Below are 115,343 nucleotides of genomic sequence, written 5' to 3' on the forward strand. Positions count from 1 at the left end.
CCCAGCATTTGCAATTGTAGAAGAGCTCAAAACCAAATTTGGCGAGAACTTCTATGTGCAAACGACTTTTGAAGACTTTCCAACAGTCTGGGTTGAGCGCGCGCGCGTACAAGAAGTTTTAATGTTCTTGCGTACAGTGTCACGTCCATACGTGATGTTGTTTGACTTGTCTGCGGTAGATGAACGTTTACGTACACACCGCGACGGTTTGCCTGCGTCTGACTTTACTGTGTTCTATCACTTATTATCGCTTGAGCGTAATAGTGATATTCGTATCAAAGTTGCATTGAATGAAAATGATGTAAATCTTCCAACTGCAACCAACATTTGGCCAAATGCCAACTGGTACGAACGTGAAGCTTACGATATGTTCGGGATCAATTTCGAAGGGCATCCAATGCTCCGTCGTATTTTGTTGCCAACCTATTGGGAAGGTCACCCACTTCGTAAAGAATACTCTGCACGTGCCACTGAATATACACCGTATATGCAGAACCAAGCGAAGCAGGATTACGAACAGGAACACCTTCGTTTCGTACCAGAAGATTGGGGTATGAAACGCGGTAATGACGACGAAGACTTCATGTTCTTGAACTTAGGTCCGAACCATCCTTCTGCGCACGGTGCATTCCGTGTGATTTTGCAGTTGGACGGTGAAGAAGTGAAAGACTGTGTGCCTGATATCGGCTATCACCACCGTGGTGTGGAAAAAATGGCTGAGCGTCAAACTTGGCATTCATTCATTCCCTATACAGACCGTGTTGACTATTTAGGTGGTTGTGCGCAAAACATGCCTTACGTACTTGGCGTAGAGCAAATGGCAGGCATCACTGTTCCTGACCGCGCGCAATGTATCCGTGTCATGATGTCTGAATTGTTCCGTATCAATAACCACTTATTGTTCATTGGTACAGCAATTCAAGATGCCGGCGGTATGACACCCGTCTTCTACATGTTTGCGGATCGTCAAAAAATCTATGACGCAATTGAAGCGATCACAGGTTACCGTATGCACCCAGCATGGTTCCGTATCGGTGGTACAGCGCATGACTTGCCAAACAACTGGCAGCACCTCATTCGCGAAATCCTTGATTGGATGCCTAAGCGTATGAACGAGTACTACACAGCAGCATTGAAAAACTCAGTGTTCATTGGTCGTACCCGTAATGTTGCTCAGTACGATGCGAAATCTGCTTTGGCTTGGGGTGTGACAGGTACAGGTCTACGTGCAACAGGAATCGACTTTGATGTGCGTAAATACCGTCCTTACAGTGGTTATGAGAACTATGACTTCGAAGTACCTGTAGAGTACGAAGGCGATGCTTACGCACGTGTACTGGTTCACTTCCGTGAAATCGAAGAGTCATTGAAAATCATCAAACAATGTCTAGATAACATGCCATCTGGTCCATATAAAGCAGACCATCCATTGGCTGTTCCACCACCAAAAGACAAGACATTACAAGATATTGAAACCCTGATTACGCACTTCTTAAGCGTGTCTTGGGGTCCTGTAATGCCTGCTGGTGAAGCATCTGTAATGGCAGAAGTGGTGAAAGGTGCATCGAACTACTACTTGACTTCAGATAAGTCAACGATGAGTTACCGTACTCGTATTCGTACACCAACTTTCACGCATTTACAGCAAATGCCTTCTGTGATTAACGGCAGTCTGGTATCTGACTTAATCATTTATTTAGCGACCATTGACGTCGTAATGGCAGACGTGGATCGCTAAGGGGTAAACGCATTATGATGATTTTGACTGATAAAAAGCCACGTGTGAATGTTGAAGGGATTTTGACTGCGGAAGAAATCCATGAAATTGAACATCACATTGGTCATTATCCGTATCCACGTGCAGCATCTTTAGATGCCTTGAAGTGTGTACAGCGCCGTAATGGCTGGGTAGATGATGCGCAGCTCAATGCAATTGCACAGCTTCTCACCATCAGCGTTGCTGATTTAGAAGGTGTCGCAACATTCTATAACCGTATTTATCGCCAGCCTGTAGGTCGTCACGTGATTTTATTGTGTGACTCGATTGCATGCTTTTTGATGGGTGCAGAAACACTGGCAGAAGCATTCCAGCGTGAGTTAGGCATTCAGTTTGGTCAAACGACTGCAGATGGTCGTTTCACCTTATTGCCAATTTGTTGTTTAGGTAATTGCGATAAGGGCCCAACCTTGATGATTGATGAAGATACTCACGGTTTAGTTGAGGTGACATCGGTGCAACAGTTATTGGAGAAGTATGTATGAATACCGAACCAAGACCAATTTATGGTGACGGTAACCCAGAAACGCATCCATTAACTTGGCGTTTAAGCAAGCAAGAGCACGTGCGTAATGCAGATGATTACGAAGCGCTTGAAGGTTACGCGGGTCTGAAAAAAGCAATCACCATGCCACCGAAAGATGTGCTTGAAGTGATTAAAGCTGCGACTGTAAAAGGCCGTGGAGGTGCTGGCTTCCCAGCAGGGATCAAATGGTCATTGATGGCGCCAAATGACAACTCAGGTCCACGTTACTTGATTTGTAATGCCGATGAGATGGAACCAGGGACCTTTAAAGACCGTTTGTTGATGGAAAAACTTCCTCACCAATTGATCGAAGGGATGTTGATTGCAGCGTATACGCTAGAAGCAACCCATGGTTATATCTTCATTCGTGGCGAGTACATTGAAGCAGCTGCGTACTTAAATGAAGCGCTTGATCAAGTTCGTGCCAAAGGTTACTTGGGTGAAGACATCCTTGGAACTGGCTGGAACTTCGAGTTGCATGTGCACACTGGTGCGGGTCGTTATATCTGTGGTGAAGAAACTGCATTAATCAACTCGCTTGAAGGTCGCCGTGCAAACCCACGTACGAAACCGCCATTCCCACAAGTTGCAGGTGCTTGGGGCCGTCCTACGATTGTTAACAACGTAGAGACCTACAATAACTTACCGGCAATCATGTTGCGTGGCCCTGAATGGTATATCGGCTTATCTGCGGGTAAGTCGAAAGATCCAGGCACAAAAATTTATGGTGCATCTGGCAAGGTGAAATTCCCTGGTCTTTGGGAGCTTCCATTTGGTACAACTGCGCGTGAAGTCATTGAAGACTATGCGGGCGGTATGCGTGATGGCTTAAAGCTTAAAGCATGGTTACCAGGTGGTGCATCTACCGACTTCTTGGCTGCTGAACACATTGATCTACCGATGGATGCTGAGAGCATCATGAAAGCAGGTTCACGTTTAGGTACGTGTTTACTGATGGTGGTGGATGAAACGCAATGTATGGTTTCAGCAACCCGTAACTTAGAAGAATTCTTTGCACGTGAGTCATGTGGTTTCTGTACGCCTTGTCGTGATGGTTTACCGTGGGCGGTGAAAGCACTGAAAGCATTGGAAGATGGTACAGGTAAGAAAGAAGATATCGATCACTTACAAGAACTTACTCGTAAGCTTTGGATTGGTAAGACTTTCTGTGCCCATGCTCCAGGTGCAATGGAACCGTTGATGGGTGCACTCAAATATTTCCGTGGCGAGTTTGAAGCAAAAGTAGTGAATGCTGCTGCGCAAACTAGCAACGTAGAACAAGCTTAAGGAATTCGACTATGGCTACAATTCATGTCGATGGCAAATCGTACGAAGTCAATGGCTCAGAGAACTTGCTGCAAGCATGTTTGTCTTTGGGTATTGATATCCCGTACTTTTGTTGGCATCCATCCTTAGGTTCTGTCGGTTCTTGCCGTCAATGTGCCGTGACTCAATACGCGAATCCTGAAGATACGCGTGGTCGTTTAGTCATGTCATGTATGACGCCTGCATCTGACAATACCTACATTTCGATTGAAGACAAAGAAGCGAAAGACTTCCGTGCGTCAATTGTTGAGTTCTTGATGACGAACCACCCACACGACTGTCCAGTCTGTGAAGAAGGTGGTCACTGTCATTTACAAGATATGACCGTGATGACTCAACACGACCGTCGTCGTTACCGTTTCACTAAACGTACGCACTACAACCAAGAGCTTGGTTCGTTCATTGCACATGAAATGAACCGTTGTATCGCATGTTACCGTTGTGTTCGTTACTACAAAGACTACGCTGGTGGTACAGACTTTGGTGTCTATGCCAATGCATCGCGTGTTTACTTTGGTCGTCCAGAATCAGGTACTTTAGAATCTGAATTCTCGGGTAACTTAACTGAAGTATGTCCTACAGGTGTATTCACCGACAAAACTCACTCAGAACGTTATAACCGTAAGTGGGACATGCAGTATGCACCTAGCGTATGCCAAGGCTGTTCTTCGGGTTGTAATATTTCTCCGGGTGAGCGTTATGGCGAACTTCGTCGTGTCGAAAACCGTTTCAATGGTGAAGTCAACCAATACTTCTTGTGTGACAAAGGTCGTTTTGGTACAGGTTATGTGAACCGTGCAGACCGTCCACGTCAACCGCAGTTCCGTGATGGTGCTGAAGTCACTACAGTTTCTGTAGATCAGGCATTAGATACCGTAATTGCAAATATCCAAGGCAAAAAAGTCTTAGGTATTGGTTCTCCGCGAGCATCACTTGAGTCGAACTTCGCGCTTCGCGAATTAGTCGGTCAAGAGAACTATTCAACTGGTATGTCTCAAAAAGAGCAAAACTTGGTTGAATTGGCTGCATCGATTATGCAAACCGAAGGTGTATATAACCCTGGTATGCGTGAAATCGAAAGCTATGATGCTGTGCTTATTTTGGGTGAAGATTTAACTCAAACTGCACCACGTATGGCGTTGTCTGTACGTCAAGCGGCGAAAAACAAAGCCAAAGAAATGGCGGCAGAACGTCGTACCCAAGATTGGTTGGCTGAGCCTGTGCAACGTATTGCACAAGACGCAAAATCTCCAATTTATATCTTGGCTGCAACGCAAACCCGTCTATCTGACGTCGCGACAGGTGAAGTGGTTGCTTCTCCAAATGACATCGCGCGTTTAGGTTTTGCGGTTGCTGCTGCAGTGAAAGGTGAAACAGTTACTGGTCTTGCTGACGATGCGAAAGCATTTGCACAAACCATTGCAGACACGTTAAAAGCAGCGAAAAAACCATTGGTGATTTCAGGTACTAGCTTGCAAGATCCTGCGATCATGGAAGCGGCTGCACAAGTGGCGCAAAACCTAGGTAACGCTGGCTTAAGCTTGACCGTTCCTGAAGTGAACTCAATGGGCTTAGCAATCTTCGGTGGACAAAGCTTAGAGCAAGCATTTGCACAAGATTATGACACGGTTGTGATCGTTGAAAATGATCTATTCCGTCGTTTGCCAGCGGTACAAGTTGAAGCAGCACTTGCAGATAAAGAAGTGATTGTTTTAGATCATTCTGAAACTGAAACTGTCAAGAAAGCCGATATCGTACTTTCTGCTGCGTCATTTGCTGAAGGCGATGGTACGGTTGTCTCTCAAGAAGGCCGTGCACAACGTTTCTACCAAGTGTATGACCCGAGCTACTATAAACCTGAACTGGCGATCAAAGAATCTTGGCGCTGGTTACATGCCATTGAAACTGGCGTGAAGGGCAAAGCGATTTCTTGGACCTTGCTTGATGACGTGATTGAGTCAGTTGCGAAAAACGTACCTGCACTTGAGGCGATTCAAGATGTAGCTCCAGATGCGGGCTTCCGTGTCCATGGTTTGAAAGTTGCGCGTGAACCACGTCGTTACTCTGGTCGTACTTCTATGCGTGCACCATTGAACGTGCATGAACCGAAACAACCGACAGATATCGACTCTGCATTAACCTTCTCTATGGAAGGTTATGTCGGGAACCAGACTCCGTCTCCACTGGTACCATTTGCATGGTCAGCAGGTTGGAACTCACCGCAAGCTTGGAACAAATTCCAAGATAACGTCGGTGGTCACTTAAAAGGTGGTGATTCGGGTGTGCGTTTATTCGATCGTTTAGCGAAGCGTCCAGCACGTACTTTCGTAGCTCCTGCGGTTGTGGTTGCAAACCCTGATAGCTTCCGTTTAGTGCCAATGCATCACATTTTTGCTTCTGGTGAATTTACTGTGAAAACACCTGCAATGGAGTCGCGTATTCCTGAAGCAGTCTTTGCAGTGGGTGAGCAAGATGCAACTCGTTTGAATGTTCAAGATGGTCAAAAAATCACTGTGAAAGCAGGTGAGACTTCGATTGTACTTCCAGTTCAAGTGATTGATTATTTACCTACAGGTTATATTGGTTATCCAGTTGGTCTTGCACCTACGGTTTCACTTGCTGAGCCTGTATCAGTCGCGGTAGGAGCGTAATTCATGCAACAAGAATTAATCCGTCAAACGCCGCTTTGGGCTGAGAACTGGCCAATTGCCTACTCAGTCATTCAAGCGATTGTGATTTTACTCGTTGTAGTACTCATCGCTGCGTTGATGTCTTTTATTGAGCGTCGTTTACTGGGCTTATGGCAAGACCGTTATGGTCCGAACCGTGTAGGTCCTGGGGGGATGTTCCAGATCGTTGCCGACATGCTGAAAATCATGTTCAAAGAAGACTGGACACCAAAGTTTGCTGACAAATTGACTTTCCGTTTAGCACCAGCAGTTGCGATGGCAACAGCGGTGCTGTCGTTCATGGTTATTCCTGTATCACCATACTTAGGTGTGTCAGACATGAGCATTGGCCTATTGTTCTTTATGGCAATGGCCGGTATTGCAGTCTATGCCGTATTGTTTGGTGGTTGGTCATCAAACAACAAATATGCATTGCTCGGTGGTCTACGTTCAGCAGCACAAACCATTTCTTATGAAGTGTTCTTGGGTATTTCATTGATGGGTGTGGTTGCGATTGCAGGCTCATTCAACATGCGTGAAATTGTAGAAGCACAAAAAGATGTATGGTTTGTTATTCCACAGTTCTTAGGTTTCTTAATCTTCGTGGTTGCAGGTGTTGCGGTTACTCACCGTCACCCATTTGACCAACCAGAAGCAGAACAAGAATTGGCGGAAGGTTACCACGTCGAGTATGGCGGTATGAAATGGGGGATGTTCTTCGTTGCAGAATATGTCAACGTGGTTCTGATCTCTGCACTCATCGTCACGCTATTCTTCGGTGGTTGGTTAGCGCCATTTAACATCGATATTCCGTTCATTCCACCCGTATTCTGGTTCATTATCAAAACAGCATTCTTTGTGATGATGTTTGTCTTGGCTCGTGGTTCACTTATGCGTCCGCGTTATGACCAAGTGATGAACTTTGGTTGGAAGATTTGCTTACCATTAGCGTTAGTTAACTTATTAGTTACTGGCGCAGTGATTCTGTGGTAGGGGCAGGGAGAATAAAATGTATAAAATTCTAGCTGGGTTTGGGTCAATCGTACGTTCACTGTGGATGGTTTTCTCACACGTGACACGTAAACGTGACACCATTCTTTACCCAGAAGTGCCAGCCGAACAAATTGTTCCACCACGTTTCCGGGGTCGTATCGTGTTAACACGTGACCCAGATGGTGAAGAACGTTGTGTTGCGTGTAACTTATGTGCAGTTGCATGTCCTGTTGGCTGTATTTCACTACAAAAAGCAGAAAAGGAAGATGGTCGTTGGTATCCAGAGTTTTTCCGTATTAACTTCTCACGTTGTATTTTCTGCGGTATGTGTGAAGAAGCATGTCCGACGACTGCAATTCAAATGACGCCAGATTTCGAGTTGGGTGAATACGTTCGTCAAGACTTGGTGTATGAGAAAGAAAACTTACTCATTTCAGGTCCTGGTAAATACCCAGACTACAACTTCTACCGCGTAACAGGTATGGCTGTAACTGGAAAAGACAAAGGTCAAGCGCAGCGTGAAAGCGCACCAGTTGATGTACGGAGCTTATTACCATGATGTGGCCATTTTATTTGATGGCACTTGTGGCCATTGTTTCTACGATTCGTGTTGTGACCAACGCGAATCCTGTACACGCTTTATTAAGCTTGATCGTGTCACTTCTTGCGGTTGCAGGTATGTTTATGATCGTGGGTGCGCCATTTGCTGGTGCGCTTGAGATCATCGTCTATGCAGGCGCGATCATGGTGTTATTCGTATTCGTAGTGATGATGTTAAACCTTGGTCAACACACCGTTGAACAAGAACGTAAATGGTTAACATCGTCTGCTTGGGCATATCCAGCACTCATGAGCTTCTTAATGGGCTTGGTGTTGGTGTGGATGCTCGGCTCTGACTACACAGTGGCTGGGCCTGCTATGGGTACCGAAGTTGTGGGTCCAAAAGTCGTTGGCCAAGCACTCTTTACTCACTATTTATTATTGGTTGAAGTTGCTGCCATGTTATTGCTTGCTGCGTTGGTTGCAGCATTCCATCTTGGCAAACGTGAACCAGGTGCAGAAGAGGACAAACAATAATGGGCAACATTCCTTTAGAACATGGTTTGATTGTTGCAACCATTCTTTTTGCACTGGGTTTTTACGGTGTGATGGTGCGACGCAATCTATTATTTATGTTAATGAGCCTTGAAATCATGATGAACGCAGCTGCGCTTGCGTTTGTTTTGGCTGGTAGTGCATGGGTACAACCAGATGGTCAGATCATGTTTATCCTGATCTTGACACTTGCTGCGGCAGAGGCTTGTATTGGTCTTGCGATCGTCCTTCAGTTCTACCATCGCTTCCATCACTTGGATGTGGATGCTGCTAGTGAGATGCGCGGATGAGTTTTTTATATTTAACAGTATTATTCCCGCTCATTGGTTTTGTCCTTTTAGCGGCAGGTCGCAACAAGCTTCCTGAAAATGTCGCTGCCATTATTGGTGTGGGGGCGGTTGGCCTTTCTGCATTGGTTGCTTTGATCGCTGGTCTAGACTTTGTTAATAATGGCAAAGTAACTTATGTCCAACATCTTTGGACATGGTTCAATGTAGGCAATCTAAGCCCAGGCATTAGCTTACATCTTGACGGTTTATCACTGCTCATGATGGGTATGGTGACAGGTGTGGGTTTCTTAATTCACATCTTTGCATCATGGTATATGCGTGGTGAAGAAGACTTCGCGCGTTTCTTCTCTTATTTCAACCTGTTCGTTGCTAGCATGTTGCTGCTCGTATTAGGCGATAACTTAGTGTTATTGTTCTTAGGTTGGGAAGGCGTAGGTCTATGCTCTTACTTGTTGATTGGTTACTACTACCAAAACCCTGCAAATGGTTTTGCAGCAATTAAAGCATTTACCGTAACACGTGTCGGTGACGTTTTCTTACTGATCGCTTTGTTCTTAATTTACCAACAGTTTAGTACTTTAAACATTGCGGAAGTGGTTGCAGCTGCACCAACAGTGATGACACAAAGTTCATCTTTAACCATTTGGACAGCACTCATGTTGTTCTTGGGTGCAGCAGGTAAATCTGCACAGATCCCATTACAAACATGGTTGGCCGATGCAATGGCAGGTCCTACACCTGTATCTGCATTGATCCACGCTGCAACGATGGTAACCGCAGGTGTTTACCTGTGCTGCCGTATGTACACCGTATTTGAAATGGCACCTGAAGTGATGATGTTTATCTCAATCACAGGTGCGGTAACGCTGTTAGTGGCTGGTTTTGCTGCATTGGTTCAAACCGACATCAAACGTATTTTGGCTTACTCAACGATGAGTCAGCTGGGTTATATGTTTATGGCTGTGGGTGCTGAAGCCTATCAAGCAGGCTTGTTCCACATGCTGACTCACGCATTCTTCAAGGCATTGTTGTTCTTGTCTTCAGGTGCAGTGATTTTGGCTTACCACCACGAACAAAACATCTTCAAGATGGGCGGTTTGTTCTACAAGAACAAATTCCTATTTGCTTGTTTCGCCATTGGTGGCGGTGCATTGGCAGCGATTCCATTCATTACAGTCGGCTTCTTCTCGAAAGATGCGATCTTGGGTGCAGTTTGGGTGCAAGGTGAATCAATCGCAGTATATAACTCATTGTATTGGGTGGGTGTAGCAGGTGCTTTCTTAACCTCGATTTATACATTCCGTCTCATTTGGGTTGTGTTCTTTGGTAAAGAAAATACACGGTATCATGCGATTAAAGGCATTACATTCTGGGGACCTTTGGCGATTCTTGCTGTACTTTCAACTTTCGTCGGTGCGGCACTTAAAGCACCTGTGGAAAGCATTTTAAATGCAGCAAAAATTCCAGCATTTGTGATTCCTGAAGCTTTAGAACATGGTATGCACAGCGCAGAATATACTGCTGTGGGTATTGCATTGATTGGTTTAGTGATTGGTGTGGTCTTGTTTGCGTTTGCTTATAGCGCAGTGAAAGGCTTTGCTAAAACGTCATTGGGTGCAGGTCTTGCAAACATTTGCCGTAATGCACTAGGCTTCGATGCGCTTTATGACATCGTTTTTGTGAAACCATATTTGCTTATTGCGAAGATTCTAGGTCGTGATCCAATTGATCGTTTGTGGTTAGTCTTGCCTGCACTTGTAAAAGGTGGTCATAGCTTCACAAGTTCACGTCAAACGGGTTCATTGCGTGATTACGCATCAAGCATGGCATTAGGTATCTTTGTATTACTAATGGTCTTGATCGTAACTCAGATCGTGGGGAAATAAGATGGAAATCACAAACAACTGGATTCTACCCGCGCTGATCTTAGTTCCGTTCATTGCAGGTTTTATTTGTTGGTTAGTCGACAAACTCGACGACAAACTGCCGCGTTATATTGCGCTGATTGGTATGCTCATTACTTTGGGCTTAACATTTGCGTTGTGGCAAACAGGTACATTTAACTACGAACTTGGCGCGAAAGTGCCATCGTGGTCTGCTGAATTCATGTTGCCATGGATTCAAACTTTAGGCATTAACATCCATTTAGCGGTGGATGGCCTATCTCTATTAATGGTGGGCTTAACGGCACTTTTAGGTGTGTTGGCTGTCGGCTGTTCTTGGGGTGAAATTCAAAAGAATGTTGGTTTCTTCCACTTAAACCTTTTATGGTCTTTGGGTGGTGTGATCGGTGTATTCTTAGCGATTGACATGTTCTTGTTCTTCTTCTTCTGGGAGATGATGCTTGTACCTATCTACTTCTTGATCGCGCTTTGGGGTCATAAAGGGGCAGAAGGTAAATCACGTGTTTACGCTGCAACCAAATTCTTTATCTATACGCAAGTCGCTGGTCTTATTATGTTGATCGGTATCCTAGGCCTAGTGGTTTATGGTTACATGATGACAGGTATGATCGGTTTTGATTACAACTACTTATTAGCTGTAGCCAACACTTTAGACAAAGAATTACCTACCGTTGCTTATGCATTCATGCTGTGTTTATTTGTCGGTTTTGCGGTAAAACTTCCAGTTTTCCCATTACACGGCTGGTTACCAGATGCGCATGCACAAGCACCTACAGCAGGTTCGGTTGACCTTGCAGGTATCTTAATTAAGACCGCTGCATATGGTTTACTACGTTTTGTGATTCCATTCTTCCCAGCGGCTTCTGCACAGTTTGCAGACATCGCGATCATTTTCGGTTTAATTGGTATCTTCTACGGTGCTTGGTGTGCTTTCCAGCAAACCGATATGAAACGTTTACTTGCGTATACGTCAATTTCACACATGGGCTTTGTTTTACTTGCGATTTACGCAGGTAACATCTTAACCTTCCAAGGTTTGATGATCATGATGTTGGCACATGGCCTATCATCTGCTGCATTGTTCATTATGTGTGGTCAAGTGTACGAGCGTGTTCATACACGTGATATGCGTTTAATGGGTGGTATGCGTGGTCAGTTCCCATATCTTGCATTCTTCCTCATGTTCTTCGTGGCGGCGCTTGTAGGTATTCCGGGTCTAGGTAACTTTATTGGTGAGTTCCTGATCTTGATGGGTTCTTATGCAAAATTCCCAGTGTTTACTATTCTTGCAGCTGTAAGCTTAGTATTTGCGGGTCTTTATGGCTTGATTCTGATCCACAAAGCATTGTTTGGTACGCCAAACGAAGAACAACAGCAGCACTACAACAATCCATTGAAAGATTTAAATGCGCGTGAAGTAGTGATCTTGTTAATCTGTGCTTTCGGTCTGTTATGGCTTGGTTTGTACCCACAAAGCTTCCTTGATATTTCAAATTCAAGCATGGCGTGGTTAGCGAACAGCTACATTCCTGTACAAGAAGTCGTTGACGTTGCTGGTCAAGCAACTGTTCAACTCGAAAATGTGGAGATGCAATAAGTCATGAACTTCACAATGTCATTTTCTGAGCTTATGCCTTTAGCTCCTGTGATGATCGTTGCTTTAACAACGATTGTCGTGATGATTCTTACTGCAATTAAGCGTAACCATAACTTAATTGCGACAGCATCAGTGGTGGGCTTAAACCTTGCAGCAGCATATGTACTATTCACAATGTTCGGTGGTGCTTTTAAATCTGCGAACGTGATGGGTATGTTCATGGTGGATGCGTTCACCTTGCTGTACCAAGTAATTATTCTAATTGCTGCTTTGGCATGCTGTACTCTGTCGCATGCCTATATCGAAAGCTATAAAGATAACCGTGAAGAACTGTATATCTTAATGTTGTCATCAGTGACTGGTGCAATGTTAATGGTGGCAAGCTCTCACTATGCATCGTTCTTCATTAGCCTTGAGTTGATGTCGATTCCTGTATATGGCTTATTGGCGTATACACACCAGCGCTCTAAGTCTTTAGAAGCGGGTGTGAAGTACTTGGTGCTTTCAGCAACAGCTTCAGCAATGTTGTTGATGGGTATGGCTTACATTTACGCGTACACAGGTTCAATGTCGTTCTATGACAATGTTCAAGCGTTAATGCAAAACATCCAGCAACCGATGGTGCTTTTAGGTTTAGGCCTGATTGTTTTTGCTGTGGCATTTAAACTGTCTTTAGCGCCATTCCACAAATGGACACCAGACGTTTATGCAGGTGCACCAACACCGATGGCAACTTTCCTTGCAACGGCTGCAAAAGTCGCAACAATTGGCTTGTTTGTACGTTACATCTTAACTTCAGGTGCGATCCTAGTTGACTCTATCATCACGATTTTAACTGTGATTGCAGTCTTATCAATCTTGGTGGGTAACTTCCTTGCAGTGAAACAAGTGAACTTGAAACGTATCTTGGCATACTCTTCAATTGCGCACTTTGGTTACTTGTTGATTGGTTTAATCAGCATGACTTATGCAAGCCTTGGTAATGTATCGGTCTATGTAATCACTTATGTGTTAACTACGATTGGTGCGTTCGGTGCAGTTGCATTGATGTCTAGTCCATACAACAACGTAGACGAAGCAGAAAGTCTAGCGGACTACCGTGGTCTATTCTGGCGTCGTCCAGTGTTGACTGCCGTATTAACCGTGATGATGCTATCGCTTGCAGGTATTCCATTGACAGCGGGCTTCATTGGTAAGTTCCTTGTAGTCATGGCTGCGGTAACGACTCAGCACTGGTTCCTTGCTGCGATGATCATCGTTGGTTCTGGTATTGGTCTGTACTACTACCTCCGTGTGATGGTTGTTATGTACATGACACCACCAGATGCACCTCGTGCAGATGCTGTGGATCATTGGGGTCAAAAAGTGGGTGGTATTATGGTGCTTTTAGCTGCGGCAGCAGTGCTTGTGATTGGTATCTATCCAGATCCAATTATCAAGTTAGCACTTCAGTCAGAGATCTTATCTCCAATCCACTTTATGCTTTCTCAACAGCACTAATTTTTAAAAACGTTTCGTTTTAACAAAAAAGCCTCCATCAATTGGGGGCTTTTTTGTTTTTATCGCACGATAAAAAGCTTTATAATGTAAGGAATTTTATTTTACCTTTTAGGTGCTCTCCCGTGGCTATCCATGAAATTCGTCATCCACTGATTCGTCATAAGCTTGGTCTTCTTCGTCGTGCAGATATCAGCACGAAAAACTTCCGTGAGCTGGCTCAAGAAGTGACCATGCTGTTGACCTATGAAGCGACCAAAGATTTGCCTGTTTGCGACCATGAAATTGATGGTTGGAATGGTAAAGTAACGGTAGATCGCATTGTGGGTAAAAAAATCACGGTTGTGCCAATTTTACGTGCGGGTATTGGTATGTTGGATGGTTTTTTAAACCTGATCCCAAGTGCCAAAGTGTCTGTACTGGGTTTAGAGCGTGATGAAGAAACGCTTGAAGCACGTACTTATTACAAAAAATTAGTTCCAGATGTACAAAACCGTTTAGCGATGATCATCGACCCAATGCTTGCAACGGGTTCTTCATTGGTTGCTGCGATTGATGTATTGAAAGCAAGTGGCTGTAAAGACATTCGTGTGATGGTGTTGGTTGCGGCGCCTGAAGGCATTAAACGTGTTTTGGATGCGCACCCAGATGTCACTATTTTCACGGCTTCAATTGACCAAGGCTTAAATGCCAATGGTTATATTGTGCCGGGTCTAGGCGATGCGGGCGACAAAATCTTTGGTTCAGTTCAAAAAGATTAAGATTAAGCCCCAGCAAAAAGAGGCTTTTATAGCCTCTTTTTTATATACTACAACAAAGCGTGTACATATTAGGATCTGTTTATGAAGGCCGAGCAATATCAAGGTAAAGTTAAGCAATATAACGCTGACAAAGGTTTTGGCTTTATTTCCTCACCTGAAGGTGACGTATTTTTTCATATCTCGGATTTTCCTGCAGACTCAGGTGAGCCGAAACGCAATGAACGTGTGAAGTTTAATGTGGTTGAAAATGGCGATCGCTATAAAGCGATTAAAATTGAGCGGGTTGAAGACAACTCTCCCAAAGCCAAGAAGTCGAGAGTCTCAAGCCATAATAAATCGATCACCACAGATTTATTATCTAATTTTCGACGCTGAGTCAGCGTTGATTCAGAGTTCAATCCTACAAAGATTAATCTTTGCATTTTGAAGCAAAGAGGATTTTTAGCCTCTTTTTTATTGATTACAATACGAAAAATACAATTAAATAGAGCAAATTATGTTTCTGAAAGGGAAAATCAAAAGCTTTAGTACCTCACGTGGTTTTGGTTTCATTGAGGTGGAAGGGGATATTGATGATGTGTTTTTTCATATCAAAGATTTGCCACACAACAATATTGAACCCAAGCTTGGTGAGGCACTTCAGTTTATGATTGTAGAAGACCAAGGCAAGTTTAAGGCTGGCAATATCCAGCGGCTTGGTCTGACCTCAGAAAGCAAAGCAATGACACCATCAAATAAGAAAAAAACGCGTACCCAAGCCTCACCACGGTACCATGAGGCAGGGCATAAAAGTACCATCATCACCGTGATTGGGATCATTATCGTCGCGGTATTGGGCTTTTTGACCTATGGGAAATATCAAAGTTATAGTGTAGAAAAACAGCGTAAAGCTGAACAGTTGATGCTCGAGCAACAACAGATTGTAGAAGAACAGCGTAAAGCTCTAGGAAAGTTACCCGATCAAATCCTTTCTGAGCAAGGGAAGCGTAATTTAGATGTAGGTCTGCATCAGACCAATCAGCCGCGCTCTGAACGCGTAACGGAAAGTATTGATAAACAAAATGGTCGTTTACCTGTCAGCACTGGACAGTTTAAGTGCGATGGACGAACCCATTGCTCTCAAATGCGTTCTTATGAAGAAGCGCTATACTTTTTAAGGAACTGTCCAAATACTAAAATGGATGGCAACAATGATGGTGAGCCTTGTGAGCGCCAATTTGGGAAATAAAAAAAGCACCCTCGGGTGCTTTTTACTTACTTATTTTTCGCAGAATTTCATAAAGGCTTTGAGTCCTGGGCCTTGGTACTTCTGACGATGCACCAACATGAACAGTGGACGCGTGAGAGACCAAAACGGCGTGTCAAGCACTACCAACTGGCCTTTTTCGCGCAAAGGCTCTGTTGCCAGTTTTGAAATACATGACATCCCTAAACCACCCGCCACGATTTTTAAAATCGCTTCATTATGACCCAAGGTCAGACGTATATTGGCATCAGGCAAGTCTTTCAAAATAGCATTATCAAACACTTCACGCGTACCTGAACCTTCTTCACGCAAGATCCATTCGACCGATTTAAAGTCATCAGGGGTTAATGTGCGATTTAACTGAGCCAAAGGATGGTCTGGTGCACAGCAGACCGCTAATTCATCATCACGCCAGTGAATGCACTGGAGCTGTGGCAAGTGACAAGAGCCTTCAATCAGGGCCAAATCTAGTTGGAACTGATTCACCGCCTCAATCATTTGGCGAGTGTTGCCAACTTGCAGCTGTAAATGAGCCTGAGGCTGAATTTGTAAAAAGTCAGCCATCAGGTCAGGCATGAGGTAGTCACTGATGGTCAGGGTTGCACCTAAACGTAAATCAATGCTTTGTAATTCACCTTTAGCGGCTTGCTCGAAAGCATCACAGCGACCCAAAATTTCTAAAGCTTGTGGCAGTAGGAAACGACCCAAATCATTGAGTTGAAGACGCTTACCTAGACGGTCAAACAGAGGAGCCCCCAAACCGTCTTCTAGATCTGCTAAAGCCATACTCGCAGCACTCTGGGTGAGTCGAACCGCATCACTGGCTTTGGTTACTGTGCCTTCTTGAGCAACTGCTACAAAAACCGCCAACTGGCGTAAAGTCATGCGCATGAATATAGCCTTAACATTTAAAAAATATTAACAAATTATGTGGTCATGCTAACATGAGCAACGTCTTTGATGCCACGCTGAAATCATGTCAATTGAAAAATTTAGCCTAGAAAAGGTTTTATCCGTACACCGTTGGACCAATACACTTTTTAGCTTCACCATGACGCGACCTGCACATTTTAAGTTTACCGCAGGACAATTTGCCCGTATTGGCATCAAAGTGGGTGATGAATTGGTGGTTCGAGCGTATTCGGTGGTGTCCTCTCCCTTTGATGAAACTTTAGAGTTTTTCTCGATTGTGGTGCCTGAAGGTGCATTCACCTCAAATTTACAACATTTAAAAGTTAATGATGAGATCTATCTCGAAAAGATCCCGTATGGCTTTTTGACTTTGGCGCGTTATCAGTTGCCGTTACCAAAAGATTTATGGTTACTGGGCACGGGCACAGGACTTGCACCTTTTATTTCGATGTTACAGGACTTTGAGACGTGGTCGAAGTACGAGAGCATTACACTGGTGTATAGCGTACGCACAGCCTCTGAACTGGCCTATGCAACACGTATTCAGGAAATTGCAGAGACTTTTGGTGAGGGGCATACGGGCTTTAAATTTGTGCCGATTATTACCCGTGATCCGCATGCGCCACTGCATGACCGCTTACCTGTACTGATTGAAAATGGTGACTTGGAAAAAGCAGTTGGTTTAAGTCTAAACCCTGAAACCAGCCATGTGATGCTGTGTGGTAATCCGCAAATGGTTGAAGACACCAAAGAAGCCCTGAAAGCACGTGGCCTGACCATGAACCGCCGTGGTGAAGGAAATATTGCGGTCGAAAACTATTGGTAAAGCTATTTCGCTAAATAAAATGCTCATCGAATGATGGGCTTTTTTATTTAAAATTTGAATCACTCAGATTTAAACTTGGTTTAAAGAGAGAGATCACTGCTTGTGGACTCAGATCGCGTTATAATTTCTTTTTTGTACTGGGTTGGATGGGTTATGTCTTCAGCGTTAAAAACGACGGCTCAGCCAGAGGCGAGGCTTAGCCCGCAGCAGAAAAAATTAAATCGCTTAATTGACCAGATTGAACAACAAAAACAAGAACTGGCGACATGGAAAAATGCGCAAGCCGATATTCAAAACTATACGCGCAGTAAGCTTTTAGCTGTTTATAGCGAGTTACATACGGTGTTATTTGTACAGCTCGAAACCCTGTGGAATCACTTAGCTAGCGATGCCTTTAGCAAAGTTGATCTGGCGCATATTGACACCAAAATAGCCGCTTTAGCCAAGATGCTAAAAAAATCACAGATGCTAACTTCAGCGCAGAAAGAGCAAGTAGAGAAAATTGATACTTTCTATATGCAGCATGCAGAGCATATACGTGCGAAGAAAGCCAAAGCAAACTCAATACAAAGTCATGAGCTTGCTGAAACGGTAGAACAAAACGTGGATGTGGACTGGGAAAATTATGAATACGATTCTGCTCAGTATGAAGCAGAGCGAGAACGTGCCAAGCTGTTAAAACAACAAGAAAAACGTGAGCAAGCAGCCAAAATGGCAGCACAGTCACTGAAAACCGTGTATTTAAAAATTGCTGCAATGATTCACCCTGACCGTGAACCTGATGAAGAGAAGAAATTAGAAAAAACTGAACTTTTGCAGAAGGTCAATGATGCTTATGCAGCGCAGGATTTATTTTATTTACTGAAACTCCAGTTACAGCTAGAGACTAATAAAGGCTTAAGCTCAAAAGCTTTAAGTTCTGAGCAAGTGAAGTTTTACCAGTTGGCTTTGGAAGCGCAGAGTCAGAGTTTACAAGGTCAATTAGATGAGATCTTTGCGTCTTTTCACTTGAGTAGTCATATCAATACCAAACAGCTCAAAATGAGTGATGTGTATAAGGTCATAGATCAGGATGCTACCGAGTTAAAACAGCAGTTGAAGTGGGAAAAGGAACGTTTAAAGCATATGAAAAAGGTGAGTGGGATGAAGATCTTGATGGAGCATGGGGTTCTATGAGATAAGATTTTACTTTTTAAACAAATAGTCGTAGGCATGCTTTCTGTTAAAATATTGAGTCAAATCGCATTTGTATTGAAATAAAGTCATGAGCATTTTAGATTTAAGTTTGTATCAAGAAACTGAAAATTTATCTCCACAACAAAAAAAGTTTAATCGTCAGATTCAAAAAATTGAGAAATTACAACTCTCTTTGGTTGAGTGGCAACAAGCACAACAAAAAGTACAGGAGGATGCAAGTGTTGAACTCTTGCCATTATATGCCCAATGGCACCAAGTTTTATTTAGTCAACTAGAGGTACTTTGGCAATATAAACAATCGCATAAATTTGCTAAAACCCATTTAGAGCGTTTAGATGAAAAAATCTCAATTTTAGTGAGTCAACTGTTAGATAATCCCAATCTGTCTGAAGAGCAACATGCATTGACCATCGTAATTGCTCAATTTTATAAAATTTTAGAAGACCGTGATCATTTGCTTACCTCACAAGTAGAGAATACAGAAGATGATTTTCATTCAGAGCATGATGTTGATGAAATGATGCAAAAACAAGTGATGAAAGAAATTTTTGCAGATCAATTAGGTGTGTCTGAGGACTGGATTGACTTTGATTTTGATCTCGAAAATCTTGAAGAGTTTATGCAAAAAGTAAAAGAAAAGTTTGATCGAGAGGAAGCTGATTTCATTCAAAATCAACTTAATGATCATGAACGTGAGGCATATCAAAAGTTTGCAGAAAAAGAAAAAAAGAAAATTTTAAAGAAGCAAATGCAACTTGAAGATGCAAAAAAAATGGCAGGGCAGTCATTAAAAAGCATTTATTTAAAAATTGCCTCTATGATCCATCCTGACCGTGAACGAGACGAGCAAAAACGTATAGAGAAAACTGAGCTTTTGCAGCAAGCAAATACTGCACTTGAAGAAAAAGATTTACTTACGCTGTTAAAGTTACGTGCTTATACAGAACAAGGTGGTCAAAAACAAGCAGTTAAAATCGCAAATGAACATTTGAAATCTTATAATCTATTGCTAGAAGATCAAATTGAGCAATTGCAAATTGAGTTAGATCACATTATTTACTCATTTGATTGGGAAAGCTCTGGTTTTTACAAACAGCGTTTTAAACCTGTTGATTTGACAAAAAAATATCAACACGATTTAGCAGATATTCAAGCAAAACTGTTAAGAGATGAAAAGCGTTTAAATGATTATAAGGATTTTGATTACTTAAAAATTTTACTGAAAAGCAGAGCATTTAGTTGGTCATTTGAGTAATTTTTAGCATTGATTGTCATTCCAAGCATCGTCATTTTGACGATGCTTTTTTTTAACCTGCTGATTATTTGCCTTCGCCAAATCCATGCGCCACACCGCTACTGATGCAGAACACCTCATGTGGCAAATACTTCGCGTCAAGCGTTTTATGAATCTTAAATTTCGTCGTCAGTATGTGATTTTAAATATTAATTCATATCCATTATTTTAGGAGATTGACTTATAATTATGCTAAATTAAAAGGCGTGAGAAATTTATTTAAGTTTTTGAATACTAAAACCTTTTTTTAATTGAAATGTGTTCAAATTTATATGATAACTAAGTTGGGGTGGGCGATGGATAAAATTGAATTTTACTTTAAAGTATTAGCGAGATATGACCTTTATGTACAACTTGCTAATACGAAGGCTTCAAACCAAATAACATTCTTATCAAGTATTTTAGTTGCTATAACTGCTCTGGTTGGTTGGGGAATTACCTTTACTAACATGGATATTTTAGGCTGTATGATTATAGTTTTATATGGGGTTTTTTTATACTGCTGCGGTGAGTGGTATATGCATTGTATGAATGTAATACAACCAAACAGGAAAAGAAGCAAAAGTGATAGTAATAGTGATGTGAAAATTAATGAAGATGAACTTTCAACTATTTTTTATAGTGACGTGGCAAAATTCAAAGATTTACAAAGCATCAAAGACAAGGTTGAGGCAAAAGATGAACAGAGTCATTTAGATGATCTAATTAATCAAGTTTATATAATGGCGAGTGTTACCGAAAAAAAATTTGATGATTATCAAAAAATTCAACCTTGGTTGATAAGTGCAGTTGTAATAAGCATATTCATTCTTTTGTTAACGTGTATATCTAAGATCAATTAAATAATATTAGAGTCTAAAAGATGAGTTTTAAATTTTCAAAAAATGATTTTGATAACTATGTAAATCAAGGGATTAAGAAGAAAGCCCTAATTCTGGACTCTATCAAAGGTGAATCAGCTATTGGCTTAGATTCACAGTATAAGAGTACAGGCAGGCTGAGTGAAAGTAATGAAGGGCTAGTTTTGACAATTAACGAGCCTCAGCAATATCAGTTACAATCACAAATTAGAGAGGCATTTGGCCGTTCTAACACTATAAATACAAGAGGGATTGCTGACCATCAAGATTTTAGCGAGCTAATACATGGTGGTCAGATGAACCACTTTATTACAACAATATTTGTTGATATTAAAGGTTCAACAAGTTTGTCATTGAAATATCCTGATGATCTAGAATTTATATATAAGTTTAAGAATGCTGTAATTAAGAGTTGTATTGAAGTTATTCATGCCTTTGATGGGTGCGTACATCGAATTATGGGTGATGCAGTATTAGGTTTTTTTGGGTCATCAGAGATTGATAGACCTCAATCGATTTTGGACTGCTTGAATGCTGCTGCCATGCTTACAGTAGTATTAGAGCATACAATTAAGCCATGGCTTCAAGAACAAAAAAGTGATTTTAATGTTCTAGATTTCGGTTTTCGAGTTGGTTGTAATTTCGGTAATGATGATGAAGTTTTATGGGGTAACTATGGCTTTGGTCAAATTGGAGAGATTTCCCCTACTGGATTACCTGTTGATCTTGCGGCTAAATTACAGAGTTTAGCGAGCAAAAATCAAATTATGATGGGACAAGGATTATTAGAGTTTTTTAACTTTCCGAATGATTTCTGTAAGATTAAAACAGTAATTAGGAATGGAGAAACTATTGAAAAAGAGTTTATTTATCCTAATTATAAGAAAGCTGATGGTACTGATTTGAATTATATTATGAGATCGTTAAAAACACATAAATATATATTAGGATTGCCATTGCCACTTGATTTAAAACAAATGATATCAGTAAATGTTAATGCTGATGAAAAAGTAATACCTAATATTAATTTTAAATTAAAAGCAGAAGTAACAAATCCTAACGGAAATATTGAAAATTATTATTCTAATTCTAGAGTAATTAGAAAAGATTCAAAGATTAAAGCTATATTAAGTAGTGAAAATATTAGATTACTTCAGAGATATAAAGTTATTTTCTATAAGAAAAATCATTCAGGATTTAATGATGAAGAGATTTTAAAAACGTATCTTCAAGAAGAAATAGACGATAATGATATTGATGTTGGACAAGCTCAAAGTATTTCAACTTTTTTTAAAGTTGGAGAGTTCCAACGAGATTGTAATTTCAAAGGTTTACACTATATTAAGTGTGAAGTAAAGGATACTAGTGGTAGTGTAATATTTAGAGATTATATTTACGTACCAATTGAATAGTAAAATCTTATAAATTGTATTATATCAAAATCCCCTCACTAAGAGGGGATTTTTTTGAATCGAATTACAGCATTAAAGCGCCGCAATTTGCTCCATATTCGCTTTAATCTTCGCTAATTGGTCAGCAAACTCAGCCAATTTCGCTTTTTCACCTTCAACGACAGCCGCAGGTGCTTTCGCCACAAAACCTTCATTACCAAGCTTAGTCGCAATTTGGTCATGCTGCTTTTGTACTTTGTCTAAGTCTTTTTGTAGGCGACCAAGTTCCGCTTTCGGGTCAATTAAACCTTTCATTGGAACAAATACAGACACGTGACCCACAACAGATGAAGATGACAATGGTGGTTGTTCGCCCTCAGCAAGGAAAGTAATGCTTTCAACTTTCGCCAATGCTTTAAACAATGGTTCAATACGTGCAATCTGTGCTTTTTCTGCTTCAGTGGTATTTTGCAGAAGAACAGGCAATAAGCGAGCATTACCTAGACCCATCTCACCACGAATATTACGCACCGCACCAATCAAACCTTGTAGCCATTGCATATCTGCTTCGGCTTGTTCGTTGATTTTGGCTTCATCTGCAACAGGGTAGTTTGCCAACATAATGCTTTCGCCACCCAAGCCAATCATTGGCGCAAGGGTTTGCCAAATTTCTTCAGTCAAGTACGGCATGATTGGGTGAGCAAGACGTAAAGAAGCTTCCATCACCGCAAGCAATACACGACGTACTTCGGCTTTGCGTTCTTCAGAAACAGACTCATCATTCAGAACAGGTTTGGTTAGCTCTACATACCAGTCGCAGTATTCATTCCAAATAAAGTCATAAATCGCTTGCGCAGCCAAGTCTAAACGATACGTTGCAAAGGCTTGATGAACAGCTTGCTCTGCCTTTTGTAAACGGCTCACGATCCACTGTTCAGGCAATTCCCAAAGGTCTTGACGTGCCTCTTGACCAACCGTTTGACCTTCAACATTCATCAATACAAAACGAGTTGCATTCCAAATTTTGTTGGCAAAGTTACGATAACCTTCCACACGTTTCATATCAAACTTGATGTCACGACCTGTATTTGCCAATGCACAGAAGGTAAAACGAACAGCGTCTGTACCGTAAGCCTGAATCCCTTCTGGGAATTCTTTGCGGGTCGATTTTTCAATTTTTGCCGCTTGTTTCGGGTTCATCAAACCCGTCGTACGTTTTTGCACTAAAGTTTCAAGATCTACACCATCAATCAAGTCTAATGGGTCAAGTACGTTGCCCTTAGACTTCGACATTTTTTGACCTTCGCTGTCACGAACTAAACCATGTACATACACAGTTTTAAACGGAACTTGAGGCGTGCCATCTTCATTTTTCATGAAGTGCATGGTCAGCATGATCATACGCGCCACCCAGAAGAAGATGATGTCAAAACCAGTGACCAATACATCTGTTGGATGGAAGGTGTTTAAGAAGTAGTTGGCTTTGTCTTTTTCAGCATCGCCTGTCCAGCCTAAAGTTGAGAATGTCCACAGACCTGATGAGAACCATGTATCGAGTACGTCTTCGTCTTGGTTCAATTCAACGTCAGCGGGAATGTTGTTTTTCGCACGAACTTCTGCTTCGTCACGACCAACGAATACGTTACCTTCAGCATCGTACCAAGCAGGGATACGGTGACCCCACCACAATTGACGCGAGATACACCAGTCCTGAATGTTGTTCATCCACGCCATATACATATTGCTGTATTGTTCAGGCACGAACTTGATGCGACCATCTTTCACTGCTTCAATTGCAGGCTGCGCCAACGGTGCAATTTTGACATACCATTGGTCGGTCAATAATGGCTCAACAATCACGCCCGAACGGTCACCGCGAGGTGGTTTTAGCGTGTACGGTTGGATCTGATCTAACCAGCCTTCAGCTTCCGCTTGCTCAACCAGTTTCTTACGTGCTTCAAAACGCTCTAAACCGATGTAATCTGCAGGTGCAGGAATGGTTTTAGAAATTTGTTCACCGGCTTTTTGGATATATTCAAACTCAGCCAGAACTTCGGCATTTTTGTTGAAGATGTTGATGATTGGCAATTCGCAGCGTTTGCCCACTTCATAGTCATTGAAGTCGTGGGCAGGGGTAATTTTCACACAGCCTGTACCGAATTCTTTATCGACATATTCATCTTTTACGATTGGAACCGCACGACCAGTAATGGGCAGGATGATGTTTTGACCAACAAGGTGCGAATAACGCTCATCATCTAGCGCAACCGCAACCGCTGTATCACCTAACAATGTTTCAGGACGAGTGGTTGCCACCACAATATGATCTTTACCATCGTGTGTGCGAAGCGATTTATCTTCAAAGAAATATTTGAAGTGCCAGAGTGAACCTTGTTCTTCTTTATCAGACTCAACTTCTAGGTCAGATAGAGCTGTTTGTAATTTTGGATCCCAGTTTACGAGGCGTTTACCACGGTAAATTAAACCTTCTTCATGCAGTTTAACAAAAACCTCTTTAACTGCATTCGATAAGCCTTCATCCATGGTGAAGCGTTCACGTGACCAATCTACTGAAGAACCTAAACGACGGATTTGACGGGTAATGTTACCACCAGATTGTTCTTTCCATTCCCAGACTTTTTCGATGAATTTTTCACGACCCAAGTCATGACGGCAGACACCTTGGGCACCCAATTGACGTTCAACCACCATTTGCGTGGCAATACCTGCATGGTCTGTACCCGGTTGCCATAAGGTGTTTTTACCTGACATACGGTTAAAGCGTGTAAGGGCATCCATAATAGCGTTGTTAAAACCATGACCCATGTGCAAACTACCTGTGACGTTTGGCGGCGGAATCATGATACAGAATGATTCGCCTTTTTCTGACGGCTTAAAGTAGCCATTTTCTTCCCAAGTCTTGTACCATTTTTTCTCGATCTCGGTAGGATCGTAGGTTGTAGCAATATTTTGCGCTGAATCAGTCATAGTTCAAACAGTTCAAAAGTAGATAAAAAATTGCATCTATTGTAGCAAAGAAATCGTAAATGGGGGCATGTAAAGCAAATGCGTTGATCTAGCAATTGCGACATGAAGCAGAGCGCTTTATGATGTGTCTAAACCTAGAGTGCGCAGTGTTCGCAGTAAAAATCAAAAAAAGGGGGGATCACGATGACTTATCAAATATCATTAAAATTAAAACCTGAAACTCACCAACGCTTTGCTTACATTCATCAACAGCTTAATGCCGGCGAAAGCCAAAGTCTTGCCAAACCTTTGGGTGAGGTTTTAGCGGATATTTCATGTGAAGTGATTGATCAAGTCTTTGGCGATCTTGAGCGTTTTTCTACCTCAGGTGATGGCGAGTCTGAGAAAATTATTCAGCACATTGTGGACACTATGCGTAAGTACATGCCGTGGTCCGTGTCTTTTTTTTCAAATGACCGTCTAATTCCAATGGTGAATTATCTAGAGCAAAGGATGTATGACACCGAGAGCACACATTTTTTAAGCTACCCAGTCGAAAAAACCTTAGTTACCGAACTTTTGGGTTGTGCGGAACAGATGGAAAAGGGCAATAACAGTTATGTTGCTCCAGCTTTGAAGGTGTTTACGCAAATTGTCGATCAAGGGGTGACCAGTTTGGTTCGCGAACCCAAAAAAATGCTTAAATTTAATTTGGTGGTCGATAAAACGCTAAATGGGGTGATTAATTTGACGACCCAATTGGGCTATAAACGTTTTGATAACTTAGGGCGTATCTATGATGCGCAGATGATGAGTCAATATTTCGATCATTTCCTGACTTTTTTAAATGATCAATCCGCAAATAAAACTTCGGTATGAGGCAATAAGGACATGGCACAGTTAAACAGTTTAGACGCTAAAGTGGTGTGGATTACGGGGGCATCTTCAGGGTTAGGTGAAGCACTAGCTAAAGAGTGTGCTTTACAAGGGGCTGAGGTGGTCCTCACGGCAAGACGTTTTGACGAACTTGAAAAAGTTCGTGTCGGACTGCTGAATCCAGATCAACACATTTCCATTTGTGCGGACATTACCGACGAAGCTCAAGTTCGCCATGCCTATGAGCAAGTGTTACAGAAAAAAGGTCGGATTGACTGGTTAATTAATAATGCGGGTTTAAGCCAACGTGCCTTGATTGCTGACACCAGCATGCAGACTGAACGCGCGATTATGGAAGTGGATTATTTCTCACAAGTGTTTTTAACCAAAACCGTTCTACCGACATTTTTAGCACAAAAATCTGGACGTATTGCTTTTGTTTCGAGTGTTGCAGGCTTATTGGGGACGCAGTACCGTGCCAGCTATTCAGCAGCCAAGGCTGCCATTCATATGTGGGCAAATAGCCTTCGTGCCGAAGTGGCCAATGAGGGTGTGGATGTATCGGTGATTTTCCCGGGCTTTGTTAAAACCAATGTTTCGTTTAATGCTTTAAATGGCGAGGGTAAACCGCAGGGTCATCAAGACGAAGCGATTGAAAATGGTTTAGAACCCGATATTTTTGCACAAACGGTGGTGAGTGCATTGCTTAAAGGTGAAGAATACATCGTAGTCGGCGGTCGCAAAGAGAAAATGGGTGTTCTGGTGTCTCGTTTATCGCCTACAACGTTGTATAAAATGATTCGTAAGATGAAAGTGAAGTAAATTGAAATAGGCAGGAGGAAAGTCGCTTTCACCTGCCTTTTGGGATCAAGTTGTTCCTATACCCCCCATGTTTTGATAGGGGAACAGCACTGTACTACTTACTGATTTTATTTAAATAGTTTAAGAACAATTCCGCATTTTTCCCACGCACTTGCCAAGACATACAACGCACACCACCGCTCATATGACAGACATTAGCAGACTGTACTGGAACAACAGTACGTTTGGTTATGGCTACGAATTTGCTGTAACGCGACAGCATCCTCTTTAATGCCAAACTGTGGGAAGTAAATCCGTTCAGGCGTCACCAGCATATTGGTGTATAAGCCACATGCAGAACCAAATTTTTCATCGTAGATTTCGCTGCCATGATAAGGGGGGATGATTTCACGAATTTTAACATTCGGAATGCTGCGCTTTAAATCGGCTTTAAGTTGCTTGGCATAGTCGGGATGGGTAAGCGTTAATCACCAAGGTATTTTGGTCGATAAAGCTGACCACACCATCGGCATGTTCCAAGCCCCATTGTTCATCGGCCTCAATGAAGGCAATCTGCTTTGCACCTGTTAGAGCCATGAGTTTCTTACGGGCTTCGCTTTCGGTGAGCTTGTTATCCGCTAGGAATTTGGTGCTGAGGACGAGATTGTCATAACCATTTTCAACCCAGTTTCCGCCATCATTCAATAGTTTGCTTTGAGTAAACTGTAAGCCTGCTTTTTGACTATAGTATTTAAACACATCTTGCACTTCATCAGAAATGGTCTGACCTTTTTTAGCGCCACCTTGTCCTGCGGCAGTGTAGCGGAACATGACGGGTTGAGCTGGATTAGCGCTGCTGAGTGGCGCATCCAAATGTCATGCATCGGTGCGATGGCCACATACTTTTTGCCCAAGGCTTTGACATAGTCGGGGTAGAGGCCTTTATCCGTCAGAACAACGATATTGTCTCCGTTTTTAATAATTTTTTTGCATAATCGACGTGAAAATCAAAAATATCATCAATCATTTTTGCATAGTACGCATCATTACTTTGAGGCGATGCCAGTACAATTAATTCAGCTTTGGCTACAAGTGGAATCATGCTGAGTACAGCCATACTTATTTTCAGTGCTAAAGATCTCATTATCTGTGACCTATTTACAGTGTAGGTAATATCCATTTTTATTATGTTCAGTGTAGAGAATTATGCTCTAGTGAGTAATCACCAACCGAATGTAAGATAGAAGGTGAGCGAGCATGAGCTATTTTGAACGATCATGCTGTTTGAGTTTAGTGAATGGATGATTGGTCAATAGTGGCTGTTTAAGGATTTTGAATGGCAGTCCCATAAGCAAAGACTTCGACCATACCGCCTTGCATGCCCATTTCTGTGGTCGCCAGTCGTATACAAGCAATATGCGTTGCGCCGTGTTTTTCCGCTTCAAGTTTGAGTCGGACGATGGCTTCACGACGGGCACGATCGACGACACTTTCATAGCTGGTGAGTCTCCCACCAAAAAAGTTTTCTACGGTCGCCAATACATATTTGAAATAATCATGAGAAATCACAACATTGCTACTGATCAAGTGCCCAGACTGCTCGAAGCTTGCTTTGCGTAAATTACCCACAGTAATGTAAGCAAGACGCTTCTCATTTTGTTCAAGTTCCGCCAAATGTTTGCGTTCGTTATAACGACCAAAACCAAAACCGACGCTAAACAGCACCGCAAAAATCAGCAGTTGGAAAATTAAACTTTCCATCGTTTAGGCCTGTGTTGGAAAAGGGTCAGGGAGATGGTTGTCTAACGGTGTGACACGGACTGCAGTGCCATAAACAAATAACTCAGATGCACCTTGGGCAATATTTGAGGTTGAAAAACGAATACCTACAATGGCATTGGCCCCTAAGTCTTGTGCTTTTGCAATCATACGATTCATGGCTTCTTGGCGGGATTCTTCTAAAAGCTCGGTATAGGCAGTGAGCTCACCACCGACAATATTTTTTAACCCTGCCAAAAAGTCGCGCCCGACATGTTTACTCCGAACCGTACTGCCATAGACCACATCCAGTTGTTGAGAAATGCGATGTCCAGGAACAGACTCAAGGTTACTTAAAAGCATAATTTTCAATATTCAAATGATTTGATTATCTTTGAAGATAGGAAAAAGCCCAGTAAAAAGCAATAAAAAAGCCCACCGAAGTGAGCTTTTGATGTTGCAAACCTTAGTTCGCTGTTTTGTTGTATTTCACATCTGAAGAAGAAGGCTGTTTCACCACTTGATCTGACGTATTGGCTTTTACACCGCCACCGAGAGTTTTATATACTTCAACTTGGTTGTTTAAGTTTGCTTGTTCAAGCAATAACAAACCTTGTTCCGCAGCGTATGATGTACGTTGTGCATCCAGTACTGTTAAGTAGTTGTCGATGCCTGCACGGAAGCGAGCAGTAGACAGTTTGTATGTGGTATTGGTGGCTTCCACAAGGCGACGCTGCGCCGCTAGACGGTCACCAATATTTTCACGTACTGCCAAGGCATCATTCACTTCACGGAAAGCGGTTTGAATGGTTTTTTCATAATCTGACAATGCAATTTTTTGGTCAGTTTCTGAAATCTTCACATTGGCACGACGTGTGCCCCAGTCAAAGATTGGAATATCTAAGCTTGGGCCAAGTGACCATACAAAGGCACCTGATTTAAACAAATCGCTTAAATCTGTCGATGCATAACCGGCTGTACCCGTTAAGCTGATGGTTGGGTACAACTGTGCTTTTGCCGCACCAATGTTGGCACCCGCAGCAGACAATTGATATTCCGCAGCACGGACATCAGGACGGTTATTCAACAAGTCGCTTGGTAAGCCTGCTGTCAACGCCGTACTTTGAGTAATGCGTTTCACAGGTTGAGGAGACAATAAGTTTGCAGGAACAGGCTGACCCACCAACAGGTTGAGCAAGTTCTGCGCTTGCGCCACTTGAGTCTTGTAGTTGGCAACATCATTACGTGCAGTTTCAACTGAAATTTGCGCTTGACGTACAGGGACTTCGCTGTCGATACCGACATCAAAACGTTTTTTGTTCAGATTGTATGACTCAAGCTGTGCTTTAAGCGTTTGATCTGCCAGTTTTAAGTTAGCATTGGCAAATGAATAGCTCAGCCATGCTTGCGCAACTTGACCAATCAACGAAATTTGTGTTGCATCACGCGCACTTTGGGTCGCTAAATAGCTGTCTAAAGCATTGTCTTTTAAGCTACGTACACGCCCCCAAAAGTCTAACTCATAAGCGGTGACACCAAGGCCAACATTATAGGTTGTGACTGGCTTAGTCGTACTTAGCGTATCTTGACGAAGCACACTACCACTTGCCCCAATAGTAGGTAGTTGGTTGTTTTCAGTAATTTGATACGCTTGTTGTGCACGTTGAATATTTAAAGTTGCAGTGCGTAGGTCACGGTTATTGGCCAAAGCCATTTCAATGACTTGTACCAATCGTGCATCAGCAAAAAAATCTTTATAACCTTGCTCAGCAATAGACGGACCTGTCGTTGAACCAATATATCCTGTTGGGATATCCGCTTGAGCGACGGGTTCTGGACCACGCATGCTTTGACATGCAGTCAAAGCAAGCGCAAGTGCAGATACCGCAATGCTACGACCTGAAATAGACCATACTTTTTGCATCACGATGTTTGCTCCTGATTATTTTGTTTCTTAGGTTTGTATTTGAAAATACTACGAATCCAAACAAAGAATACTGGAATGAAGAAAATACCCAACAGTGTAGAACTAATTACACCACCAAGGACACCAAAGCCTACCGAGTGTTGGCTACCTGCACCAGCACCTGTTGAAAGGGCAAGCGGAAGGACACCAAAACCAAATGCAAGGGTGGTCATGATAATTGGGCGTAAACGCATTTTTGCAGCATGAAGGGTTGCATCAAACAAGTCTTCACCTTGTTCTTGCAACTCTTTTGCAAACTCTACGATCAAGATCGCATTTTTCGCAGAAAGACCAATCACGGCAACAATCGCAACTTGGAAGTAGATGTTGAACGATAAGTTTGGATCGCCCTTAATGATCATACCTAACCATGTCAGTGCAAATGCACCAAGAATACCGAGTGGTACAACTAGTAATACTGAAACAGGGATAGACCAACTTTCATACAATGCGGCAAGACATAAGAAGACGATAAGCATTGAAAGAACAAGCAGCGGAGCTGTTTGATTGCCCGAATCACGTTCTTCTAAAGATAAGCCTGTCCATTCATAGTCGAAACCTTGTAAGCCCATAGATGGTAACTTACCAATAATTTCTTCCATCGCGAGCATTGCATCACCTGAACTTACGCCCGGTGCTGGAGTACCTTGAATGTTTACAGAAGATACACCGTTATAACGCTCTAGACGTGGTGAACCATAAGTCCATTCGCCTGTTGCAAATGCTGAGAATGGAACCATTGTACCGCTACTATTACGCACATACCACTTGTTCAAGTCTTCAGGCATCATACGTGCATTTGCTTCGCCTTGCACATAGACTTTTTTCACACGACCACGGTCTACGAAGTCATTAATATATGAACCACCCCAAGCCATGCTCATGGTTGTATTGATATCCGCAATACTGACACCCATTGCGCCTGCTTGTGCTTGGTCAATACTAATTTGATACTGAGGCGTATCTTCTTGACCATTAGGACGCACACCTGTAAGACGTTTATCCTGTGCTGCCATACCTAAAATCGCATTACGTGCAGCAATCAATTTCTCATGACCTTGACCACTTGCATCTTTCAACTGGATGTTAAAACCAGCAGATACACCTAATTCAGGCATTGCAGGTAACTGTAATGGCATGATGTAAGAGGCATCTTTCACGATCATATTCAATGCCATACCACGTTGGATAATGGCACCAATTTGCGACTCAGGTGTCGTACGCTCACTCCAGTCCTTCAGCTTGATAAAGGCAAGACCTGCGTTTTGACCAACACCTGTGAATGAGAAACCAGAAACAGTAAAGATGGACTCTACATGTTCTTTTTCTTTATTCATGAAATAGTCTGTCATTGTGGTGATGACTTTATCGGTACGTTCAAGGCTTGCACTTGGTGGAAGCTGAACTAAAGTCATGACGACGCCTTGGTCTTCGTCAGGCAAGAATGAGGATGGTAAAGCTTTATATAGGCCAACTAAGCCTGCAATCACCAGTAAATAAACCACACCAGAAAATACTTTATGATGGGTCATACGGTTGACACCACCTTGGTATTTTACGGATAGCTTTTCAAAGCTGCTGTTAAACCAACGGAAGAAACGCGCAAAAATATTATTACTTTCTGCTTTATTCGGATCGTGTTGTTTTAACAAGGTTGCACACAGGGCAGGAGTGAATGTTAATGCCACGATCAGTGACAAAATCATTGCGGTAACTAGCGTAATCGAGAACTGACGGTAAATAACACCCGTTGTGCCTGCAAAGAATGCCATCGGTACGAATACCGCAGTTAATACACTGGTAATACCGACCAAGGCACCAGAAATCTGTTGCATTGATTTTTCGGTCGCAGCTACAGGGTCGAGGTGTTCTTCTTGCATTACCCGTTCGACGTTTTCCACCACAACAATCGCATCATCGACCAGAAGACCAATCGCTAAGACCATCGCAAACATAGTGAGCGTGTTGATTGAGAAACCGAAGATGTTAATGACAGCAAATGTGCCCAATACAACCACTGGAACAGCCAATGTTGGGATAATCGTGGCGCGCCAGTTCTGTAAGAATAAGAACATGACAATGAACACCAACACGACAGCTTCAATCAACGTGTGTACAACACTTTCAATCGACAGCTTAATAAACGGTGTGGTGTCATAAGCTAGTTGATCTTTTAAACCATTTGGGTAGTTTTTACGAAGTTCACTGAGGCGCTTTTCTACAGCCGCTGCTGTATCTAGTGCATTTGCACCAGTTGCCAGTTTAATCGCAACACCGCCAGCAGCTTTACCATTAAATTTAGAATCAAATTGATAGTTATCTGAACCGAGTTCAACACGAGCAACATCACCCAAGCGAACTTGAGCACCTGAGGCTGTATTTTTCAAAAAGATATTTCTAAACTGCTCAGGCGTCTGCAACATACTTTGCGCATTGACCGTAGCATTCAGAACTTGTCCCTGAATTGATGGAGCACCACCGAGTTGACCCACAGCAACTTGTGAGTTTTGCGCATTAATGGCAGTTGCAACATCACTTGGAGTAATTTGTAAGCTGGTCATTTTCGCTGGATCAAGCCAAATACGCATCGCGTATGAACCACCAAAAACTTGGACTTCACCCACACCTGCAACACGGCTCAGCGGTTCAGAAATGTTTGAGTTTACATAGTCTTTAATGTCGGCAGCAGATAAGCTTCCATCTGGAGAGTAAAATGCAAGAACTTGCATAAAGCTCGCACCAGACTTGGTGACTTTTACACCTTGACGTTGTACATCTTCAGGTAAAAGCGCCGTTGCCGATTGTAGTTTGTTCTGGACTTGAACTTGAGCAATATCAGGATCGATGCCTTGTTCAAAGTTTAAGTTAATAGATGCTTGACCGTTACCCGCACTGTTTGAAGAGATATAACGTAGACCATCCAGACCATTCATTTGTTGTTCAATGATCTGAGTGACTGTGTTTTCAACAGTCTGTGCAGAAGCACCAGGATAAGTTGCAGAGATTGTCACCGAGGGCGGTGAAATCGTCGGATATTGGGCAACCGGCATTTTTGTCAGCGTGATAATACCCGCCAACATAATCACCAGTGCAATCACCCACGCAAAAATGGGGCGATGAATAAAAAATTGAGCCATTCAGTCTACCCCTTATGCGTTTGAAGTAGCTTTTTGTTCAGTTTTTGCACCAGCTTCTGTCTTTTTAGCATCTGTTGTTGGAGCTTGAGGTGCGGCTGCTTTAGGTTGATACGGTTTAGCAACAACTTTCTGTTCAGCTTTAACTTTCGCTATTCCGTCAACAATAACTTTTTCACCTGTTTTAAGGCCTTCAGTCACAATCCAGTCTTGACCTTGAATACCAACTGTGGTGATTTGACGAGCCTCTACTACACCTTTGTCATTCACAATCATTGCCATTGCTTGACCTGTTGGTGTACGAGTCACTGCAATTTGCGGCACTAACATCGCATTCGGGATTACGCCTTGAACGATTTGTGCATTGGCAAACATACCAGGAAGCAATAAGTGATTCGGGTTCGGGAACACCGCACGAATCGTCACAGTTCCTGTATCTGGATTGACACTAGCATCAGAGAACGCTAAACGGCCTTCGATTGGATAATCACTGCCATCTTCAAGTTTCAGCTTCACACGGGTGTTGTTACTGCTGTCTAAGCTACCTTTACTCAATTGTTGACGTAAACGAAGAAGTTCAGAACTCGATTGGTTGATATCAACATAGATCGGGTCTAAGCGTTGAATCGTCACCAATGGTTCTGTTTGGTTTGCAGTCACCAAAGCACCGGCAGTAACTGTAGAGCGGTTGGTTTGACCTGAAATTGGAGAGCGTATGGTTGAATAACCTAAGTCCACTTCAGCATTTTTAACTTGAGCACGTGCTGCTGCCACTTGTGCCTCAGCAACCTTTACTTGACCCACTAAGTCGTCATAGTCTTGTTTCGCAACAGCGTTGCTTGAAACCAGTTGCTGATAACGATTTAGTTTGGTTCTGAGTGTGCTTAAATTCGCTTCTTGTTGTAATAATGCTGCTTTGGCATTATCAAATGTTGCTCGGTTGGTACGAGCATCAAGTTCATAAAGTGCTTGACCTTCACGTACATAACTGCCTTCCGCAAACAAACGTTTTAGAATGATTCCACTCGTTTGTGGGCGAACTTCAGAGATTTCAAATCCCGTGGTTCTGCCAGATAACTCTACAGATTGTTCTACATTTTGTGGTTGTGCAACAATGACACCGACTTCAGTAGGTGGCGTTTGTTGAGAAGCGCCAGCTTGCTGCGCATCTTTTGGGTCTTTGCTACAACCAACAAGTGCAATACTCGTTGCTAATGCGCAAGCGGTAAGGGCTGGGGCCCAAAGCTTTGCCGACATCATTGTTCCACCTCGATTAGATTCTTATCTAAAAATAATGTGTATTTAATTGGGTATATCTGCTACACAAGATGTAAAGCAGTGAAATCCAGATAATACTAATGCTCCAACCTGCGAGAACGTCGGACGGGAAGTGTACTCCAAGATAGATTCTTGAAATTCCCATCATCAGCATCCATAAAAGAGCAATGCATACAACATAACGATGTGCAGGAAATGGTCGACTTAAGAAAATGGCAAGACACGCCAAAGTGGCAGCATACATACTGTGCGCACTCGGAAAGGAAGCACCATAGCTCGTCACTAGGTGAAACATTTCTGGTGGGCGTGGTCTTGAAATTAGAAATTTAAGTAGCCAAGCAGAAGCAATACTTCCAACAACGCCTAAACCAATAAAAACAACATCTCTATACTTTTTATACCATGCACGATGGAAACACCATAGAGTGGTTAGAAATAATACAAACGGCATGCCACCGAGTGCCGATAAAAGTATTGCAAGTTTATCTATAGGCTCAGTTCTTAATGTGCTGAAATATTCGACCATCGCCAGATCTAAAGCGATGAGTGGTTGAATGCTTAGAGCTAATGCACTGATTATAAATAAAATAATACCGATAAAAAGCAACAAGTAAGGCATGCTGGAACTCGTGTCATTTCAACCGATTTAAGCGCGGTTATTTACTGGGTTAAAGTGTACTCATCAGTACACTTTAATTCAAGTGTTGATTAATCATGTATAAAATTTTGTTTACAGTGTAACAAGAGCTCAAAATCGGTACAAAATCATTTTGTATGGTGTTTTGTATTGTTCAAACTTTCCTCAACTTCAAGAGGTACTTTCGGTGGCCAAAAGAAGTCACTTGGTCGCGTTAGAAAATGGGTTAAAACCAATTTTGCTAACGGTTTCCACTGTTCAAAACGGACCCGACGTGCGCGTAAAGCCACAATAATCGTGAGGGTAAAACTAACAAATAAGTTCGTCAGACCAATAGCGAGTACCCCGAGGAAAGATACAATAATCAAGCCAATCTCAGGACTACCATTAATATTCATTAGACCTTGAATGAAGTTTGCAGACGCAAAGGCAATATGGCGAATATCTAGGGGTAAACCCAAAATATAGCCAATGGTTCCCATACTTCCTAGCATAATTCCGAACAAAAAATTACCCGCTAACGCACCTAAGTTACGTTCTATATAACCTGCAAATTTATCGAGCCGTTCTTGTCGCATGATGGTTTTGAGACGGGGATGTGCTTTTAAGCGAGGACCAACTTTGCGGTAGACTGCCATATTATCGAAATAGCCCGCTAGCAGACCAGACAAAAATAAACACACGCCAGCAATAGCAGCATGGGGAATGGCTAAGGAGGTAAATGGATTCAGGTCATGTAGTGTTTTGCTGGCTTTTGCATGGGTCATCAGCGGTTCGTGTAGTCCCGTTGCCCAAGCCCATGCAATAAAGGCTGCAACGGGTATGGCAATCGAGATATTTCCCAAAATAGCAATGAACTGGGTACGGATAATATTGATAATCAATGCTGCTAGTTCAGCAATTTGCGCGGTTTTAGAACCTTTGCGGTGTTGTACTGTTGCTGCAAGGGCTGCAGCAGTCATCGCGGGTTGTTTGGTCGCTACAGTAAAATGCAAGACATGAATCAGCATAAAACCTAGTGAGTAATTCATACTGTAAATAAAGGCTTGCATGAGTGGTGCCATGACCATACGTGCCGACAAGGTTTTGAGCGTTGCCATAATGGCAATAATAACTCCTGCACCCGCTGCGGACTTATACATGGCTAAAAAGCCTTGTTTGTCTGTACTTACATAGTGTTCACCGGTTTTACTGGCATTTTCAGTTACCTGTAACGCAATTAGTTCACTATTTGTAGTGAGTAGAGAGCGTACGCTGCGTTCGCTATAAATCGCAGCGGTAATATCGACCAAGAGCATACTCACCGCTTCATAGTGTACTTCGCCTTCTTCTACAATTAAATTGAGCAACAGTTCAACGCGGTCTAAGCATTGCTCAAGTAAGGAAATAAGATAGGTTAAACTGACACTGACTCCAATACGTCTAGTCGCACGACGAATTTTCAATACCACATCACGACACTGCTCAATCATGACCAGCGCTTGGGAAGCGTCGGGTGGTGCAACCACACTCGAGGTTTCTGCGTCTTGATGTGCTTTTTTATACTGTTGAATAAATTCGACAATTTCCCGGTTCTGCACTAAAAAAGGCGATTCATATTCGGTCAGCTCAGGATGTGCATTAATAAACTCTGGATATAAACCAATACCACTTATCCGATAAGACAACACCGTAATGGCTTTAATCACTTCACTGCGAATTTTGACTTTTTCTTTTTGATTGGCATGCCCGTGATTGAGCAGGTTCAGCAGTTGTAGCCAGTCACTGTCCCGGATGTTATCGAGCCAATATTTATCACTTCGGTTGGGGAAAACGCGACGGACTAAATCTTGTAGTTGAGTTTCGTCATTAATCAGCGGGAGAAAATGTGCCCCTAAACGCTGTGACAATTGATTCCAAAACCCATCTAAAGACAAGATGCCTGTGTCGGCATAAAGACTGGTCTGTTTATATTGGGAAATAAGCCGCAACACAAAGCTTTGTAAGGTTGAAGCGGCATCGGGAGTGATGAGTAATGCTTGAATGAGAGCTTGAAATTTTTGATGGATTTCATCGATTTGATACGCATCCGTTGGACGAATACGCTCCACCAACTCAATTAAAAGTTGATCATTTAAAACAGCTTGAGGTTGCTCAAGCTGTTGCTGCATTTGAAAAAACAGATCATTAAATTTTATATGCATAGGCAAGTTAAAAACATTTTAAAGCATCATTTGTTATTGAATTCGATGTAAAGCCAGTTGGGTTAAATTGACCAGTGCTTGACGATATTGGCTGTTAGGTAAAGCCTGTAATGCTTGAAGTGCGGCTTCGGTTTCTTCATGCGCCCGTTGTCGGCAGTAATCTAGTGCGCCAGAACTGTTTACGATAGCAATGACTTGATCAAGATCTCTTGTTCCACCTGTCGCAATACTTCGACGAACAATGTCATGTTCTTCACCCGTTGTATTTTTCAATGCTGAGATTAACGGCAAAGTCGGTTTACCTTCCATTAAATCATCGCCAATATTTTTACCTAATATTTCTGCATCTGAGGTGTAATCTAAAATATCATCAATGATTTGAAAGGCATTGCCAAAGTGGCCTGCAAATAAACGCAGCGGTTCACGGTACTGCGGTGTCCCAGAGAGAATTGCAGCACCTTCAGTTGCCAGTTCAAATAAACGTGAGGTTTTACCGTGAATAATATCTAAATACGTTTGTTCTGTGGTTTCAGGTTGGTGCTGTGCTTGAAGTTGTAGCACTTCACCTTCAGCGATTTCACAAGTCCCTGTAGAAAAATCTTTGAGCAAGGTCATATCACCGAGATCGACCAACAAATCAAAGGCGCGTGAAATCAGAAAGTCACCCACCAGTACAGCGGTCTGATTGTTCCAAGTTGCATTGGCCGTTGGGCGACCACGACGTAAGCCAGATTCATCGACCACATCATCATGGACTAAGGTTGCGGTATGCAGCATTTCAATGATGGCAGCAAGTTTGCGCTGGCGCTCCAAATCTTCTGCACCACAGGCTTTCGCAGCCAATAAACACATAATGGGACGCATGCGTTTACCACCTGCTTCAACCACATGTTTACTCACCGCCATGACTAATGCAACTTTAGAGGTAATGCCTTCATTAATAAATGTGTCCATCGTGGCAAAGTCTTGAGCTACAGGGGCGAGAATATCTTGCTTAAAGTCGATGGTCATTTGAAGAGAGGCCTCATGTATATAAAGTGATAAAAATCAGCATTACCAATATTGTGCAAATAGGGATACCTGTCTAAATGATTCATTTTAATCATAAATGAGACTCGCTAGCGTGCGAGGCTATATTTTACGAAAGACAGTTCCTTATTTACCCAATGTATAAGCGTACTGCATTTGTAGGCTTATTTACATTTTAAAAATCAATTCATCCATACTATAGCGGATTGATTTTAAAAATCTATTTCATTGTAAGCAAAGTCAAGCAAGAGTTGAACTTTAATTTGTTGATTGAGTTTTTCTCGATTATTAAATAATCGTTAATTTAGTCTAATAAGTTCGGCAAATCTCTTGTTGTTTGAATCAATATCACTTAAAATCCTTGCCCTTGATTAACCCCAGTGGCGTTCGTATTAAGATCGATATATTCCTTTATCGGCACGACGACACGGGCATGTTTGGAGTACATTATGTACGCAGTAATCCAAAGCGGTGGTAAACAGCACCGTGTTGTAGAGGGTGAAACCCTTAAAGTTGAATTGTTGAAAGCTGAAACTGGCGCAACTATTACGTTTGATGACGTATTAATGCTAGTAAATGGTGACAGCATTCAAATCGGTGCTCCAGTTGTTGCTGGTGCTACTGTAACTGCTGAAGTAGTTAGCCATGGTCGTCACGACAAGATCCGTATTGTAAAAATGCGTCGTCGTAAACACTACCGTAAACAACAAGGTCACCGTCAATGGTTCACTGAGTTGAAAATTACAGCTATTTCAGGCTAATCACGAGGAGTAATGAGACATGGCAACTAAAAAAGCCGGTGGTTCGACTAAGAACGGTCGTGATTCGAACCCTAAAATGCTTGGTGTTAAAATCTACGGTGGTCAATCTGTGACTGCTGGTAACATCATCGTTCGTCAACGTGGTACAGAATTCCACGCAGGTCAAAACGTTGGTATGGGCCGCGACCATACTTTGTTTGCAACCGCTGACGGCGTAGTAAAATTCGAAGTGAAAGGTCAGTTTGGCCGTCGCTACGTAACTGTTGAAGCGTAAGTTTTAATAGTAAGAAAACCCACAGTTTTGTGGGTTTTTTTTCGTCTATTCATATTGTTAGCTTATTTTTCTTGTAATTTTAAAACAAAACACTAAATACGAATAAATGGCGATGTAAATCACGAAAAATAAGGGTGTAATAATAGTGTAAAAGGTATTTGTTGTATAAATCTTTTGCAAGATTCTGATTTTTAAAGGTTTTTTGAAAACTTAATAAAAAATAACTATAATAAAATTATAGTGTTAGGTGTTTGTGCAAAAAAAGCCACTTAGTTAGAAAAGCCTCTGCACATTTAGAGGCTTTTCTATATCTAAAGAGCACATCTTCTCTTCATCATGATGGATATTTCACAACATTAAGCACCAATAAATATACAAATCTTCTTATATTCTCAATTATTAGCCATAAAATTTGATTTAAGATAGCTCATCTAACAAATTGCGACTGCGCAAATTATAAAAGGTGAGATTATGAAAATGCTTCGTAAGACTTTATGTGCAATGACAGTAGGTGTAGTAACACTTGGCCCTGTTATGAGCAGTACAGTATTTGCAGCTCCGGTTGCAGCATCGGAGCAACAGGCGACGACGAGTTTAGTGAAACAGTTGAGTGGTATTCAAAGTATTAGTTCTAACTTTGAGCAAACCACTAAAGTCACAAATTCATCTAAAGCACCGAAGAAACAAGGTTTATCTGCTCAGCATATGAATCAGACCTTTAAAGGGGTGATGAAAGTTGAGCGTCCAGGAAAATTCTATTGGGAAACCACAAGCCCTGCGAAGCAAACTATTGTAACTTCGGGCAAAACGGTATGGATTTATGATCCAGACTTACAGCAAGCGGTTCGTCAGACTTTAGATGAACAGGTGGCGAATACCCCTGCACTATTATTGTCAGGGAATACGGAACAGATTCGTAAGTCATACCGTATTACGCAACCAAATCAGAGCAAAACTTACTATACCCTGTACCCAAAAAGCGATGATGGTGCGTTTCAAAGTTTAACGATCAGTTTTGGTGCGAAAAATGCGCCAACGCTAATGATCTTAGAAGATTCTTTGGGACAAACAACCTATGTGCGTTTTAATAACACTAAGGTAAATACCAATATTCCAGCTTCAACCTTTAATTTTACGCCGCCTAAAGGCACAGACATTATTGACCAATAAAATGAGTCTGTTGTTTAAAACCACCTTCGGGTGGTTTTTTATTGGGTCACGTTCAGTTACATAACGTGGTGGGAAGTTATGGCTGTGCTTTGTATAGTCTGTGCTATTGAATACGTAACTGCGGGTAAATCATGATATTACTTCATAACAATAAAATTGGATCTGTCTTCGCAATGATGTTGTGCGTTGGATTGCTCAGCGCATGCCAACCACAAAATGACATTAACGCTGCAAAAAATGAAGAGACAGCTAAACCAGCTCAAGTCGTACAGAGCTTGCCACTGATTGAGGCGAAAGTTCGACCATTACAATTGGCGCGTTCTATTGCTTGTGATGAAGAAGGGTGCACCAAATATCAGTTGTACAGCTTGGACACTAATGTCCCATGGATCAATCAATATTTTGATGAGCGCATGAAAAAAGCCAATCCTGTGGCGTTTGAAAGCTCGAAGCAAGCAAAGCCACAGATCGATGAAAACATGCTCAGTGAAACTTTGTCTGATGTCCGTTATGTGGCACAGCGTGGAAAATATGTTGATTTTGTCTTGATGTATTATCACTACCCAGCACGCGCCGCACATGGTATGTATCACAACGAATATATCACCTTAGATTTGGCAACGAAAAAACGGGTTGCGCTGAGTGACATTGTGGTGGACAAGACGGAGTCTCAATTATTAGATGCATTGCATAGTGCCAATAGCATGTGGCTGTCCGATCATAATATTTCACGTGAGCAATTGAAGCTGACCGATAATTATTATATGAGTGCCAAAGGTGTGGTGTTTGTTTATCCCTTATACGAATTAGCATCTTATGCAGAAGGGATGTCTGAATTGGTTTTACCGTATCAACAAGCCAGCGGCTTAATTAAGGCAGAATATTTGCCGAGTTTTGTCGATTATGCAGCTGAACGAGAAAAAGCGAGCAAAAAAAAGCCATGAAAATTGCTGTAATAAGCCACAGCTAGTGATCGCGTGACTGTATTTTTCGGCCTGAAGCGCTTACACTATAGCCAGTTTTTTTCTTTGCAAAAGATTGGCTATGATCGACCCGAAATTACTCAGAAATAATATTGAGGCTGTAAATTTAGCCTTAGCAAAACGTGGTGTACAACTGAATGTTGAAGAATGGGCATCACTAGAAGCTCGCCGTAAAGAGATTCAATCCAAAACTGAATCTCTTCAAGCTGAACGTAATTCGGGTGCAAAACAAGTTGGCCAAATTAAAAAAGCTGGTGGTGATGCATCTGAAATTATGATGCGCATGTCAGCGATTGGTGATGAAATCAAAGCGGCAGAAGTCGCTTTGTCTGAATTACAAGCTGAACTTGAAGCGAAATCACTCAGCATTCCAAACTTGCCAGATGAGTCTGTTCCTGAAGGAAAAGACGAAAGTGATAACGTGGAAATCCTCACATGGGGTACGCCGCGTACGTTTGACTTCGAAATTAAAGATCACACTGACTTAGGGGAGTGGATGGGTGGTCTTGAGTTTGAAACAGCGACCAAATTGACAGGTTCTCGTTTCAGTGTGCTCAAAGGGCCACTTGCTCGTTTACAACGTGCGATTACCCAGTTCATGCTGAATACGCATACCTTAGAAAATGGTTATACCGAAGCTTATGTGCCGTATTTAGTCAATGCTGACTCACTCCGTGGTACAGGCCAATTGCCTAAATTTGAAGAAGATTTATTCAAGTTACAAGGTGAAAAAGAGTATTACCTTATTCCAACTGCGGAAGTGCCTGTAACCAACTTCGTGCGTGATGAAATCATTGATGCAGACCGTTTACCACTTAAATATGCAGCACATACGCCATGTTTCCGTAGTGAAGCAGGTTCATATGGTCGTGATACGCGTGGCTTGATTCGTCAACACCAATTCGACAAAGTTGAAATGGTGCAAATTGTTAAACCAGAAGATTCAATGCAAGCGCTTGAAGAGCTTACAGGTCACGCTGAAGGGATTTTGAAAGCACTTGGTTTACCGTACCGTAAGATCATTCTTTGTGGTGGTGATATGGGCTTCGGTGCAACTAAAACTTATGATCTTGAAGTTTGGGTACCAAGTCAAAACACGTACCGCGAAATTTCTTCATGTTCAAACATGGGTGACTTCCAAGCGCGTCGTATGAAAGCACGCTACCGTGCAGACCAAAAGAAAACTGAATTTGTGCATACGCTGAATGGTTCTGGTTTGGCTGTGGGCCGTACTTTACTTGCGGTCATGGAAAACTACCAACGTGCTGATGGTTCGATTGAAATTCCGACCGTTCTTCGTCCTTATATGGGCGGCGCTGAGTACATTGACTAATAAAGTCGATGTAATACTGCACAGTTTTGTGCACAATAATTGCTTTAAGACAGTCAGATAAAACTCATTGAGGTCGTGTGTGGATATTTTTCCAATCTCTTTAAAGTTGCAACATCAACCTTGTCTGATTGTCGGCGGAGGGCATATTGCTTACCGTAAGGCAGTGTTGTTACATAAAGCAGGGGCAGTGATTCATATCATTGCTCCTGATATTGATGAAAATTTATTGCAACTGGTTGAAGAAAGCCAAGGGCAATATATCCAAGCGCTATATCCTGCGCAGATTCAACTCAATGACTATCGTTTAGTGATTGCTGCAACAGATGATTATGCAGTGAATGCTCAAGTCTTTGAGGACTGTGAAGCGCTTAAAATACTGGTCAACAGTGTTGATGATCCACCGCATTGCCGTTTTATGGTTCCTGCCATTGTCGATCGTTCGCCTTTGGTGATTTCAGTGGCCAGCAATGGTACATCCCCCGTTTTATCTCGCCAAATTCGTACTCAGCTTGAAACCAGCATTCCACATGGGATGGGTAAGTTGGCTGAGTTTTCAGGAAAATGGCGTGCAGCGGTGAAAGCGAAGATTTCTAATCCTGACGAGCGCCGTGTTTTTTGGGAAGACTTATATGCAAGCCCCCTGAAAGAACAGGTTTTTCATGACAATCTCGTAGAAGCAGATCGTTTAATCGAGCAAGCGCTGTTGGAGTGGAAAACGCCGAAAGGTGAGGTATATTTGGTTGGTGCAGGTCCAGGCGATCCTGAGTTGCTAACCCTCAAAGCATTGCGTTTGATGCAACAAGCCGATGTGGTGATTTATGATCGTTTGGTTTCTCCTGCGATTATGGAACTCTGCCGTCGCGATGCAACAAAAATTTATGTGGGTAAAGCCCGTTCTAACCATGCTGTACCGCAAGAAGGCATCAATGCCTTACTAGTGGAATATGCCTCAAAAGGTCAACGTGTTTGCCGTTTAAAAGGTGGTGATCCTTTCATCTTTGGTCGTGGTGGTGAAGAAATTCAAGAGCTTTTTGCGGCAGGTGTGCCATTTCAAGTGGTGCCAGGTATTACTGCGGCTTCGGGTTGTTCGGCTTATGCAGGCATTCCGTTGACACATCGCGATTATGCGCAAAGCGTGCGTTTCCTTACGGGCCATTTAAAAGAAGGTTCGCCCGAGTTACCTTGGGATGAGTTGGTCTATCAGAATCAAACACTTGTGCTGTACATGGGCTTGGTTGGTTTAGAAAAAATTTGTGAAAAGTTAATTGAGCATGGCCAGCGCCCAGACATGCCTGTTGCTTTGATCTCGAAAGGTACCACGCCAGAACAAAAAGTGCTGGTCGGGACCTTAGCGGATATCGCATCAAAAGTTGAAGAAAATCATATTCAAGCGCCTACATTGACCATCATTGGTGATGTAGTAAGTTTGCGTGAACAATTACAGTGGCAAGATTAACTTTTGCCAGATTGAAAGAGTAGAGAAAAGCTGTGATCCATGTTGTTTTATACGAGCCCGAAATTCCTGCAAACACAGGCAATATCATTCGTTTATGTGCTAATACTGGAGCGCAGCTGCATTTGGTTAAGCCACTCGGCTTTGAACTGGATGATAAAAAACTCAAACGTGCAGGTTTGGACTACCACGAGTGGGCGCGTATGCAAATTTGGGAAACATTCGATGAGTGTTTAGCAAATTTAGCTGAAAAAGGTGTCGATATAAATGCGATTTATCCTTTAACCACCAAAGGAACGGAAACGCCGCATACTTCGGATTTGAATCGTCCCGTGGCGTTACTTATGGGACCTGAGACGCGTGGTCTGCCTGAACAGATTCGTATGCTGTTTCCAAAAGAGCATTGGATTCGTTTGCCCATGGCTGAAAACTCGCGCAGTTTGAACTTATCCAATGCGACCGCCGTGATTGTTTATGAAGCATGGCGTCAGCAGGGTTTTAAGCCTTTAGTCTAATCAAATTGCTATGATAGAGGCCGCTTAAGCGGGCTCTGTTTATTCTAGCTTTTGATCGAATCCAGCTCTGGATTTTAAAACTTTAAGCATATTGGCTTCGACCCAATCTTTCATTTGATAGGTATTTTGAGCAAAGTCTTTGCCAATCTCGGTTAACGCATATTCCACGCGAATCACGTTGTCTTCATGAATGGTTCGTGTCAAAAAACCATCGCGCTCTAAGATTTTTAATTTTTGTGACAGTACTTTAGGTGAAATACCTAAAACATTTTTCTTAAGCTCATTAAAGTGCTGTGACTCTTGATCCAGCGTATACACAATCAATAAAATCCACTTGTCTGCAAATTTTTCAAAAAAAAGACGAGAAGGACAATCTGGATGAAAAATATTAAATTTCGTTGGCTTATTCATTTCTAATCATGCTCCTTTTAAGTTCTATCTTCATTTGAAACAATCAATCAGACCAGTTATCAAGTAGTAACTAATTGATACTAGGTTTCATAAGTGTATCATGAGTACAGACTTAATGCAGCGCTGTCATTAGAATACGCTTTCGCAAGATGCTAGCAATTGGATGGATCACATAAAGAAAGTTTCAGAGGCTGTTGTTTTTATTACGGGTGGGAACCGTAGCTTAGGACTTGCCATCGCTTGGGAGGCACGTCGTCAGGGCGCTAAAGAGATCTACGTGGGTATGCGCCAGATTGGGAGTTTTCAGGAAGAAAGGCTTACCCCGATTCAACTCGATGTAAATGACGAAGTATCTATTCAGCAGGCAGCAGAACAATGTGCAGATACCACAATTCTTGTGAATAATGCGGGCATTGCGCTTTTGAATGAGCATCCTGTCGATGCTAATATCATTGCGACTACGAAAAAAGATTTTGGAAACCAATTTGTTGGGCTTGATGAGAGTGACGCAAATTTTTGCTCCGATCTTGAAAAAGAGCCAACAGGCTTATCTGGTCAACATTCTCTCGGATATATTCTGGGAGTCAAGCACTGTTTTGACCAGTTATGCCATTTCCAAGGCGGCAGCATGGTCATATACCAACTTAAGTCGTCAGTGGTTGTCTCAGTTTAATATTCAGGTCATGGGGGCATATGGGTTTTATTGACACCGATCTGACTCGTTCATTACCTATTCTAAAGATTGCGTTAGAAACAGTAGCTCAAGAAATATTTCAAGGCATCGAGCAAAATGCGTATGAAGTTTTGGTCGGTGAAAAGACCCAGCAGTTGAAGCAGGACCTAAGTGCTGAAGTTGCAAGTTATGTGAAGCTCAAGCCCGATCAGCCAAGTGTTTAAGATATTTCATACTATTTATTTTTAATGGTTTACGCAGCGTCATGCTTGACGAAGCAATGTCAATCAAGTGATTCAAAAGAGGAAACTAAAATGTCAAATATTTCAGTGGTTTTTTATTCAGGCTATGGACATACCAAAGTGATTGCACAAACTTTTGCGCAAGAAATTGGTGCAAATTTGGTGGAGATTGACCCAAATGGAGATATTTCAGAGCAAGATTGGCAGACATTGGATCAATCTGATGCAATTGTATTTGGTGCACCAACTTATATGGGTACTGCACCGTGGCAATTTAAAAAGTTTGCCGATGCATCTTCAAAGAAATGGTTTACCCGCGCATGGCAAGATAAGATTTTCGGTGGCTTTACTAATAGTGCAAGCTTAAATGGTGATAAGCAAGTGACCTTAATTCAACTACAAACACTTGCATCACAGCATGGCGGTATTTGGGTAAGCTTGGGCTTATTGCCTGCCAACAGTAAAGCGGCAACCCGTCAAGATGTAAATAATTTGGGTGGTTCTGTAGGCTTGTTGGTGCAATCACCATCGGATGCAAGTACGGATGAAATCCCAACTGGGGATCTCGAAACCACAAAAGTCTATGCACAACGTATTGCTAAAATAACCAAGCAATTTAAGGGCTAGTTTTTTAGCTCTAGTTTAGAAAAGAAAAAGACGCACTTGGCGTCTTTTTCTTTTGAATGAAAGATTAGAGCGGATCTTCAAATTCATTATGTTGTGGTGCAGGTTGCTTAAAGCCTTTGGTTTTATAACCTAAGTATAAAATACCAAACATTGCCCACCATAAACCGAATTTCAACGCGGTTTCTTCAATTTCTAGCCACATGGCAAAGATACTAAGGAATCCACACATTGGAATCACCACAAAGCTAAAGATATCTTTAATATTCTTTGTGCGACCATCACGTAGTGCATATCGTGAAATCACTGATAAGTTTACAAAGGTAAATGCAGTTAACGCACCGAAGCTGATCATCGAAATAACGATGTCTAAGTCCATGAAGCCAGCGGTTAATGCTACAGCACCTACAATGAGAATGTTATAAGACGGTGTAAAGCTTTTCGGACTAATGTGACCAAAAATCTTCTTGTTAATCACGCCATCGCGCCCCATTACATACATTAAGCGTGAAACGCCTGCATGTGCCGAAATACCTGATGCCATAACAGTCACAATCGCAAAGTACAACACCACCGTTTTAAAGGCAACGCCACCGACTGCTTGTAAAATGTCAGGCTGTGTTGCAGCAACATCTTCAAAGTAAGTCTTTGGATCATTCGGGAAGTAAATCTGCATGAAGTAGGTGCTGATAATAAAGATCAAACCAGCCAAGAGTGCCGTTAAGAAAATCGCTTTAGGGAGTGTTTTCTCGGTATCTTTTGTTTCTTCTGCAAGCGAGCTGAGCGAGTCAAAACCTGTGAATGAGAAGCACAGTAAAGTCGCGCCAGTAATTAGGGGACCCAGTGTAGTAAGTTCATTCCAGAATGGCTCTAAACTCCATAACTGATATTTAGCATTGACCAAAGTACCATCTGCGTTGACGCCACCAGCAAGTAAGCTGTAAACCATCCACGTGAAGTAAGCAATCACACCTAACTGTACAAAAACGATCAAACCATTAAAGTTTGCAACGAAGCGTGCACCACGTAAGTTGACCGCGGTCATAAATGCAGTTAAACCTACCACCCAGACCCAATGGTTTACATCAGGGAATAAGGCTTCAAGGTAAATCACGGCAAGAATGATGTTGACCATTGGAGACAATAAATAGTCTAACCATGATGACCAACCGACCATAAATCCGACATTCGGATGGATGGATTTTTGCGCATAGGTATAGGCTGAACCCGAGGAAGGGTAGCGACGAATCATGTGACCATAACTGATCGATGTGAATAAAATTGCAATTAAAGCAATAATATATGACGTTGGAACATGATAATGACTTTCTTCTGATACTAAACCAAAAGTATCAAATAATGTCATCGGTTGAATATAAGCTAAACCAATAATAATGATGTGCCAGAGACCTAGCGTTTTTTGCAGTTTAGCTGCCGATTGAGTCCCAGAAATATTAGTCAACGGCGTTATCCTCTTAATCGTTGATCAAGGATCAGTCATGTTTAATAAGGATCGTTTGAGACGAACGATCCCCCCTGTGTTTAATTTCAAAAGTTCGCCAATCTACATTAATTTGACCGCTTTTGTCAGTAACTTTTTCAGATTTTTTAGCAGTTTTTATGCCAATAGGTATAAGGAAAGCATTATTCCTTATGGCAAATAAAAGCCCGATGTTTGAAAAAGCATCAGGCTAAGATTGTTGCTATATTGGCTGATTTTTTATGAATTACCAAGCTTTTTCTAAAATTGCTTTTAAATCTTTTAAGCTGGCTTCTTTCGGATTGTAAATGATTGAACCATCGTTGAGGGCCTTTTCTGCGACCTCATCCAGTTGTTCTAAGGTTACTTTTCCTGTTTCACTCAAGGTACGGGGTAACTTGGTTAGGGTAAATAAGCGATCACGCATGGTGAGTAATGTGCTGATGGCTTTTTCAGCACGTAGGTGAGCAGGAGTCTGCGCATAGATATCTGGCCCTGCAAGCGGTAATAGAAGGTCTGCAATCTTATCTCCATTCACTTCCTTATTAAACTCAAGCACATAAGGGAGGAACATGTTCATGCATAGTCCATGCGGCAAGTGGGTAACGGCACCTAAAGCATGTCCAAGTGAGTGTACAAGGCCCACCATCGAGTTTGAAAATGCAATGCCAGCCATGGTCGAAGCTTGAGCCAATTCTAAGCGGCCATTGGCATCGCTTGGATTATCCAGCACATTAAACAAGTGGTTGCTGACTTTCTTAATTGCTGCCGTAGCATAGGCATCTGAAATCGGATTGTGTGCCATGCATGTATAAGCTTCGACGGCATGGGTCATAGCATCCATTGCGGTCATCGCAGTTAAGTGTGGTGGCAGGGTTTGGGTCATGCGTGGATCGAGAATCGCAGCATGCGGCATTAAATAGTACGATGCGAAAGGCAGTTTGACATTTTTCTCTGGATCAGACACCACTGCAACCATCGTAACTTCAGAACCTGTACCTGACGTGGTAGGGATCACGAAAAAGGGTTTGAGTGGTTTAGGTAGGTTGTGTGCCCCAGAGTATTTGAGTAAGTCATCACCACCTTCAGATACCAAAATATTGGTGGCTTTCGAGGTGTCAATCACCGATCCGCCACCGACAGCAATAATCGCATCGCACTGGTGTTCACGATATAAATTTGCCGCTTTACGCACCGTCTCTAAGCTTGAATCGGATGGAACATCATCAAAAATTGCACCAATAACCGCATCGGTAGACTCAAAAGCCGCTTCAATGGGTGCTAGCAAGTTATTGGCACGTACACCTTTATCGGTAATGATTAAAGGTCGGGTTGCGCCTAATGTTGCCAGTTCAAACGGAATGTGTTCTAAAGCAGCATGACCAGCGATCACTTTTACAGGACAGAAAAATTCGTAATAAGGCTTCGCCATGTTATGCACTCCGTTTTAAATATGATTGGGCTACTTTGAGATAAATATTTGCAGCGCCTGTGAGTTTTTCTTTTAAGCCCAATTCAGTTGGGTATTCTTTGACGGCAAGTTCAGCGACCATTTTCGGTAAAATCAAAGCTTCCATTTTATTCAGACAGCGGACGAGGCGAATTGCATAGGAGATATCTCCATCTGCAATCATACGGTCGTGTGCAAAAGCTTGTGCTGTACTTTCTTGAAATGAAAACACCAAAAAGGCGTGGCTTAGATGTTTAAAGGTGATGGTTAAATCTGCCTTTAAACTTCCCGGAGTAAGTAGTTCGAGTTGATGGTTTTCGGTCACTTTGGCTAAAAAAGCCGGGCCGTTTGGAAAGACATTCATCGATAAGGTGAAATTGGCCGGAAATTTGGCAACTTCTTGCTTCATTTCACTATCGACTTGGCTGGCCATGACCAATCCTCGGCCAATCACATCCATCATAAGTTTGACATAGGTCAATTGCAGAGCGGGTTTCACAGAATTTACGTTAATCACTCGCTGTTGTCCTTTCTAAAAATAATTATTAGTTTAGAGTAAATACTCTAATTTATTTTTCCATGAAAAGCAAAGCCTTTATATATGCTGTACTTGAACTTCTTTAAAGTAACCGCTGTGCTGTAAAGTTTCAATAATGTCGGTACATAAGTTTTCAAAACGCGGGTAGTCTGATTTGAAGTCTGAGATACGCACCATTTCTAAGCCCGCATAGCCGCATGGATTAATGGTGTGAAAACCAAATAAGTCACAGTCAATATTTAAGGATAAACCGTGATAACTGCGGCCTTTACGAATCTTAAAACCCAGTGAGCCAATCTTGCGTCCATCGACATACACGCCAGGTGCATCAGGTTTAGCATAGGCTTCAATCTTATATTTTTTGAGTAACTCAATCATTAGGTTTTCAGCATAAGAGACCAAGGTACGGACGTTCCAACCAAGCCGATTGAGGTCAAACATAAAATAGGCAACCAACTGCCCAGGACCATGCCAAGTGACTTGCCCCCCGCGATCCGTTTGTACCACGGGAATGTTGCTGCTCATGAGGATGTGTTCAGGTTTTCCAGCTTGACCTTGAGTGAGAACATCATGATGTTGCAGAATCCAAAGTTCATCGGGTGTGTCTGCATCCCGTTGTTCAGTCAGTGCTTTCATTTCAACAAAGCGGTCAGCATAAGAAGTTAAATTATCAAACTGACGAATAATCAGTTGTGGTTTGAGAACGTCATCTGACACGGCACTTGCGTCCTTATAAAACAAAAAGTATGTCTGAAATTATAAAGAAAAGATCTAGATCGTAGGGGGATTTCTTCAGTGAATAAGCTGAATTCAATAGATCAAAAATTTAGGCACAAAAAAACACGCTCTTAAGCGTGTCTCATTGATACATCATTTGAATTACAGAGCCGTTTTAATTAACGGACAAGCCGCAAGGTCTGCATACAGTTGATGAACTTGTTCTAATTCTTCAAAACGCAATTGAGCAGTTAAAGAATGGTATTTACCTGTGCGTGATGGTTGGACTTGGATCGATTCACCATCAAAATCAGGGAAATGTTTGACTAAAATTTCAACCACGGCAACATGTAACTCAGTGCTGGCAAAGCCAATGAGTTTGATTGGGTAGTCCATCGGGAATACCCAAAGATGTTCTTGTAATTCACGTGATGGTGTACGGTCTAACATAGTCATGAGCGTCAGTCCCCCTTATTTCAAACGCCTACGAAACTGCAGACGTTAGGTGTTGCTCTTAAATACTTAATGGAGACTCGTGATTAAATTTCAAGTCTCCAATGTATCGGTATCAATTAGTCGTTTTCTAGGAATGAACGTAAGTGTTCAGAACGAGAAGGGTGACGTAATTTACGCAGTGCTTTCGCTTCAATCTGACGAATACGTTCACGTGTCACGTCAAACTGTTTACCTACTTCTTCCAAAGTATGGTCCGTTGGCATGTCGATACCAAAACGCATTTTCAAGACTTTCGCTTCACGTTCAGTCAAGTTTTCAAGCACTTCACGCGTTGCTTCTTTTAAGCCTTCAGATGTTGCAGCATCGACAGGTGAAGTGATGTTGCTGTCTTCAATGAAGTCACCCAAATGCGAATCTTCATCATCACCAATCGGTGTTTCCATCGAAATTGGTTCTTTAGCGATTTTCAGCACTTTACGCACTTTAACTTCGTCCATTTCCAGACGTTCACCGAGTTCTTCAGGTGTTGGTTCACGGCCCATTTCTTGCAGAAGTTGGCGTGATACACGATTGATCTTGTTAATGGTTTCGATCATGTGTACTGGAATACGAATGGTACGTGCTTGGTCGGCAATCGAACGAGTAATGGCCTGACGAATCCACCACGTTGCATAAGTCGAGAACTTATAACCACGACGGTATTCAAACTTGTCTACCGCTTTCATCAAACCAATGTTACCTTCTTGGATTAAGTCCAAGAATTGTAAGCCACGGTTGGTATATTTTTTCGCAATCGAGATGACCAAACGTAAGTTCGCTTCAACCATTTCTTTTTTCGCGCGGCGTGCTTTCGCTTCGCCTACAGCCATACGTTTTGAAATCTCTTTGATGCCTTTAACATCAAGACCCAAATCTTTTTCAATGTCTGCAATTTTTTGTTGGAACGCTAAAACGTCAGGGCGTACTTTTTCAAGATAGCCTTTTTGGTCTGGCGAAGCTTTCGCAATTTGTTCATCTAACCAAGCAAAGTTTGACTCTTGACCTGGGAAAGAGGTACGGAATTGAGTACGATCCATACGACCACGACGTACTGCGTAACGCATTACTTCACGTTCAGAGGTACGGATTTGTTCATGTGTACCACGAATCATTTCTGAAATGATGTCAAATAAACGTGGTGTAAATTTGAACATCATAAACACAGTTGCAAGTGACTCTAAAGCCTCTTCTGCTTCTTTGCTTGAACGACCATGTTTCTCGATGATGGTTCGGGTGTTTTTCCAAGCAGCAGTCAGTTCGTCAAAGCGCACTTTGGCAATTTCAGGATCTGGGCCAGATTCACCCTCAGAGTCATCATCACTTTCAGACTCTTCTTCTTCCTCGTCATCATCCAATTTTACATCTTTGGTTGATTTGGTTGAAGAATCATCTTCTTCATCAATTTCAGACTCTTCTTCGAGGACTTCTGGAATCGCTTCATCAGTTTCAGGGTCTAAATAACCTGAAAGGATGTCAGCAAGGCGACGTTCGCCTGCTTCATAATCTTTGTATTCTTGTAATACCACTTCAACCGCATTTGGCCAGTAAGCAATCGAGTGAAGAACGTCACGAATCCCTTCTTCTATACGTTTTGCAATACTGATTTCGCCTTCGCGCGTCAACAGTTCAACAGTACCCATTTCACGCATATACATGCGGACAGGGTCAGTGGTACGACCGGGTTCATTTTCTACAGAGGCAAGAACAGCAGCGGCTTCTTCTTCAGCAACTTCATCAGCAGCTTCATTACCACCCTCAAACATTGCATCATCAGATTCAGGCGCACGTTCGTGCACAGGAATACCGACGTCTTGAAGCATTTGAATGATGTCTTCAATCTGTTCGCTTTCAGTAATCGAGTCTGGGAGATGATCGTTAACCTCAGCGTAAGTTAGGTAACCTTGCTCTTTGCCTCGGCTAATCAGAGCCGCTACTTGTGAAGTAGGGGAAGTCATATCGCTCATCTTTGCTTACTCTTCGTTGAATCTGTGGCAGTGGAAAACTGTGCATCTGGGCACAATTCGCTTCATAAACTTATTTGTAAATAACTGCGTATTCCATCAGGGATAGTCAGCCAAAAGCTGCCTGATAAAATATTATAAATATAAATTCAGTGATTTAGATGGGGGTGAATTTGTTGTTTTCAAGTTCATCCCTAGCGTGCGCAAGTTCAAAACCCAAATTTGAAATCTGAACAATTTGGATTTTATGTGACCATTTAAAGTCGTAAACTACAAAGACGCAGGGTGGATTATATCATGCCATAAAAATTGGTTAGAAATAAAGACTAAAAATCAAATTAATTGCTCTAAATACAAATAAAACTTGACAAGGTTCTGTAACCCATATAAATAGCGGCTAAGACCCTTCACATTTTTTCACTATGAGGTAGTTTTAGTGTCTTCTACAGATTTTGAACTAGATGATAACTACGCTGATGATGATGTTAATTTTGATGAGTCATCAAGTAAAATTAGTGCGAAAGAATCATTAGAAAAACGTCGCCTGATTGATGACCTTCTTGCACAGCGTCGTCTGGAACGTGAGCTTAAAGATTTTGATTACGACATCGACGATGATGACGATTTTGACGACGAAGAAGACTAAAATCAGATGTAGCATCGTGTCTGAAAATGCTATGCTAATGCCCTAATCAGTTTCTGAATTTGGATTTGAAATGAGTGCTTTAGATTTAGACTTATTGAGTGAATATCTAGATGGTGACCAAAATGAGTATGGTCTAGATTTTGCAGCGACTCATGGTTTCTTGTGTGCAATTGCAGTTGGTCCTACTTTTGCAAAATGGTTGGATGAACTTTTTGATAATAATCAAAAGAAAGTACCTGCCGAGATCATCGCGCAAGTGAAAGCTTGGCTTGAGTCTATTCGTCAAAACCTTGCCAATGAAGAAGGGATTGAATTTCCTTTTGAAATTGAAGAGGCAGATGTTGAGTCAAGTTTAGGGGATTGGAGCGTTGGTTTTGTCGATGCAATGTTCCTCAATGAAGATGCATGGTTCACGCCTGAGTTTGAAGAGCAACTGGTCGATCTTACTTTACCAATTATGGTATTTAGTGGGATTGATGAAGAAGATCCGCAAATGGAAACTTTCCGTCGTAACGGTCAGTTAATGGATGAGCTTGCAGAAGAAATTCCAGAGAACTTAAACGAACTTTATCTGATGTATCATACACCAGCGTAATTGTTCTTGTGTCGTGACATCAGCGACGCAGGCATTAGCAAGCAAATAAAAAAACGTCCCTAGAGGACGTTTTTTTATGCCCAAATTTTAGTGTTTAAACGCAGGTACCACTCATGCTTAATTTGTGAGAAATAAGCAAAGTCCTAAAGTTGCGAGTATGGTACCGATGACACGGTTAATACTCACTTGTTTGCGTAAAATCTTATTTTGGATCACTGGGGTTGAACAGAATAGTGAAATGAGCAAAAACCATAGCAGATGACTGACCGAGATAAACATGCCATAACCGATTAAATGCGTTAGACCATGATTGCCTCGCAGTAACTGTGCAAAGATGCTCATCACAAATATTGTAGTTTTGAGATTCAAACTGTTGCCCAGAAAACCTTGTATAAGTGCTTGCCGTGGGCGCAGCAAAGTATGAGTGATATGATCACTAATTTGCAGTTGGTTAAATGTTTTATACCCGATATACATCAGATACAGTGCGCCAATATATTGAATGATATGCAATAGTTTTGTAATGTAGTGCTTTAAGAGGTTGAGCCCCAGTACGCTATAGCTAATGTGTATCCATATAGCACAAGCAATACCATATGCGGTATAGATCCCTTGTTTATGCCCATATAGATAACTATTTCGGCTGACCAAAGAGAAGTCAGCACCATGACTAATGACTGCAAGTAGGGTGATGATTGCAATTGCTATAATTTCATTCACTCATTGATCCTTGTTCAGCTTGAATTAAAAGGATTTATATATTTTTCATATATTTGCTATAGTGAAAATCGATTTTAATTATTGCTATTGATGAGTTTTTGGAATGATTGAGCGCGTGTCACTGAATTCTCTTAAGTTTTTTTTATTATGTCGCCCCTTATGACAGTGTCACCATCGCTGCTGAAAAACTCTTTGTCACTCAAGGGGCGGTCAGTAAGCAGTTAAAAAATTTGGAAGAGGTACTGGGGCGTTGTTTATTTATTTGTGACGGCAAAAAGTTACGGGTGATAGCCTAACACTGTTTGATTGTTGTGAGCAGGTGTTTCCTTAGATTGACCAGTCCCTCGTGCAGATAACAAGAGAAAAGAAGAATGAGAAGAAGACCTTAATCTTATCCTGTGAACCGACCATCGCCATGAAATGGCTGATTCCGTGCTTGGTTCAATTTAAGCTACGCTATCCTGAGACTGATATCAGTTTGTTAACAGGTGGTGAAGAAGCGGATTTTAAAGTACAAAACATCGACTTGGCCCTAAGGCGCAATGATTTTGACTGGGGCAAGGCCATTTATAGCGAAAAAATAGCAGATGAGCATATGGTATATGTATCGCGTTATAAACATTTAGCACCGATGACTCAGTTGTTTTGTGCATAGAGGCCTCTTTAGCAGGGTTGGGGGCAACAGTGGTTTCAGCTTATATGGTTGAAAAAGAGCTCGATTTTCAAATGTTAGATATGCTTAACCCGATTGTGCAAGATGGCTCCGCTTATTATTTACTTTCCGCATCTCCTTTTGAGGATGATCCAAATAAAGTCATTTTTAAAGATTGGTTGATTGAAGAAATGAGAGCTAGCCAAACAAAGTTAATAGCACTTTCCACTCAAAAGGACTAATGACGTGCGACATTTGATCGTTATCTAGCGACCATAAAAAAACACCTCAAATGAGGTGTTTTTTTATGGTAACTTTTTAAAACAATAGTCTGCGTACCAACCATAGGCAATATGAAAAATAGCACCATGAATCGCGACCATACACAGCATAACGACAGCGGTGAGTCCAATGCCAGCATTATCGACGGATTTCATAATCGCTTCAGCATTGGGATTCATTAGTACTAAAAAAAGTACAAAGAAACTACCGATGATAATTGCGACAGCACTGGAGCCCCAAACCAGTTGAATTTTTTCATGATTGTTTGGAACACGGTGTTCTTTTTTTACGAAGTGCCCGACACTAATTAGTGCACAAGCCACTAAGGTCGGAATTAAGGTTAAACCGCCAAGGTTTAAACCAAAGACCAGTACGGTGATTAACAGCACCAAAGCAATGCTATATACCGCCGCAAAATGCAGTAAATAGTGTTTCATGTATTTCCCCAAAATAAATTAGCTGCGTGTTTTACGCAAATGCCTGCGATATAAAAACCAAAGGATAATCACAGCGCCAATGGCAATAATGACATAACCGACTTTGCTAAAAATTTGATGCATCAGTGCTTGGTTTTCACCAAAGTAATAACCGACTGTTGCTAAAAATGTCGTCCAGATAATTGTACCGAGCCCACTATAAAACATGAACTTCCAAAAGGGCATACGGCTTATCCCCGCAGGGATGCTAATCAGTGAACGCACAGCAGGAATCATACGACCAAAAAATACAATACGGTGACCATACTGCTCAAACCAATCTAAGGATTTTTTTACATTGGTGGATTTGATAAATAGATATTTACCATAGCGGTCGACCCATCTGAAAATATGTTCTTGTTTAAATTGATAGCCGATCCAATACAGCACTGCTGCGGCAAAGAGTGAACCAATACATCCTGCAATAATGACCCCAACTAAAACCAACTCACCTTGTGAGGCGGCATAACCTGCCGAAGGCATAATAATTTCAGAAGGAATAGGCGGAAAAACATTATCAAGAAACATCAGTAAGGCTATTCCCCAGTAACCCAGTTGTTCCATGACGGAGATGATCCATGCAGTGAGGTTCATATAGACCATAAAAATAAATGCGATAAGTTATCTTAAGGACTTATCGCAGTTGGGTAAAGAATTGAAATGTATTGTTTTCTATTCGTCGAAACGGGTGTGGGTTAAGGTGTGAATATAGACTTTACGTAAGCTATAAGCCAACGCAACCGGGATTAAACTGAGCAACGTATAATTTAAGAGATTTGAGCTTAAATGGTAACCAATGCCGAGCGCGATACTTGAACCAATCAACATGCCCAAAACCACAATAAACAAATGCGTGCGTTGTTCAAGCTTGCTTTTGATTTGGTTGAAGCTGGTATTGTGATATTGCTCGATACGGTTTGCTGCAGCATTGCGAATCAATGTGCGATGGCGGGGCATGATTATTTTATGCATGGCAATCATCCTATTTTCGTCGTTTAGGCATGTCATTTTTATTGTTATGTGGAGACCTAGAGGGCACCACTTTAGCTTATTATTTATACATTATGACTCAGGTTGAGTTAAATATTGTGACAAAATTGTTAAATATTTTTAAAAAACGTGAACTGGATAAAAAAATAAGCCCTAAAACGAGGGCTTATTCTTGAATTAAATCATCTGAATGATTTTAAAGGCGTTTACGTTTAGCCGCAGCAATCTGCGACTGGCGCATACGGAAGCCTTCTTTTTGTTTTTCTGTGGTTTTGTCGATACAGTATTTGCATGACACACCATGTTCATAGCTAGGTTCTTCTGCTTCAGCAGGAAGAAGTGGCCAACCACAAGCATGACACTTAATGTTAAGGCCTTCTTCAACACCATGAGTGACCGCAGTACGACCATCAAAAACGAAACATTCGCCTTCCCACATGCTTTGTTCAGCAGGGGTTTCTTCTAAGTATTTTAAGATGCCGCCTTTTAAGTGATAAACGTCGTTGAAACCTTCTTGAAGAAGAAGGGAGGTTGATTTTTCACAACGGATACCACCTGTACAGAACATCGCAATTTTTTTATCTTTGTGCTGTTCAAGGTTTTGCTTAACGTACTCTGGAAATTCGCGGAAACTTTCTGTTTTAGGGTCAATAGCACCCTTAAATGTTCCGGCTTTGTATTCATAGTCATTACGAGTATCGATCAAAATGACGTCATCACGAGCAATCAGCTCATTCCACTCTTTCGGATCAAGGTAGTGACCGACTAAATCACGTGGCTTTACTTCAACGCCTAAAGTCACGATCTCTTTTTTAAGTTTGATCTTCATTTTACGAAATGGTTTGTCTGTACTGTCAGACTCTTTGTATTCCATTTCGTTAAAACCTTCATTTAGAAGGAATTGATGAATCGTATCGATCGCGGCACGGTCGCCTGCAACCGTACCATTAATGCCTTCGCCCGCTACAATCAGAGTACCACATAGGTTGATGGTTTTTACCAAGTCTAAAAGACGTTGTTGAAGATCAGCAGGATCTTGAACTTCTTTGAATTGATAAAGTGCGGCAACAACCCAACCAGTCGTCGCTTGCTGTTCTACAGGTGCAAGCTGTTCTACAGTAGCGTTCATGGAGTACTCCAATGTATTTTGATAGATAATTTTAAGGCCCACATTTTACATGGAATTGAATCAAGATGCGAGATAAGTAAACATTTTAAATGGCTTCTCAAGTAGTAGGTGAGCGTGTATATTCAGTTGCCAAAGACAAAATCCGTTTTGTTTTGGTGCGTTTATTAACAGGAGTATGTTTTGAGTACAGATCGTCGAATTGCCTCTTTGACCCCATGTGCAGGGCGTTGTTCAACGGTATTTGGTGATTCTGTGTGTCGTGGTTGTCGTCGTTTTAATCATGAAGTGATTCAGTGGAACACCTACACTTCGGAGCAGCATCGTTCAGTTTGGCAACGTTTAGATGCGCAACTAGATCAAATTTTAGTGCCAATGTTGCCTTTTGCTGATGTGCAGCAGGTCGAAGCTTTTGTTTTATCTAAACGCGTTCGTTTACGTCCCGATGCATCAAAAGGGCGGAAGCTTTATCATGCGTTAAAAGTATGTGAAAAAAATAAGAACTTTACCGAAGAAAGTGGTTTAGGCATTCAAGCGCAGCAAGTGAAACCGATTTGGCAAGAGTTTGAACGCCGTATTCTTGCACTTGCTACAGCCAGTTATGATTTGGCATTTTTGCGCGCTGACGCAATTCGACAACATCTCATCCATATGGAAGAGGACGAATAAGTCCTCTTGGTTTGATATAGAAAAAGAATACTCCGCATACCTCAGCTATTTGCGAGAGTGCCTGGGGGAAAGGATTTTTCGATGGTGAATGTATTCGAACTGGCGTTGTACTGTACGGCTGTAGTGGTCATGATTGCAACACCTGGCCCAGTGATGTTGTTGGTTGCCAGTGCAGGTCTAAAAGGTGGATATAAACAAGCCTTGAAAACCATTTTTGGGACGAATTTAGCATCTTTGGTTCTTATTGTACTATCTGTGCTCATCTTAAAAGGATTTTTAAATATTGCAGAGCATTGGTTAAATGCGATTAAGATTTTAGGCTGCGTATATATTGCTTATCTTGGTTTTCAAATTTTAAAAGAAGCCATTGCACAAGAAACAGAAACATCGCCAGTGCAACTAAAGGTTGTGCAGGGGGGCTTTAAGCAAGGTTTCTTGGTGGGTATTGCAAATCCGAAGGATATTATTTTCTTTGCTTCATTTTTCCCACAGTTCATCGGGCTTACCAGTGATGTTGATGTCAGCCTTGTACTATTGACCATTCTCTGGATTATTCTAGACTTCAGCACATTGTCTTTAGTTTATTTGGGTTTTAATAAACTATCGCAGTCCGCTTTGTACAATAAGTTATTAGGAGTTTGTGGTGCGATATTGGTCAGTATTGCGCTCTATGGTATTTATACTGTGTTTGCTTGATGCTGATGGTGCTGCATCAAAAAGCCTCCAACATGGAGGCTTTTTGGTTAGGAGCCTAAAAATTAAACTCCGTGTTTAATGCGATACTGCACCAATTCTTCAATGGTGATCACAGTCAATTGATGCGTTTGTGCATATGCCAACACTTGAATGCCAGAGGCCATAGTCCCATCGGCATTGGTCAGTTCACACAAGACACCTGCTGGTTTTAAGCCTGCTAAACGTGCTAAATCAATCGTCCCTTCGGTATGACCGCGACGGGTGAGTACACCGCCTTGGCGTGCACGAAGCGGGAATACATGACCAGGGCGGTTTAAGTCGCTGGCAACAGCCCCATCTTTAATTGCTGCTTTGACTGTGGTGGTGCGATCTTGCGCAGACACACCCGTGGTTACGCCAGTTGCGGCTTCAATGGTCACAGTAAATGCTGTTTTAAACTGACTTGAGTTATCTGACACGATTGGCATAAGCTCTAAATGATCGGCCAGCTCATCGGTCAGACATAAACAGACAATGCCAGAGCCATCACGAATCATGCGTGCCATTGTTTCGACGGTGAGAGTTTCAGCAGCCACAATGAGGTCGGCTTCGTTTTCACGGTCAAAGTCATCCATCACCAAAACAGGTTTGCCTTGGCGGATATCTTCTAAAGCTTGCTGAATACGTTGTTCAGCTGGAGAAAGGGCTGAAAAGAAAATTTCGGGTTGAATCAAACTAGACATTGAAACGCTCGCGTAAAATTGAAGTACGGTTGAACATTTCAGGACTTTGAAAAATTGGCGTAGCAATAAATCCTCACAGGTTTGCACCTGAGATTTTATTGGTCACGTCGTCTTCTTTCATCCGGACTATACCGTCGGCTTTGGAATTGAACCAAATCTGCGAGCCAAATAGATGATTTCTGCTTGGCTAGCTCGTGGGCTGATTCAGTCTGAGTCACTCAACTGAACTTACCACCGGTGGGGAATTGCACCCCGCCCTGAAGCGATGTAACTCCATTATAGTGCTAAATATTTAGAAAAACAGGGGGAGTTTTAGAATGATCAGTTTTATACATAGAACAAATTTTGCTATAGGGTTGTTTGTGTTATTGGTTTGCTAAAGACCAACACTGTCTGTGTATGATTTCACTTAGTATGAGTTTAATGTTCAAAAATGAATACTTGAGAAGAACCATAAACATGAATAAGAAGTTTTTCTATAGTTTGAATGGTTTGAAATGATCAAGATAAAAATAAGAGAGAGGGTGGGAGTGATTAAAATTCAACAATACGATTATCCTTGGAATGCTGAGTCCTTCATAAAGCATCTTCAAGTTTTTGGCTTTACACTCATCGCGGTCAGTATGTTGTATTTGGTTGCCGCTAATTGGTTTATGTTGCCACAGAATATTCAGCTGGCTATTCCTCAGTTGTTATTGTTACTCAGCGCAGTTTGTAGCTTGTGGCTGACAAAACATGATTTTTTAGTGAAATGTTTACATAGTATCTGTGGTTTGATGATTGGTTTAAGTTTGGCTGTGATTGGTCAAATTTATCAAACAGGCGCTGACAGCTATTTATTATTTCTACTTTGGTCTGTGCTGCTTTTACCGTGGTTATATCGTCCGAATATCGGTGTATTTTTCCTTTTATGTATTACCAGCCAATTAGCATTGTTTCTGTTTTTTATCCAAACCTTTTGGGGGAATCAATATCCAGATCTCTTTTTAATCAGTATTCATGTATTTGCACTGATTCAATTCTATCTCTGCAATAAATATTATTCGAAACTCCGTTATTTATTCTTACTGTGGTTTGCCATTCTCTCGGTTTGGCATATGGCAATGTATCTCTATGCGGATAAAAGCATTCTTTATTTCATCGTGTCTTTTATCTTATTGGGTATTTCACTGGCTTACTATTATCAGAATAAAGATCAGCTATGTAGCGCACTTTCAGCCGTTGGCTTAGGCATTAGCTTTACCTTGGTCATTGTGAAAGCAGTCACGGAGTGGTTTGGTCAGAATGAAATTTTTGAATTATTTTTTATCGCGCTGATTATTTTTGCGTGGTTTGCTTTCATCACTTATCTTTTGATTAAATTTATTCCACATAGTCGCTTCAATGCTATTCCACTTGCGGTAGGAGCTTGGATTGCGGGCATCGTCTTTGCTACGTTGATGCTGACCTTTTGGGGGAATTTCTCTTTAATTATGGGTATTGTCTTTGTAGCTTTGGCGGCTTACTTGTTGAAAGCTAAACAAAGTTTGTTTTTAAGACAATTTGCTTATTGTCTCTGGGTTGCAGGACAAATTGCGGTGATTTTTTACACCGTTGATTTGATCAATCAAATTATACCTATTCTATTTTTACAATTAGTGATGCTTGCACTCGCCTATTTTATGCGTACATATTGGTTCTTTGTTTTTGTTCAAATTTTGGGTTTATATGCAGCAGGTGTAGCGTGTATTTGGGATATTAATGCACATCTCAGTTGGCGTAATATTGTTGAAAATTTTGTTTATCTAGCACTTTGGAATTATGTTTTTTATCTGGGAGTTTTGGCTATAAAATTCATACAGCCAACTGAATATCAACGTAGTGTATTGCTTGCATCGCTTGGGATTATTCTATTTTCCATGGGCTTTTATACTTTATTTGGAAAATATGAATTAGCGAAAATTGAGCACATTCCGATATTGGCTTTTGGCTTACCGATTTTATGGTTTGTACTTTTTGTCTTTTTACATATTCAAAAGCAGTTTCATTTATTTGCGCATTTTATTTTGACTGCTTTCGCAGCAGGACTGATTTTTTATGGCTATTTCGATATTTTTATTTGTTTGGCCATCATTTCATGGGCATTAAAAACACAAGATAAAGTGATCTATGGATTTGCGCTGGCAACTTTCGCTGTAATTTTAGGGTTTTTATATTATTCCCTTGATATGACCTTTCTGATTAAAAGTTTAAGCATGTTCTTGTCAGGTCTGATGTTGCTCTTGCTGACATTGAGCTTGATGCTATTTAAGCAAAAAGAGGAGTTCGGCATATGAAGAAAATAATTCCTCTTGCTTTTGCATTACTCTGCATCGCGGTATTTTTAGGCTTAATTTTTAAAAATGAATGGCACTTAAACGATAGTCAAACCATGTATGTCCGTTTGCAACCTGTAGACCCGCGTTCGATTATTCAGGGGGATTATATGGCGCTGAATTATCAACTTTATTTTGCGCCTCAGCATTTGAGTCCAGAAAGTACTAACCAAGCCAACAGCAATCAAGAAGATCAGATTTTTTCAGGTCATTATTTGGATGAAGTGATTAAGAACAAATCTTCGGTACTCACTTATGTTGAACTCGATTCACAGAGGCGCGTGATACATAGCTATTTTGAGTTGCCGAAAAATGTTCGTACAGCTCGACTGATTTTACAAAACCCGAATAATCGCTATAGCGAGCTTTATCCTGCATCGAGAAGTTTTTTGTTTGCAGAAGGTTTAGCTGATTGTTATCAGCAGGCAGAATATGCTGAGTTTAAAGTCGATGAGCAGGGCAATGCGATACTCACGGCATTGAAAGGTGATCAGCTACAAGATTTAGGCTGTGAGAGCAAACGAGATTGGTTGAGCGGGTTTCGTGCTACTTAGAATTGATCCAATTGCATTATTCTGCTCATAAAAAAATCCGCACGCAGCGGATTTTTTTAATCTATTGGGCTTAAGCCACTTGTACTGGAATACAGTTTGCCATGTGACTTACAGTATTGTCTGGATTTGCATAAACTAAACGTGGTTTATGTGCATTTGCTTCAGCTTCTGTAAAATCACCAAAGGTAGCAATAATCATTAAATCACCTACATCGGCCTGATGTGCTGCACCACCATTGACTGAAATGATGCCAGAACCTTCTTCACCACGAATTGCATAGGTACTGAAACGCTTACCATTAGTCACGTTCCACATGTGAATTTCTTCATATTCGCGGATACCGGCTAAATCCAATAAAAGACCATCGATTGCACATGAACCTTCATAATGAAGTTCAGCTTGAGTAACAACACAACGGTGGATTTTTGCTTTTAATAAACGAGATAGCATGGCTAGCGTCTCCTGAGTGGACCTAAGATCGTTATCTTATGGTTGAATCAATCTGAACTTGCTGGATAAGCAATCAGGCAAGCGCATTTTGCCTTTAAAATGACAGTATGGCAAGCAGCATGGTTCAACATTTTTTTGACTTATCAGTTTGGTTTGTAAGCATTGATTTGATTCATGGCAGGCTGAATCTCACCATTCACCAGCATTTTAGTGCGAGCTAATGCGTGATGGATTGCGTCATCCATTAAATTTTGTTCATTGCTTGGTGCTTTGCTTAAGACATGTCCTGAAACACGTTCTTTTGAACCGGGGTGACCAATACCAATGCGTAAGCGATGGAAATTTGGACCGATATGAGGAACTATGTCACGTAAACCATTATGACCACCATGACCACCACCTGTTTTTAGGCGAATGACACCAGGGTTCATATCCAGTTCATCGTGAGCAATCAGTATTGCTTCTGGAGCAATATTGTAGAATTTTGCGAAGGGAACAACACTTTTACCAACAAGGTTCATAAATGTTGTGGGTAATAGCAGGCGGACGTCTTGACCTTCGATATTACCACGCCCACTCATTCCATTGAATTTTGGGTCTTTTTTAAGCGTAATGCCATATTGTTCTGCAAGGCGTTCAACAAACCAAAAGCCTGCATTATGGCGGGTTTGGGCATACTCAGAACCTGGGTTGCCCAAACCAACAATCAGTGAAATATTTGACACTAATTATACCAATAACACTTATGCGCGAACGAAGTCAGCGTGCATAGGCGTGTTTTTAGCTGGGTGACGTTGTAACGCTTTGATTTTAACGCTTTCAACTTTGTCACCAACTTTGATTTCAACAACTTCTTCGAAGAAAGCGTTGTTTTCTAAAGCTTTAACAAGCTCACGAAGTTCTAAAGTAACAGCTACAGGTTCAGCAGCACCACCGTAGATGATAGCTGGAACTTGAGCAGCGTGACGAAGGCGGCGGCTCGCACCTTTCCCTTGGTTAGCTGCTTCACGCGCTTGAGCGTTTAATACGAAGTTTGCCATGATAGACATCCTTAATTTAAGTTTTAAATAAACTAGATCTGCGACCGACCTAGTGAGACAAAGCCCTGCACTGGGCAGGGCTTTTAAAATTCAGCGCTATATTATAGATAAGAATCAAACATTGCGCTAATAGATTCTTCGTTGTTAATACGACGAATTGTTTCAGCAACCATACTTGCCACTGAAACTTGGCGAATCTTACCAAGAGCTTGAGCTTCTTCAGAAAGAGGAATGGTGTCTGTAACAACCAATTCATCAATCACAGAGTTTTTCAAGTTTTCTATAGCTTTACCTGATAAAACAGGGTGAGTTGCATAAGCAACCACTTTGCGCGCACCAAATGTTTTCAATGCATCAGCAGCTTTACATAACGTACCTGCAGTATCCACCATGTCATCTACGATCACGCAGTCACGGCCTTTAACATCACCAATCAAGTGCATGACTTGTGATTCGTTTGCCTTTTGACGACGTTTGTCGATGATAGCAAGGTCAATATCGCCCATTTGTTTAGCAACAGCACGTGCACGAACGACACCGCCAACGTCAGGAGAAACCACCATGAGGTTGTCATGTGATTGTTGACGAAGGTCAGCTAAAAGCGCTGGTGTACCGTAGATGTTGTCTACAGGGATATCGAAGAAACCTTGGATTTGGTCAGCGTGAAGGTCGATCATTACCACACGGTCAATTCCTACAGTTGTTAGCATATCTGCGACAACTTTTGCAGTAATTGGAACACGTGATGAACGAGGGCGACGGTCTTGACGCGCGTAACCGAAATAAGGAATCACTGCGGTAATACGACCAGCACTTGCACGACGCAAAGCATCAGCCATAACGAGGATTTCCATCAGGTTATCATTCGTTGGGGCGCAAGTAGGTTGTACGATAAATACGTCTTTACCACGAACATTTTCAGTAATTTCGACAGCAATTTCACCGTCAGAAAATTGACCAATAGATGCAGCACCTAAAGGGATGTGCAAGTGGCTTACGACTTTTTGGGCGAATTGTGGATGTGCAGATCCACTAAAAACGACAAGATTGGGCATGAAGCACCCTTGGCGGTTGGCAATTTAGGAATTAGATGGCAGGGGTAGCTGGATTCGAACCAACGGATGCCGATATCAAAAACCGGTGCCTTACCACTTGGCGATACCCCTAATGCGGCAGAACTTTAATATTTTTGCGTCTTTCTGTCAAGGTAAATTAACAGTAGAACAGCAAAGTGTTGTTCTGTCTTTTTTGGAAAATGGCAGGGGTAGCTGGATTCGAACCAACGGATGCCGATATCAAAAACCGGTGCCTTACCACTTGGCGATACCCCTAAATTTGATTACTGTAAAATGGCAGGGGTAGCTGGATTCGAACCAACGGATGCCGATATCAAAAACCGGTGCCTTACCACTTGGCGATACCCCTAGTACAGTCATCTACAGGTGAAATAAAATGGCAGGGGTAGCTGGATTCGAACCAACGAATGCCGATATCAAAAACCGGTGCCTTACCACTTGGCGATACCCCTATCAGGTAACGTGCAAATGTCTTATTGGTGATTCATTCAAGCTGTTGACCAAGTAAGCTTTACATGGTGCATTTGCAAGAACATCATCAATGTTCATATCGCTCGTTACTTCAGTAAAAACACAAGCACCTGTACCTGTAAGTTTTGCAACACCGAACTGGTCGAGATATTGCATCGCTTCATCTACTTCTGGATATAAACTTCTCGCCAAAGGCTCAAAATTATTTCCAAAATCAGATGGCTTTAACTGATAGGCGCAAAATTTAGAGCTCTTCGTGTTTCTTGTCAATGTTTTTTGTAAAAAAAGCAATTGAGTGCTGATAAAACAATCAGGTTTTAGCACAATGTATTGTTTTTGATCTAAGTCTATGAATGTTAAGTGCTCACCTATGCCTTCAGCCCATGCATTGCGGCCATGGACAAAGATGGGAACGTCTGCGCCTAACTGAACACCCAAGTCTGCTAATTGCTCAGTATTTAGCCCGCACTGCCACAGTTGATTGACTACGATTAATGTCGTTGCAGCATCCGATGAACCACCACCTAAGCCTGCACCCATCGGAATATTTTTTTCAAGACGAATGGATAAACCGGTAGCTGTTTGTGCATACGGCTTAAGTATCTGCGTTGCTCTATAAATCAAATTTTGACTCAAATCGACACTGTTTAAGCCTTCAATATGAATCTCTTGATCCGTACGAGGCTCAAATTCCAACCAATCACACAGATCGATCAACTGGAAAATACTTTGCAGTTCGTGGTAGCCGTTTTCACGACGACCCGTAATGTGTAAAAACAAATTCAGTTTTGATGGGGCAGGGACACGGATCATAAAGAGACAAACTAGCGGTTTTGAATGACCATTGTAATACGGTTTTCTACACCATTTTCAAGTGCTTGTTTTAAAATCAAGCGATTTGGCATATGGGCTTGCTCATTATAGCTCAGCTCAACGCTCCAACCATCTTCAATGATCTGTACTGCTCGTTTGGCACTGTCACGTTGGATTTGTGCTTGAACTGTTGCGGGTTTGGCTTGAACCCAATTGACTAAATGGGTGATGGGTGCTTGCCACCCTGTTGCTGTTTTTAAAAGTTCTTCAGGAGTTTCAGCTTGGATGAGGCCAGTTTTAGCACTATTCAGGCTAACTTCACCTGGACGACCAGTAATTTGCGTTTTACCAACGCCTAAAATTCCACTGAGTTCAATATCAAACTCTTGTTGCTGCTGTACCCATGTAAAAAAAGCACTGCCTGTTTGTTCAGGCGTACGTACCCCAATTTTACCCTGTAAGCTAAAGTGTTGATCAGATTCGGTTTGTATGGTGTTTGGGTCAAGCTGTGGTTTTGTAAATTGTTGACAGCCTGTTAGTGCCAAGCTACTTGCAGCAAGTAAGCTTAAGCTCAGATTTGAGAAAATACGCATAAAAACTATGAGCTCTTTTTCAGTTGTTGGGGTAACAATAAAGTATTAAGTTGATCCAATTGAGGATCATTTGGGTGTTTTTGTTTGAGTTGTTGTAACACAGTGGAGAATTTTCGCAGATCACCGAGCATATAAACTGAACGCGCATAACGCACGCCAATATTGACACTACCACTGATGAGGTAGGCTTTTTCTAAGACTTTGGCTGACGTGCTAAAGTCATTTTGTAAGTAACAAATAAAGCCTAAGGTATCTAAGATGGAAGCTTGTTCAGGAGCATATTCTAAAGCATGTTCAACAAATCTACGTGCATCATCTAAGCGTCTGTTTTGCAAGGCTAAAGTGTATGCATAAGCATTGAGATAGGTTGGGCTATTGGGCTCAATACTTAACAGTTGATTGAGCAACTTTTCAAGTTTGTCCTTATCCGTATGTGGATCCAACATTAGCACTTCAGAATAGATCAGTTCAGGATCATCCGGTAAGTTTTTAATTGCCTCATCTAATAGTCGCATGGCTGCGGCTTTGTTATTCATGCGCTTTAAAATATCGGCTTGTGCCTGATACAAAAAACTTGCATGTTGTGGGTAGTTCACGCGTTCTTGGGTTAAAAAGCGCAAAGCATCATTGGGTTTGTTTTGCTGGGTATAAATACTGATGAGGCTACGACGCGATACTGTATACAAGTTACCATCGACCAGACGATAGTAGGCTTTTGCTGTTTCAAAATGCTGTTTCCGTTCAGCATTTACCGCAAGATAGTAATAGGCTTCATTTTGATATTCGGCCGAATTACGTAGTTCAACCAGATATTTTTCCGCTTTTTCGTACTTCTTTAAGTCAATACTGGTTAACCCCGCAATAAACAAGGCTTCTTCTTGGTTAGGCCATTTTTTAATCATGCCCTCAAGCTTGGTTAAGGCTTCATTTGATGCATTAATTTTTATTAGATATTTGGCTTCGGCTAAACGGACATCGACATTGTCACGGTGTTTACGACTCGATTTTGCATACCAATTACGGGTTTCTTCCTCTTGGCCGAGTGCGCTGAGTAAGTTGGCCTTCATCAAAATGTAGCCTGTGACTTTTCCGCGCTTTTTTAGGGCTTTATTAATGGTGGTTAGGGCTTGGTCAAGCTGGCCATTTTGAGCCTCTAAACCTGCAATCAACGCCAAAATAGAGGGGTTGTTCCTCTCCTTACTCGAACGTAGCGCTTGAATGAGAATTTCTTGATCTTCAGGTTCTTCAGGGGCAATCCCCGCAAGGATTTGCTCTAAATCGGCATTGGCATCAATGTTGAGAATTTTATCGAGCGTTTCAGCCGCGAGTTCATATTCATGTGCTTTGAGTGCAATGTGCGACAAATAAAATAAGGCTGGAACATCGGTAGGCTCTTGCACCACCCAATGCATTGCAATGTCGAGTGCAGCATGCAAATCATTTTGTTCAAGGGCAATATTTAAAGCGCGTTGTTTAATAGTGGTGGAATTACTTTTAATCGCCAGCACAGTATAGTTGTGCAAGGCAGTCGCGCTGTCTTGGTAAGCCAGTGCAAATTCGGCAATCATACTTTGTTGAATTGCATCATAATTAGATAGCGAAAAATCTCCAGCTGCTCTAAGATGAGCACTAGATGCCATGCTACCGACGAGTAAGAGTGTGGTAGAATATTGCTTAATTCTCGCGCCGCTCAGTCGGCAATGTGTTTGACGCAATTTTTCTTGATCCAAGTAATGCTTTTTATGACACCGTTATTGCACAATAGCATAAATTTAGCGAAATGATGATCTGATATGTCTTTCTTTGCATTGGGTGTCAACCATCAAACCGCCTCCGTAGAATTGCGTGAGCAAATTGCATTTAACCCTGAAAAGTTAACGCAACTGCTTGAGCAACAAGGCCAAAACCAAGACTTAAATGAAATGGTGGTGGTCTCTACGTGTAACAGAACAGAAGTGTATGCCATGTCTGAAAACTCAGATATGGTATTGAACTGGCTCGCCCAAGCAAATGGCATAGATGTTAAACAATTGTTGAATCATGTATACCGTTATGAAAATGCGCAGGCTGTCACTCACTTGATGCGTGTTGCAAGCGGTTTGGATTCACTTATGCTCGGTGAACCGCAAATTTTAGGGCAGGTTAAATCTGCACTATCTCTAGCGAAGACTGCTCATACTGTTTCTCCTCATTTAAACCGAATTTTTGAATATGCCTTCTATGCGGCGAAACGGGTCCGCTCGGAAACGGCTGTAGGTAGTCATGCCGTATCAATGGGCTACGCGGTGGCTCAGTTGGCATCACAAGTGTTTAGTAAGCCTGAAAAGTTGACGGTCATGGTGGTCGCTGCGGGCGAAATGAATAGCTTAGTGGCAAAGCATTTGGCTGAAATGGGAGTCGCAAAAATCCTCATTTGTAACCGTACTCGTGAACGGGCTGAAACTTTGGCTCAAGAAATAGCCCATCGTGTAGACGTTGAAATCATTGAGTTTGATCAGTTGGCCAATAACTTAGCACGTGCAGATGTTATTTCCAGTTGTACCGGTAGTTTACATCAGGTGATTCATTATCCAGATGTCAAAGCTGCTTTAAAAAAGCGTCGTTATCAACAAATGTTGATGGTGGATTTGGCTGTTCCGCGTGATATTGACCCGAAAGTGGAAAGTTTGGATGGCGTCTATTTATATGGCGTAGATGACTTGCAGTCGGTGATTGATGAAAACCTTGCTCAACGTCGTCAGGCGGCGGTTGAAGCTGAGGTCATGGTCAACCAATTAGCCACTGAGTTGGTGACTCAGCAGAAGGTTAATCTGGCGGGTGAAACCATCCATGCTTACCGTCAGCAAGGTGAACAGTTAAGGCAAGAAGAATTAGATCTAGCGTTGGCACGGATTGCGAAAGGGGAACAGGCGGAACGAGTGATGCAAGAGTTTGCACATCGTTTGACGCAGAAGTTGCTACATCCGACCTCGATTATGCTGCGTGAAGCAGCCAAATCTGAAGATCCGAGTCATTTTGAGCAAATGCAAACGTGTTTAAATGAGACTTTTGCTAAACGTCGTAAAACTAAAAAGTAAATCTAAATATAAAAATGTAATAGGTTTAAGTAATCAGTCTTAAGCCTATTTTTTTGGTCAATTCATTCAGTTTTTGACGTAGATTGCGCGATTCAAGCAGGCTTAAAGGCGCTTTTAGTTTTTGGCGCAAATATTTTTCTTCAAGCGAGAGAGCATATTCACTGGCCAGTTTGTCGGCCATTTCAGGTGTTTTGGTCAGAACTTCAATATTGGTGCGCTGCATAATATCGGCAATCGCGTTGGCATAACGGCTACATGCACCCAAAACATAATAGGTTGCCAGTTCTTGGTCATCAGGTAAATCATCAAAGATACCATCTAAGATTTGTAGCACATGCGCTAAAAGTTCATCTTCAGGTAAATAAGCGCGTAGAGTTTCAAAGTGAATATACAAAAACGGATGATGGATCAGAACAGCGAGCGCGAAGTCTTCATCTTTGGTACGAATATTAAAAGACAACGATGCATCGTTGCTCACTTGAGGTGTCCAGCGACGACCAAAACCGAGTTTTTCTTTGAAGGATTGATTTAGCAAATAACGGAAAGAGCCTGTTTTTGGCAATAAGTCCGTAAGTTGACGTAACTCACTCATGACCTGACTTTTACCTTCAGGGCTGCTGATGTCATGGTTCTGTGTCAGATGTGCAAATACAAAGTCTGACAACAGTGGGGCTTGTTGGAGCAGTTTATTAAAGTTTTCAATACCTTCGCGACGAATCAGTGAATCTGGGTCATGATCATTTGGCAGCACAAAGAACTTCAGCTCACGACCATCATTGAGTAACGGTAACGCAATCTCTAAAGTACGGCGAGCCGCTTTTTGTCCAGCCACGTCACCATCAAAGGCAATGGTAATACGGTTGTTTTGTTTAAACAGAATATTTAAGTGTTCGGTGTTACTGGCCGTTCCTAAGGTCGCCACAGCACCTGCAATCCCATACTGCTGTAGCGCAATCACATCCATATAGCCTTCGACCATCAGCCAGTCTTGGGCTTTTTGTTTACGGCCTTCATATAAACCATAAAGCAATTGGTTTTTATGAAATACCTCAGAGTCTGGTGAGTTGATGTATTTGGGCTTAATTTCGTCATTTAGAGCACGACCACCGAAGCCCACGACACGACCTTTGGCATCACGAATCGGAAATATGACGCGATCCCGTAACAAGTCAAAGTCACGACCATTGTCACTGGTACGAATCAGTCCGAGTAGCTTTAAGCCTTCGATATCTTGCGGAAAGGCTTTTTCTAAGTGTTGCCAGTCCTCAGGTGCATAGCCTAAACGCCAATATGCAATGGTATCTCGGCTGAGTCCACGCTGTTTAAAGTACTGCTGAGCAGCACGACTATGCAGTAGTTGTTGCTCATAATATTGCGCAATATTTTCTAACAGGTCGTATAAGTTACCTTCCTGAACGGGGGCAGTGTTGAAGCCCTCGAAGGTATCAAAATCAGCATAACCTTCTTGGTAGTCCATGGACTGAAATTCAGCAAAAGGATCATGCTCAATCTGAAACTCAGGTTGTGCTAGAGTTGACTCAGTTTTCTTGGCTTCTGCGACATCGACCTGTGGTTTTTGGACAGGTTTAGCTTCACGCTTATACACCAGTTTTTTTGAGTCACGGTTGTCTTTGGGAAGTTCGATGCCTGTTTGACTCGACAAATCCTTCATCACATCAATAAAGCTACGACTGTCGATGTCCATTAAAAAACGAATGGCATTACCATTGGCTTGACAACCAAAACAGTGGAAATACTGTTTGTCACGATACACGTGAAAAGATGGTGATTTTTCTTGATGGAACGGACAACAGCCTGAATAGGTGCGACCTGACTTTTTAAGTTTCACACGTTGACCAATCAGGTCGACAATGTCGGTCCGATCTAAAATTTGGTCAATGGTGTGTTGAGGAATAGCCATGTCGAATTGTCAGTCGCTGATGTTTTGAACCGTGAAAAGAAGCAGAGATGGAGGTTTTAACATGCAAAAACCATCGAATCTAGATTGTTTTGTATACCTTTTAGGCGTTTTGATCAAGCGGAAATCGCACAAAACAAAAGGGCAAGTATGATAACTTGCCCTTTCTAAAATAGCGAATATTTCAGATGAATTATTCGGTTTCAGTATTGATGTTTTGCTGTGTTTCAGGACGATCGAGTAGACCGAAACTGATACGGTTGGTAAAGCTGCGCTCTGTTGTTTGTTTCGGCTGTTCGATTTTTTTTTCAGAACTGTTTTGTTCTTCACGACCAAACACACCTAAAGTCGCACGGTTGAACCAACTTGCTTCTTTACGTGCAGCGCGTAAGTTCACTTCACCATTCGATTTCACTAAATTTGGATAATTTAGTTTCAAGACATCGGTATATTGTTGTGCAGTTTGCTTATCACCCAATTGATCATACGAATAAGCAACAGTTGCTAAAGCTTCAGGTATTTGAGGGCTTTGTGGATAATGTTCAATCACCCATTGCGCACGCTCTAGTGCTGCGACCCATGCTTTACGTTTGATATTAAAACGTGCGGCATTCATTTCGCTTTCAGCCAACTCATTGCTGATAAACTTCATGCGTTGTGCGGCATCTACAGCATAAGTGCTTGAAGGGTAACGACGAATAAAGTCTACGAAGTTTTGATACGCCACTTTAAGATAGCTCACATCGCGATGTGCTTGCTTTAAAGACGTATAACGAATCAAACCATCATAATTTTGTTCCATGTTGGCTACGCCACGGACATAGTAGGCATAGTCCACATTTGGATGCTGAGGGTTCAAACGAATGAAACGATCAGCCAGTGCAATCGCACCTTCATAATCTTTCTGCTGAAACTTCACATAGAGCAGCTCTAGTTGAGCTTGTTGCGCATATTCACCTGTAGGGTAATAGGTATCTAATGCTTCTAAGTGTTTTGCAGCGTCGGTATATTGACCACTTTGCAGTGCTTTTTCTGCTTTTTGAATATAAACCTGTTCACTCGATTGTGGACCGGTATCTACCACTTCTTTCTTGGGATTGCTGCTACAGCCTACCATTGCAGATGCAATGCCAATCGTTAGAGCAAGCATTGTCATTTTATAATGTGGTAGCGACATAAAAATTCCTCTGTTAATACGGGCAATGAGCTACAATTGCGCTATTAAATCACTTTTATTTGAATGATCAAATGGCTCAAGCACAATCTTCCGATCCAAATTTCCCTGAAACCGATTTCAATTTACTTGAAGATTCTGAGGATGCAGATAACCATACTTCAAGCTCTACTGCAACACGTTTATCGTTTCAATTTCAATTGGATGAAACTTATCTCGGACAACGTATAGACCAAGTTGCAGCAACGATTTGGAGTGACTTTTCGCGTGAAAAACTCAAACAGTGGCTAAAAGAAGGCCATTTGTTGGTAAATGGTAACAGTGTCAAACCGAAATATAAATGTGAAGGATTTGAACTGTTAACCCTTGAGGTTGAACTAGAAGCACAAACTCGTAGCCTGCCTGAAGATATTCCGCTGGATATTGTCTATGAAGATGAGGACATTATTGTCGTTAATAAACCTGTTGGCATGGTGGTTCACCCAGGTGCAGGTAACTCATCGGGTACGTTGGTAAATGCATTATTGTATCACTATCCAAAATCGGCAGAACTGACTCGTGCGGGTTTGGTACATCGTATTGATAAAGATACTTCTGGTTTATTGGTCGTTGCGAAAAATTTAGAAGCGCAATTTTCACTGAGCAAGCAATTGGCTAAAAAAACGGTTTACCGTGTTTATGACCTGATTGTGTATGGCAATGTGATTGCGGGTGGCACGGTGGATGAACCGATTAAACGTCACCCTGTAGATCGTGTCAAAATGGCGGTATTGCCGGGCGGTAAAGATGCTGTAACACACTACAACGTAAAAGAACGCTTCCAACATTTCACCCGTATCCAAGCGCGTCTTGAAACTGGACGTACGCATCAGATTCGTGTGCATTTTAGTTATATTGGTTTTGGTTTAGTTGGCGATCCTGTGTATATGCCACGTGTACGCGTGCCCGCAGGTGCATCGGAGCTTTTAGATGAGACTTTACGTGGTTTCAGACGCCAAGCCTTGCATGCAGCAGAGCTCGGTTTGAAACATCCACGTACAGGTGAAGAAATGTTGTTTAAAGCGCCGTGGCCAGCAGACTTGGCGACCTTGGTTGATGTACTTCGTACGGAAAACAAAGCCTATTAAGTTATAGATAAATCATCATAAGGACAGTATATGCAATTTGTTCAAGGACTTCCGGCAGGTGTTTTTGTGGGGCAAACCCGTGTGCATCATGATCGTGCTTTAGAAACCACTCAATCTGAACTACAAGGTTTTAATTTGGCTTTGCATGTACAGGATGATGCCGCACGTGTGCAACAGCATCGTATGATCTTGCTCGAAGAGTTTGCAGGCTATGGGGTCGATAAAATCACATGGATGACGCAAACTCACAGCACTATATGCCGTGTAGTGAATGAGCAAATTGACTTTGATGCTCAAGAAGGGGATGGTTTGGTGACACAGCGTACAAACCATGCCCTGATGATGATGACAGCCGATTGTTTACCCGTAGTTTTGGGCAATGCGGATGGAACTGAAGTGGCCAATTTGCATGCAGGTTGGCGCGGGCTGGCGCATGGCATTATTGAAAATACTATTGCCCGCATGAACACTCAGCCGACATGGGCTTGGTTGGGCGCAGCTATTAGTCAACCTTGTTTTGAAATTGGGGCGGAAGTAAAAGAAGCCTTTTGTTCAAGGTATGCTGAGCTTGAGTCTGCATTTCAAATAGGTGAGCAAGCTGGAAAGTATTATGCTGACTTATATGCAATCGCAAAATTCATTCTAAAACAGCACGGTGTTGATGTGGTCTCTGGTGGTGATCAGTGTTCATTTAACCAGTCTGATGAATATTTTTCGTATCGCCGTCATGCCAAAACTGGGCGTATGGCGACATTCGTGTTTATGCAATAGTTTGGCTTTTGATGAAGTGCTTGGCTGTTTTAATCCTTGCACTTACTCCCCACTCAGCGAGTGGAAGTGTTAAACTTAGCTCAATTCTTTGCTCTTAAAAACTACCATGTCTGTACCTGATCTTGTTTCTGCTACACCTGTTCATGTGTGTGTGGTTTATCATAGCGCCTATGGTCATACGGCGAAAGTCGCTCAGTATATTGCACAAGGTGCAGAGCAGGCGGGTGCTGATGTGCATTTGATTTCTGTTGCTGCAGTACAGTGGGACTTGTTAGATCAGGCCGATATTATTGTGATGGGTTGCCCAACGTATATGGGCAGTCTTACATCAGCGCTTAAGCAGTTTATGGAAGATTCTTCTAAGCGTTGGTTAGCACGGGCTTGGCAAGGAAAACTGGCTGCAGGCTTTACCAATGGTGGGGGCTTAAGTGGCGATAAACTGGCGGTATTACAACAGATTAATTTATTTGCTATGCAGCATGGTATGCTGTGGGCTGGTTTACCGTTTATGCCGACGGGACGTAGCCAACACGATATTAATCGGATGTCGAGCTTTTTAGGCTTGATGACTCAGTCCGACAACGCCAGTATTGAAATAACCCCACCCGAAGGCGACTTGGAAACTGCTCGAAAGTTCGGAAAATATTTGGTCGAGCTAAAAGCTGACTATTAACAGTTCTAATAATAAAAAACCTCCACATGGGAGGTTTTTTATTATTTATGCATAATACGGGCTTTATCACGTTGCCAGTCACGGTCTTTTTCCGTGGCACGTTTGTCATGCAGCTGTTTGCCTTTCACTAAAGCGATTTCTAATTTCGCACGTGGTCCTTTCCAATAAGCGACAAGCGGAACACACGAATAACCTTTTTGATTTACTGCACCGAGTAGCTTATCGAGTTCACGACGGTTCAACAGTAACTTACGGGTACGGGTCGCTTCAGGAACAATGTGCGTAGATGCACTGAGTAAAGGCTGAATTTGAGCACCGAACAGGAAAGCTTCACCATTTTTAAAGGTGATATAACTCTCAGACAGCGTCATACGACCTGCACGTAATGATTTCACTTCCCAACCTTGCAGTGACAGGCCAGCTTCAAATTTTTCTTCAATAAAATAGTCGTGACGTGCACGTTTATTCTGTGCAATCGTCCCGCTGGTATTTTTTTTAACTACAGTTGCTTTCGCCATAATCAATTACTTCCAACAATGTACCTATTGTGCCTTAAAGCAGGGTTAAGGTGAAGTTTTTTCAAATTTATGGAGTTTCTTCACCTATAAAACAAGTTTTTGCTAAAATATGGCTCTACAAAATCAACAGAGTAAAAATGGATGTCTAAAACTCGCGTTATTTACCCGGGGACTTTTGATCCAATTACCAATGGTCATATTGATTTGGTCACACGTGCATCACGTATGTTTGATGAAGTGGTGGTGGCCATTGCGATTGGTCATCATAAAAACCCTCTCTTTAGTTTAGAAGAACGTGTGAGCTTGGCCAAAGCATCATTAAGTCATCTTGATAATGTTGAGTTTGTAGGGTTTGATGGTTTGTTGGTGAATTTCTTCCGTGAACAAAAAGCAACGGCTGTACTGCGAGGATTGCGTGCAGTGTCTGACTTTGAATACGAGTTTCAGTTAGCCAACATGAACCGTCAACTTGATTCACACTTTGAGGCAGTATTTTTAACGCCGTCAGAACAGTATTCATTTATTTCATCGACGTTGATTCGTGAAATAGCACGTTTAAAAGGTGATGTGACCAAGTTTGTACCGCAAGCTGTGGTTGCTGCTTTTGAACGTAAACATCAACAAGGTTGGTAATGTGTCTTTATATATAACCGATGAATGCATCAATTGTGATGTCTGTGAACCTGTGTGCCCCAATGAAGCCATTTTCATGGGGGAATTGATTTATGAAATCAATCCAGATTTATGTACAGAGTGTATCGGACATTATGATAAACCCCAGTGTCAATTGTTCTGTCCAGTGGACTGTATTCCGCTTGATCCCAATCATGCTGAAACTGAGGATGAGCTCATGGATAAATATAAAAAGCTGATTGCTCAAAAAAGCGCAAGCAATTAAGTCTAAGATTTGATACTATTCGCCTCGAAGTGAGCCAGACGATCGCTGCTGTGGAGATCTCCGTGATTGAAGCAGGGGAGGAAAGTCCGGGCTTCATAGGGCAAGGTGCCAGGTAACGCCTGGGCGGCGTGAGCCGACGGAAAGTGCAGCAGAGAGTAGACCGCCTTCATTATGGTTTCGAGCAATCGAAATCGGAGGTAAGGGTGAAAGGGTGCGGTAAGAGCGCACCGCATGGCTGGTAACAGTTCATGGCATGGTAAACCCCACCGGAAGCAAGACCAAATAGGGATCCTTTAGGCATGGCCCATGCTGGATCCGGGTAGGTCGCTTGAGCGTATGAGTGATTGTACGCCTAGAGGAATGATCGTTCTCGACAGAACCCGGCTTATCGGCTCACTTCAACAAATTTTGATCAATTAAGCGCGCAAGGTACTTGACGTACTAGTGAGAAAACCACATAATGCGCGCACAGTTTACGGCTATGTAGCTCAGTTGGTTAGAGCACCGCACTCATAATGCGGGGGTCACAAGTTCAAGTCTCGTCATAGCCACCATTTTTATAGATCATGCTCTCAGCATGATCTTTTTTTTTGTGGGAAAGAAAGGCTGTGAAACTGTCTTTATTTACTTGCCATTTCTGAAATGGCCTTGTGGTTCACTGCACCGTTGTTTCGATATTTAAACCAAAGCTGTGACTGCGGACATTTATGATCTTTTTAAAATTTCCCACTCGCAGTGAAGGTTTTCAAGCGTTAAATTGATCTGCGTCTGTAAGTTTTGAATGTGTTGCCAATTGGCTTGATGTTCGGGTAATGCAAAGATTTGATGATCGACTAAATTGAGTTTTTTAAAGATATGTGTTCACTTGCACAGTAGCGTCCTACGGCTCTTTCTAAAGCCAAGTTTTGCTGTGCTATCGGGCTTAAGCGATCTGCTGTCAGGATTTTTTTAGTTGACCAGTATCTCTCGGTCTTTTAGGCTAAAGAGTTGATTTGAGTTGATATAGGCCGCTACATCACGCCGTACACCGTTATAGTTAGTGATCATGGGGGAAATCAGCTGACAATTGCTCAATGCTACAGTGCTCAGGATGATGAAAAGACTAAAGTCTTTTTCCTTATCTTTCTCGTAAATATGTTTAAGTTAAATACAGCTTGCAGCATAAAAATAATTTTAAAAAGAGTGGTTTGCTGAAAAATTGCTAGTTTAAATTGTATTTGTTTATGGAATAACCATTTGTGTGTAAAAAGGGTTGACGCTTGTCTTTGAACTTTGCATAATGCGCGCACAGTTTACGGCTATGTAGCTCAGTTGGTTAGAGCACCGCACTCATAATGCGGGGGTCACAAGTTCAAGTCTCGTCATAGCCACCATTTTAAAAGACCAAGCTCTCAGCTTGGTCTCTTTTTTTGTGCGTAAAAAATAGATTTGAATATGTTGATATAAAAAAGCCCAAACATCTGTTTGGGCTTTTTTATTGGAACAGCAGCTTATAGGCCAGCTTTCCAGCCATTCATGATTGGGTAGCGACGTTCACGGCTAAATGCACGTGAGCTGATACGCGGACCAATTGCACCTTGGCGACGTTTGTATTCATTGAAATCGACCAAGCGAATTACTTTTGCAACCACTTCAGCATCAAAGCCTTTGGCAATGATGTCATCTTGGCTCATATCTTCTTCGATATAGGCATACAAAATGGCATCCAGTACATCATATGGCGGTAAAGAGTCTTGGTCTTTTTGATCTGGACGTAACTCTGCTGAAGGTGGGCGAGTAATCACACGCTCAGGAATCACAGGCTTGTCTGAAATGCTGTTACGGTATTTCGCAAGTTCAAACACAATGGTTTTATACACATCTTTCAGTACGGCAAAACCACCGACCATGTCACCATAGAGGGTGCAATAGCCCACAGCCAATTCTGATTTATTGCCTGTAGACAGGACTAAATTACCAAATTTGTTGGATAAACCCATTAGCAGCGTACCGCGGGCACGCGCTTGTAAGTTTTCTTCAGTTGCATCCGCAGGGCTATTGCCAAAAAACGGATAGAGCGTTTGCATAAAGCTGTTTACAATCGGGTTTATTTCAGCAATCCCAAAAGTCACCCCCATACTCTTCGCTTGTTCAGCTGCATCTTCTACACTGATTTGAGCGGTATAAGTATATGGCATCATTACGGCTTGGACTTTATCGGCGCCAATCGCATCGGCTGCAATTGCAAGAGTTAGAGCTGAGTCGATCCCGCCTGATAAACCCAAAATCACCCCAGGGAAACCTGAGCGCTGTACATAGTCACGGGTCGCCATTACTAAGCTTTGATAAATCTCTGCCATAGTGTCTAAAGCAGGCGGCAGAGCATTGGCCTTAAAGGCTTGTTGTTCTGCTTCGTATTCAGCGAAATACAGAGACTCTTTAAAGCTTTCAGCTTGAAGTACAACCGAACCATTTTTGGCAATCACGAAGCTTGTACCATCAAAGATCAGGTCGTCTTGACCGCCGACTTGGTTGGCATAAACCAAGTTGAGGTTCATTTGTTTCGCCAAAGCAGACATGGTTTCAACACGGTGCTGCGGCTTACCGACTTCATATGGTGAAGCATTTAAGACCAAAGCTGTTTCTACATTGAGCTGTGCCAATTGTTGTACCGTTGAAAGTGACCACACATCTTCACAAATCAACACACCAAACTTATGACCTAGATATTCAAAAACAAGGTGTTGATGCCCTTCGGTGAAGTAACGTTTTTCATCAAATACGCTATAGTTTGGCAAGTTTTGTTTGTTATACACACCCAAAACCTGTCCATCTTTCATGACCGCAGCCGCGTTGTAGCGTTGACCATCTTCGGTTTGGTTGACAAAACCAAAGACCATTACAATGTCTTTTACTGTTTTAAGTTGTTCAAAAACTTGTTGCGTGCGTTTGGTTAGGCTTGGACGTAGAAGTAAATCTTCTGCTGGGTAACCAATGCTCGAAAGTTCTGGAAAAATAATTAAATCAGCTTTTTGTTTTTTTGCTTCATTGGCCTGCTCCAACATTTTTTTGGCATTTGCTTCAAGGTTGCCAATGTGCGGAGAGAACTGTGCAAGTGCAATTTTAAAACTTTTCATTTCCAACTAAATCCTATACCTATAGGGATATACACGACGATTGAGTTTGTTATAGCTATAAGTTCTACGTGGTGTAAGTGACGATAAACAAATAGAAGTATTAATCAATAATAAGTGCGAATACTATATACGAAATGCGATTTTTTTTAAGGGATATTCTAAAAAAAATCTGTAAATGTCCTTAAAAAGAACAAATTATTCTAATGCCTTTAATGGAGTGTGATTGTGTGGTTTCAACCGCTTTTACAAAAAATACAGCAAAAGTTTGAACTTAAAAATCGGCCCTTGACTGAAGGGGAGAAAAAGCTTGCCAGCAGTATTTTTGGGAACAGTCTGAACATGGATTCGGTTCGAATTATCGCGCATCGGGCAGTGCTGCCTCATTATGCGATTAGCCCGAATGGACATGTCTATTTTAATATCAAAGACTGGTGCGAAAACTTTGCCGATCAATCAATTCATCAACAAGCTTGGTTGATCCATGAATTAACGCATGTTTGGCAAATTCAGCAGGGACTCGCTGTAGTCCGTAAGGCACTTTTTAACCGTCAATACCGCTATGCATTAAAACAAGGCAAGCAGTTTTTAAGCTATGGCATCGAACAGCAGGCACAAATGGTGCAAGACTATTTTCTCAAAAAACACTATGGTGAAGAGTGCTCGGCCTATGAGCAGTGTATTCCTTTTGTGGCACACAAAGCCTCGTTCTGACCCCGATAGATAAATCTGCAGAGTGATTGTTAGACAACAGATTTTAAAGTCATAAATTGCAAATTATTTGAAGAAAAATGCCAGTGGCATAGGGGAAGCGGACTCTTATTTTGAATGCAAAGCACAGGTAAAAATCGTGAGATTGAGCCTGAAAAATGAGCTAAAAATAAGAAGGGATGTCCTATGCGTATCGCTCTTCCATTGAAAGGCAAAGCCAGCCAAATTTTTGCAGGACCCGTATTCGATGCTGAAAAACAGTCTGCGATTATTCCAATTCGGCATATGAAATTTGACTTTGAAGCGGAGAAAATTGATCCCAAATTCTACATAAATGCGGAGTTGGCCAGTGCTTACTTTGCATCACTCTCGATCTTTCTGACCTATGGTGAAGACTTGGTGATTGACACTGCGCGTTATCACCGTGATTTCCTCACTGACCCTGTATTAAAAAACGTGTGACGTCTTTGATTGGTCAGGAGGCACTGCATTCAAAGCTACATGAAGAATTGAACGATACTTTTAAACAGGTTGATTTACCCGTTGGCATTTGTCGCTATTTAGCCGAAAATCGTTTTTGACTACGGTTTTAACCGCTTACCGCAGCCGATGAAATTGTCTTTGATGGCAGGCATTGAACACTTTACCGCGGTGTTGTCTGAATACATGATGAACCATGAAGAGATTTTTTTCGATTCTCAAGACGAAAAGCAACGGGCGATTTGGATGTGGCACATGCTAGAGGAATCTGAGCACAAAGACATTGCGTATGATGTGTTTCAATCACTTTCCAATAACTATGCCTTACGTATTGTAGGCTTTTTCCAGCTCTCATCACCATTTTGCTGCTAATGATTTCAGTGGCGTCAGTTTTTGTTCCGTTTTATCGCAAACCGTCTAATTTGGTGAGTCTCAGTTATTGGAAGGATGTGCCGCGGAGTTTCGGCATCTTGTTTGGGCTGAAACGAGGTGTTTATGGCAGTAGTTGGATGCATATTTTTGACTATTTACGTCCGAGCTTTCACCCGAATGATTATGACACTTCTGCATTTTTAGATTATTACAAAGAGCGTTTACTACATCCAGCAACAGGAGTGTTAACCCCCTATTTCACCAAAGAATTTACTCCAGTACTGAAATCATAAAAAGGAGGTTGTGAAATGGGACTGTTGAGTAAAAAAATAAACCAAGTCAAAAGGCCTACGCAGTTGTAACGGGTGCAGTTAGTGGAATTGGTCGTAGCTTTGCATTCTGACTAGCAAAATGCGGTGGTGATGTTATCTGTACAGATATTGATTTAAGCTCGGCACAGGAGACGGTAGATTTGATTCAGTCGATGGCATCTTCGTCAGCCTATGCGGTGTATTGTGATGTTGGATTAAAAGAATCTGTACACGCTCTGGCGGAGTAAGCGGAACAGCTTTTTGGGCATCCTGTCACCGTGCTCATCAATAATGCCGGAGTTGGGCTAGGTGGTAGGTTTGATGAGGTGTCGCTGGAGGATTGGCAGTGGTGTATGCATGTCAACCTGTGGAGAGTAATTCATGGTTGCCACTATTTTGTCCCTAAATTTAAACAGCAAGGCTTTTGTGCCATTATCAATGTGGCATCAGCTGCGGGCTATACTGCAGCCCCTGAGATGACAGCATACAACGTGACCAAGTCTAGTGTTTTGGCACTATCAGAAACCTTAGCTTCAGAGCTTCAGGCTTATAACATTGCAGTCAATGTGCTGTGTCCGATCTTGGTGCCGACCAATATTATGAAGAATGGGCGTTTGCCAAGTCGCTATTCTGGACTGGCTGACAAACTGTTGATGAACCATGCGTTTACCACCAGTGATGCTGTAGTCAAAAAAACATTAAATCGCTTAGATGCAGGCAAGCTTTATACCATTCCACAACCTGATGCCAAATTGTTCTGGTGGATGAAGCGCGCATCACCAAGCTTATACATCAAGCTTTTAGGTTTGGGTTATCCACTGTTTAATCAAATCACAAAATAAGAATAGAGAAAAATGAATATGGAAACGCAATTAGAGATCGAGCAAGTAGATGTGCAAGCGCCGTTTGATCAAATGCGAGATCAAACTACCATGTCAAAAAGTACGGAAGCTCAACCTAAGCAGACCCGTAAAAAGGCTGTGCTTCGTCCTAAAGCCGTACATACTTACGATACCATTGTTGTGGGAGCAGGGATTTCGGGCATTGCTGCGGCTTATAAAATGAAAAAAGTCGGCTATCAGGACTATCTGGTTTTAGAAAAGGCGGAGAGAGTTGGCGGTACGTGGCGTGATAATAATTACCCCGGCTGTGGCTGTGATGTACCTTCGGCATTGTATTCATTTTCCTTTGCACCTAGTCATCAATGGAGCCATTTATTTGCGAAACAACCTGAAATTTTAAGTTACTTAGAACGGGTGGTTGAGCAGTTTGAATTGCAAGACAAAATCCGCTTTCAGCATGAGTTGCTCAGTGCTAAGTGGAATGATGAGGCGAATATTTGGCAACTCGAAACTTCTCAAGGGGCATATCAAGCACGAACCGTGATCTTTAGCACAGGGCCGATTACAGAACCGTCCTTACCTAAAATTAAAGGGATAGAGGGGTTTAAAGGAGAAATGTTCCATTCAGCCCGTTGGAAACATGATTATGACTTAACGGGGAAGCGGGTTGCAGTGATTGGGACAGGCGCATCGGCTATTCAGTTTATTCCACAAATTCAACCGTTGGCGAAAGAGTTGATCATATTTCAGCGTACTGCGCCGTGGGTTTTGCCTAAGGCGGATATGCAACTCAATGCTAGCGTGAAGTCGCTGGTGGCTAAATTCCCGATGATTCAGCAAGGCTGGAGGAACAGTGTTTCCAGTATTTTAAATGCGATCAACTTTGGGCTGCGTCACCCATCACTGCTGGAGCCAGTCAATTTTTTAAGCCGTCAATTATTAAAATTGCAAATACAGGATGAGACCCTATGTAAAGCCGTAACGCCGAACTTTTCGATCGGCTGTAAGCGACTTTTATTTGCCAACAATTATTATCCAGCACTGCAACAAGACAATGTTATGTTGTTGCCACAAGGGTTGGTCGAGATTGATGGGCAGAGTGTCATTGCGGCAAATGGGGAGCGATTTGAGGTCGATGTCATTATCTGGGGAACTGGTTTTGAAGTGGCACATCCTCCAATTGGCTAACGTGTATGGAATGCCCAAGGTGAACGATTGGCCGACCTTTGGAAGGACAGTTCGCCAGAAGCGTACTTGGGTACAAGTTTGGAAAATGTGCCGAATGCGTTTTTGGTATTGGGCCCAAATATCTTGGTTTATGACTCTTTTATTGGCATTGCTGAAGCTCAGATTCAGTACATTGTAGATGGTCTACTAAAAATGAAGCAGCAAGGCTTTAAACGTATGATGGTCAAGCGAGATGTTCTACGTTATCACAATGCCAAGGTACAAACTCATTTAAAAACCACCGTATTTAACCGAGGTGGCTGTTCAAGCTATTATTTAGATCAAAATGGGCGTAACTTCGCGGCTTGGCCGTGGTCCTTGGCTGAGTTAAAGCAACGTTTATCTGCGCTTGAGTTAAAACACTATGATGTTGTTGAAGCTTAAAGTAGCCACATTAAGTATTAAAAAGCCTGAGTTAACTCAGGCTTTTTAATACTTAAACTTGTCCCGTCCTGAAATAAGTTTACACCTTAAGAGACTTATTTTATGGAACATGCACGAGAACAACGAGTTAAGCGTACACAACGTGATTATAGCTTCGCCTTTAAAATGATGGTGGTAGATGAAGTAGAAAAAGGGCAAATTACTTATAAACAAGCTCAGGCAAAATATGGTATTCAAGGAAGATCAACTGTGCTGGTATGGTTACGCAAGCACGGACAACAGGATTGGAGTTCGAATATGCCGACTTCTTCTAAACGCCAATTAACACCCCAACAACGAATCCGCCAATTAGAAAAGTAGTTAGCCGCAGAAAAGCTTAAAACTGAATTTATACAGGATGTGATTTATCACATTGATAAAGAATGTGGGACTGATCTTGGAAAAAAGTATACCGAGCACGTTTCAAAGATTGGCAAAGCCAAAGAGGACTAAGCGTTTCACGTTATTGTCAGTGGTTAGGAATCACTCGACAAGCTTATTATCAAGCAGAAAAACGTGCTCAAATGACTGCACAAGTAACCGAACAAATACTCGAGTTGGTTATGGAGTATCGCTGTCTTATGCCAAGTATCGGAACACGTAAGCTGTATTGGCTTATTCAAGGCAAATTGTTGCAGCGTGGTTTAAAGTGTGGACGGGATCAGTTATTTAAAATATTGAAAGAGCATAATTTATTGATTCGCCCCAAGCGTCGCTATACAAAAACTACGGATAGCAAGCATTGGATGAAGAAGCATCCAAATTTATTAAAGGATTATTCAGCTGTGCAAGCCAATGAAGTCTTTGTCAGTGATATTACCTATGTTGAGAGTGCTGAAGGCGTACATTATTTATCCTTAGTGACAGATGCTTATACCCGTCAGATTAAAGGTTATAAGTTATCGAATGATATGCGTGCGGAGAATGTTGTGCAGGCTCTACATATGGCGATGCAGCATGTGACAGATCGGGCAGCCAGGATGATTCACCATTCAGACAGAGGCTCTCAGTATTGCTCTGAACTATATCAATCGGCATTACGCCATTATGGGGTATGTCCATCTATGACAGATGGAGGCCTTGCGAAACAGTGTTTCTCATACCAGAATGCATTAGCAGAGCGGATTAATGGAATATTAAAGCAGGAATTTTTAACTACACGATGTCAAACCATGAAGGAGTTAGATCACTTAATTGCGGAATCTATCATGATTTATAATTGCTATAGACCACATTTAAGTTTAAATATGAACACCCCGAATCAGGCGTATGAGCAAACTAAAACCGAGCTAATTGCTTAACTCGGTTTGAAGTGGAATACTGTCAATCTATTTCAGGACAAGACAACTGTGTCATTCATAAATGGTAGATTTAAAATTCACCATATAAAAAAACCACCCATGCGGGTGGTTTTTTGTCTATCAACGCAGACCGAATTAACGGTTGATGTCGCGTTGAACTTCACCAGTGTAAAGCTGACGAGGACGACCGATCTTGTAAGGACCGCTGTGCATTTCTAACCAGTGGCTGATCCAACCAACTGTACGTGCAAGCGCGAAGATCACTGTAAACATTTCTGTCGGGATACCAATCGCTTTAAGGATGATACCTGAGTAGAAGTCTACGTTAGGGTAAAGGTTACGTTTGATGAAGTATTCGTCAGAAAGTGCGATACGTTCAAGTTCCATAGCAAGAGCAAGCTGTGGATCGTTGATGCCAAGAGCACCAAGAACTTCGTCACAAGTTTCTTTCATTACTTTCGCACGTGGATCGAAGTTTTTGTACACACGGTGACCGAAGCCCATGAGTTTAACTTCTTTAGTTTTCACTTTTTCCATGAAGCCAGCAACGTTTTCTACAGTGCCGATTTCATCAAGCATCTTAAGAACAGCTTCGTTCGCACCACCGTGAGCAGGACCCCAAAGTGCAGAGATACCCGCAGCGATACATGCATATGGGTTAGCGCCAGTAGAACCAGCTAAACGTACTGTAGACGTAGAAGCATTTTGTTCGTGGTCAGCGTGAAGCGTGAAGATACGGTCCATTGCTTTCGCAAGGATTGGATCTACTTTGTAGTCACGGTCTGCAGGAGTTGCAAACATCATGTACAGGAAGTTTTCAGCGTAAGTCAAATCGTTACGTGGGTAAACGAATGGTTGACCAACAGTGTATTTGTAGCTCCAAGCTGCCAAAGTAGGAATCTTAGCGATTAAACGAATCGCAGTGATTTCACGATGGTTAACATCTTCGATGTCCAGATTGTTGTGATAGAACGCAGACAACGCACCAACTACACCAACCATGATTGCCATAGGGTGAGCATCACGACGGAAACCGTTATAGAAGCGGCTTACTTGATCGTGAACCATAGTGTGGTTACGAACTTTAGCATCAAATACTTCTTTTTGTTCAGCTGTTGGAAGCTCGCCATTAAGAAGTAAGTAGCAAGTTTCTAAGTAGTCAGCTTTAGTTGCTAACTGGTCGATTGGGTAGCCACGGTGTAAAAGCACACCTTTGTTACCGTCGATGAAAGTGATTTTAGACTCGCATGCAGCAGTAGCCATAAAACCAGGATCAAAAGTGAAGTGACCTGCGGCCAATACATCCTTAACGTCGATTACATCTGGGCCCAATGTGCCGCTGTAAATTGGTAATTCAATTTCTTTGCCATCAAGCTGTAAAACGGCTTTTTTGCCAGTTGCTTCAGACATTCAATAGATCTCCTGTCCTGGTGAATGATTTATCTGACTCGAAATACTCATCTTTTAATGCACGAATCAGACGGATTAAAAATTTGCTCTAAGAGTAGAGAGTACTGAAATTTTGTCAATTATACTTATGGATAAAATGATGACTTACGAAGTTATAGTTAAGATTTAATCCATTAAAATTTGCATAAAATCACAGCACCGACACACTATAATAAGTTAATTCAACGAGCAAGTGCATAAATAAAAAATGTTGCTGATGCAATTGTAAGCAGTTTTATATTGGAAAAATCGCTTGAAAAGAAATGGAACTCAAATCGTCATATATTTACATTTATTATGATTCTCGTAACTTACGCATTATTTTAAAAAGAAAATGCTGTTTTCGTAGTCATTGTTAAAAACAATAAGTGGGTTAAAAAAATAATTTAACTGTATAAAAAGCAGCTTGTTTGGTATTTCGAAAACGATATATAAGTCACTTTTTTTATTGATACGGATGTGAAAAAATTGTTTTTAATTAAATTTATTACGAGATATTTCAATTTTGTAGGGGATTAATCTGTTGCACTAATATCATGCATCTTGATGCCATTATATTAAAATAAAATAATGAACATTTTATATATAAATAAAAATGATTAAAGTAAAGCAGTGAAATTAGCCAGTTTTAAAAGCAAGACTTTTTTGTGCATCTTTAGTCTAAAGTCGAGTTTTACCACTTTTGTATAAATTTTAACACTTGAATTTGGTGTTTATTTTATAAAAACCAAATATATAGCTGAGATTTGAAGCTAAAGTATTGTAGCGCAAGGTATTTATCTAAGTGTTAATGATTCTTATTTAAAGGATTTTTATGCAAAAAGGCCAAGTGCATTGTTTGTATTTTGATAGTTCACGTCTTATAATTCAGTGTCGTTTTAAGTTCAAACGCTATTTAATTTAGAGTTTTAAACTAGCTGCTGAACAATGCCAGCTTTCCTTCGAATTAATTCCAACAAACTCCGGATGGAGTTTTTACTTACAGGATGCCCGCTGTGAAAAGCAACAGACCTGTCAATTTGTCCATGGGTCAAGTTTTAGAAGTAAACTTAAAATCCCCTGTGGCTATTGCATCAATCTTACACCGTCTATCAGGTGTTATCGTATTTTTACTCGTACCGGTACTTCTATGGATCTTAGACAAGTCATTGTCTTCGCCTGAAGGATTTGCTCAAGTTCAGGCTATTTTTAATAGCTTCATTGTGCGTTTTGTCGTATGGGTATTTGTAGCCGGCTTAATTTTCCACTTTATTGCGGGTGTTAAGCACTTACTTGCAGATATCGGTATTGCTGAAGAACTGCAAAGTGGTCGTATCGCAGCTACTATTTCATTGATCTTGTCTGCAATCGGTATTGTTGCGGCATTTGTATGGATTGTTATCTAATGAAAAGTGCTACTGGTTTAACGGGTTCAGGTTCTCGCGATTGGTTTATCCAACGTGTAAGTGCTGTCGTATTAGCGGTTTATACAGTTGTTGTTTTAGGTTGGATCTTATGCAATGGCGGTTTTAGCTATGAACAGTGGTACGGCTTTATGATGACAGCTCCAATGAAGATTTTATCTTTATTGGCCGTCTTATCTCTTGTTGCACATGCTTGGATTGGTATGTGGCAAGTATTCACTGACTATGTGACTACTCGTCAAATGGGTCCTTCAGCTTCAGGTTTACGCCTAGTGCTGACTTCAGCAGTGATTATTGCTGTTTTTGCATACGCAATCTGGGCAATCCAGATTTTCTGGGCGAATTGATAGGAAGATATCATGGGCGCGATTAACCCTAAAGAAGATTATACAAATATTCCACACCAATTCTTTGACGCAGTCATCGTTGGTGGTGGTGGTTCAGGTATGCGTGCATCTTACCAACTTGCTCAAGCGGGTTTGAAAGTTGCGGTATTAACCAAAGTATTCCCTACACGTTCACACACTGTTGCAGCACAGGGTGGTATTGGTGCATCTCTTGGTAACATGCAAGAAGATAACTGGCACTACCACTTCTACGACACTGTTAAAGGTTCTGACTGGTTGGGCGACCAAGACGCGATTGAATTCATGACGCGTGAAGCGCCGCAAGTGGTTTATGAGCTAGAACACTTGGGTATGCCATTTGACCGTAACGCAGATGGTACGATTTACCAACGTCCATTCGGTGGTCACTCTGCAAACTACGGTGAAAAAGCGGTTCCACGTGCTTGCGCTGCTGCCGACCGTACAGGTCACGCACTTCTTCACACGCTTTATCAAAGCAACGTGAAGATGGGTACTCAATTTTTTGTTGAATGGATTGCACTTGACTTAATCCGTAACGAAGCGGGTGATGTACTTGGTGTAACTGCATACGACCAAGAAACGGGTAAAATTGCAGTATTCCAAGCCAAAGCTACATTGTTTGCTACAGGCGGTGCGGGTCGTGTTTATCGTGCATCTACAAACGCGTATATCAACACTGGTGACGGTCTTGGTATGGCTGCGCGTGCAGGTATTCCATTACAGGATATGGAATTCTGGCAGTTCCACCCAACAGGTGTGGCAGGTGCGGGCGTGTTGCTGACTGAGGGTTGTCGCGGTGAAGGCGCAATTCTACGTAACGATTCTGGTGAGCCGTTCATGGAACGCTATGCGCCTACTTTAAAAGATTTGGCACCACGTGACTTCGTATCACGCTCTATGGACCAAGAAATTAAAGAAGGTCGTGGCTGTGGTCCGAAGAAAGACTACATTTTGCTTGATATGACGCACTTGGGTGCTGAAACGATCATGAAACGTCTTCCATCTGTATTTGAGATTGGTAAGAAATTCGCGAACGTTGACATCACCAAAGAGCCAATTCCAGTGGTTCCAACAATTCACTACCAAATGGGTGGTATTCCAACGAATATCCACGGTCAAGTGGTTGTGCCTGAAGGTTCTGAAACTGAAGCATTTGCAGCACATTATGACAAAGATAGCGATATCTATTCGACTAATGCGGGCGATCGTAACTTTACGAAACCTGTTAAAGGCTTCTATGCAATTGGTGAATGTTCTTGCGTGTCTGTACATGGTGCAAACCGTTTAGGCACCAACTCATTACTTGACTTGGTTGTATTTGGTAAAGCGGCGGGTGAGCACATCATTGACTACGTGACTAAACATCACGGTGATGAATACCAACCGCTTCCTACGACTGTACTTGAGCAAACTGTTGCACGTATCCGTAAGTTAGATGAGTCAACAACTGGTGAAAATGCCCAAGAAGTTGCAGATGCAATCCGTGACATCGTTCAAGATCATGCTGGTGTATTCCGTACAACTGCACTTCTTGAAGAAGGTGTGAAGCAGATTCTTGCCATTGAACCGCGTGTACGCAATATTCACTTGAAAGACAAATCTAAAGTATTTAACACTGCGCGTGTAGAAGCTTTAGAAGTTGAAAACTTGTATGAAGTGGCTAAAGCAACATTGATTTCAGCAGCAGCTCGTAAAGAGTGCCGTGGTGCGCATACGGTTGTAGACTTTGAAGAGTCTCCAGATCATCCAGCTTACCCATATGGTCGTCGTGATGATGAGTGGATGAAGCACACATTATGGTTCTCTAGCGATAACCGTCTTGAGTACAAGCCAGTACGTTACAAACCATTGTCTGTTGCTGCAATTCCACCTAAACCACGTACATTCTAATTGGGAGAAGTAAGATGAGTAGAGGTACTCGTACATTTAATATCTACCGCTACGATCCTGATAAGGATGCAGCGCCGTACATGCAAACTTTCAAGTTAGAGTTGACTGATAAGCACCGTATGTTGCTTGATGCACTTCTTGCATTGAAAGTACAGGATGAATCATTAACATTCCGTCGTTCATGCCGTGAAGGTATTTGTGGTTCAGATGGTGTGAACATCAATGGTAAAAATGGTTTAGCATGTCTTTGGAACCTAAACGACTTACCAGAAGTGATTACAGTCCGTCCTTTACCTGGTTTGCCTGTAGTTAAAGATTTAGTTGTGGATATGAATCAGTTCTACGATCAGTACAACAAAATTCACCCATTCTTGATCAACAACCAGCCTGCACCACCGAAAGAGCGTTTACAGTCTCCTGAAGAGCGTGAACACTTAGATGGCTTATATGAATGTATTCTTTGTGCATGTTGTTCGACATCATGCCCATCATTCTGGTGGAACCCAGACAAATTCTTGGGTCCTTCAGCGTTGTTGAATGCATACCGTTTCATCATCGACTCTCGTGATACAGCAACTCAAGAGCGTTTGGCTCGTCTTGACGACCCATTCTCGCTGTTCCGTTGTAAAGGTATTATGAATTGTGTATCGGTATGTCCTAAAGGTTTGAACCCAACGAAAGCAATCGGTCACATCCGTAACATGCTTTTAGATGCTGCTGGTTAATCTTTAGATTGATATAGCTGTCACAAAAAGCACACCTATAAGGTGTGCTTTTTTATTTTTGGTTAAAAATTTTTCTATTGCGTTAAATTTTTATGAAAAGACCAAGTTGAAATTATTTTTGTTGGTGGTGTGAGACTTTTACTGGAAATGTACCAGATCAGTGAAAAGCACAGTGATTTAAAACAAATGTCATAAATAAGTGCAAGGATGAGTCTGCAAAAAAGTTATGAAGGTGTTAAGATGGGGCTTGTAAATGAGAGGGCATATTGAGAGATGGTGCTCTCTTTTCGTATGTTTTTTTGGAGTAGACTTTGGTCTACGTTGAAACTCGGTTTTATTTAAAGCACCATATATTAGATGAAATTTTGATATGTGTATTTCGCCAATTTATGAAAGGTATGTGTCAAAAAAATCAATTGAAATATGGGGAGTATGTTAAAATTTTTGCACGTTTATATTTAAAAAATGCGCGTTAAATATGTACATTAATTCAACATTTAAGCCGCACTAGAGCGAGTATAAATGAAGGGTTAGTCGCTTTAGAAAAAATAATGCAATGCTTTATTTTTTCTAAGTCGATTTGCAAAAAAATTGCTCGGTTTTGGCCGGGTATAAATGAGTGATGATGCCGCTGAGGGCGTTATGATTCATTGTCACATTGGGTAATTCTAATGTAGTGATAACGCCTCATGGCATCCGCCTTATGGGGACTAATGTCATGTTACCAATTTGACATTACTAATCATGGGTTCGCTTAAAAAGCATCCTGAAATGTTTTTGCAATAGGAAATGGGTCCACAAATGCAAGAAGTTGCTGACGCATTGCGTCTTGACACTGAACTTTCCGCTGATAGTGCAGCGTATATTGAAGAACTTTATGAGCAGTACTTGGCTGCACCAGACTCAGTTGAAGCTGACTGGCGAGCATACTTCGATAAATACCCGAAAGGTGATCAACCACACAGCAATGTACGTGAGCAATTCTTATTACTAGGTCGTAATTCAAGTCGTGTTCAAGCAGTGGTACAAAGTTCTGTTAGTACAGAACATGAACGTCGTCAAATTGGCGTACTACAACTAATCGCAGCGTATCGTAACCGCGGTCACCAAAAAGCGAAGCTTGATCCTTTGGGTTTGGCAAAACGTGAAATCGTGCCAGATCTTGACCTTGCTGCACATGGCTTAACCCAATCTGATTTAGACACTGTATTCAATACAGGTAATCTTTTGATTGGTAAAGACGAAGCAACTCTAGGTGAAATGGTTCAAGCCATGGAAGCAACGTACTGTGCTTCAATTGGTGCAGAATACATGCACATTGTTGATACCAAAGAAAAACGTTGGATTCAACAACGCCTTGAAGGTGCGCGCGGTCAATTCAACTTCACTGCAGAACAGAAAAAACACGTATTAGAGCGTTTAACTGCGGCTGAAGGCCTAGAAAAATTCCTAGGTAATAAATACGTTGGTGCAAAACGTTTCGGCGTGGAAGGTGGTGAGTCTTTCATTCCAATGGTTGATGCTTTGATTCAACGTGCAGGTTCTGTAGGTTGTAAAGAAGTGGTCATTGGTATGCCTCACCGTGGTCGTTTGAACCTTCTTGTAAACATCATGGGTAAAAACCCAGCAGACCTATTTGGTGAGTTTGAAGGTAAGAGCTTACATAAAAAAGGTTCTGGTGATGTTAAGTACCACCAAGGTTTCTCTTCAAACGTAATGACTCCAGGTGGCGAAGTTCACTTGGCATTGGCGTTTAACCCATCACACTTAGAAATCGTTGGCCCTGTGGTCGAAGGTTCAGTACGTGCACGTCAAGTCCGTCGTAAAGACATTGGTGGTGATGACGTATTGCCAGTAATTGTTCACGGTGATGCTGCATTTGCAGGTCAAGGTGTTAACCAAGAAACCTTCCAAATGTCACAAACACGTGGCTATACAGTGGGTGGTACGGTTCACATTGTGGTGAATAACCAAGTTGGTTTCACAACATCTGATCCACGTGATGCGCGTTCTACAGAATACTGTACGGACATCGCGAAAATGATCCAAGCACCGATTTTCCATGTGAACGGTGATGATCCTGAATCAGTATTGTTTGTTGCGCAATTGGCACATGACTTCCGTCATACTTTCCGTAAAGACGTTGTCATTGACATGTTCTGTTACCGCCGCCGTGGTCACAACGAAGCGGACGAGCCAGCTGCGACTCAGCCAATGATGTATCAAGTCATCAACAAGAAAACGACAACGCGTGCGCTGTATGCAGACCAATTGGTTCAAGAAAGCGTCTTAGACCGTGCTAAAGCAGATCAAATGGTTGAAGACTACCGTGCTGATTTAGAAGCAGGTAAGCACGTTGCCAATGCATTGGTACTTGAACCAAATACAAAAATGTTTGTAGATTGGGCACCGTACTTAGGACATGACTATACAGACGTATGGGATACAACATGTTCTGAAGATCGCTTAAAAGAACTTGGTCGCAAAATGCGTGAGCTTCCTGAGGGCTTCGTAATGCAGCGTCAGGTTGCAAAAGTGATTGATGATCGCCTGAAAATGCAAACTGGCGAAATGCCATTGAACTGGGGTGCTGCAGAAACTTTAGCTTATGCAACTTTGTTGGATGAAGGCTATTTAGTTCGCTTAACAGGTGAAGATGTTGGTCGTGGTACATTCTCGCATCGTCATGCGAAATTACATAACCAAGTTGACGGTTCTACTTATATTCCACTTTGCCACATCAAAGAAAACCAACCGCGTGTTGCTGTTTATGATTCTTTATTGTCTGAAATGGCAGTATTGGCATTTGAATATGGTTATGCAACCACCTTGCCAAAGAGCTTGGTCATTTGGGAAGCACAATTTGGTGACTTCGCAAACTGTGCACAGGTGGTGATCGATCAGTTCATCGCATCAGGTGAAACCAAGTGGGAGCGTGTATGTGGTTTAACGCTACTTCTTCCTCATGGTTTTGAGGGTCAAGGACCAGAGCATTCATCTGCACGTTTAGAGCGTTTCTTACAGCTATGTGCTGAAGACAACATGCAAGTGATGACACCGACTACACCTGCACAGATTTTCCATGCTTTACGTCGTCAAGCGATTCGCCCAATTCGTAAGCCAATGATCATCATGTCACCGAAGTCTTTACTTCGTCACAAGCTTGCAACGTCTACTTTAAGTGAACTTGCAAATGGTACATTCCAAACTGTGATTGATGAAATCGACAATATCAACAAGTCAGATGTAACCCGTCTGGTTCTGTGTGGTGGTAAGGTTTATTACGACTTGCTTGAGAAACGTCGTGAGCAAGAGTTGAATAACACTGCAATCGTTCGTATTGAACAATTGTATCCATACCCTGAACAACGTATTGCTGAAGTTCTTGCTCAATATCCAAATGTGAAAGACATTGTTTGGACGCAAGAAGAGCCGAAGAACCAAGGTGCTTGGTTGTTTATTGCTCCTCGTCTATATGATGATGTAATGAAGTCGGCTAAACCAGTACGTATCAGTTATGCAGGTCGTGAAGCTTCTGCTGCACCGGCTTGTGGTTCACCATATTTACATGCAAAACAACAAGCTCAGCTCGTAAATGACGCTTTAGCGATCGTAGCTGAATAACAGGAGATTCTTAGTAATGGCAACCGAAATTAAAGCACCGGTATTCCCTGAGTCAGTTGCGGATGGAACAATCGCAACTTGGCACAAACAACCAGGTGAAGCAGTATCACGTGATGAAGTGATCTGTGATATTGAAACAGATAAAGTTGTTTTAGAAGTTGTTGCTCCTGCTGACGGTACAATTGCATCGATCATTAAAGGTGAGGGTGACACTGTTCTTTCAAATGAAGTGATTGCACAGTTTGAAGAAGGTGCTGTATCTGGCGCTGCGCAAACTGAAGCAGTTCAATCTGAATCGAAAGTAGAGCAAGCGGTTGTTCAAACTGAAGCAGGTGCTGCACCAGTCGTTGAACGTGCTCAAGTTGCTGATCAAGCGCCTGCTGTACGTAAGGCATTGACTGAGTCTGGTATTCCAGCTGCTGATGTTGCGGGTACAGGCCGTGGTGGTCGTATTACGAAAGAAGATGTGGCAAATCATCAAACTAAACCAGCAGCTCCAGCTGCAGCACCATTAAGTGTTGCTGTGGGTGAGCGTGTTGAAAAGCGTGTTCCTATGACACGTCTTCGTAAGCGTGTTGCTGAGCGTCTACTTGCTGCAACGCAAGAAACTGCAATGTTGACAACGTTTAACGAAGTGAACATGAAGCCAATCATGGAAATGCGTGCACAATACAAAGACGCATTTGAAAAACGCCATGGTGCACGTTTAGGCTTTATGTCTTTCTTCGTGAAAGCTGCAACTGAAGCATTGAAGCGTTACCCAGCAGTAAACGCTTCTATTGATGGCGATGACATCGTATATCACGGTTACTACGACATCGGTGTTGCGGTTTCTTCTGACCGTGGTTTAGTGGTTCCTGTATTACGTGATACAGACCGCATGAACTACGCTGAAGTAGAAAACGGTATTCGTGACTATGCTTATAAAGCACGTGACGGTAAGCTTGGTATTGAAGACATGACTGGCGGTACATTCACTATTACTAACGGTGGTACTTTCGGTTCATTGTTATCTACACCAATTCTAAACACGCCACAAACTGCTATTTTGGGAATGCACAAAATCCAAGAGCGTCCTATGGCGGTAAATGGTCAAGTTGAAATCTTGCCAATGATGTACTTAGCGCTTTCTTATGACCACCGTTTAATCGATGGTAAAGAAGCTGTAGGTTTCCTTGTAACAATTAAAGAATTGTTAGAAGAGCCAGCTAAACTCATCCTTGACCTTTAATTCTAAAGAATAAATCAGTGGGCTTGGAGTGATCCTCTAAGCCCATTTTTGGAGATAAAAATGTCTCAACAATTTGATCTTGTTGTTATTGGCGGTGGCCCAGGTGGCTATGAAGCGGCAATTCGTGCGGCTCAACTTGGCTTTAAAGTTGCGTGTATCGAAAAACGTATTCACAAAGGTAAACCATCTTTGGGTGGTACATGCTTAAACGTGGGTTGTATCCCATCTAAAGCATTACTAGATTCTTCACATCGTTATGAAGATACTGTTCAGCATTTAGATGACCACGGTATTACAACGGGTGAAGTTGCTTTCGATTTGTCTAAAATGCTAGCGCGTAAAGACAAAGTCGTTGAGCAATTGACTGGTGGTGTTGCGCAATTACTTAAAGGTAATGGTATTGAATGGTTACAAGGTACTGGTAAACTACTTGCTGGTAAAAAAGTTGAGTTCGTTTCTCATGAAGGCGAAACTCAAGTTTTAGAACCTAAGTATGTGATCCTCGCGACTGGTTCGGTTCCTGTAAATATTCCTGTTGCTCCTGTAGATCAAGACATTATTGTTGATTCTACTGGCGCTTTAGAATTCCCGGAAGTGCCTAAGCGTTTAGGTGTGATTGGTGCGGGCGTAATTGGTCTCGAACTAGGCTCAGTATGGCGTCGTTTGGGTGCAGAAGTTGTTGTATTTGAAGCAATGGATGCGTTCTTACCAATGGCTGACAAAGCTTTGGCAAAAGACTACCAAAAACTATTGACTAAGCAAGGTATGGATATCCGTATCGGTGCGAAAGTTTCAGGTACTGAAGTTAATGGTCGTGAAGTGACTGTTAAATATACCCAAGGCGGCGAAGACAAAGAACAAACTTTCGATAAATTGATCGTTTGTGTAGGTCGTCGTGCTTATGCTGAAGGTTTGTTGGCAGATGATTGCGGTATTAAACTGACTGAACGTGGCTTGGTTGAAGTAAACGATTGGTGTGCAACTTCTGTTGAAGGTGTATATGCAATTGGTGACTTGGTACGTGGTCCAATGCTTGCACATAAAGCAATGGAAGAAGGCGTAATGGCAGTTGAGCGTATTCACGGTCATGCTGCACAAGTCAACTACGACACAATCATCTCAGTCATCTACACACACCCTGAAGCGGCGTGGGTTGGTTTAACTGAAGAGCAAGCGAAAGAAAAAGGCCACGAAGTGAAAACTGGTCAATTCGGTTTCGCAGTCAATGGTCGTGCTTTAGCTGCAGGCGAAGGTGCTGGTTTCGTGAAGTTTGTTGCGGATGCAAAAACTGACCGTCTACTTGGTATGCACGTGATTGGACCTGCTGCGTCTGATATTGTTCACCAAGGTATGATTGCACTTGAGTTTGTATCTTCGGTTGAAGATCTACAGTTGATGACTTTCGGTCACCCAACATTCTCTGAAGTGGTTCATGAAGCTGCACTTGCAGTCGATGGTCGAGCGATTCACGCAATTCAGCGTAAACGCAAATAAGACAACGAAAAGAGCGACTACGGTCGCTCTTTTTTGTTTCAGGTGTTGTCTTCTCATGAAGAATCATCTAAAAATAAAGACAAGAAGTTTTAAAAATCCAAAATGGTTACTGTGATAGTAAACAGTTTCGGTGTAACAAAAAGTAAATAAGCAGTAATAAAAAGGTTAGTCGATGAATTTACATGAATATCAAGCTAAAGCGCTATTAAAAAAATATGGTATGCCTGTCCAAGAGGGCGTACTTGCCACCACTCCAGACGAAGCAGTAAAAGCCTTTGAACAAATAGGCGGAAAATTTGCTGTTATGAAAGCCCAAGTGCATGCGGGTGGTCGTGGTAAGGCGGGTGGCGTAAAAGTTGTAAAGTCTGCAACGGAAGCTGCTGAATATGCAAAAAGCATCATTGGGACTAACCTTGTTACCTATCAAACCGATAGCCATGGCCAACCTGTAAATAGCGTACTTGTCGCGGAAGATGTTTATCCTGTAGAGCGTGAGCTGTATTTAGGTGCAGTGGTTGACCGCTCAAGCCGTCGTGTGACCTTTATGGCTTCGACCGAAGGTGGCGTCGAGATTGAAAAGGTTGCTGAAGAAACCCCTGAAAAAATTATTAAAGTTGAAGTTGATCCTTTGGTTGGCTTATTGCCATTCCAAGCACGTGAAGTTGCATTTAAGTTGAACCTTAAAGATGGTCAAGTGAATCAATTTGTGAAAGTGATGTCTGCTGCGTATCAAGCATTCATCGAAAATGACTTTGCTTTATTTGAGATTAACCCGCTATCTGTGCGTGAAAATGGTGACATCCTGTGTGTCGATGCCAAAGTGGGGATTGACTCAAATGCGCTGTACCGTTTACCAGAAATTGCTGCGCTACGAGATAAATCGCAGGAAAATGAACGTGAGTTAAAAGCGTCTGAATTTGACCTCAACTACGTTGCGCTTGAAGGAAACATTGGCTGTATGGTTAATGGAGCAGGCCTTGCGATGGCAACCATGGATATTATTAAACTCTATGGCGGCCAACCTGCGAACTTCCTTGATGTGGGTGGTGGTGCAACCAAAGACCGTGTGATTGAAGCGTTTAAAATTATTTTGGCAGATACCTCTGTACAAGGGGTGTTGATTAATATCTTCGGTGGAATTGTACGTTGTGACATGATTGCTGAAGCAATTATTGCAGCGGTTCAAGAAGTAAATGTGACCGTACCTGTGGTTGTCCGTTTAGAAGGAAACAATGCTGAATTGGGTGCCAAATTACTTGATGAATCAGGTTTAAAACTTATTTCTGCAAATGGCTTGTCGGATGCCGCAGAAAAAATTGTTGCTGCAGTAAAAGCGTAAGGAGTATCAATATGAGCGTATTAGTTAATAAAGACACCAAAGTATTAGTACAAGGTTTTACAGGCAAAAATGGTACATTCCACTCAGCACAAGCGCTAGATTATGGAACTAAAGTCGTTGGTGGGGTAACTCCTGGTAAAGGTGGCACAACCCACCTAGATTTACCTGTATTTAACACCATGAAAGATGCAGTCGCAGGTACAGGCGCAGATGCGACAGTGATTTATGTACCGGCTCCGTTTGTATTAGATTCAATTATTGAAGCAGTGGACTCAGGTGTTGGGCTGATTGTGGTCATCACAGAAGGTGTGCCAACTTTAGACATGCTCAAAGCTAAGCGTTATCTTGAAACAAATGGTAATGGTACGCGTCTGATTGGTCCAAACTGTCCGGGTATTATTACTCCGGGGGAATGTAAGATCGGGATTATGCCGGGTCATATTCACCAACAGGGTAAAATTGGTATTATCTCTCGCTCTGGTACATTGACGTATGAAGCTGTTGCGCAAACGACTAAGCTTGGTTTAGGTCAATCCACCTGTATTGGTATTGGTGGTGATCCAATTCCCGGCATGAACCAAATTGATTGTTTGAAACTGTTCCAAGAAGATCCGCAAACTGAAGCGATTATCATGATTGGTGAGATTGGTGGTACGGCTGAAGAAGAGGCAGCTGAATATATTCAATCGCATGTGACTAAACCTGTTGTGGGTTATATTGCAGGTGTAACGGCACCGAAAGGCAAGCGTATGGGGCATGCGGGAGCGATTATTTCTGGTGGTAAAGGTACTGCGGAAGAAAAGTTTGCAGCATTTGAAAAAGCGGGGATGGCGTACACGCGTAGCCCAGCAGAACTCGGTTCAACCATGTTACAACTTTTAAAGGATAAAGGTTTAGTTTAAGTTATAAATTTTTGGAAAAATCCCCTAAATAGGGGATTTCCTTCTCATCCTATTAACCGCATCATATAAAAATAGACTTTTGTTCTTACAATTTACTTTAAGAAAATCGTTTGGTTTAGCTCACTTTTATAAATATAATGTGATGAAAGTCACGCAATTTATTGTGTGATGATCTTTAGTAAAATAGCGTGAAAAGTATATGAATTATAATAAGTCAATTTGGGCAATTTGTATTTTAGCTAGTACTTCTCCCATGACTCTTGTTAAAGCGGCAGATAATATTGATCAACTCAGGGAAGAGAGTGTCGTTCTGATTAGATCAGGAGAGGTTGAACAAGGTCTAAAACAATTACGAAATTTATTGGCACAGCAGCCAAAAAATCAAAAACTCATAGCAGATTATATTGTGAGTGCATATGCTCATCAAAAATTAACAGCCTCTGATTTGAGTTGTTTACAGAGCATCAATGTTCAAAGTTTTCCTGAATACGCATGGTTGAGCGTTGTGAAGGGACAACGCGATTTAAAACAATTTGTAGCTGCGGCTAAATGGGCTGATATATTTTATCAACAGAGTCAACAACAGCAATGGTTGGTGTGGCAGGGCGTGTTAAATGCAGAAGCAGGCCAAACCACTGTCGCCAAACAAAAATTAGCACAAATTCAAAAAGACCAACTAAGTCCAGACTATTTAGCGCAGATGTCATATGCTTATCGCGTCTTGAATATGCCTGTAGAAGCGCTTCAGATAGCTCAAGATGCATTGAGTAAGCAAGCATCAAATATAGATATACAAGAACAATATGTTTTAGCGTTGATGGCAAATAGTGATTATGTAAAAGCTGAACAATATATAAACAGTCATAACTTAAGTGCATCTCGTCCTAATCTAATTCATAGTGTGAAACTGAATGAGTTCTCTCAACGGATACAAAATGCGATTCAGTCACAACGTATGTTGACTTATCGTGATCAGGGGATGTTGGCGTATAACAAACTTGATCAAGTGATTGCTGACATGCAGCGTTATGAGACTAATCTTCCAGAAGATCAAGCGATTCGAAATAAATTTTACTATGACTATAGTTATGCTTTAAACGCACGCCAAGCTTCAAAACAAACTTTGGCTGCATTAGAAAAAGTGAATCAGCCTATTTTAGAAATGCCAGCTTATGTCCGTCATGCAGCAGCAGACAGTTATTTGAAATTACGCCAGCCTAAGAACGCTGAAGTGTATTATCGCAGCTTATTATTGGAAAAAAATTATCCCAATTATGATGTTTATGCAGGCTTGTATTATTCACTTGTTGAACAGGAAAAATTTAAGCAAGCGGATCAGTTGATTGTACAGATGGATCACCTATTACCGACTTTTATTTATAGTGCTGCTAAAGGGGTAAATCGAACAACGCACGATGATCGTCTGGAATATTTGGGTTTAAAAGGGCTGAACTATGCTTATCGCAATGAACATGCCAAAGCGGAAAAATACTTCGAACAACTGCTTGAACAAGCCCCCAATAATGTAAGTTATCAAAATAATTTAGCCCTGATTCAGCGTTGGCGTGAAAAACCAGAACTGTCAGAAACCAATCTATCTCAACTTAATGGGGTAGAGCCAATAGATCAGGCAACACATATTAATAATATGCAAAACAGCCAAGCGCTAGGCAATATCCAAGCTTGGAAAGCTCAAAATGCCGATTTAATGCAACGAGCACCCTTGGATACTGGGGTACAGCTTAGTCAGAAAGAGCTGAATGACCGTAATCGAGCGACCATTCAACATCAAACTACCATTTCAAAAAGTAAGTCGGATAGCCGTGATTTGTTGGGGCAATTAAAAGGTTCACGTGAACGCGATCATCAAACTCGCCTTAATAGTCCATGGTTTTCTGATAATTATCGAGCGTATGCTACACATAACTATCGTTGGTCTGATTTTGATGATGGTGAAGTGGATGACAGCCGTATTGGGTTAGGACTTGAGTGGGCATCAAAGCGTAAGCATGCCAGCATTGCAATATCTCAGGCTACAGATAGTGATCGTTTGGGTGCTGAATTAGAATGGTCACATTGGCTTAATGATCACTGGAATTATCATGTAGGTTATAACAGTCAAGCCAATATTCCTTTACAAGCTGTTAAACATGGTTTTGAAGGCAAATCCTATGCTGTGGGGGGGGATTGGCAAAAAATGAGTCGCGAAAAGCAGGAGCAACTTATCAACTGACCGATATCGATGATGGTAATACGCGTCAAGAAGTTGCCGCATATTTTATGCAACAGGTTTTTCAAGCGCCGCATCATATTACGCAAGCCACCTTACGTGGTTACTACGGTCAAAATGATGATATCGAAGCGGATTATTTTAATCCAGAGTCTAATTATAGTTTAGAAGTAGCTTTAGCTCATGATTGGATGACATGGCGTAATTATGATCGTCATTTTAGTCAGCACTTTGAAGCCAGTATGGGTACATATAAACAGACGGATTTTTCAGCAAAAGCGATTTATAACTTCTATTACCAACACGATTGGCAACTGTCGAGAACATGGAAGTTGAATTACGGCATTGGTTGGGGTGTACATCCATATGATGGCGACTCAGAGGAAAGAACGTACGGTGTCATTGGTTTTGAGGGGCGCTTTTAATGAAAAAATTCACCAAGATCTTAATGGTATTGAGCTTAGTAGGCACAGTTTATTTACCGATGCTTTCACATGCTGAATTGCAAAAACCAAGACAGATTAAATTACAAGACAACCAATTTGTGACTTTAACTTTCCATGATGTACGTGATGATGTGGCAAAACGAGGAGATCGTGATGTTTATGCAATTAGTACGAAGAATCTAGGTCAGTATCTGGAGTGGATTCAACGAGAAGATTGGCATCCAATTCGCCTAGAAGATATTTGGTTAGCCAGACAGGGGAAGAAAACATTACCCAACAAAGCCCTGCTTTTAACATTTGATGATGGTGCTTTAAGTAGTTATAACCGCGTTTTTCCACTGTTAAAGCAATATAAAACTCCAGCAGTTTTTGCTATTCCGACCAGTTGGATCAATGGCAATACCAAAGATGCTTATGAAGCATATGGTAAGGGTAACTTAATGACATGGCCGCAGATGCGTGAAATGGTTGCGTCAGGTTATGCTGAATTTGTTTCTCACTCTGACAATATGCACCGCGGTATTTTGGCCAACCCACAGCAAAATATGCAACCTGCTGCCATTACCCGTGAATATATTGAAAAGCAAAAGCGCTATGAAACAGAGTCCGAGTATCAAAGTCGGGTAGTTACTGATTTAAAAAAATCGAAGCAAACCTTAGACCGCGAATTAGGGATTAATAGCAGAGCCATTTTTTGGCCCTATGGTGCGGTGACGACCGAAACTGAGGAGTTGGCGGCCCAAGCAGGTTTGCCTATGTCCTTTAGTCTAGGCAGTGTGGCACCACTGGCGGACTCAGTAAAAACATACCAACGCGCCTTGATTATGGATAATCCAACACCTGAAATGATTAATCAAGAAATGTTGGAGTTTTTAAACTATGTACGTGCTCCCTATAAGCAAAGAAAGAGTTTCTTACGTTTTGATTTGGCCGAAATGCAATCAGCTAATAATGAACAGTTTAATCAGAAGCTTGGACAGTTACTGGATAAAATCGATGGTCTAAAAACCAGTACGCTTATTCTTAAGGCCGTATCGGATAGTAATGGGGACGGAAAAATAGACGTTGCCTATTTTCCAAACCGACAGTTGACGATGCAGCAAGATATGCTTAACCGTGTAGTGTGGCAGTCACGGACACGTATTGGCAATCGTGTTTATGCAGAACTTCCATTGAGTTTAGAAACTGAGCAAAAGTTAGATTTGTCTGTATTAACAGCTGACTTAGTCAAAAATAATACCTCAATTGAAGGTTTGATGCTCGATACTGGATCGATGCTAGACTGTGCGGTACGTCAGCAGAAATGGGATACAACCTGTGAAGCAAAAGTGCAACAAGTTTTCCAAATTAAGGAGCGGACTAAAGATCAAGCCAAATACTATGCCAACATTAGTAATAACTACCAAACAGCACTGAAGTTTAAATTAGATCAAACCCAACTTGCAGGCTTAAAGCCATTGCTTGACTATACCTTAGACTATGCTGATTTCATTTATGTAGAATTAGATCCAATACAGCAACCTGAGGTATTTAACGCTTTTCTAGAGCAATTGAAATCTTTTGATGACAAAGAGCAACAGTACCTAATTGCCAGCTTTAATGTGCCTGAGCCATTAACCAAACAACAAGTCAAACAATTGAAGAAAAACTATCAACAACTGAGAAGCTTAGCGATTCAGAAAGTAGGTGTGAATAATTATAGCTTTAACCAAGCACAGTCCATTCAGCAGAATTTTTATCCTGAGCTAAGCTTAAATAGCAGTCCATTGAGTTATCGAGATCCATTTACTCAAAAAGTTTTAGAGAAAAAATAATGCAATGGTTTTCTGGTTTAAGTTTTAGTGATTACTATTTTGGATTTGCATTTTTATATCCCTTGTTTATGGCTTGGCTATGGATTGCAGGTGGTATATGGTTTTTTCTAAAACGTGAATATAAGCAAAATAAGATTCCTCAGCCGAGTGAGCATGCATGTAGCATTTTAATTCCTTGTTTTAATGAGCAAGATCAAGTTCGTGAGACCATCAAATATGCCATGCAAACGCAATATCCTGACTTTGAAGTGATTGCAATTAATGATGGCAGTAAGGATAAAACGGCCGAAATTTTAGATGAATTACAATTGAAATATCCGCGTTTGCGTGTGGTACATCTGGCCGAAAACCAAGGTAAAGCCTATGCCTTAAAAGCTGGGGCTATGGTCAGTAAGCATGAGTATTTGGTCTGTATTGATGGTGATGCATTGTTGCATCCGCATGCTGTGTTGTGGATGATGCACCATTTAACCAGTTTTCCACGTGTAGGTGCAGTGACGGGAAACCCGAGAATTATCAATCGTTCGAGTATTCTTGGCAAAATTCAGGTCGGTGAGTTCTCATCTATCATTGGCTTAATTAAGCGTTCACAGCGCACCTATGGGCGTATTTTTACTGTTTCAGGGGTGTTGGTCGCTTTTCGTAAAAAGGCATTGGATCGTATTGGCTACTGGCGTGACGATATGATTACCGAAGACATTGACGTGTCATGGCGTTTGCAATTCGACCATTGGGATCTGCACTATGTGCCAAATGCTTTGGGCTATATTTATATGCCTGAAACCTTTGGGGGGTTATGGAAACAACGTTTACGTTGGGCACAGGGTGGAATTGAGGTCTTATTGGCCTATACCAAACAAATGTTTAAATGGCGCTTACGCCGTATGTGGCCTGTCGCAATTGAGTCTATGATCAGTGTGCTATGGGCTTATGTAATGTTTGGCATCATTGTTTTATATGTCTATGGTTTGTTTTTTCCTTTACCTGGAGAGTGGGCGATTCAGTCCTTTATCCCGCAGTGGTATGGGGTGATTTTAGGTATCACTTGTCTGATTCAATTTTTTGTTAGTTTGATGATTGATAGTCGCTATGATCGTGGTCGAATGCTAAGAAACTATTTTTGGGTCATTTGGTATCCCTTGTTCTTTTGGCTTTTAACCATGATGACAACGGTCGTTGCTGTACCTAAAACCTTATTGAAAACGCAAAAGCGTGCTCGTTGGGTGAGTCCAGACCGTGGCTTTAGAGGAGAGGTGACTGATGCAAAAGATTGAAGTATTTAAAATCATCACTGATGAAGCACAACTCGATATTCCAGCTTATATTGATAAACCTGAATACGTTCGGAACAAAACGGCGGGTTATAGTCTATTGGCACTTGGGTGGGTGATGTGGATGTGGTTGTTTCTACCTCTGCTCACCCTCCTGTTTTGGTGGTTTGAAGGTAACTTAGTCTATGAGCAGCTGATTGTGGCTGAAATGCCTAAAAAACCTTTAAACCTATTTCATTTGATGGGCCTCATCACAATCTTCATTTTATGTCTTTTTCTATGGGCAAGTTATAACTGGTATCGTTTCCGTAATAACGAAAAACGGTTATTTCCGACCCATGTAGAGTCCTCTAATCTTGCTCAAAGCTTTAGCGTGAGTATTTCAGACATTGAGCGTTTGCAGCAAGCCAAGAACATTACCTTGCACTATAGTGAAGAGGGTGACCTTAGGGCGTATGATCTGAATGATCCAGTGAAAACGCCGACTTCAAGGTCGATGCATGTGGATGTTGCTGCACAAAATCATCTGGATAATAGCCAAAATGCTTGACGCCGTGTTGCTTTAATAACTGCATGGTTTCTGCCAGTTCTTGGCTGGAAATTTTACGATTGTTTTTCCAGTTGACGGCTTGAAGTTCAAAAATAGTACGATCCAAATTTGGGTCGTATTTTTTTGCCTGAGCAATCAGGTCTAAATAAAACTGACGATGGTTGGAACTTTCTTCCATATAGGGCATTGCCATGATGGCATTGTAGTCATAGTGATGGAGGGTACTGGTTTGCGACTGACTAAACCATTGTTCACTTTTCGGATTGAGTACCACTGGCGCATACATATTGCGTGCTGTTAGCAAATTTGGCTTTTGTTTTTTTAAAATCTGACTGATTCCTGCTGCAAACTGATCGAGATAAGCAGTTTTGTACTGGGCAAATTTAAATTGTTGGGGATGATTTGGATTGCGTAGTACTGAGAGATCTTTGAAGCCCCATGCCGTATACATTTTTTGTGCAGCGGCAGAATTATCTTCATAGTCACTAAGGGTAATATCATCATGATAGAGAATGCCATCGACTGGATTTTTTTGAAGAAAATCACTAAAAATCTCTGCAACTAAGCGCATATTTTTTGGATCAAAGGGACTGACACGAATATAGCCATGTGAGGATTCTTGGCTATTCTCTACGTATTGTAAATGTTCCTGTTTGGGAAACTCCCACGCAATCAGCGGAAGCCATGCATAGACGTGTCGAACTTGTGTTTGCACTCGAATCGCGCTGAAAACTTGGGGGAATAAATTATCACGAGTCGTGATATGGTGATTTTCAAAATAAACTTGGTCTGCCGAACCGTTAGCATCAGGGTCAGCAAAGGCTTGTAAAAAAATAGTATTCGGTTGGATGTGTTGTATACGCGCAATTAATGCTTGGATGTTTTGCTGTTGTTGGGTTTTATCTGGATCGTAGACATAGTCTAAATCAATATGCATGATACGCATCTGATCAATCTTGGTTGCTGTAGACGGTAGTGTAGTTTCAACTTGATATTGAGTGACAAGCGCATCGATTGGATGATTTTTTATTTTAATGGGAGGTGTTGACTGAGACACTGTACTGCACGCAAATAAAGCGAAGCTTGAAATGCAAATGAATAGTTTGCTTAGTTTTTTATCGTTCATAAAATAAGCCATAGTGCTTAAGAGAATAATAAAGTGTGGATGAATACTGTAATCGAAATTGTTCACGGGCTGGATGTTTTTATGTATTGTTCTGTGTTGAAATAATTCAATATTAACGTTGCTACTTTCAATGCCTCATTTACTTATTCAAAGATTAAGTAGCAGTTTCAAGGTAAGGATAAGTTTTTATTCAGCGATGTGGTTTAGCGCAGCTATTGTTATTCATCTGATTGAGGAGCACGTTCTTTATAGGGGACTATGCTATATTCGTAATTAAAATAATTCTTTAGAAGACATAGTATTGCAGATGTTAAAGCCAATTCATTTATTGTTTTGTCGCTGCTTATTCTTGTTCGGGCTAGCGATGAATAGCACTTATGCTGAAAATGAAGATGTCTATTTGGCTGAGTCTTTGAGTGATTATATTTTCCACCATTATCAGCAGTTAGCCGCACAACATGATGAAGAGGAAAACGATTATACCTTGATCAATAACGATTTTTATGAGAATGAATATATTCGTATATTTAACTACTCGGCCTACAACTCGGATGGTTTGAGCCATAAATTAGGGACAGGGGAGTTTCATAGTTCAGACTTGGATGTACTCAGTATTTCATTCGGGTATGGTATTGAAATTAAAGTCAACAAAAGAAATAAAGTTGGATATGAGTACCTTTCAAATTTTCCTTATGATCGTGGGCAATTGATCCGTTTCTTTTGGGTGCGTTTGCACTAAATAGCTTAATTCTATTTATTCATAAAAAGTTTTTTTCCGTTACTGTTTAGAATGTTTTCACTCAATTGTAAGGTCTAGGATGTTTACATTACTTCTTTGAATTCACTGGTGGCGAGTGAATCGACTTAAGAACGAAGATAACTTAAATTTTTATAATAGATGAGGGGCTTACGGTGCTGAGTGAATTCTTAGGTTTATCGTTTAAAAAGCTTAAATGTGTATTTTGTAGAAAGTTGAATATTAAAGCAGATGATAAGAAACGCGACAGATCGTCGCGTTTTTTGATTGTAAGTCTAACGACTATTGAGCTTTGCTTTGTGGTTTTAAGCTTTGGGTTAAACCATTGATGTCGCCGCCTTGAATCCCCAGTTCATTCATCAAGCTGTCAATTAATGGTGCTTGGGTACGATAGCGTAGCGCACTATTCACCACTTGATCAGACAAAGCAACTTGAGAAGACTCCGCACCATCAACTCCTGATGCTACTGAACCGACATTGCCTAAACCATTGACCTGTAGAATTTTGATGTCATCAATGTTTTCCATCGGCTTAACACTTTCACGAATGATTTCAGGTAAGTATTTTAACAATGCTAGTCGAATTTGCATTTCGACTTGCTCTGGAGATAAGACGTTGTTGGCTTCATTGACAGCACGTGTACCATCTGCGTCGACTTGGTATTGTTTTTCCATTGCTTGAGCCAACACTATTTTGGCATCTGCTTCACCTTTGGCTTTTAAGCGAGCTTGTTCGGCTTGAGCTTCCGCTGCAATACGAACGGCTTCGGCATCATCGGCAGCGGCTTGTTTGCCTGCTTCAGCTGCAACCGTAATTGCAATCGCATCTTTTTCTGCAGCTTGCTTCGCCGCAACCAACTCAACTGCTTTTTGACGCTCAGCACGCTGGGTTTCACGTACGGTAATCACTTCTTCTTCAGCTTTAACCGCTTCAGCGCGGGCACGGTCAGCAGAAGCTTTGGCTTCAGACTCTTCACGCGACTTTTCCGCAATCGCAATGGCACGTGATTGTTCTGCCAGTTCGATGGTTTTCTTTTGTTCAACCTGGGCTTGTTCAATAATTTGTGATTTTTGAATGTTTTGGCTTTCCACATCACGTGCTGCACCAATACGCTTTAACTCGACTTCACGCTCAGCTGCAATACGTGCTTCTTCTGCTTCACGTTTTTTCTCTGCTTCTTGAGAGGCAATTTCAGCCAATTGTTCTGCACGGCGAATTGCAATTTCACGCTCTTGCTGTAGTTTGGCGTATTCTTCTTCACGAATGATTTGTAGGCGAGCTTGTTCTGCTTCTAAGTTTTTGGTCTTAATGGCAAGGTCAGCGTCTTGCTCAATGTGATTACGTTTACGACGACGGTCTTCAATTGTTTCGGTCAGCTTGGTTAAACCTTCGGCATCGAATGCATTTTGAGGATTAAAGTATTTGAAACCTGTTTGGTCTAAACCTGTTAATGACACCGTTTCAAGCTCTAGACCATTTTTATGTAAGTCTTCAGACACCACTTGTTGTACTTTTTGTACGAAGTCCACGCGCTTTTCATGTAACTCTTCCATCGCCATTTCAGCTGCTACAGCACGCAAGGAATCGACAAATTTACCTTCTACAAGGTTCTTCAACTCATTTGGAGACATGGTTTTTTGTCCCAAAGTCTGCGCAGCCACTGCAATTGATTCAGCCAAAGGCTTTACACGCACATAGAACTCAGCCATGACATCGACACGCATACGGTCTCGGGTAATGAGCGCTTGGTCATCAGCACGGCGAACCTCTAAACGTAGCGTGTTCATGTTGACAGGAATAATTTCATGTAATACAGGCAGTACAATTGCACCTCCACCTAAAATGACTTTTTCGCCGCCAAAACCGGTACGTACGAAAGAGATTTCTTTGCTGGAACGACGGTACAGACGGGCAATAATAATGCCGATAATAACCAGAGCTGCAAAGATAATCCCTGCAAGAATAAGAATGTTATAGAAATTGTTGCTGAGCATAAGGGTCCCGATTTTATTTAAAGTTATAAGTACAAAATGAAAGAATTAAAGTGAAATGGCTTTAAAGCCAATCTTGGTTTTTTGAGTCAAAATGACTTCTTGACCTTGAGAAAAATGAAGGTCTGTTTCAGGTTCAACCAGTACATAATGCGTTTGCCCGAACTGATCTTGAACTCGTGCTTGAGCAGGTGAGTTAACTTTAGCCTCTCCTAAAATAATCAGTGCTGTTCGTCCAATCAGCTCTTCACTGTAAATTGCTGTGGTTTCATCTTGTGGCAAAATTTTAGCAATCAGCATGGCGCTGTAACGAATCATAGGCATCGAAAGTACGAGGCAAAGAGGTGCCATGATCCATGCACTCCAATAGTTCCCAGTCCAAGTTTGAAGAATGGACTGTAGAATAAAGCCACTTAAGCTATACAGGGTGAGGAAGATAATCAGCCAAACCAAGAGAGGAACACGGCCAATAAACAACCAATCCAGCAGGGCATTGAGCCAACCTTGATCGGCATCTAGTGCAATGTCGACGTCTTTAGTACTGCCTAAGTCATCAGGTAGGAATTGGTCAAGTAGGCCTTGTGAGCCGCCGCCTAATACCAATAAAATCAATTCGAGCAGTCCCAACAAAAACATGAGACTGAGGCAAATACTAAAAATTAAATTGGATGGGTGAGTAAATAATTCCCACATTCTAAAGGTTCTCTATTTTTATGCTGTTATCAGTTAAGTGTAAATTTTTAAAAAGAATTGTATTGAAATTGGGTTTTAGCATAGCATTCAAAAAACAGAATGTCTAAGTTTGTTGGCACGTAAAGAGAGAGCAGTTAAATTGTAATTTGATAAATTTTAGGCAAAAAAATACGCAATGATTGGGGTATTCATTGCGTAGAACTACGAATCTGTTGTTACACAGTTTCGGTAAAAAGGAGAAACGTTATATCTCAGGGTTAATCTAAGCTATGAACTCATCATAAGGGTTGAGCATTCTTATTTCATGAGTATTCACGTTAATTACTGTAAATTTAGGTTAACAAACGACACTAAATGTCAGTTTTTGAGATGCATGTGGCTTATTTTTGTTTGTTTAGTGATCAAAAAAGCCTTTCTCAGTGAGAAAGGCTTAAATATGCGCTTTAGTTTAAGAACGGATTAGAAATGAAACACCCCTAAACCCGATTTAACTTCATCTAGAGTCTGTTGAGTAATATCACGACATTTGTCTGTACCAGTCTTCAAAATATCCATGATGTAATCAGGATCTTTCGCAAGTTCCATACGACGTTCACGAATTGGCGTGATCAGCTCTTTCAATACGCCTTCAAGACGTTTTTTCACCGTACCATCGCCTAAACCGCCACGGCGGTAATGTGCTTTCAGTTCTTCAACTTCTTCTTTGTTTGGATCAAACGCATCTAAATACGTAAATACGATATTACCTTCAACCTGACCTGGGTCTTCAACACGCAGGTGGTTCGGGTCGGTGTACATCGCATTAACAGCTTTTTTAATGTCTTTATCGGTTGCATCCAACACAATGGTATTGCCCAAAGATTTCGACATTTTGGCTTTACCATCAAAGCCAGGTAAACGACTCATATTAGAAAGCAGGGCCTTACATTCAGGCAGTAATTCCTGACCAATCTGACGGTTTAAGCGGCGTACGATTTCATTGGTCTGTTCGATCATTGGAATCTGGTCTTCACCCACAGGTACAACCGTTGCTTTAAATGCGGTGATATCTGCTGCTTGTGCAACTGGGTAGCATAAGAAACCCGCTGGAATATCACGTTCGAAACCACGCATCTGAATTTCAGACTTGATGGTTGGGTTACGTTCTAAACGAGACACGGTCACAAAGTTGAGATACAACATGGTGAGTTCATTTAGCGCGGGTAAGCTCGACTGCACGCAAATGGTGGTTTTGGTTGGGTCGATCCCGACTGCTAAGTAATCTGTGGCAACTTCAAGAATATTGCGGCGAACTTTTTCAAAGTTATCGGCATTGTCAGTAAAGGCTTGCGCATCGGCCAATAATAAATGCTGATGGTGTGAATCCTGCAACCCCACACGTGAACGTAAAGATCCGACAAAGTGCCCTAAATGAAGTTGTCCCGTTGGACGGTCGCCTGTCAAAATAACAGGACGGTTGTCTTGATTACTCATTATCTATTTCCAAAGTCGTCGTAGCGACATGCTATTTTCAAAGAATGCAGACATTGTACGGCATAATCTTTTTCAATGTCAGTCTTAAAAAAACTGCAGTGAAAAAATTATAAAATCAGTTAAATTTCAAAAAACAAATATTCAAAAGCTTAGATCACAGATTAAAATGTCAGAATTCTCAAGATGGATAAAAATAAATGGCGAGTAGCTTATTAATATTACTAGATGATATTGCCACGATATTAGATGACGTTGCGGTCATGAGTAAAATGGCGGCAAAAAAAACGGCGGGTGTTTTGGGCGATGATTTAGCACTCAATGCTCAACAGGTCAGCGGGGTTCGTACTGACCGTGAGCTGCCTGTGGTTTGGGCTGTGGCAAAAGGCTCTTTTGTTAATAAATTAATTTTAGTCCCTGCGGCGCTGTTGATTAGTGTGGTTGCACCGTGGCTGATCACGCCACTGTTAATGATTGGTGGTTTATTTCTATGCTATGAAGGGGTAGAAAAAGTCCTACATAGTTTGCATCACAAAAAAGCCAAAACCGAAGAAGAAGCCAGCCAAGAATTAACTGCGATTGAAACCGATATGGCGACTTTTGAAAAAGATAAAGTTAAAGGGGCGATTCGTACCGACTTTATTTTGTCGGCAGAAATTGTGGTGATTTCACTGGGGACTGTGGCTGCTGCAACTTTTTCAACCAAAGTCATGGTGTTGTCTGTAATTGCCATTTTAATGACCGTCGGTGTGTATGGTTTTGTGGCGATGATTGTCAAAATTGATGATTTAGGGCTGTATCTAACTCAGCAAGCCTCTTCATTTAAGCAAACTATTG

The 115,343-nt window shown here is 41.7% G+C and carries 95 protein-coding genes, 6 tRNA genes, 1 other RNA gene, 9 pseudogenes and 1 riboswitch (2 of these 112 only partly in view); of the genes and pseudogenes, 67 read left to right on the plus strand and 44 right to left on the minus strand.

Annotation, left to right across the window (positions count from 1 at the left end):
* The 14 genes from nuoC to ACG9ZB_RS00880 all read left to right on the plus strand — a co-directional run.
* Nucleotides 1-1,738: the 3' portion of an NADH-quinone oxidoreductase subunit C/D gene (nuoC, locus tag ACG9ZB_RS00815; protein WP_419323487.1), read on the plus strand. Its footprint begins 50 nt before the window's first position; only the last 1,738 of its 1,788 coding nucleotides appear in the window; its start codon lies off the left edge, out of view; it ends in the stop codon at nucleotides 1,736-1,738.
* Between the two features lie 14 nt (nucleotides 1,739-1,752).
* The gene (gene nuoE, locus ACG9ZB_RS00820; RefSeq protein ID WP_004975451.1) at nucleotides 1,753-2,262 is read left to right on the plus strand and encodes an NADH-quinone oxidoreductase subunit NuoE; all 510 of its coding nucleotides are present in this window, start codon (nucleotides 1,753-1,755) and stop codon (nucleotides 2,260-2,262) included.
* Nucleotides 2,259-3,590, plus strand: a complete 1,332-nt coding sequence (gene nuoF / locus ACG9ZB_RS00825) for an NADH-quinone oxidoreductase subunit NuoF (RefSeq protein WP_419323489.1) — start codon at nucleotides 2,259-2,261, stop codon at nucleotides 3,588-3,590. Before nuoE ends, nuoF begins: the two co-directional genes overlap by 4 nt.
* An 11-nt stretch (nucleotides 3,591-3,601) precedes the next feature.
* Nucleotides 3,602-6,280: an NADH-quinone oxidoreductase subunit NuoG gene (gene nuoG / locus ACG9ZB_RS00830; RefSeq protein ID WP_419323491.1), complete on the plus strand. Its 2,679-nt coding sequence runs from the start codon at nucleotides 3,602-3,604 to the stop codon at nucleotides 6,278-6,280.
* A 3-nt stretch (nucleotides 6,281-6,283) separates the two neighbouring features.
* The gene (nuoH, locus tag ACG9ZB_RS00835) at nucleotides 6,284-7,291 is read left to right on the plus strand and encodes an NADH-quinone oxidoreductase subunit NuoH (protein ID WP_110975556.1); all 1,008 of its coding nucleotides are present in this window, start codon (nucleotides 6,284-6,286) and stop codon (nucleotides 7,289-7,291) included.
* Nucleotides 7,292-7,307: 16 nt separating this feature from the next.
* Nucleotides 7,308-7,850 (plus strand): NADH-quinone oxidoreductase subunit NuoI, encoded by a 543-nt coding sequence (nuoI, locus tag ACG9ZB_RS00840; protein WP_004651038.1) that lies wholly within the window; start codon nucleotides 7,308-7,310, stop codon nucleotides 7,848-7,850.
* Nucleotides 7,850-8,368 carry an NADH-quinone oxidoreductase subunit J gene (gene nuoJ / locus ACG9ZB_RS00845; RefSeq protein ID WP_171264408.1) on the plus strand — a complete coding sequence of 173 codons (519 nt, stop codon included), beginning with the start codon at nucleotides 7,850-7,852 and terminating at the stop codon, nucleotides 8,366-8,368. Before nuoI ends, nuoJ begins: the two co-directional genes overlap by 1 nt.
* The gene (gene nuoK / locus ACG9ZB_RS00850) at nucleotides 8,368-8,676 is read left to right on the plus strand and encodes an NADH-quinone oxidoreductase subunit NuoK (RefSeq protein ID WP_004695395.1); all 309 of its coding nucleotides are present in this window, start codon (nucleotides 8,368-8,370) and stop codon (nucleotides 8,674-8,676) included. Before nuoJ ends, nuoK begins: the two co-directional genes overlap by 1 nt.
* Complete coding sequence (gene nuoL, locus ACG9ZB_RS00855) at nucleotides 8,673-10,562, plus strand: NADH-quinone oxidoreductase subunit L (RefSeq protein ID WP_419323493.1); 1,890 nt, start codon at nucleotides 8,673-8,675, stop codon at nucleotides 10,560-10,562. The genes nuoK and nuoL overlap by 4 nt, the downstream gene beginning before the upstream one ends.
* Before the next feature lie 7 nt (nucleotides 10,563-10,569).
* Nucleotides 10,570-12,177 carry an NADH-quinone oxidoreductase subunit M gene (nuoM, locus tag ACG9ZB_RS00860; RefSeq protein WP_171333655.1) on the plus strand — a complete coding sequence of 536 codons (1,608 nt, stop codon included), beginning with the start codon at nucleotides 10,570-10,572 and terminating at the stop codon, nucleotides 12,175-12,177.
* Between the two features lie 3 nt (nucleotides 12,178-12,180).
* Nucleotides 12,181-13,677, plus strand: a complete 1,497-nt coding sequence (gene nuoN, locus ACG9ZB_RS00865; protein ID WP_419323495.1) for an NADH-quinone oxidoreductase subunit NuoN — start codon at nucleotides 12,181-12,183, stop codon at nucleotides 13,675-13,677.
* A 122-nt stretch (nucleotides 13,678-13,799) separates the two neighbouring features.
* Nucleotides 13,800-14,435, plus strand: coding sequence for a uracil phosphoribosyltransferase (upp, locus tag ACG9ZB_RS00870; RefSeq protein WP_058870138.1), 636 nt, complete (start codon nucleotides 13,800-13,802; stop codon nucleotides 14,433-14,435).
* Between the two features lie 81 nt (nucleotides 14,436-14,516).
* Nucleotides 14,517-14,810: a cold shock domain-containing protein gene (locus ACG9ZB_RS00875; protein WP_419323497.1), complete on the plus strand. Its 294-nt coding sequence runs from the start codon at nucleotides 14,517-14,519 to the stop codon at nucleotides 14,808-14,810.
* A gap of 121 nt (nucleotides 14,811-14,931) precedes the next feature.
* Nucleotides 14,932-15,663 carry a cold shock domain-containing protein gene (locus ACG9ZB_RS00880; RefSeq protein ID WP_419323499.1) on the plus strand — a complete coding sequence of 244 codons (732 nt, stop codon included), beginning with the start codon at nucleotides 14,932-14,934 and terminating at the stop codon, nucleotides 15,661-15,663.
* Between the two features lie 30 nt (nucleotides 15,664-15,693).
* On the opposite strand, the gene gigC is transcribed toward ACG9ZB_RS00880, so the two are convergent.
* On the minus strand, nucleotides 15,694-16,572 hold the full coding sequence (gene gigC, locus ACG9ZB_RS00885) for a LysR family transcriptional regulator GigC (RefSeq protein ID WP_094148759.1): 879 nt from the start codon (nucleotides 16,570-16,572) through the stop codon (nucleotides 15,694-15,696).
* An 85-nt stretch (nucleotides 16,573-16,657) separates the two neighbouring features.
* Here gigC and ACG9ZB_RS00890 point away from each other — a divergent pair, with 85 nt between their 5' ends.
* The 6 genes and pseudogenes from ACG9ZB_RS00890 (at nucleotide 16,658) to ACG9ZB_RS00915 (ending at nucleotide 22,182) form a co-directional block, all read left to right on the plus strand.
* A complete protein-coding gene (locus ACG9ZB_RS00890) occupies nucleotides 16,658-17,419 on the plus strand; it encodes a ferredoxin--NADP reductase (protein WP_058870135.1) in 762 nt (253 codons plus the stop codon).
* 153 nt (nucleotides 17,420-17,572) lie between these two features.
* Nucleotides 17,573-18,595: a molecular chaperone DnaJ gene (locus ACG9ZB_RS00895; RefSeq protein WP_419323502.1), complete on the plus strand. Its 1,023-nt coding sequence runs from the start codon at nucleotides 17,573-17,575 to the stop codon at nucleotides 18,593-18,595.
* An 88-nt stretch (nucleotides 18,596-18,683) separates the two neighbouring features.
* Nucleotides 18,684-19,871, plus strand: coding sequence for a molecular chaperone DnaJ (locus ACG9ZB_RS00900; RefSeq protein ID WP_419323503.1), 1,188 nt, complete (start codon nucleotides 18,684-18,686; stop codon nucleotides 19,869-19,871).
* A gap of 64 nt (nucleotides 19,872-19,935) precedes the next feature.
* A pseudogene (locus tag ACG9ZB_RS00905) lies at nucleotides 19,936-20,052 on the plus strand (DUF559 domain-containing protein); the annotation flags it as partial.
* 154 nt (nucleotides 20,053-20,206) lie between these two features.
* On the plus strand, nucleotides 20,207-20,752 hold the full coding sequence (locus ACG9ZB_RS00910; RefSeq protein WP_419323505.1) for a hypothetical protein: 546 nt from the start codon (nucleotides 20,207-20,209) through the stop codon (nucleotides 20,750-20,752).
* A 20-nt stretch (nucleotides 20,753-20,772) separates the two neighbouring features.
* Nucleotides 20,773-22,182 carry an adenylate/guanylate cyclase domain-containing protein gene (locus ACG9ZB_RS00915; RefSeq protein ID WP_419323506.1) on the plus strand — a complete coding sequence of 470 codons (1,410 nt, stop codon included), beginning with the start codon at nucleotides 20,773-20,775 and terminating at the stop codon, nucleotides 22,180-22,182.
* Between the two features lie 72 nt (nucleotides 22,183-22,254).
* On the opposite strand, the gene ACG9ZB_RS00920 is transcribed toward ACG9ZB_RS00915, so the two are convergent.
* The gene (locus ACG9ZB_RS00920) at nucleotides 22,255-25,149 is read right to left on the minus strand and encodes a valine--tRNA ligase (RefSeq protein ID WP_419323508.1); all 2,895 of its coding nucleotides are present in this window, start codon (nucleotides 25,147-25,149) and stop codon (nucleotides 22,255-22,257) included.
* A gap of 183 nt (nucleotides 25,150-25,332) precedes the next feature.
* Between ACG9ZB_RS00920 and ACG9ZB_RS00925 the strand changes: the two genes are divergently transcribed.
* Together ACG9ZB_RS00925 and ACG9ZB_RS00930 are read left to right on the plus strand one after the other, a co-directional pair.
* Nucleotides 25,333-26,007 (plus strand): hypothetical protein, encoded by a 675-nt coding sequence (locus ACG9ZB_RS00925; protein WP_419323510.1) that lies wholly within the window; start codon nucleotides 25,333-25,335, stop codon nucleotides 26,005-26,007.
* 12 nt (nucleotides 26,008-26,019) lie between these two features.
* Nucleotides 26,020-26,826 carry an SDR family NAD(P)-dependent oxidoreductase gene (locus ACG9ZB_RS00930; protein WP_078389117.1) on the plus strand — a complete coding sequence of 269 codons (807 nt, stop codon included), beginning with the start codon at nucleotides 26,020-26,022 and terminating at the stop codon, nucleotides 26,824-26,826.
* Between the two features lie 94 nt (nucleotides 26,827-26,920).
* Here the strand turns inward: ACG9ZB_RS00930 and ACG9ZB_RS00935 are convergent.
* The 9 genes and pseudogenes from ACG9ZB_RS00935 to sdsA all read right to left on the minus strand — a co-directional run bounded on the left by ACG9ZB_RS00935 (nucleotide 26,921) and on the right by sdsA (nucleotide 38,772).
* Nucleotides 26,921-27,949, minus strand: a pseudogene (locus ACG9ZB_RS00935) (agmatine deiminase family protein).
* A gap of 179 nt (nucleotides 27,950-28,128) precedes the next feature.
* Nucleotides 28,129-28,566 (minus strand): YbjQ family protein, encoded by a 438-nt coding sequence (locus ACG9ZB_RS00940; protein ID WP_419323512.1) that lies wholly within the window; start codon nucleotides 28,564-28,566, stop codon nucleotides 28,129-28,131.
* A gap of 3 nt (nucleotides 28,567-28,569) precedes the next feature.
* Nucleotides 28,570-28,926: a YbjQ family protein gene (locus tag ACG9ZB_RS00945; protein ID WP_005400360.1), complete on the minus strand. Its 357-nt coding sequence runs from the start codon at nucleotides 28,924-28,926 to the stop codon at nucleotides 28,570-28,572.
* Nucleotides 28,927-29,029: 103 nt separating this feature from the next.
* On the minus strand, nucleotides 29,030-30,487 hold the full coding sequence (adeK, locus tag ACG9ZB_RS00950; RefSeq protein ID WP_419323795.1) for a multidrug efflux RND transporter AdeIJK outer membrane channel subunit AdeK: 1,458 nt from the start codon (nucleotides 30,485-30,487) through the stop codon (nucleotides 29,030-29,032).
* Entirely contained in the window at nucleotides 30,487-33,666 is a 3,180-nt protein-coding gene (gene adeJ / locus ACG9ZB_RS00955) for a multidrug efflux RND transporter permease subunit AdeJ (RefSeq protein WP_419323514.1), read from the minus strand. Before adeJ ends, adeK begins: the two co-directional genes overlap by 1 nt.
* Nucleotides 33,667-33,678: 12 nt before the next feature.
* Nucleotides 33,679-34,923: an efflux RND transporter periplasmic adaptor subunit gene (locus ACG9ZB_RS00960; protein ID WP_419323516.1), complete on the minus strand. Its 1,245-nt coding sequence runs from the start codon at nucleotides 34,921-34,923 to the stop codon at nucleotides 33,679-33,681.
* 25 nt (nucleotides 34,924-34,948) lie between these two features.
* Complete coding sequence (locus ACG9ZB_RS00965) at nucleotides 34,949-35,560, minus strand: phosphatase PAP2 family protein (protein WP_419323518.1); 612 nt, start codon at nucleotides 35,558-35,560, stop codon at nucleotides 34,949-34,951.
* Between the two features lie 146 nt (nucleotides 35,561-35,706).
* The gene (locus ACG9ZB_RS00970) at nucleotides 35,707-37,761 is read right to left on the minus strand and encodes a site-specific recombinase (protein ID WP_419323520.1); all 2,055 of its coding nucleotides are present in this window, start codon (nucleotides 37,759-37,761) and stop codon (nucleotides 35,707-35,709) included.
* Nucleotides 37,762-37,794: 33 nt separating this feature from the next.
* A complete protein-coding gene (gene sdsA / locus ACG9ZB_RS00975) occupies nucleotides 37,795-38,772 on the minus strand; it encodes an All-trans-nonaprenyl-diphosphate synthase (protein WP_419323522.1) in 978 nt (325 codons plus the stop codon).
* 467 nt (nucleotides 38,773-39,239) lie between these two features.
* Here sdsA and rplU point away from each other — a divergent pair, with 467 nt between their 5' ends.
* The 7 genes from rplU to ACG9ZB_RS01010 all read left to right on the plus strand — a co-directional run bounded on the left by rplU (nucleotide 39,240) and on the right by ACG9ZB_RS01010 (nucleotide 45,279).
* Nucleotides 39,240-39,551 (plus strand): 50S ribosomal protein L21, encoded by a 312-nt coding sequence (gene rplU, locus ACG9ZB_RS00980; RefSeq protein WP_004695441.1) that lies wholly within the window; start codon nucleotides 39,240-39,242, stop codon nucleotides 39,549-39,551.
* A 19-nt stretch (nucleotides 39,552-39,570) separates the two neighbouring features.
* On the plus strand, nucleotides 39,571-39,825 hold the full coding sequence (gene rpmA / locus ACG9ZB_RS00985) for a 50S ribosomal protein L27 (protein WP_004695443.1): 255 nt from the start codon (nucleotides 39,571-39,573) through the stop codon (nucleotides 39,823-39,825).
* 471 nt (nucleotides 39,826-40,296) lie between these two features.
* Nucleotides 40,297-40,995, plus strand: a complete 699-nt coding sequence (gene lolA / locus ACG9ZB_RS00990) for an outer membrane lipoprotein chaperone LolA (RefSeq protein ID WP_010327331.1) — start codon at nucleotides 40,297-40,299, stop codon at nucleotides 40,993-40,995.
* Nucleotides 40,996-41,168: 173 nt separating this feature from the next.
* The gene (locus ACG9ZB_RS00995) at nucleotides 41,169-41,939 is read left to right on the plus strand and encodes an RsiV family protein (RefSeq protein WP_419323524.1); all 771 of its coding nucleotides are present in this window, start codon (nucleotides 41,169-41,171) and stop codon (nucleotides 41,937-41,939) included.
* Nucleotides 41,940-42,039: 100 nt separating this feature from the next.
* Complete coding sequence (gene serS / locus ACG9ZB_RS01000) at nucleotides 42,040-43,311, plus strand: serine--tRNA ligase (RefSeq protein ID WP_419323526.1); 1,272 nt, start codon at nucleotides 42,040-42,042, stop codon at nucleotides 43,309-43,311.
* A 79-nt stretch (nucleotides 43,312-43,390) separates the two neighbouring features.
* Nucleotides 43,391-44,767, plus strand: a complete 1,377-nt coding sequence (gene cysG, locus ACG9ZB_RS01005; protein WP_419323528.1) for a siroheme synthase CysG — start codon at nucleotides 43,391-43,393, stop codon at nucleotides 44,765-44,767.
* Between the two features lie 32 nt (nucleotides 44,768-44,799).
* Complete coding sequence (locus ACG9ZB_RS01010; RefSeq protein WP_419323530.1) at nucleotides 44,800-45,279, plus strand: tRNA (cytidine(34)-2'-O)-methyltransferase; 480 nt, start codon at nucleotides 44,800-44,802, stop codon at nucleotides 45,277-45,279.
* 39 nt (nucleotides 45,280-45,318) lie between these two features.
* Here ACG9ZB_RS01010 and ACG9ZB_RS01015 read toward each other — a convergent pair whose 3' ends face one another.
* Nucleotides 45,319-45,690 (minus strand): winged helix-turn-helix transcriptional regulator, encoded by a 372-nt coding sequence (locus tag ACG9ZB_RS01015; protein ID WP_419323532.1) that lies wholly within the window; start codon nucleotides 45,688-45,690, stop codon nucleotides 45,319-45,321.
* Between the two features lie 163 nt (nucleotides 45,691-45,853).
* On the opposite strand from ACG9ZB_RS01015, the pseudogene ACG9ZB_RS01020 reads away from it, so the two are divergent.
* Both ACG9ZB_RS01020 and ACG9ZB_RS01025 read left to right on the plus strand, forming a co-directional pair.
* A pseudogene (locus ACG9ZB_RS01020) lies at nucleotides 45,854-46,587 on the plus strand (SDR family NAD(P)-dependent oxidoreductase).
* A 90-nt stretch (nucleotides 46,588-46,677) separates the two neighbouring features.
* Nucleotides 46,678-47,232: a flavodoxin family protein gene (locus tag ACG9ZB_RS01025; protein ID WP_332476632.1), complete on the plus strand. Its 555-nt coding sequence runs from the start codon at nucleotides 46,678-46,680 to the stop codon at nucleotides 47,230-47,232.
* A gap of 64 nt (nucleotides 47,233-47,296) precedes the next feature.
* Here ACG9ZB_RS01025 and ACG9ZB_RS01030 read toward each other — a convergent pair whose 3' ends face one another.
* The 6 genes from ACG9ZB_RS01030 to rpoD all read right to left on the minus strand — a co-directional run bounded on the left by ACG9ZB_RS01030 (nucleotide 47,297) and on the right by rpoD (nucleotide 53,873).
* Nucleotides 47,297-48,691 carry an APC family permease gene (locus tag ACG9ZB_RS01030; RefSeq protein WP_419323534.1) on the minus strand — a complete coding sequence of 465 codons (1,395 nt, stop codon included), beginning with the start codon at nucleotides 48,689-48,691 and terminating at the stop codon, nucleotides 47,297-47,299.
* A gap of 265 nt (nucleotides 48,692-48,956) precedes the next feature.
* On the minus strand, nucleotides 48,957-50,141 hold the full coding sequence (locus ACG9ZB_RS01035) for an iron-containing alcohol dehydrogenase (RefSeq protein ID WP_419323536.1): 1,185 nt from the start codon (nucleotides 50,139-50,141) through the stop codon (nucleotides 48,957-48,959).
* A gap of 1 nt (nucleotide 50,142) precedes the next feature.
* Nucleotides 50,143-50,622, minus strand: coding sequence for a hypothetical protein (locus tag ACG9ZB_RS01040; protein ID WP_419323797.1), 480 nt, complete (start codon nucleotides 50,620-50,622; stop codon nucleotides 50,143-50,145).
* Nucleotides 50,623-50,754: 132 nt separating this feature from the next.
* Nucleotides 50,755-51,414: a lipoyl(octanoyl) transferase LipB gene (lipB, locus tag ACG9ZB_RS01045; RefSeq protein WP_419323538.1), complete on the minus strand. Its 660-nt coding sequence runs from the start codon at nucleotides 51,412-51,414 to the stop codon at nucleotides 50,755-50,757.
* 162 nt (nucleotides 51,415-51,576) lie between these two features.
* A complete protein-coding gene (locus ACG9ZB_RS01050; RefSeq protein WP_039890011.1) occupies nucleotides 51,577-51,864 on the minus strand; it encodes a YbeD family protein in 288 nt (95 codons plus the stop codon).
* A 122-nt stretch (nucleotides 51,865-51,986) separates the two neighbouring features.
* Nucleotides 51,987-53,873: an RNA polymerase sigma factor RpoD gene (rpoD, locus tag ACG9ZB_RS01055; RefSeq protein ID WP_419323540.1), complete on the minus strand. Its 1,887-nt coding sequence runs from the start codon at nucleotides 53,871-53,873 to the stop codon at nucleotides 51,987-51,989.
* A 433-nt stretch (nucleotides 53,874-54,306) separates the two neighbouring features.
* Here rpoD and ACG9ZB_RS01060 point away from each other — a divergent pair, with 433 nt between their 5' ends.
* Together ACG9ZB_RS01060 and ACG9ZB_RS01065 are read left to right on the plus strand one after the other, a co-directional pair.
* Entirely contained in the window at nucleotides 54,307-54,516 is a 210-nt protein-coding gene (locus ACG9ZB_RS01060) for a PA3496 family putative envelope integrity protein (RefSeq protein ID WP_004982817.1), read from the plus strand.
* Between the two features lie 70 nt (nucleotides 54,517-54,586).
* Nucleotides 54,587-55,111: a YecA family protein gene (locus ACG9ZB_RS01065; protein ID WP_004695482.1), complete on the plus strand. Its 525-nt coding sequence runs from the start codon at nucleotides 54,587-54,589 to the stop codon at nucleotides 55,109-55,111.
* A 117-nt stretch (nucleotides 55,112-55,228) separates the two neighbouring features.
* Here the strand turns inward: ACG9ZB_RS01065 and ACG9ZB_RS01070 are convergent, their stop codons facing one another.
* Entirely contained in the window at nucleotides 55,229-55,831 is a 603-nt protein-coding gene (locus ACG9ZB_RS01070) for a LysE family translocator (protein ID WP_419323542.1), read from the minus strand.
* A gap of 103 nt (nucleotides 55,832-55,934) precedes the next feature.
* On the opposite strand from ACG9ZB_RS01070, the pseudogene ACG9ZB_RS01075 reads away from it, so the two are divergent.
* Nucleotides 55,935-56,725 (plus strand): annotated as a pseudogene (locus ACG9ZB_RS01075) (LysR family transcriptional regulator).
* A gap of 63 nt (nucleotides 56,726-56,788) precedes the next feature.
* Here ACG9ZB_RS01075 and ACG9ZB_RS01080 read toward each other — a convergent pair.
* The 4 genes from ACG9ZB_RS01080 to ACG9ZB_RS01095 all read right to left on the minus strand — a co-directional run bounded on the left by ACG9ZB_RS01080 (nucleotide 56,789) and on the right by ACG9ZB_RS01095 (nucleotide 59,360).
* A complete protein-coding gene (locus tag ACG9ZB_RS01080) occupies nucleotides 56,789-57,202 on the minus strand; it encodes an ABZJ_00895 family protein (RefSeq protein WP_004695488.1) in 414 nt (137 codons plus the stop codon).
* Between the two features lie 18 nt (nucleotides 57,203-57,220).
* Entirely contained in the window at nucleotides 57,221-57,835 is a 615-nt protein-coding gene (locus tag ACG9ZB_RS01085; protein ID WP_419323799.1) for a DedA family protein, read from the minus strand.
* A gap of 78 nt (nucleotides 57,836-57,913) precedes the next feature.
* A complete protein-coding gene (locus ACG9ZB_RS01090; RefSeq protein ID WP_333653403.1) occupies nucleotides 57,914-58,213 on the minus strand; it encodes a hypothetical protein in 300 nt (99 codons plus the stop codon).
* Nucleotides 58,214-58,427: 214 nt separating this feature from the next.
* Nucleotides 58,428-59,360, minus strand: a complete 933-nt coding sequence (locus ACG9ZB_RS01095) for a rhodanese-related sulfurtransferase (RefSeq protein WP_419323544.1) — start codon at nucleotides 59,358-59,360, stop codon at nucleotides 58,428-58,430.
* Nucleotides 59,361-59,540: 180 nt separating this feature from the next.
* Here ACG9ZB_RS01095 and ACG9ZB_RS01100 point away from each other — a divergent pair, with 180 nt between their 5' ends.
* Both ACG9ZB_RS01100 and ACG9ZB_RS01105 read left to right on the plus strand, forming a co-directional pair.
* Nucleotides 59,541-60,026, plus strand: coding sequence for a DUF1289 domain-containing protein (locus ACG9ZB_RS01100; RefSeq protein WP_125280019.1), 486 nt, complete (start codon nucleotides 59,541-59,543; stop codon nucleotides 60,024-60,026).
* An 81-nt stretch (nucleotides 60,027-60,107) separates the two neighbouring features.
* Nucleotides 60,108-60,722 (plus strand): LysE family translocator, encoded by a 615-nt coding sequence (locus ACG9ZB_RS01105; protein WP_419323546.1) that lies wholly within the window; start codon nucleotides 60,108-60,110, stop codon nucleotides 60,720-60,722.
* A gap of 62 nt (nucleotides 60,723-60,784) precedes the next feature.
* Here ACG9ZB_RS01105 and ribB read toward each other — a convergent pair whose 3' ends face one another.
* On the minus strand, nucleotides 60,785-61,444 hold the full coding sequence (gene ribB, locus ACG9ZB_RS01110; protein ID WP_419323548.1) for a 3,4-dihydroxy-2-butanone-4-phosphate synthase: 660 nt from the start codon (nucleotides 61,442-61,444) through the stop codon (nucleotides 60,785-60,787).
* Between the two features lie 105 nt (nucleotides 61,445-61,549).
* A riboswitch (FMN riboswitch) is annotated at nucleotides 61,550-61,712 on the minus strand.
* Nucleotides 61,713-61,974: 262 nt separating this feature from the next.
* On the opposite strand from ribB, the gene ACG9ZB_RS01115 reads away from it, so the two are divergent.
* Together ACG9ZB_RS01115 and ACG9ZB_RS01120 are read left to right on the plus strand one after the other, a co-directional pair.
* Entirely contained in the window at nucleotides 61,975-63,759 is a 1,785-nt protein-coding gene (locus tag ACG9ZB_RS01115; protein WP_419323550.1) for a DUF2157 domain-containing protein, read from the plus strand.
* Nucleotides 63,756-64,352, plus strand: a complete 597-nt coding sequence (locus tag ACG9ZB_RS01120) for a GDYXXLXY domain-containing protein (protein WP_419323552.1) — start codon at nucleotides 63,756-63,758, stop codon at nucleotides 64,350-64,352. Before ACG9ZB_RS01115 ends, ACG9ZB_RS01120 begins: the two co-directional genes overlap by 4 nt.
* A gap of 70 nt (nucleotides 64,353-64,422) precedes the next feature.
* Here the strand turns inward: ACG9ZB_RS01120 and panD are convergent, their stop codons facing one another.
* The 11 genes from panD to ACG9ZB_RS01175 form a co-directional block, all read right to left on the minus strand.
* Nucleotides 64,423-64,803 carry an aspartate 1-decarboxylase gene (panD, locus tag ACG9ZB_RS01125; protein WP_004695506.1) on the minus strand — a complete coding sequence of 127 codons (381 nt, stop codon included), beginning with the start codon at nucleotides 64,801-64,803 and terminating at the stop codon, nucleotides 64,423-64,425.
* A gap of 143 nt (nucleotides 64,804-64,946) precedes the next feature.
* On the minus strand, nucleotides 64,947-65,528 hold the full coding sequence (gene pth, locus ACG9ZB_RS01130) for an aminoacyl-tRNA hydrolase (protein WP_004695508.1): 582 nt from the start codon (nucleotides 65,526-65,528) through the stop codon (nucleotides 64,947-64,949).
* An 18-nt stretch (nucleotides 65,529-65,546) separates the two neighbouring features.
* Nucleotides 65,547-65,843: a 50S ribosomal protein L25 gene (rplY, locus tag ACG9ZB_RS01135; RefSeq protein ID WP_004695511.1), complete on the minus strand. Its 297-nt coding sequence runs from the start codon at nucleotides 65,841-65,843 to the stop codon at nucleotides 65,547-65,549.
* A gap of 101 nt (nucleotides 65,844-65,944) precedes the next feature.
* Complete coding sequence (locus ACG9ZB_RS01140) at nucleotides 65,945-66,898, minus strand: ribose-phosphate pyrophosphokinase (RefSeq protein ID WP_004695513.1); 954 nt, start codon at nucleotides 66,896-66,898, stop codon at nucleotides 65,945-65,947.
* 36 nt (nucleotides 66,899-66,934) lie between these two features.
* A tRNA-Gln gene (locus ACG9ZB_RS01145) sits at nucleotides 66,935-67,009 on the minus strand.
* 90 nt (nucleotides 67,010-67,099) lie between these two features.
* Nucleotides 67,100-67,174 (minus strand) — tRNA-Gln (locus ACG9ZB_RS01150).
* 19 nt (nucleotides 67,175-67,193) lie between these two features.
* A tRNA-Gln gene (locus ACG9ZB_RS01155) sits at nucleotides 67,194-67,268 on the minus strand.
* A gap of 28 nt (nucleotides 67,269-67,296) precedes the next feature.
* A tRNA-Gln gene (locus ACG9ZB_RS01160) sits at nucleotides 67,297-67,371 on the minus strand.
* 1 nt (nucleotide 67,372) lies between these two features.
* On the minus strand, nucleotides 67,373-68,203 hold the full coding sequence (ispE, locus tag ACG9ZB_RS01165) for a 4-(cytidine 5'-diphospho)-2-C-methyl-D-erythritol kinase (protein WP_419323554.1): 831 nt from the start codon (nucleotides 68,201-68,203) through the stop codon (nucleotides 67,373-67,375).
* A gap of 11 nt (nucleotides 68,204-68,214) precedes the next feature.
* Nucleotides 68,215-68,796, minus strand: a complete 582-nt coding sequence (gene lolB, locus ACG9ZB_RS01170; protein ID WP_419323555.1) for a lipoprotein insertase outer membrane protein LolB — start codon at nucleotides 68,794-68,796, stop codon at nucleotides 68,215-68,217.
* Nucleotides 68,797-68,801: 5 nt separating this feature from the next.
* Nucleotides 68,802-70,511, minus strand: coding sequence for a hypothetical protein (locus ACG9ZB_RS01175; protein ID WP_419323557.1), 1,710 nt, complete (start codon nucleotides 70,509-70,511; stop codon nucleotides 68,802-68,804).
* A 78-nt stretch (nucleotides 70,512-70,589) separates the two neighbouring features.
* Here ACG9ZB_RS01175 and hemA point away from each other — a divergent pair, with 78 nt between their 5' ends.
* Complete coding sequence (gene hemA, locus ACG9ZB_RS01180; RefSeq protein ID WP_419323559.1) at nucleotides 70,590-71,873, plus strand: glutamyl-tRNA reductase; 1,284 nt, start codon at nucleotides 70,590-70,592, stop codon at nucleotides 71,871-71,873.
* 25 nt (nucleotides 71,874-71,898) lie between these two features.
* On the opposite strand, the gene ACG9ZB_RS01185 is transcribed toward hemA, so the two are convergent.
* Both ACG9ZB_RS01185 and ACG9ZB_RS01190 read right to left on the minus strand, forming a co-directional pair.
* A complete protein-coding gene (locus ACG9ZB_RS01185) occupies nucleotides 71,899-73,794 on the minus strand; it encodes a DNA primase (RefSeq protein ID WP_419323561.1) in 1,896 nt (631 codons plus the stop codon).
* 190 nt (nucleotides 73,795-73,984) lie between these two features.
* Nucleotides 73,985-74,968: an outer membrane protein assembly factor BamD gene (locus tag ACG9ZB_RS01190; protein ID WP_419323563.1), complete on the minus strand. Its 984-nt coding sequence runs from the start codon at nucleotides 74,966-74,968 to the stop codon at nucleotides 73,985-73,987.
* Nucleotides 74,969-75,039: 71 nt separating this feature from the next.
* Here ACG9ZB_RS01190 and rluD point away from each other — a divergent pair, with 71 nt between their 5' ends.
* From rluD to ACG9ZB_RS01205, 3 genes are all read left to right on the plus strand, one after another.
* On the plus strand, nucleotides 75,040-76,092 hold the full coding sequence (gene rluD, locus ACG9ZB_RS01195) for a 23S rRNA pseudouridine(1911/1915/1917) synthase RluD (protein ID WP_279734893.1): 1,053 nt from the start codon (nucleotides 75,040-75,042) through the stop codon (nucleotides 76,090-76,092).
* Nucleotides 76,093-76,122: 30 nt separating this feature from the next.
* The gene (gene pgeF / locus ACG9ZB_RS01200; RefSeq protein ID WP_419323565.1) at nucleotides 76,123-76,863 is read left to right on the plus strand and encodes a peptidoglycan editing factor PgeF; all 741 of its coding nucleotides are present in this window, start codon (nucleotides 76,123-76,125) and stop codon (nucleotides 76,861-76,863) included.
* Nucleotides 76,864-76,969: 106 nt separating this feature from the next.
* Nucleotides 76,970-77,536 (plus strand): flavodoxin family protein, encoded by a 567-nt coding sequence (locus ACG9ZB_RS01205; protein WP_078389146.1) that lies wholly within the window; start codon nucleotides 76,970-76,972, stop codon nucleotides 77,534-77,536.
* Nucleotides 77,537-77,577: 41 nt separating this feature from the next.
* Here ACG9ZB_RS01205 and smpB read toward each other — a convergent pair whose 3' ends face one another.
* Nucleotides 77,578-78,054, minus strand: coding sequence for an SsrA-binding protein SmpB (gene smpB / locus ACG9ZB_RS01210; protein ID WP_004695532.1), 477 nt, complete (start codon nucleotides 78,052-78,054; stop codon nucleotides 77,578-77,580).
* A 141-nt stretch (nucleotides 78,055-78,195) separates the two neighbouring features.
* Here smpB and coaD point away from each other — a divergent pair, with 141 nt between their 5' ends.
* The 5 genes from coaD (at nucleotide 78,196) to ACG9ZB_RS01235 (ending at nucleotide 80,325) form a co-directional block, all read left to right on the plus strand.
* Nucleotides 78,196-78,687, plus strand: coding sequence for a pantetheine-phosphate adenylyltransferase (gene coaD, locus ACG9ZB_RS01215; protein ID WP_004695534.1), 492 nt, complete (start codon nucleotides 78,196-78,198; stop codon nucleotides 78,685-78,687).
* Between the two features lies 1 nt (nucleotide 78,688).
* Nucleotides 78,689-78,952 carry a YfhL family 4Fe-4S dicluster ferredoxin gene (locus tag ACG9ZB_RS01220; protein ID WP_004695536.1) on the plus strand — a complete coding sequence of 88 codons (264 nt, stop codon included), beginning with the start codon at nucleotides 78,689-78,691 and terminating at the stop codon, nucleotides 78,950-78,952.
* 26 nt (nucleotides 78,953-78,978) lie between these two features.
* An RNA gene (rnpB, locus tag ACG9ZB_RS01225) (RNase P RNA component class A) lies at nucleotides 78,979-79,356 on the plus strand.
* Nucleotides 79,357-79,429: 73 nt separating this feature from the next.
* Nucleotides 79,430-79,506, plus strand: a tRNA-Met gene (locus ACG9ZB_RS01230).
* A 742-nt stretch (nucleotides 79,507-80,248) separates the two neighbouring features.
* Nucleotides 80,249-80,325 (plus strand) — tRNA-Met (locus tag ACG9ZB_RS01235).
* Nucleotides 80,326-80,442: 117 nt separating this feature from the next.
* On the opposite strand, the gene ACG9ZB_RS01240 is transcribed toward ACG9ZB_RS01235, so the two are convergent.
* Nucleotides 80,443-82,068 carry an NAD+ synthase gene (locus ACG9ZB_RS01240; RefSeq protein WP_419323567.1) on the minus strand — a complete coding sequence of 542 codons (1,626 nt, stop codon included), beginning with the start codon at nucleotides 82,066-82,068 and terminating at the stop codon, nucleotides 80,443-80,445.
* Between the two features lie 219 nt (nucleotides 82,069-82,287).
* Here ACG9ZB_RS01240 and ACG9ZB_RS01245 point away from each other — a divergent pair, with 219 nt between their 5' ends.
* The 5 genes and pseudogenes from ACG9ZB_RS01245 to ACG9ZB_RS01265 all read left to right on the plus strand — a co-directional run bounded on the left by ACG9ZB_RS01245 (nucleotide 82,288) and on the right by ACG9ZB_RS01265 (nucleotide 87,732).
* Nucleotides 82,288-82,779: a type IV secretion protein Rhs gene (locus tag ACG9ZB_RS01245; protein WP_279669770.1), complete on the plus strand. Its 492-nt coding sequence runs from the start codon at nucleotides 82,288-82,290 to the stop codon at nucleotides 82,777-82,779.
* Between the two features lie 183 nt (nucleotides 82,780-82,962).
* Nucleotides 82,963-83,921: pseudogene (locus tag ACG9ZB_RS01250) on the plus strand (metal-dependent hydrolase).
* A gap of 15 nt (nucleotides 83,922-83,936) precedes the next feature.
* Nucleotides 83,937-84,781: pseudogene (locus tag ACG9ZB_RS01255) on the plus strand (SDR family NAD(P)-dependent oxidoreductase).
* A 72-nt stretch (nucleotides 84,782-84,853) separates the two neighbouring features.
* Nucleotides 84,854-86,392: pseudogene (locus ACG9ZB_RS01260) on the plus strand (flavin-containing monooxygenase).
* Between the two features lie 102 nt (nucleotides 86,393-86,494).
* A pseudogene (locus ACG9ZB_RS01265) lies at nucleotides 86,495-87,732 on the plus strand (IS3 family transposase).
* Between the two features lie 135 nt (nucleotides 87,733-87,867).
* Here the strand turns inward: ACG9ZB_RS01265 and gltA are convergent.
* Nucleotides 87,868-89,142: a citrate synthase gene (gltA, locus tag ACG9ZB_RS01270; RefSeq protein ID WP_419323569.1), complete on the minus strand. Its 1,275-nt coding sequence runs from the start codon at nucleotides 89,140-89,142 to the stop codon at nucleotides 87,868-87,870.
* Nucleotides 89,143-90,167: 1,025 nt separating this feature from the next.
* Between gltA and sdhC the strand changes: the two genes are divergently transcribed.
* The 13 genes and pseudogenes from sdhC (at nucleotide 90,168) to pgaD (ending at nucleotide 108,468) form a co-directional block, all read left to right on the plus strand.
* On the plus strand, nucleotides 90,168-90,566 hold the full coding sequence (gene sdhC / locus ACG9ZB_RS01275) for a succinate dehydrogenase, cytochrome b556 subunit (protein WP_005400408.1): 399 nt from the start codon (nucleotides 90,168-90,170) through the stop codon (nucleotides 90,564-90,566).
* Entirely contained in the window at nucleotides 90,566-90,931 is a 366-nt protein-coding gene (gene sdhD, locus ACG9ZB_RS01280; RefSeq protein ID WP_004695554.1) for a succinate dehydrogenase, hydrophobic membrane anchor protein, read from the plus strand. The genes sdhC and sdhD overlap by 1 nt, the downstream gene beginning before the upstream one ends.
* A 12-nt stretch (nucleotides 90,932-90,943) precedes the next feature.
* Complete coding sequence (locus tag ACG9ZB_RS01285) at nucleotides 90,944-92,842, plus strand: FAD-binding protein (RefSeq protein WP_419323571.1); 1,899 nt, start codon at nucleotides 90,944-90,946, stop codon at nucleotides 92,840-92,842.
* A 14-nt stretch (nucleotides 92,843-92,856) separates the two neighbouring features.
* Nucleotides 92,857-93,567 (plus strand): succinate dehydrogenase iron-sulfur subunit, encoded by a 711-nt coding sequence (locus ACG9ZB_RS01290; protein WP_004982744.1) that lies wholly within the window; start codon nucleotides 92,857-92,859, stop codon nucleotides 93,565-93,567.
* 801 nt (nucleotides 93,568-94,368) lie between these two features.
* Nucleotides 94,369-97,191 carry a 2-oxoglutarate dehydrogenase E1 component gene (locus ACG9ZB_RS01295; RefSeq protein ID WP_419323573.1) on the plus strand — a complete coding sequence of 941 codons (2,823 nt, stop codon included), beginning with the start codon at nucleotides 94,369-94,371 and terminating at the stop codon, nucleotides 97,189-97,191.
* Nucleotides 97,192-97,207: 16 nt separating this feature from the next.
* Complete coding sequence (gene odhB / locus ACG9ZB_RS01300; RefSeq protein ID WP_419323575.1) at nucleotides 97,208-98,422, plus strand: 2-oxoglutarate dehydrogenase complex dihydrolipoyllysine-residue succinyltransferase; 1,215 nt, start codon at nucleotides 97,208-97,210, stop codon at nucleotides 98,420-98,422.
* A gap of 60 nt (nucleotides 98,423-98,482) precedes the next feature.
* Nucleotides 98,483-99,916 carry a dihydrolipoyl dehydrogenase gene (gene lpdA / locus ACG9ZB_RS01305; RefSeq protein WP_419323577.1) on the plus strand — a complete coding sequence of 478 codons (1,434 nt, stop codon included), beginning with the start codon at nucleotides 98,483-98,485 and terminating at the stop codon, nucleotides 99,914-99,916.
* Between the two features lie 172 nt (nucleotides 99,917-100,088).
* A complete protein-coding gene (gene sucC / locus ACG9ZB_RS01310; RefSeq protein WP_058870082.1) occupies nucleotides 100,089-101,255 on the plus strand; it encodes an ADP-forming succinate--CoA ligase subunit beta in 1,167 nt (388 codons plus the stop codon).
* Between the two features lie 11 nt (nucleotides 101,256-101,266).
* Nucleotides 101,267-102,157, plus strand: a complete 891-nt coding sequence (gene sucD, locus ACG9ZB_RS01315; protein WP_419323579.1) for a succinate--CoA ligase subunit alpha — start codon at nucleotides 101,267-101,269, stop codon at nucleotides 102,155-102,157.
* Between the two features lie 1,708 nt (nucleotides 102,158-103,865).
* Nucleotides 103,866-104,812, plus strand: a pseudogene (locus ACG9ZB_RS01320) (hypothetical protein).
* Nucleotides 104,812-106,647, plus strand: a complete 1,836-nt coding sequence (gene pgaB, locus ACG9ZB_RS01325; protein ID WP_419323581.1) for a poly-beta-1,6-N-acetyl-D-glucosamine N-deacetylase PgaB — start codon at nucleotides 104,812-104,814, stop codon at nucleotides 106,645-106,647. Before ACG9ZB_RS01320 ends, pgaB (ACG9ZB_RS01325) begins: the two are co-directional and overlap by 1 nt.
* The gene (pgaC, locus tag ACG9ZB_RS01330; RefSeq protein WP_419323583.1) at nucleotides 106,647-107,921 is read left to right on the plus strand and encodes a poly-beta-1,6-N-acetyl-D-glucosamine synthase; all 1,275 of its coding nucleotides are present in this window, start codon (nucleotides 106,647-106,649) and stop codon (nucleotides 107,919-107,921) included. The genes pgaB (ACG9ZB_RS01325) and pgaC overlap by 1 nt, the downstream gene beginning before the upstream one ends.
* Entirely contained in the window at nucleotides 107,908-108,468 is a 561-nt protein-coding gene (gene pgaD, locus ACG9ZB_RS01335) for a poly-beta-1,6-N-acetyl-D-glucosamine biosynthesis protein PgaD (RefSeq protein ID WP_279743509.1), read from the plus strand. The genes pgaC and pgaD overlap by 14 nt, the downstream gene beginning before the upstream one ends.
* On the opposite strand, the gene pgaB (ACG9ZB_RS01340) is transcribed toward pgaD, so the two are convergent.
* On the minus strand, nucleotides 108,365-109,525 hold the full coding sequence (gene pgaB, locus ACG9ZB_RS01340) for a poly-beta-1,6-N-acetyl-D-glucosamine N-deacetylase PgaB (RefSeq protein WP_419323585.1): 1,161 nt from the start codon (nucleotides 109,523-109,525) through the stop codon (nucleotides 108,365-108,367). The two genes, pgaD and pgaB (ACG9ZB_RS01340), sit on opposite strands and share 104 nt — an antisense overlap.
* A 433-nt stretch (nucleotides 109,526-109,958) precedes the next feature.
* Between pgaB (ACG9ZB_RS01340) and ACG9ZB_RS01345 the strand changes: the two genes are divergently transcribed.
* Nucleotides 109,959-110,333, plus strand: coding sequence for a hypothetical protein (locus ACG9ZB_RS01345; protein ID WP_348928976.1), 375 nt, complete (start codon nucleotides 109,959-109,961; stop codon nucleotides 110,331-110,333).
* A 300-nt stretch (nucleotides 110,334-110,633) separates the two neighbouring features.
* On the opposite strand, the gene ACG9ZB_RS01350 is transcribed toward ACG9ZB_RS01345, so the two are convergent.
* From ACG9ZB_RS01350 to trpS, 3 genes are all read right to left on the minus strand, one after another.
* The gene (locus tag ACG9ZB_RS01350) at nucleotides 110,634-112,346 is read right to left on the minus strand and encodes a flotillin family protein (protein WP_419323587.1); all 1,713 of its coding nucleotides are present in this window, start codon (nucleotides 112,344-112,346) and stop codon (nucleotides 110,634-110,636) included.
* Nucleotides 112,347-112,391: 45 nt separating this feature from the next.
* Complete coding sequence (locus ACG9ZB_RS01355) at nucleotides 112,392-113,036, minus strand: YqiJ family protein (protein ID WP_419323589.1); 645 nt, start codon at nucleotides 113,034-113,036, stop codon at nucleotides 112,392-112,394.
* Between the two features lie 459 nt (nucleotides 113,037-113,495).
* Nucleotides 113,496-114,509 (minus strand): tryptophan--tRNA ligase, encoded by a 1,014-nt coding sequence (gene trpS / locus ACG9ZB_RS01360; RefSeq protein ID WP_004695576.1) that lies wholly within the window; start codon nucleotides 114,507-114,509, stop codon nucleotides 113,496-113,498.
* Between the two features lie 197 nt (nucleotides 114,510-114,706).
* Here trpS and ACG9ZB_RS01365 point away from each other — a divergent pair, with 197 nt between their 5' ends.
* Nucleotides 114,707-115,343, plus strand: partial view of a DUF808 domain-containing protein gene (locus ACG9ZB_RS01365; RefSeq protein WP_114836765.1) — the 5' portion only. Its footprint extends 290 nt past the window's final position; only the first 637 of its 927 coding nucleotides appear in the window; its start codon is at nucleotides 114,707-114,709; the stop codon falls past the right edge of the window.

Source organism: Acinetobacter johnsonii, assembly GCF_048551975.1.
GTDB lineage: Bacteria > Pseudomonadota > Gammaproteobacteria > Pseudomonadales > Moraxellaceae > Acinetobacter > Acinetobacter johnsonii_A.

What these genes read in the sequence shown, in the direction of transcription:
- ACG9ZB_RS00945 (WP_005400360.1), bottom strand. Translation starts at nt 28,926, where the DNA reads ATGCTTTTAAGTAACCTTGAGTCTGTTCCTGGACATCGCATTTCTCAA.
- panD (WP_004695506.1), bottom strand. Translation starts at nt 64,803, where the DNA reads ATGCTATCTCGTTTATTAAAAGCAAAAATCCACCGTTGTGTTGTTACT.
- ACG9ZB_RS01345 (WP_348928976.1), top strand. Translation starts at nt 109,959, where the DNA reads ATGAATAGCACTTATGCTGAAAATGAAGATGTCTATTTGGCTGAGTCT.
- trpS (WP_004695576.1), bottom strand. Translation starts at nt 114,509, where the DNA reads ATGAGTAATCAAGACAACCGTCCTGTTATTTTGACAGGCGACCGTCCA.
- ACG9ZB_RS01285 (WP_419323571.1), top strand. Translation starts at nt 90,944, where the DNA reads ATGGGCGCGATTAACCCTAAAGAAGATTATACAAATATTCCACACCAA.
- ACG9ZB_RS00920 (WP_419323508.1), bottom strand. Translation starts at nt 25,149, where the DNA reads ATGACTGATTCAGCGCAAAATATTGCTACAACCTACGATCCTACCGAG.
- ACG9ZB_RS01050 (WP_039890011.1), bottom strand. Translation starts at nt 51,864, where the DNA reads ATGTTAGACCGTACACCATCACGTGAATTACAAGAACATCTTTGGGTA.
- ispE (WP_419323554.1), bottom strand. Translation starts at nt 68,203, where the DNA reads ATGATCCGTGTCCCTGCCCCATCAAAACTGAATTTGTTTTTACACATT.
- rplY (WP_004695511.1), bottom strand. Translation starts at nt 65,843, where the DNA reads ATGGCAAACTTCGTATTAAACGCTCAAGCGCGTGAAGCAGCTAACCAA.
- sdhD (WP_004695554.1), top strand. Translation starts at nt 90,566, where the DNA reads ATGAAAAGTGCTACTGGTTTAACGGGTTCAGGTTCTCGCGATTGGTTT.
- ACG9ZB_RS01090 (WP_333653403.1), bottom strand. Translation starts at nt 58,213, where the DNA reads ATGCATAAAATAATCATGCCCCGCCATCGCACATTGATTCGCAATGCT.
- pgaD (WP_279743509.1), top strand. Translation starts at nt 107,908, where the DNA reads ATGCAAAAGATTGAAGTATTTAAAATCATCACTGATGAAGCACAACTC.
- ACG9ZB_RS00880 (WP_419323499.1), top strand. Translation starts at nt 14,932, where the DNA reads ATGTTTCTGAAAGGGAAAATCAAAAGCTTTAGTACCTCACGTGGTTTT.
- gltA (WP_419323569.1), bottom strand. Translation starts at nt 89,142, where the DNA reads ATGTCTGAAGCAACTGGCAAAAAAGCCGTTTTACAGCTTGATGGCAAA.
- ACG9ZB_RS00890 (WP_058870135.1), top strand. Translation starts at nt 16,658, where the DNA reads ATGTCAATTGAAAAATTTAGCCTAGAAAAGGTTTTATCCGTACACCGT.
- ACG9ZB_RS01355 (WP_419323589.1), bottom strand. Translation starts at nt 113,036, where the DNA reads ATGTGGGAATTATTTACTCACCCATCCAATTTAATTTTTAGTATTTGC.
- ribB (WP_419323548.1), bottom strand. Translation starts at nt 61,444, where the DNA reads ATGTCTAGTTTGATTCAACCCGAAATTTTCTTTTCAGCCCTTTCTCCA.
- ACG9ZB_RS00930 (WP_078389117.1), top strand. Translation starts at nt 26,020, where the DNA reads ATGGCACAGTTAAACAGTTTAGACGCTAAAGTGGTGTGGATTACGGGG.
- nuoG (WP_419323491.1), top strand. Translation starts at nt 3,602, where the DNA reads ATGGCTACAATTCATGTCGATGGCAAATCGTACGAAGTCAATGGCTCA.
- ACG9ZB_RS00895 (WP_419323502.1), top strand. Translation starts at nt 17,573, where the DNA reads ATGTCTTCAGCGTTAAAAACGACGGCTCAGCCAGAGGCGAGGCTTAGC.
- rluD (WP_279734893.1), top strand. Translation starts at nt 75,040, where the DNA reads ATGGCTCAAGCACAATCTTCCGATCCAAATTTCCCTGAAACCGATTTC.
- gigC (WP_094148759.1), bottom strand. Translation starts at nt 16,572, where the DNA reads ATGCGCATGACTTTACGCCAGTTGGCGGTTTTTGTAGCAGTTGCTCAA.
- sdhC (WP_005400408.1), top strand. Translation starts at nt 90,168, where the DNA reads ATGCCCGCTGTGAAAAGCAACAGACCTGTCAATTTGTCCATGGGTCAA.
- smpB (WP_004695532.1), bottom strand. Translation starts at nt 78,054, where the DNA reads ATGGCGAAAGCAACTGTAGTTAAAAAAAATACCAGCGGGACGATTGCA.
- ACG9ZB_RS01015 (WP_419323532.1), bottom strand. Translation starts at nt 45,690, where the DNA reads ATGAATAAGCCAACGAAATTTAATATTTTTCATCCAGATTGTCCTTCT.
- sdsA (WP_419323522.1), bottom strand. Translation starts at nt 38,772, where the DNA reads ATGACCATCGACTTTAAGCAAGATATTCTCGCCCCTGTAGCTCAAGAC.
- nuoH (WP_110975556.1), top strand. Translation starts at nt 6,284, where the DNA reads ATGCAACAAGAATTAATCCGTCAAACGCCGCTTTGGGCTGAGAACTGG.
- pgeF (WP_419323565.1), top strand. Translation starts at nt 76,123, where the DNA reads ATGCAATTTGTTCAAGGACTTCCGGCAGGTGTTTTTGTGGGGCAAACC.
- nuoE (WP_004975451.1), top strand. Translation starts at nt 1,753, where the DNA reads ATGATGATTTTGACTGATAAAAAGCCACGTGTGAATGTTGAAGGGATT.
- ACG9ZB_RS00900 (WP_419323503.1), top strand. Translation starts at nt 18,684, where the DNA reads ATGAGCATTTTAGATTTAAGTTTGTATCAAGAAACTGAAAATTTATCT.
- ACG9ZB_RS01185 (WP_419323561.1), bottom strand. Translation starts at nt 73,794, where the DNA reads ATGGCTATTCCTCAACACACCATTGACCAAATTTTAGATCGGACCGAC.
- nuoK (WP_004695395.1), top strand. Translation starts at nt 8,368, where the DNA reads ATGGGCAACATTCCTTTAGAACATGGTTTGATTGTTGCAACCATTCTT.
- ACG9ZB_RS00875 (WP_419323497.1), top strand. Translation starts at nt 14,517, where the DNA reads ATGAAGGCCGAGCAATATCAAGGTAAAGTTAAGCAATATAACGCTGAC.
- ACG9ZB_RS01085 (WP_419323799.1), bottom strand. Translation starts at nt 57,835, where the DNA reads ATGAACCTCACTGCATGGATCATCTCCGTCATGGAACAACTGGGTTAC.
- ACG9ZB_RS01095 (WP_419323544.1), bottom strand. Translation starts at nt 59,360, where the DNA reads ATGAACGCTACTGTAGAACAGCTTGCACCTGTAGAACAGCAAGCGACG.
- ACG9ZB_RS01290 (WP_004982744.1), top strand. Translation starts at nt 92,857, where the DNA reads ATGAGTAGAGGTACTCGTACATTTAATATCTACCGCTACGATCCTGAT.
- ACG9ZB_RS00915 (WP_419323506.1), top strand. Translation starts at nt 20,773, where the DNA reads ATGAGTTTTAAATTTTCAAAAAATGATTTTGATAACTATGTAAATCAA.
- ACG9ZB_RS01040 (WP_419323797.1), bottom strand. Translation starts at nt 50,622, where the DNA reads ATGATGGATGTGATTGGCCGAGGATTGGTCATGGCCAGCCAAGTCGAT.
- nuoF (WP_419323489.1), top strand. Translation starts at nt 2,259, where the DNA reads ATGAATACCGAACCAAGACCAATTTATGGTGACGGTAACCCAGAAACG.
- nuoJ (WP_171264408.1), top strand. Translation starts at nt 7,850, where the DNA reads ATGTGGCCATTTTATTTGATGGCACTTGTGGCCATTGTTTCTACGATT.
- ACG9ZB_RS01025 (WP_332476632.1), top strand. Translation starts at nt 46,678, where the DNA reads ATGTCAAATATTTCAGTGGTTTTTTATTCAGGCTATGGACATACCAAA.
- ACG9ZB_RS00925 (WP_419323510.1), top strand. Translation starts at nt 25,333, where the DNA reads ATGACTTATCAAATATCATTAAAATTAAAACCTGAAACTCACCAACGC.
- ACG9ZB_RS01065 (WP_004695482.1), top strand. Translation starts at nt 54,587, where the DNA reads ATGAGTGCTTTAGATTTAGACTTATTGAGTGAATATCTAGATGGTGAC.
- nuoL (WP_419323493.1), top strand. Translation starts at nt 8,673, where the DNA reads ATGAGTTTTTTATATTTAACAGTATTATTCCCGCTCATTGGTTTTGTC.
- lolB (WP_419323555.1), bottom strand. Translation starts at nt 68,796, where the DNA reads ATGCGTATTTTCTCAAATCTGAGCTTAAGCTTACTTGCTGCAAGTAGC.
- ACG9ZB_RS00995 (WP_419323524.1), top strand. Translation starts at nt 41,169, where the DNA reads ATGATGTTGTGCGTTGGATTGCTCAGCGCATGCCAACCACAAAATGAC.
- pgaB (WP_419323581.1), top strand. Translation starts at nt 104,812, where the DNA reads ATGAAAAAATTCACCAAGATCTTAATGGTATTGAGCTTAGTAGGCACA.
- nuoI (WP_004651038.1), top strand. Translation starts at nt 7,308, where the DNA reads ATGTATAAAATTCTAGCTGGGTTTGGGTCAATCGTACGTTCACTGTGG.
- ACG9ZB_RS01035 (WP_419323536.1), bottom strand. Translation starts at nt 50,141, where the DNA reads ATGGCGAAGCCTTATTACGAATTTTTCTGTCCTGTAAAAGTGATCGCT.
- hemA (WP_419323559.1), top strand. Translation starts at nt 70,590, where the DNA reads ATGTCTTTCTTTGCATTGGGTGTCAACCATCAAACCGCCTCCGTAGAA.
- ACG9ZB_RS00970 (WP_419323520.1), bottom strand. Translation starts at nt 37,761, where the DNA reads ATGCATATAAAATTTAATGATCTGTTTTTTCAAATGCAGCAACAGCTT.
- rpmA (WP_004695443.1), top strand. Translation starts at nt 39,571, where the DNA reads ATGGCAACTAAAAAAGCCGGTGGTTCGACTAAGAACGGTCGTGATTCG.
- adeJ (WP_419323514.1), bottom strand. Translation starts at nt 33,666, where the DNA reads ATGGCTCAATTTTTTATTCATCGCCCCATTTTTGCGTGGGTGATTGCA.
- rplU (WP_004695441.1), top strand. Translation starts at nt 39,240, where the DNA reads ATGTACGCAGTAATCCAAAGCGGTGGTAAACAGCACCGTGTTGTAGAG.
- ACG9ZB_RS01295 (WP_419323573.1), top strand. Translation starts at nt 94,369, where the DNA reads ATGCAAGAAGTTGCTGACGCATTGCGTCTTGACACTGAACTTTCCGCT.
- ACG9ZB_RS01190 (WP_419323563.1), bottom strand. Translation starts at nt 74,968, where the DNA reads ATGTCGCTACCACATTATAAAATGACAATGCTTGCTCTAACGATTGGC.
- sucC (WP_058870082.1), top strand. Translation starts at nt 100,089, where the DNA reads ATGAATTTACATGAATATCAAGCTAAAGCGCTATTAAAAAAATATGGT.
- ACG9ZB_RS01105 (WP_419323546.1), top strand. Translation starts at nt 60,108, where the DNA reads ATGGTGAATGTATTCGAACTGGCGTTGTACTGTACGGCTGTAGTGGTC.
- ACG9ZB_RS01080 (WP_004695488.1), bottom strand. Translation starts at nt 57,202, where the DNA reads ATGAAACACTATTTACTGCATTTTGCGGCGGTATATAGCATTGCTTTG.
- sucD (WP_419323579.1), top strand. Translation starts at nt 101,267, where the DNA reads ATGAGCGTATTAGTTAATAAAGACACCAAAGTATTAGTACAAGGTTTT.
- coaD (WP_004695534.1), top strand. Translation starts at nt 78,196, where the DNA reads ATGTCTAAAACTCGCGTTATTTACCCGGGGACTTTTGATCCAATTACC.
- ACG9ZB_RS00910 (WP_419323505.1), top strand. Translation starts at nt 20,207, where the DNA reads ATGGATAAAATTGAATTTTACTTTAAAGTATTAGCGAGATATGACCTT.
- lpdA (WP_419323577.1), top strand. Translation starts at nt 98,483, where the DNA reads ATGTCTCAACAATTTGATCTTGTTGTTATTGGCGGTGGCCCAGGTGGC.
- ACG9ZB_RS00965 (WP_419323518.1), bottom strand. Translation starts at nt 35,560, where the DNA reads ATGCCTTACTTGTTGCTTTTTATCGGTATTATTTTATTTATAATCAGT.
- ACG9ZB_RS01350 (WP_419323587.1), bottom strand. Translation starts at nt 112,346, where the DNA reads ATGCTCAGCAACAATTTCTATAACATTCTTATTCTTGCAGGGATTATC.
- ACG9ZB_RS01205 (WP_078389146.1), top strand. Translation starts at nt 76,970, where the DNA reads ATGTCTGTACCTGATCTTGTTTCTGCTACACCTGTTCATGTGTGTGTG.
- nuoN (WP_419323495.1), top strand. Translation starts at nt 12,181, where the DNA reads ATGAACTTCACAATGTCATTTTCTGAGCTTATGCCTTTAGCTCCTGTG.
- ACG9ZB_RS01140 (WP_004695513.1), bottom strand. Translation starts at nt 66,898, where the DNA reads ATGCCCAATCTTGTCGTTTTTAGTGGATCTGCACATCCACAATTCGCC.
- rpoD (WP_419323540.1), bottom strand. Translation starts at nt 53,873, where the DNA reads ATGAGCGATATGACTTCCCCTACTTCACAAGTAGCGGCTCTGATTAGC.
- ACG9ZB_RS01120 (WP_419323552.1), top strand. Translation starts at nt 63,756, where the DNA reads ATGAAGAAAATAATTCCTCTTGCTTTTGCATTACTCTGCATCGCGGTA.
- pgaC (WP_419323583.1), top strand. Translation starts at nt 106,647, where the DNA reads ATGCAATGGTTTTCTGGTTTAAGTTTTAGTGATTACTATTTTGGATTT.
- ACG9ZB_RS00940 (WP_419323512.1), bottom strand. Translation starts at nt 28,566, where the DNA reads ATGGAAAGTTTAATTTTCCAACTGCTGATTTTTGCGGTGCTGTTTAGC.
- adeK (WP_419323795.1), bottom strand. Translation starts at nt 30,487, where the DNA reads ATGCAAAAAGTATGGTCTATTTCAGGTCGTAGCATTGCGGTATCTGCA.
- serS (WP_419323526.1), top strand. Translation starts at nt 42,040, where the DNA reads ATGATCGACCCGAAATTACTCAGAAATAATATTGAGGCTGTAAATTTA.
- odhB (WP_419323575.1), top strand. Translation starts at nt 97,208, where the DNA reads ATGGCAACCGAAATTAAAGCACCGGTATTCCCTGAGTCAGTTGCGGAT.
- ACG9ZB_RS01240 (WP_419323567.1), bottom strand. Translation starts at nt 82,068, where the DNA reads ATGAAAAGTTTTAAAATTGCACTTGCACAGTTCTCTCCGCACATTGGC.
- ACG9ZB_RS00960 (WP_419323516.1), bottom strand. Translation starts at nt 34,923, where the DNA reads ATGATGTCGGCAAAGCTTTGGGCCCCAGCCCTTACCGCTTGCGCATTA.
- lolA (WP_010327331.1), top strand. Translation starts at nt 40,297, where the DNA reads ATGAAAATGCTTCGTAAGACTTTATGTGCAATGACAGTAGGTGTAGTA.